Genomic DNA, 111922 nt, shown 5'->3' on the forward strand with positions numbered 1-111922 from the left:
CGTCCCGAACTGCCTGCCGGCTGCCCCGAACGCCTCTCGCTGGACGCGCTTGCCTATATCTGGAATTTCGAGCGTGATGCCGCACCTCTGATCGAGGTAGCACTTCAGGATTACGGGCTTGCAAATTCCACCGTCAACATAAGATCGCGCAAAGCAGCTAACCGGTTCGCCGCTCTTAGCGCTTGAGTCGCGCCGGCGAAACGCACGTCTGGCTCGAGGGGGTTGCATGATGGATCAGAGAGTAGACTTGCCGCCGCGTCAGCAGATCACCGATCTCGAACAGGCTGCGGAGCATATTCGCACAGCCCGCCGCATCCTCGTCATGGGTTGCTCGGGCGGCGGCAAATCCACGCTATCGCTGAAGATTGCCAAGCGCTTCGGGCTTTCCTACATTTCGCTCGATCGCGACGTATTTTGGCTTCCCGGCTGGGTGGTGCGCGACAGGGTCGAGCAGAGAAATATCATCGCCAGCCGGATTCTCGAAGAACGCTGGATCATGGACGGGACGAACCCGTCATCCCTGGACATTCGGCTGCCGTGCACCGATCTCGTCCTCTGGGTCCGCATGCCGCGGCTTCTCTGTATCTGGGGTGAATCAGCCGGTGGGCGAAATGGATCGGCCGCACTCGCCCCGAAATGGCGCCGGGCTGTATCGAGAAGGTCGATTGGGAATTCCTCCGCTTCATCTGGACCTTCGAGGAGAAGTTTGCGCCGCGGCTCGTCGCTGGCATCGCCGCACATGGCCCTGACGTGCCGGTTCTTCAGCTAAAATCCCGCCGCCAGATGCGCGAGCTTCTTGATCTTCTCGGCCGGCCCGATTAATTGCCGCCTATGCCGCAATTCGAAACGCACCGTCCCGTACCGCACACGCCCGACCAGATGTTCGACCTCGTCGCCGATGTCGAGCGCTATCCGGAATTCCTGCCGCTCTGCGAAGCGCTGGCCATCCGAAGCCGCAAGGAGCGCGACGGTAAGATCCTGCTCGTCGCCGACATGACGGTCGGCTATAAGGCGATCCGCGAGACCTTCACGACGCAGGTGCTGCTGAATCGGGCCGAGCACGTCATCGAGGTCAAATATATCGATGGCCCGTTCAAATATCTCGACAATCGCTGGCACTTCGCCGAGACGCCGTCCGGCGGCTGCACCGTCGATTTCTTCATCGACTACGAGTTCAAGAGCCGCATTCTCGGCGCGTTGATGGGCTCGATGTTCGACCGCGCCTTCCGCATGTTCACCGAAGCCTTCGAGACCAGGGCAAACAGGATCTACACGCCGGCTTGATGAACGAACCCGCGTCAGGCGGCAAGGAGCGAGCGCACCATCTCCAGCGCCGTCCTAATCGTCGCCAGCCGAACCTCGCTGCGGCCGATATCGCCATAGAGCATTTTCCGATGGATGAGCGCGCCGGCGCGCGATTTGGCGGCGAGATGCACGAGGCCGACCGGCTTTTCCGCCGATCCGCCGCCGGGGCCGGCAATGCCGGTGACGGCAACGGCGATCTCGGCGCGAGAGCGGAAGAGGGCGCCATGCACCATCTGCCGCGCCGTTTCCTCGGAGACCGCCCCGAGGCGCAGCAGCGTTTCCGCCTGCACGCCGAGCATCTCGATCTTCGCGGTATTCGTATAGGTGACGAAGCCGCGATCGACGACGGCGGAGGAGCCCGATATGTCCGTCAGCGCCCCGGCGATCAGCCCGCCGGTGCAGGATTCGGCGGTCGAGACCATCAGCCCGGCAGCCGTGAAGTCGCGGATGATCGCTTCCGCCATCGAAATTATATCCTGAGGAAAAAGGCTCATCATTTCCTTCCGCGATAGACAACGGTGGCAGTCGCGATCGCCGCGATGCCTTCGCGCCGGCCGACGAAGCCGATCGTCTCATTGGTCGTTGCCTTGACCGAGCAGCGCTCGATATCGATGCCGAGATAGTCCGATAGTTTTGTCCGCATGGCTTGGCGATGCGGGCCGACCTTCGGCGCCTCGGCGATCAGCGAGACGTCGGCATTCATGATCGTGCCGCCGCGCTCGCGCACGATCCGGGCGGCATGCTCGATGAAGATCCGCGAAGGCGCGCCCTTCCATTGCGGATCGGACGGCGGGAAATGATCGCCGATATCGCCGGCGCCGCAGGTGGCGAGCAACGCGTCCGTCAGCGCATGCAGCGCGACGTCGGCATCCGAGTGACCTTTCAGCTTCTGATCATGCGGAATGAACACGCCGCAAAGTGTCACGCCATCGCCGGCTACGAGCTGGTGCACGTCGTAGCCGTTGCCGGTGCGCACGTCCGGAAGCAGCGAAGTCGACAGCTTGTCGTCGGCCATGGCGATATCGTTCTTGACCGTCAGTTTGACGTTGTCGGCGGTGCCCTCCACGATCGTCACCGGAATGCCCAGCCATTCGGCGATCGAGGCATCGTCGGTGAAGTCCCTTCGTCCGCTCGCCGCCGCCTTCTCATGCGCCTCGAGGATCGTTTCGAAGGCGAAGGATTGCGGCGTCTGCGCCGCGTAGAGATGCTCGCGTGAAACCGTCGTCAGCACGGTGCCGGCGCTGTCGGCGCGTTTCAGGGTATCGGTGACCGGGATCGCCGGCAGGACCGCCTGTGCGCCGGCGTCAAGGCTCTCGGCAATGCGGTCCAGAAGCACATGATCGAAGAACGGCCGCACGGCATCGTGGATCAGAACGTGGCTGATTTGCTTGTCCTTGAGGTATCTGAGGCCGGCAAGCACGGATTGCTGCCGGGTGGCGCCGCCATGTACCGTTTCGATCGGCGTTGCCGAGATGATGTGGCGGAAGGCTCTTGCAAACAGCGCCTCGTCATCGGGATGAATGACGACGACGATCTGGGTTGCCGCTTCCCATGTCATGAAGTTTTCAAGCGTATGCACGATAACAGGCTTGCCGCCGATCATGCGATACTGCTTGGGGCCTTCCGTGGAAGATCCCGCGCGCTCGCCACGGCCGGCGGCCACGATGACAATTCCAGCCGATATCGGTTGCTTTGAAGGCATTTGCAGCATAAATCCCCTAAAATATGCGGAATTGACCCGAGTGCTCTAACGTCTTGCTTTGGCCTTTTCCAGCATCTGCCCGAAAAATATCAATTCCCATCGCAGCCCCCTTGGCAAGCTAGGGAATAATGGCTAAAAATAATGCAGTTCTATTGTGTGCCCGAAAGATAATCATTTGATTTCCAAGGACCTCGCAGCGCCTTTCCGAATCGGACCCGTGTCCGTGCGGAACCGCGTTGTGCTGGCGCCGATGTCCGGCGTCACGGATATGCCCTTCCGCGAGCTTGCGTGGCGCTTCGGCGCCGGCCTCGTCGTCACCGAAATGGTGGCGAGCCGGGAGCTGGTCAATGACACGGCCGAATCCTGGTCGCGGCTGCGGGCTGCTGGCTTCCGGCCGCATATGGTGCAGCTTGCCGGGCGCGAGGCGCATTGGATGGCGGAGGCCGCCAAGATCGCCGCCGATCACGGCGCCGATATCATCGACATCAACATGGGCTGTCCGGCAAAGAAGGTGATTGGCGGTTATTCCGGCTCGGCGCTGATGCGCGATCCCGATCATGCGCTCGGTCTCATCGAGGCGACGGTCAAGGCGGTCGACATTCCGGTGACGTTGAAGATGCGCCTCGGCTGGGACGAGAATTCCATCAATGCGCCTGACATTGCGCGCCGCGCCGAGGCCGCCGGCATCCAGCTTGTGACCATTCATGGGCGCACCCGCATGCAATTCTATGAAGGCCGGGCCGATTGGGACGCGATACGCGCCGTCCGCGAGGTGATCTCCATTCCGCTGATCGCCAATGGCGATGTCGAAACCGCAGGCGATGCGCAGGAAATTTTGCGCCGCTCCGGCGCCGATGCCGTGATGATCGGCAGGGGCTGCCAGGGCAGGCCGTGGCATGCCGGCACCATATCAGGTGCGCCCGCACCGCAATCCCTGAAGATCGCCGAGATCGCCGTAGAGCATTACCGGATGATGCTGGATTTCTACGGCGAAGCGGTGGCGATCCGCCACGCCCGCAAGCACCTTGGCTGGTATCTCCAGCGTTTCGCGCCTGATCTGTCAGGCGCTGAAAAGGCGGAGATCATGACCTCGCGCGACCCGCGCGAGGTGGCCGCGCGCCTTTACGATGCGCTTGCGGCAAGTATTGTCGACAGCCGGGAGGCGGCATGACGAAGGATATGACATCTCCGTCCGATCACGCCGGCGGAACCGTCGCCATGGCCGTGCTGAACGCTATCCAGAACCCCGTCGTCATGGTCGACGAATCCGGCTTCGTCGTTTTCGCCAATTGGGAAGCGGAGGCCTTCTTCGGCGCCAGCGCCTCGCATCTGGCGCGTTACCGGATTTCGACCTTCATTCCCTTCGGCAGCCCGCTGCTTGCCCTGATCGATCAGGTGCGGGAGCGAAAGGCGCCGGTCAACGAATATCGCGTCGACCTGAGTTCGCCCCGCCTTGGCCAGGACAAGCTCGTCGATCTCTATGTCGCCCCGGTGCTCAGTGAACCCGGCGCCGTTGTCATCGTCTTCCAGGAACGCTCGATGGCCGACAAGATCGACCGGCAGCTGACGCATCGCGCCGCCGCCCGCTCGGTGACCGGCCTTGCCTCGATGCTGGCGCATGAGATCAAGAACCCGCTCTCCGGTATACGCGGCGCGGCGCAGTTGCTCGAACAGTCTGCGGTCGACGACGATCGGGCGCTGACCCGGCTGATCTGCGACGAAACCGACCGCATCGTCTCGCTGGTCGATCGGATGGAAGTCTTTTCCGACGAACGGCCTGTCGACCGCATGCCGGTCAACATTCATTCCGTGCTCGATCATGTGAAGGCCGTCGCCAAGGCGGGTTTTGCCCGCAACATCCGCGTCACCGAGAGTTACGACCCGTCGCTGCCGGCCGTCTATGCCAATCGCGACCAGCTCGTCCAGGTCTTCCTCAATCTGGTGAAAAACGCCGCCGAAGCGGTCGGCGATCGGCCGGACGGCGAAATCATGCTGACGACGGCCTATCGCCCCGGCATCCGTCTTTCGGTTGCCGGCACGCGCGAAAAGATCTCGCTGCCGCTGGAATTCTGCGTCCACGATAACGGCCCCGGCGTCCCACTCGATCTGGTGCCGCATCTCTTCGATCCCTTCATCACCACCAAGCCGAACGGCAGCGGCCTCGGACTGGCGCTGGTCGCCAAGATCATCGGCGATCACGGCGGCATCATCGAATGCGACAGCCAGAACAGCCGCACGACATTCCGCGTTCTCATGCCGGCGTCGAAGGACGCCTCGCTCGAGGACGCCTCTATAGCAAGCTCGACAGGACCTTCTCGATGACAGCCACGATCCTCGTTGCAGATGATGATGCGGCCATCCGGACCGTGCTCAACCAGGCCTTGAGCCGCGCCGGCTATGACGTTCGCATCACCTCCAACGCCGCTACCCTCTGGCGCTGGATTTCGGCAGGCGAGGGCGATCTGGTCGTCACCGATGTGGTGATGCCCGACGAGAACGCTTTCGATCTGCTGCCGCGCATCAAGAAGGCGCGGCCCGACCTGCCCGTCCTCGTCATGAGCGCCCAGAACACCTTCATGACCGCCATCAAGGCCTCGGAGAAGGGCGCTTACGACTATCTCCCGAAGCCCTTCGATCTCACCGAACTGATCGGCATCATCGGCCGGGCGCTCGCCGAGCCGAAGCGCAAGCCCGCCAAGCTTGAAGACGACATGCAGGACGGCATGCCTCTCGTCGGCCGGTCGGCGGCGATGCAGGAAATCTACCGCGTGCTCGCCCGCCTGATGCAGACTGACCTGACGCTGATGATCACCGGCGAATCCGGCACCGGCAAGGAACTCGTCGCCCGCGCGCTGCACGACTACGGCAAGCGCCGCAACGGCCCGTTCGTCGCAATCAACATGGCGGCGATCCCGCGCGACCTGATCGAATCCGAACTCTTCGGCCACGAGAAGGGCGCCTTCACCGGCGCGCAGACCCGCTCGACCGGCCGCTTCGAGCAGGCCGAAGGCGGCACGCTCTTCCTCGACGAGATCGGCGACATGCCGATGGACGCCCAGACACGGCTACTGCGCGTCCTGCAGCAGGGCGAATATACCACCGTCGGCGGCCGCACGCCGATCCGCACCGATGTGCGCATCGTCGCCGCCACCAACAAGGACCTGAAGCAGGCGATCAACCAGGGCCTCTTCCGCGAGGATCTCTATTACCGCCTCAACGTCGTGCCGCTGCGCCTGCCGCCGCTGCGCGACCGCGCCGAGGACATTCCCGACCTGGTGCGCCATTTCATCCAGCAGGCGGAAAAGGAAGGTCTTGGCTCCAAGCGCTTCGATCAGGAAGCCCTGGAACTGATGAAGGCCTATGCCTGGCCGGGCAACGTCCGCGAGCTGGAAAACCTCATCCGCCGTCTGATGGCGCTCTATCCGCAGGATGTCATCACCCGCGAGATCATCGATGCGGAACTGCGCTCCGACGTGCCCGACAGCCCGATCGACAAGGGGCCGATCCGCAGCGGCTCGATGACGATCGCGCAAGCCGTCGAAGAGAATATGCGCAGCTACTTCGCAGGCTTCGGGGACAATCTGCCGCCGCCCGGCCTCTATGATCGTGTGCTGACGGAAATGGAATATCCGCTGATCCTCGCCGCACTGACGGCGACGCGCGGCAACCAGATCAAAGCCGCCGATCTTCTCGGTCTGAACCGCAACACCTTGCGCAAGAAGATCAGGGAACTTGGCGTCTCGGTCTACAGGAGTTCCCGCACCGCCTGAGCGTATTCGGGCTTGCACGATGCTGCGGTGAGCACGGGGAAGATCGCCCTGCGATCCTCATCCATCAGCGTTCCATGCACCGCGACAAGCGGTATCCGCCGAAAAGCCATGAGCTTCATTGACGTCTCCACCGTACCAAACTCGATCTGCTGTCCCAGACGGCGTTCTCAGAAGTGGATGACGACGCCGAGGATCGGACCCTGCTGGACGACGTCGAAGACAAAGCCGTCGTTGTCGTAATCGACGCCGAGTGCGCGGTATCCCGCAACGGCCGAGATCGTGTCGGTGAACTTGTAGCCGAGCGCGAGCGCCACATCCCAGTCGAGATCCGCGCCGCCGGCGCCGACGAGACCCCATCCAGTCAGATAGATCTCCGGCGTGAAGAAGTAGTTGCCTCGGACGCCCACTAGACCGTCGACCCAGGTCGCGCTGTCATCTTGCTCGACGCCACCGAGGATCCCGCCATTGAAGGAGATGTTGGTGTCGACCGACCACACCCGGATGCCGCCGACGACATCGAGGTGTCCCGACTGGTCCTCCAGCACCGAGTAGCCGACCCCGAGAAGTCCGGCGAAGGTCTTCGAGGTGACGTCGACGCTGTCGGCGAGAATGCCAAGCGGCGTATTCGCGTCTGCGCCAAGCTTGGTGTAAATGATGTCGCCGAAGATGCTGAAGCGGTCGTATCGCGCTTCAGCCGCGGCCATGAAGGCGAAATCGAGGTTCTGCAGGATGTCGTCGAAATCGGAGTCGATATGAACCTCCGGCAATCCGAACTGTGCAATGTCTCCGGAAATCCCTGCCATCCAGAAATACGGCGCGACGGTGAAGGTCCAACCGCTCGGGCTCTCGACTACTTTTGCATCGGGTGTTAGCGGCGTCGGATCGGCTGCCCAGCCGGGCGAGGTGGCCACGAGACCCGCGCAAAGGACCGCAGCGCGTAGAAGAAAAGCCGTCATGAAAGTCCCCCTGCTTTGTCGGTCTCCATCGTGGTCGCCGACGAATCGAGACATATCATCGATCTCCGTTCAACTTTGGCGCAACACCCGCCTGCGGATAAGTATGTTACAGTAGCATCTGTCCGTCTGTGGCATTGCCCGCGCTTGTCCTGCCGACGTCAGGTCTGCAGTTCGGGGTTCGCCGATTTCCCTCATGCTGGGCGGTTGTCGAATGCGTTCGCCGGGCCTATTTTCTAGCAATTATAGACGCCGACGGCGCAACGCCGGACCGAGCGGCGCGCAACTCCAGCGACACTCACCGGCGTCATCGGCCGGCCGACCCTGGCCTCCGCTGGCGTGAAAACGCCGTTCAATCCCGGGATCGAAAGCCCGTTTCCAAGTTCGAGGCCGGACACGCCGATCGCCGCAGCGAGCAGCAGAAGTTTCAGTTTTCTCACGACGGTCATTTGGTGCCTCCCATGGCAAAGTGATCAGGAAGCTCGTCGATATCGGCAAGCTTCGTCAGGTCGACTTTCTTGGCGTTCGTAGTGTTTTTGAAACCGAAATCGTTGGCAACGACATCGGTGCCTGTCTTCCAGTCACTGATCTGGATGCTGTATTGTGGGCCTTGATCCACCTGACTTGCGGTGATGACATATCGACAGGGATACGGATGTTCGCCCTGAGCGATCCATATCTGCCAGTCGACTTCCTTGGTGCGGAATGCAAGGTGGTCGCATTCGACGCCGCCGATCACCCCGCTGCCGAGGTCCTTGACGTCGACCACGTCCCGCATCAGCTCGTCATAGGCATCCGGGAGCAGAAGATCGGCACCCGGAACGGGTCTGTGGAGCTTGTCCCGCAATTCGTCGATCAGGTGATCTACGGTGCCTGGAACTTCTACCTGGGCATAGAGGTTGGCATTCTTGCCGAGCAGCGAGAGCGTCTTGCCGTCGAATGTGACCTCAACGTTGGCGAACCCGCCAAACCGGGTAACCCGGAGTTTATCCGGCCGGCCCATTTCGATCTTGCCGGAACTTGCCAGCAGAAGCTTCTGATGGTCGACGGTGACGACCTCCAGGTTGGTGTCATACGAAAAGGAGATCGCCTTTTCTGCGGCGAGGTAGTCGGACATGGTTTTCACGAGCTTCTTGGCGTCTGCGTCGGCCGCGCTTGCAGCCGATCCGGATCCCAAGGTGATCATCAAGCCGAGTGCCGCGGAAGACACCGCCGCCACGGCAGGGTGCAAGGCTCGCTGGGGTGCTTTGGTCATCGACGAATCCCTTCTAGATGGTTTGGTCGGACGACTGAGGTCGCTCCCTGGGTATCGAGTATGAAAGAACGATTATCAGCGACCACAGCCTACACGGAGACGACGGCGTGCGCGTGTAACATCGGGTATGTTCTGTGCCAGTTGTCCTGACAGTAGCGCTACCGCGGCTGAAGGGCCTTGGAGCCGTCGATCGGCAGCGACATCGTCGCCTGCACCTCGTCCAGCGCAGGAAGCCCGGCCGTTCGCAGATCGGCAATCATCCGCGCCCGGTCCTGTGGCTGGAAATTGCGCACCTTGAGTTCGGCCACGATGTTCGCAATGAAGTCGGGTCTCATTTCGTTGAACCGCGCGGCCTCGCTGCGGGCGTCCTCGATCATTCCGGCGTCGACGTAGATGACGGCAGCCACCGCATGGAATAGCGGGAACTTCTGCAGGTCCGCCTGCCTGATCTCGATGACCGCGGTCTTGTCGTCGTGCAGCATGTAGGCTGCGAGTGCGCGCGTTCCGCGATAGTAGCCGCCGCCGGCAGGGTTGAGAGCAATGGCACGATCCAGCAGCGCTGCCCCGCGCTGCCACTCCCCGCTCATCGCCAGCCGGGTACCAAATTCTGCCAGCAATTCGGTGTCGTTCGGATTGGTCGCCAGTGCCCGTTCGCCGATCTGAAGTGCCTCCGAAACCCGCTGGCTGAAAAACAACGCTGTCATCAACGCCTGAAGGGCGCGGGTGTTGCTGGGATCCAGTTGAACGGCACGGCGGGCGGCTTGAAAGCTGCGATCTATCGGCGTGGACGAAATGGGCTTTCGGTTGAACCTGAAACGATCCTCGTCGAGGTAGAGGATGGACAACATCGCCCAGGCGGTCGCAAAGGATGGATAGCGGGCGACAGCACTTTCGAGGCAATTACGAACCTCTCCGTGCCGCTCGATGCTCAACTCGGCACGATAAGCATAAAAGCTCAGCGTGCAGCTGTAGCTGCCAAGATCGTCAGGCGGCGGATTGGAGACATCGGCCTGGGCCATGATGCCATAGGGCTGTGCCACGGCGGTCGCAACCTTGTTTGCGACGTCCGACTGGATGGTGAACAGGTCGCGGACGCCGATGTCATCGTCGTAGGTCTGCGACCAGAGGATCTCATCGGTCTGCGTGTCGAGCAGACGTGCCGTCACACGGACTCGGCTTCCGGAGACGCGAACACCGCCTGCCAGCAGGAAGCGTGCGCCAAGTTCCCCGCGAATCCGCGATGTCTCCACCTCTGGCGGCAACGATCTGGATGTCTCGCGACCGAAGACCTTGATCTCCTTGAAGCGGGGAAGGGCAGTGAGAAGTTCCTCGGTCAGGCCCGTCGTATAGAGTTCCGCCTGAGGACCATCGCCGAGATTAGCAAATGGAGCGATCACCAATGTCGGCCCATCAGATGCCGTTATGTCGGCAGTCGCGAAGGGCCAGATCGAGCCAAATCGAATGGAGGTCAAGCCAGCCAGGGCTGCAGCGCCGCCCACGATCACAATCAATCCAAGGGCCACTGCCCACAGATGCCGTCTTAAGCCGGGAAAAAGGGAACCGGCGCGCTCCGACGGCAGACTTTGATCTTCAGCATCGGAATTGTCAGCACTCGGATTGTTCCAGGCAAAGGTCGGCACGTAACCGCCTTTCGGAATGTCTATTCGGATCGGATCGTGTTGACCTGCTGTAAAATAATAGCGCTCGAGCACCCGCCTGAGCCTTCCGGCCTCGATCCGCACAACCGGATCATCCTGCGTGAAGCCGTTGGAGCGCTTGAAGACCTCGACGGCGATAGAGTAACCCTTGATCCGGTCTGCGCGGCCTGCAAGCGTCTCCTCCACGGCATAGGTAAGAAATGCAGCACTCCGACCGATATGCGGAAATTGCGGGCTGGTAATGATTCGATTAAGCTGGGCCCGAACATCATCGTGGGTCGGGGGTGGGCGCGTCGAATCCGGCGCGATATCACGCCGTGATGGCAATGTATCCTGCACGACTTGCTCCTCACCCGCTCTTGAGGGACGCGACTACCGGAGATTTTATTAACGATCTCTTTTGTAACCTACCGCAGAAACCGATCCTCGTCCATCAAAGGCACTACATCGAGCCCGTTCGACAACTTCGCAGATCGAGGGAAGGGGACTCCAGGCGCGTGAACCGCAGAAGCGGACATCGCGTCTTCACCGCCCCGTAGCAGCCCGCGCCCGAAGCGGCCAAAGCCGTAAATGACCACCCAAGGAGCCACGACGACTCGGTCTAACGCGCCCGCCAGACAGCGAGCAAGCACCACAGGGAAGTCGCCGCGTGATAGAGGATCGCGGGCCACAATAGGATACCGATCATCTCCAGAACGAGGGCGGAATAGGTCAAGACGGCCGTGGTCAGGAAATTGTAGAGCGCCACTCCGACGAGGAGCCCCAGGGTGCCTCGCCTGTCTTCGGCGTCACGCCCACCCCAGCTTGCTGTGGCAAGAGCGAGCAGCGCCGCACCGCAGATCCGCGCGATCAGTGGTGTCTCCGAAGCGACCTGCCTTGTCTCAAACAGCAGAAGGAAGAGCATCGACGGCGCCACGACAAGCCCCAGCCCCGTCGCACCTTCTGCGATCGCGAACAGGGTCAGAAGCATGCGTCGGTGAGCTGTGTTCATGGCGCAGAATCCCCGGGCCTAGGTCAACGTCCACTTTCGGCACGGGCCGCCTTGGCGACGGGGCGCTCTGCGCTGAACCTCTTGCCTCAAGGGTGCGGCTGAAGTTCTATCTTCAAGCTGGTCAGCTTGCCGTCGAAGGCGAACGGTGCCTGGTAGTCGTTATCGTCGACACCGGTTCCCGTGTCGGAGCCGATATCAAAGGTTTCACTCGCTTCGAGAGCAAAGGGAATGGTGTTTGGGAAGGTCCCGCTTGCCGCCTCGGCGCCGTCGATCGTGATTGTCCCCTTGCCACCTTTGCCGAGGCCGGGCCCATCGGACTTGAAGGAGAAGACGAGATTGTGCTTTCCAGGCGTCAATGCCGCTGCGCCATCCACCCTTGGCCGGGCGAGGTCCAATAGGTCATAGACAAAGACTGGCTTCCCGTTGAGCAGGTAGAAGCCCCATCCCCCGAAGCGCCCGCCCGCGGTCACAAGCATGCCGTTGCCGCCGCCCGCGGGCACATCGATATCGGCCGTGATCGTGAAGGACTTGTTGAGGATGCTCGGTGCCGTCCCAAGGGGCACGCCGACGATGGGTTTCGTGTAGATGAAGTCATTGCGTCCGGCGACGATGCTCGGTCGCGGGAGGATGAACCGCGTCAAGGCCGAGGCGTCCAGCGGCAGAACCTGGTACTTCGCGGCCTCGATCCAGAACAAATCCTGCAACTCCTTCAGCTTGCCGGGATTGACGGCCGCCAGATCATTGTTTTGCGTCCAGTCCTTGGACAGGTCGAACAACTCCCAGGTCACGCCGTTGACGATGTCTTTCGGGATCGGAGCCGTTCCGTTCCAAGGTTCCCGATAGGGCAATGTGGAGGCGATCCACCCATCGTGATAGATTGCGCGATTGCCGAACATCTCGAAATATTGGGTCGAATGTTTCGATGGCGCATCGGCGTTTGCCTTGTCGAATGTGTCGGCCAGGCTCACGCCTTCGATCGGCGTCTGGGTGATCCCATTGACTGCATCAGGAGCACGGATGCCCGTCGCTTCCAAGATCGTCGGGACGATGTCGATGACATGGTGGAACTGGTTGCGCACCCCACCCGGATCTTTGATGTGGCCTGGCCATGCGATGGCCATGCCGTTACGAATGCCCCCAAAATAGGAAGCGACCTGCTTGGTCCATTTGAAGGGCGTATCGAAAGCCCAGGCCCAGCCGACTGAATAGTGCGGATAGGTCAACGCCGACCCCCAGGCGTCGTAGAATTTGAGCTGGTCCTGGACGGGCACGTCGACGCCGTTGAAGAAAGTCATCTCGTTTGGCGTTCCAGCCGGGGAGCCTTCCGCGCTCGCGCCGTTGTCGCCGCTGATAAAGATAATCAGCGTGTCATCGAGCTTGCCCATGTCCTCGACCGCTTTGACGACCCGGCCGATTTCATTGTCGGTATAGGCGAGGTAGGCTGCGTAGACGTCGGCCTGGTGGATGAAAAGCTTCTTCTCATCAGCCGAAAGGACGTCCCACGGCTTGATGAGCTTATCCGGCCAGGGTGTCAGTTGCGCATCCTGAGGGACAACTCCAAGCCTCTTTTGGTTGGCGAAGATTTGGTCGCGCAGCGCATTCCATCCCTTGTCGAACAGATGCAAGTCGCTGATCTTTTTGATCCACTCGGGGGTCGGGTGATGAGGCGCATGAGTCCCGCCCGGTGCATAGTAGAGGAAGAATGGTTTCTTGGGATCGAGCTGATTGAGTTGGTTGAGATAGTTGATGGCGTCGTCCGCCATGTCCGTCGTCAGGTTGTAAGTGGGGTTGTTCAGATAGGGATAGACACGCGTGGTATTGCGGTAGAGGTCCGGTTGCCACTGGTTGGTCTCGCCGCTGACAGAGCCATAGAAATATTCAAATCCCATTCCGATGGGCCATTGATCGAAGGGACCCGCCTGACTGGTTTGGAAAGATGGGGTATTGTGATTCTTGCCGAACCATGACGTTGCATAACCATTTGCCTTGAGGATCGTGCCGATCGTGTCCTTGTCCGCGGTAATGACACTGTCGTAGCCCGGATAACCGGTCGACGCCTCGCTGATCACACCAAAGCCGACTGAATGATGATTGCGGCCCGTGATGAGAGCGGCGCGTGTGGGGGAACACAGCGATGTCGTATGGAAGTTCGTGTAGCGCAGACCTATGTTGGCAATCCGGTCGAGCGTTGGCGTCGGAATGACGCCGCCGAACGTGCTCGGGGCCGCAAATCCGACGTCATCGGTCAAGATCAGCAAGACGTTTGCCGCACCCTTGGGCGGCACAACTTGCGGCTGCCAGTATGGCGTCGACTGAAGCGCGTCGAGATTTGTCATGCCGCCAAACTGCCCTGGCGGCGGCGGGATCTGTCGGCCGTCGATTGTGATCGTCGCACTCGGCGTGCCGGGTGTTCCATTGATGACTTGAGCTGACGCACTCGTCCCGCCATGGAAAAAAATGTAAGCGCAGTGCCGCCTAATAGGGCAGCCAAAGTCAGGATGCTGCTTTTCATCTCGATTCCCCCCCGCAATCGATCCCGCGTGATGTGGGCCGTTTTATTCGGGGAGGGTAGGGCGAGTACCGCGAGCGCGCCAGTAACATACAGTATGCACTGTTGATCCGCGTTCGCTCCGACAGTCACATTGAAGACCGTGTTGCGGACCTGATTTCCGGGCAACGGCCGAACGAGTGATTGTCCCGCTGCCGTTGCGCCGGATTGACAGATACTACCGTATGATACGCGCAAACCTCTATTCGAGCGAATATCTTTGGCGCCAGAGTCTGGTCCTCAACGGCGAGGGAGAAGCTTGATCACGATCACACTGGCACTTTCCAGAGCGGCTTCGATCTCGTTGCGCAACGTCTCCACGAGTTCGAGGCATTCCGCGTGGCGCTCATTTCGCTCCGGGGCGGAGGATGTTTCCCATTTTCTCCTCAGTTCATCTGCAATGGAGAAGTCGGCACAGAGTTCGCGGAAGTTATCGTCACGGGCGGCCAGTGAATCGATGGTTTTGGCGCTGGCTGGAAAGATGCGTTTGGCGAAGCGTGTGTCGTAATCCATCCATCCTACCTCCAAGGCGGCTCTGCAAGTCCAGCGGTCGCATCGCATTATAAGTGGTGCATGATGCTCCAGAATAGGGCGGAAGCAACGTAGTTTACAGTAGGGAACGGCAACGAAATCGGAATCCGCCGTTCAAAGCATGTTCGACAGGTATCACTCCAGTTTCCCGCTGCCGTCGCTAACCGCAATCGACGGGAGTACGCCCATAACTTGCGGACCACGAAGGATACGTCATGAACGGTCTTGTCACAATCGTTGCTGCGCTGGCCCTATCTGCAGGGTTGGCACATGCCGCCGAACCAATTATCGGCAATTGGAAGACTGAGGTTGGAACGACGGCTGCGATCGCCCCTTGCGGCGACGGTTACTGCATCACGTTGAAAACGGGCAAGCATGCCGGAGAGCGGATCGGCACCTTCAACGGCAAGGACGGCCGCTATTCCGGAAAGATAACCGATCCCGATGCCAAGAAGACCTATGACGGGGTCATGAGCGTCTCCGGCAATACCGTCACCATGAAAGGCTGCGTCATGAAAGTGTTCTGCCAATCGCAGGTCTGGACGCGACTCTGATCTGGATGACAGTGGGATTTATTCCGCCGACGCGTCATGTCGCTATGACGCCGCCTCACGCGCGCTTGACACATCTAAAGCCGACATGACTTGTGGACGTGTCCTCAGGCTCGGCATGTCTGGCGGCGGGACGATAGCGCCTGCAGTAGTTCGGCGCGCAGAGGTGGGACCCGCCCTTGAGCACGCGCCGCGGGATCCTGATGTCAGGCAGCCGCGGATCGTAGCTGGCGTCGGCGTCTCCTCCGCGGGGATTGCTGGGGATGCAGCATGAATGGCTGGCAGGCTCGGGATGGCGTGTCGACCAGAAGTCGGAGGTCCATTCCCAGACATTGCCGATCATGTCGTAGATGCCGTAGCCGTTTGATGGAAAGGATCCGACCGGGGACGTTCTGTCCGCATCGGCTGGCTTTGTGCTCAGCGTAGGGAAGGTGCCCTGCCAGGTGTTGGCCATAAGTTTTCCTTCCGGGTTCAACTCGTCGCCCCAGGCAAATTCCGCATCATCAAGGCCGCCGCGCGCCGCCAGTTCCCACTCTGCCTCGGTCGGCAGATCTTTTCCCGCCCAGGCCGCATAGGCCTTGGCGTCGCTATAGGCGATATGAACGACGGGATGATCGAGCTTGCCGCGGATGTCGGTGCGACCGCCGTAAGGGTGTCGCCAGTCCGCGCCGAACTTGAACGACCACCACTGGGTAATGTCGGGGCCGACGATGGCTTTCGGTGGCATGAACACCAGAGATCCGGCTCGCAGCATTTTGGGAAGCGCTCCAGGATAGTCCTCGGCACGGGGAGCCCTTTCAGCGACAGTTACATGTCCGGTGGCTTTGACGAACGAGGCGAACTGCCGGTTGGTGACAGGAGTGGCGTCGATCCAGAAGCCGTCGACGGCTACCGGATGAGCAGGCGCTTCCTCCGGATAATGCTCGTTCGATCCCATGGTGAAGGTTCGTCCGGCCACCCAGACCAGGCCTGAAAATCCCGTGTCGTCGGTTGCGCGCACGTCGGATGTCATTTTGTCATTCCCGCAGGTTATTGCCGTTCACGTACGGGTGCGTGTCCCGCCCGTCCACCTATATAACTACCCCTCAGAGCCACGGTTCTTATAGTAGGTTACAGTAATATACGCGACGCGTTGGTAGCAACCTGCCACTATCTTCAATCTCATCGCTAAGCTGATGGATACGTCGGCCGATCTGACTTTCGCCGGCCCATGCGAGCATCATTGAGAGCGGGACAGTATTGCTCGCTCCGCCTTTTCACGTTGGGTCCAAAAGGGAGCAATCAACAATGAATACGCGCGTTTACTTAGCAGTGCTCGCCGCCAGTTGTTTTTCGGCCTTTCCAACCGCCGCCCAAGAAGTCACCGGGGCGCCCGGTTCACCCAGCGCCACGTCGACCATCGATGGCCAGTCGCTGCCGGCGGCACCACCGGCGTTTGGCGGCACGATCAACTTGGACGCCAAGGACTCGAAGTCCTGGTGGTCGCCAACCGTGGTGCCGTCGAAGGGCGCTCCGAACGTCCTCCTGATAATAACCGACGACGCGGGCTACGGTGTCGCGGGGACCTTTGGAGGGGTCATCCCGACGCCGACGCTCGATCAGATCGCGGCAAATGGGTTGCGCTACACACAATTCCACTCCACTGCGCTCTGTTCGCCCACGCGCGCAGCACTGATTACCGGGCGCAACCACCATTCGGTGGGCTTCGGGGTAATCGCCGAACAGGCAACCGGTTTTCCGGGTTACGATTCAATACTCGGTCCAGACAACGCCACGATCGGGAACATCCTCAAGAACCACGGCTACGCCACATCGTGGTTCGGCAAGAACCACAATACCCCTACCTACAACTATTCGACGTCGGGTCCATTTGATCAATGGCCCTCGGGCATGGGCTTTGACTACTTCTATGGCTTTATGGGCGGCGAAACCAACCAGTGGACGCCTTGGCTCTTCCGCGATCACTCACAGATCTTTCCCTGGAAAGACCAGCCCGGTTACAACCTGACCACCGCCATGGCTGACGAGGCCATCGACTACCTGCGCCATACCAATGCAGCGACACCTGAGAAGCCGTTTTTCCTCTACTACGCACCGGGAGCGACCCACGCCCCGCACCATCCGACCAAGGAATGGATTGATAAGTTCAAGGGCAAGTTCGACGGCGGCTGGAACGCCATGCGTGACGAGATATTCGCCAACCAGAAGCGGCTCGGGGTGATACCGGAGAGCGCCCAACTGACGCAGTGGCCGGATGACCTGCCGAAGTGGGACACACTGAACCCTGACGAGAAGAAGATGTTCGCACGCCAGGCAGAGGTTTACGCCGCATATGTCGCCTATGCCGACAACGAGATCGGTCGGGTAATCGATGAAGTGCGCAACCAGGGCAAACTCGACAACACTCTCATCATCTACATCGAGGGCGACAATGGCACCAGCGCGGAGGGCTCCACCGTCGGCACTGCTTTTGACTTGGCAGCGATCCAGGGGATCAACATGCCTGTCGCCGAGCAGTTGAAGTTCTATGACGCGTGGGGATCCGACACAACGACCCCGCATATGTCGGTCGCCTGGTCGTGGGCCTTTGACACGCCCTTCAAGTGGACCAAGCAGATTGCCTCGCACTTCGGCGGCACCCGTCAGGGAATAGCAATGTCCTGGCCTGGCCACATCACGGACAAGGGCGGCATCCGCAGCCAATTCCACCACGTGATCGACATCGTACCGACAATCCTTGAAGCGGCCGGGATCGAAGCACCGCAGACCGTAAATGGTATCGCGCAGAAGCCGATCGAAGGCGTCAGTATGACCTACACCTGGGCGAAGGGGGCAAAGGATGTACCCTCTGCACGTGAGACCCAGTATTTCGAGATGTTCGGCAACCGCGCTATCTACCACGACGGTTGGATCGCCTCTACCACGCCCGCCGCTGGGCCATGGCTGCTTGGTCTTGGGAAACTCCCTAATGTCCTCAACGGTTACAACTGGGAACTCTACGATCTAACCAAGGACTTCTCGCAGTTCGATGATGTCGCCGCCAAGGAACCGGCCAAGCTCAAGGAGATGCAGGACCTGTTCCTGGTGGAGGCCGCTAAGTACCAGGTGTTCCCGCTCGACAACTCTGTTGCCACGCGGTTCGGCGGCACGCCGAGCACCACCGCCGGGCGTGACACGTTTGTCTACACCGGCGAACTGTCCGGCCTGCCTCCCTCCGCGGCGCCCAGCCTGTTGAGCCGGTCCTATACGATCACGGCCGAGGTGGAGGTTCCCGAAGGCGGAGGGGAAGGCGTCATCAACACGCTCGGAGGCCGTTTCGGCGGCTACGGCCTGTATCTGCTGAAGGGAAAGCCGGTCTTCTCCTATAACCTGCTGGGGCTGGAGCGGTTCCGCTGGGAAAGCCCGGACGCGCTCACACCCGGAAAGCACAGTGTCGTCTTCGATTTCACCTACGAAGGGCCGGGCTTCGCCAAGGGTGGCACTGGCGTCCTGAGTGTCGATGGCGCCGAGGTGGCCAAACAGGCGATCCCGCACACCATCCCCTTCCTGGCGACGATCGACGAACCCTTCGATGTGGGCATAGATACCCGCTCACCAGTCGACGACAAGGACTATCAGGTGCCTTTCCGGTTCACGGGCACGCTCGACAAACTGACGGTCAAGGTCGGGCCGCCGCAAATATAGTCAGCGTCAGGGCGCGGGCCTCGCAGGGCCCGCGCCCTGACCGAGTTCGCCGGGTCGGCGGGCGACCATGACAAGCCAAGCTACCGATTTCCGATATGGGCGATGTCGCCTTTCACGCAGTCGGTGTTTCTGGGACTACTTCGCCCGGACATTGGTTCCTGCCTATCGGCGGTTTCGCCTGTAGGTTACCGTAAGATACTTGCTCTCCTTATATTCGTTATGCCTTATGTACGCGTCCAGGCAAGCCGACAGGCCCTGTTATTCTCAACGCGCATTCACTTTCACACGGCTATCTCAACAGAGCATTCGAGAACCTCGGGTCGGACTGTATCCAGCATCTGTTGCAGCGATGAGCTTTGCTTCGCCTGACCAAAAAAGGGAGAAATGGGCATGACAGAGAACGCGACTCCAACGAGGCGGGATATCTTGCTAACCGGCGGATCTTTGCTCGCCATGTCGGCGATTGGCACGGCTGCGAGCACCACCATGAGCCGGAAAGCCATGGCCCAAGCCACGGGCAAAAAACCCAACATAGTGGTCATCATGGCCGATGACGTCGGCATCTGGAATATCGGCGCCTACAATCGCGGCATGATGGCCGGTCGTACCCCACATCTCGACAAGCTTGCGGCAGAGGGGATGCTCTTTACCGACTACTATGCCGAGGCGAGCTGCACGGCAGGGCGAGCGAACTTCATCACCGGCGAGCTTCCCATTCGCACCGGCATGACCACGGTCGGCCAGGCTGGCTCGCCCGTCGGCCTTCCTGCTGCGGCGCCAACCATTGCCACCGTGCTGAGGTCCCTGGGCTACGCCACGGGTCAATTCGGCAAGAACCATCTTGGCGATCTCAATGAGTTCCTGCCAACGGTTCATGGCTTCGATGAGTTCTTCGGCTACCTTTATCATCTCGATGCGATGGAAGACCCGGCTCATCCCGGCTATCCCAAGGACCTGCTGAACGTCGTCGGCCCGCGCAACATGGTCCACTCCTGGGCGACCGAAGTCGATGACCCGACCGAGCAACCGCGCTGGGGCAAGATCGGCAAACAGAAGATCGAGGATGCCGGCACGCTTTATCCCAAGCGGATGGAGACGGTGGACGATGAAATTCGGGATCTCTCCTTCAAGTTCATCGACAAGGCCAAGGACGACGGCAAGCCGTTCTTCCTCTGGCTCAATCCGACCAGAATGCACATCGTCACCCACCTCTCCGAGAAGTACGAGAGCATGCGCAACTCGGAGAATGGCTGGACCATTCATGAGGCCGGCATGGCCCAGCTCGACGACATCGTCGGCGCCACCATGCAGAAGCTGAAGGATATGGGCCAGGACGAGAACACGATCGTCATATTCACCACCGACAACGGCACCGAAAACTTCACCTGGCCGGATGGCGGGCAGACTCCGTTCTTCGGCGGCAAGGGAACGACCTATGAAGGCGGCTTCCGCGCCCCGGCAATGATCCGCTGGCCCGGACATGTTCCCGCCGGCTCGATCTGCAACGGCATGATGTCCGGCCTCGACTGGTTCCCCACCCTCGTTGCCGCTGCCGGCAACACCAATATCGCCGTCGAACTGAGAGCGGGCAAGGAACTGAACGGCCAGACCTACAAGGTGCACCTGGACGGCTACGACCAGACCAGCCTGCTCAGCGCAACCGGTCCGTCGAACCGCCATGAAATCTGGTACTTCGCCGAAAGCACGCTTGGCGCAGCCCGCATCGACGACTACAAATATACCTTCATGGAACAGCCGGACGGCTGGATCGGCAATACGGTGAAACTGGGTGCGCCGACCGTGGTGAACCTGCGCCTCGATCCGTTCGAGCGGACTGCCTTCCTCAAGGGCAATGTCGGTTCGCAGGAATATTTCGAATGGTACAAATTCGAGTTCTGGCGCTTCGTCCTCGTTCAGCAGAAGGTCGAGGAACTAGCAAAGTCCGCGATCGAATTTCCGCCGATGCAAAAGGGCGCAAGCTTCGGCCTCGACGCCGTCAAGGCCCAGATTGCTGACGCTATGCGCAAGCAGAACGGGCAGTAAGCCAAGTTGCACGTCACATGGCGCGGCACGTCAATGCGGGTGGAGCGCTTTTGTGCCTCCAGCCGCATTTGAACAAGCATCTGTCGAGGCGCGAACGGTTGACGTACAGCCCTTTAGAACCAGATCAAGGCGGCCGATCTTCTCGGTCTCAACCGCAACACCTTGCGCAAGAAGATCAGGGAACTTGGCGTCTCGGTCTACAGGAGCTCCCGCACCGCCTGAGCTCGCTCGGGGCGCTATAAAAAGAAGGCGGCGGGCCCTCATGTTGCCCACCGCCCACCCCTCCCGGCGTCCGCCGCCACGGTCGGGAGGAGAGGTGAGCCTATCTGAGCCAAGTCGCGGTTTATATCCAGACAAACAAAAATGCGGTGTCATTCAACAGTCACATAAGCATTTGTGAGCAGTGATTTGACGCCAGGCGAATGTCATTGAAGTTGCTGCGGTCGTCGTCGCCGTGCCTGTGGATAAGCTGTGGATATCCGGTGGACGACACGATCAATCAGCGGGCGATAACGTCGCCGATTTCTATCGCATGTTGCCTATCCGTTCCGAATCTCATCATTCTGCCGTTGCTGCCGTCGACCTCCGCCGCAAACGTCGTCGATCGCATGCCACGGGGCGCTCCGACTGATGTCGTGGAGCGCCCTTTTTCTTTACGGTCGGGGCTGACGGGAACTGCGACATCGTGTTTTGGTCAACTTGCGGGCTGAGCCTCGCATATCGTTGCGCATGCCATAGATTACGCGAATCGGTCGTCGATCAATCGGGCGACGCCGACCCCGGTGACAGACCGGCACATATTCATAATTTGCGGGAGTTGCATGATGGAATATCGACGTTTGGGAAAGTCGGGCCTGAAGGTGAGCGAGTTCTCCTTCGGCTCATGGGTGACGTTCGGCAAGCAGGTCAATGGAGGCGACGCCGTTGACCTCATGAAGCTTGCCTACGACAATGGGGTCAACTTCTTCGACAATGCCGAAGGATACGAGAGCGGCAAGTCCGAGATCGTGATGGGCGAGGCGCTCAGCAGGCTTGGCTGGAGCCGTGACAGCTTCGTCGTCTCCAGCAAGGTCTTCTGGGGAGGCCAGAAGCCGACGCAACGCGGCCTGTCGCGCAAGCATGTGACCGACGCCTGCCACGCAGCGCTCAAGCGGCTTAAGGTCGACTACCTCGACCTTTACTTCTGCCACCGCCCGGATATCGACACGCCGATCGAGGAAACAGTCCGGGCGATGCACGATCTCGTCGCCCAGGGCAAGGTGCTCTATTGGGGCACGTCGGAATGGTCGGCGCAGCAATTGACCGAAGCCTACGCCGTTGCCCGGGATTTGCGCATCACGCCGCCGACCATGGAGCAGCCGCAGTACAACATCTTCGAACGCCAGAAGGTCGAGTCCGACTATTTGCCGCTCTATGACCTGATCGGCCTTGGCACCACCATCTGGTCGCCGCTCGCCTCGGGCGTCCTGACCGGCAAGTACAATAACGGTGTGCCGGCCGACAGCCGTATGAACCTGCCGGGCTACGAATGGCTGAAGGAAAAGTGGTCCAGTGATGCCGGCCTTGCCCAACTCAAACAAGTTGGCGAACTCGCAAAGCTCGCGGACGAGATCGGGATATCGATCACGCATCTCGCTCTTTTGTGGTGCCTTGCCAACCGGAACGTCTCGACGGTCATTCTTGGAGCCTCGCGCGCGAGCCAGCTGCAGGACAATCTCGCGGCCCTCTCACACCGAGAGAAGATGACGTCGGACGTGCTGGACCGGATCGACACGATCGTCGGAAACAAGCCCGAAGGACCACGTCGGTTCTAGAGGACAGAAGCCTCGCTCGACGGGCCAGATTAAGGCTCGTCGAGGGAAGCACGGCTTGACAATGTGGCGAGACGCGTTGCATTTTCGCCACAATGCGTTGCTTAAAGGTCACGCAAGGGTTTTGGACATTCGCTCCCGATCGAGTCGTTGCAGCGCTGGCTTTTTTAAGCCGGCGTTGCTTGGTTTTCGATCGGACGGCGAGGGCGGCAGGTGTCGTCCGAAGAGAGGCCGAATGACGCAGGATGGGGTATCGCCGGCGGCGGCGGGCGAGACGGTGACGACGGTGACCGATCGCCGCGCCCTTTTTGCCGTGCCCGGCCTCGTGCTCGCCGGCGGCGCGCTTCTCTGCGCCACAGCCACGCTTTTCGTGCTGCTCGGCCTGACGCCAATCGCGCCGACGTCGCATGTCGTCATCACCTCGGTGATCGTCAATTCCTTCTTTGTCCTGACGCTGCTCGCCTTGATTGCTCGCGAGGTGGCTAGGCTGCTGAAGGCGCGCACCCGCGGCCGTGCCGCAGCCCGCCTGCATATCCGCATCGTCGTACTCTTTTCGATCGTCGCGATCACGCCGGCGATCCTCGTCGCCATCTTCGCCAGTATTACGCTGAATGCCGGCCTTGATCGCTGGTTTGCCCTGCGCACCCAGTCGATCGTCAGCTCGTCGCGCAATATCGGCCAAGCCTACATGATGGAGAATGCCAGCTACCTGCAGGGGCAGACGGTCTCCATGGCCAACGACCTCGAGCGCAACCGCGCGCTCTACAGCCTCGACAGGACGGGCTTTGCCGATCTGATGACCCGCCAGGCGAGGGGCCGCGGCCTGCTCGGCGCCTTCCTCGTCGAGCGCGACGGCTCGGTGATCGTCCAGGCCGATATCGCCACCGAAAAGCCGCTGCCGGCCATTCCGCAGGACGCGCTGGAAAAGGCCGCCGCCGGCCAGCCGACGCTGATCCCGCCCGGTGTCACCAATCTCGTCGGCGCCATCATCAAGCTCGATGCCATCCAGGGCACCTTCCTCTATACGGTGCGCGCCGTCGATCCCAAGGTCATGGGCGCCATGCGCATGATGGAGGAGAACGCCACCGAATACCGCTCGATGGAGGCCAACCGCTTCTCGCTGCAAGTCGCCTTTGCCGTGCTCTATATTGGCTTCGCGCTGATCGTGCTCCTGGCGGCGATCTGGACCGCGATCGCCGTTGCCGACCGCATCGTCCGACCGATCCGCCTGCTGATCACGGCGGCCGACAGCGTTGCATCGGGCAATATGGATATCGTCGTGCCGGTGCATGCCGTCGACGGTGACGTGGCCAATCTCTCGCGCACCTTCAACAAGATGATTTCGGAAATCCGCACGCAGCGCGACGAGATCCTCGAGGCCAAGGACGAGGTCGACGACCGCCGCCGCTTCATCGAGGCGGTGCTGTCGGGCGTCACCGCCGCCGTCATCGGCGTCGAGCAGGACCGCCGCATCGCCATCGTCAACAGTTCGGCCGAGACGCTGATGTCGCTGTCGGCCGACGAAATGCTCGGAAAGCAGCTGGTCGACATCGCGCCGGAGGTCGATCAAGTGCTGACCGAGGCGGCGGTGCGTTATCGCGGCGATTTCCGCAAGCAGATCGCCCTCGTGCGCGGCGGTACTGTGAGGACGTTGAGCGTGCAGGTCACCCGCGAGGAAGTGCGCGACATGAGCGAATCCTACGTGATCACGCTCGACGACATCACCGATCTCGTCATCGCCCAGCGCTCGACCGCCTGGGGCGACGTGGCCAGGCGCATCGCCCATGAGATCAAGAACCCGCTGACGCCGATCCAGCTGTCCGCCGAGCGTATCCAGCGCCGCTACGGCAAGCAGATCGACCCGGGTGACCGGACCGTCTTCGACCAGTGCACGGATACGATCATCCGCCAGGTCGGCGATATCGGCCGCATGGTCGACGAATTCTCCGCCTTTGCGCGCATGCCGAAGCCGACCAAGGAGCCGAGCGACCTGCGCAATATCCTGCGCGACGCGATTTTCCTGCGTGAGATGGGCAACCATCACGTCACCTTCGAGCAGGATTTCGGCGACCAGCCACTGGAGGGCCTGTTCGACAGCCGCATGCTCGGCCAGGCCTTCGGAAATCTCATCAAGAATGCCGTGGAATCGATCGAGGCCGTTCCGAGCGACGAGCGGGACGAACGCAAGATTCTCGTCCGCGCCGCACTCGATACCGGCCGCGACCGCTTCACCGTCGACGTGATCGACAATGGCCGCGGCCTGCCGGTGGAGAACCGCCACAGCATTCTGGAACCCTATATGACGATGCGCGAGAAGGGCACCGGCCTCGGCCTCGCCATCGTCAAGAAGATCATCGAGGAACATGGCGGGCAGCTCGAGCTGCATGATGCGCCCGCCGATTTTGACCGGGGAAGAGGGGCCATGATCCGCGTGCATCTGCCACGCCTGGATCCGACGCCTGCTGCCCCCGCAGCCAATGACAAGGAAAGCGTTTATGGCCTCTGATATTCTCGTCGTCGACGATGAGCACGATATTCGCGAGATCGTTTCCGGCATTCTCTCGGATGAAGGGCACGAGACGCGCACGGCCCATGACAGCGACAGCGCGCTGGCGGCGATTTCCGATCGCGTACCGCGGCTGATCTTCCTCGATATCTGGATGCAGGGCAGCAAGCTTGATGGTCTGTCGCTGCTCGACGAGATCAAGACCCGCCATCCGGAATTGCCCATCGTGATGATATCAGGCCATGGCAACATCGAGACCGCCGTCTCGGCGATCAAGCGCGGCGCCTTCGATTTCATCGAGAAGCCCTTCAAGGCCGACCGGCTGATCCTGATCGCCGAACGTGCGCTGGAGAATTCCAAGCTGAAACGCGAGGTTTCCGAGCTGAAACGCCGCACCGGCGACGCGCTGGAGCTGATCGGCACCTCGGTCGCCGTTTCGCAGCTGCGCCAGACGATCGAGAAGGTCTCGCCGACCAACAGCCGCATCATGATCCTCGGCGCCTCTGGCTCCGGCAAGGAGCTGGTGGCGCGGATGATCCACAAGAAGTCGGCCCGCGCCAACGGCCCCTTCGTTGCGATCAACGCCGCCAACATCACGCCCGAACGCATGGAGGTGGCGCTGTTCGGCACCGAGGGTACGCCCGGCCAGGCGCGCAAGATCGGCGCGCTCGAGGAAGCTCATCGCGGTATCCTCTATCTCGACGAAGTCGGCGAAATGCCGCGCGAAACGCAGAACAAGATCCTCCGCGTCCTGGTCGATCAGCAGTTCGAGCGCGTCGGCGGCTCCAAGCGCGTCAAGGTCGATGTCCGCATCATCTCCTCGACCGCCTATAATCTCGAGAGCCGCATCGCCGAGGGCTGGTTCCGCGAGGATCTCTATCATCGCCTTGCCGTCGTCCCGGTGCGCGTGCCGGCGTTGGCCGAACGGCGCGAGGACATTCCCTTCCTCGTCGATCAGTTGATGCGCCAGATATCCGAGCAGGCCGGCATCCGTCCGCGCCGCATCGGCGACGACGCCATGGCGGTGCTGCAGGCGCATGATTGGCCCGGCAACATCCGCCAGCTGCGCAACAATATCGAGCGGCTGATGATCCTTGCCCGCACCGACGGCCCGGATGCGCCGATCACCGCCGACATGCTGCCGACCGATCTCGGCGACATGCTGCCGAAAGTGTCGGCCAAGAACGACTATCACATCATGACGCTGCCGCTGCGCGAAGCCCGCGAGATGTTCGAGAAGGACTACCTGATCGCCCAGATCAACCGCTTCGGCGGCAATATCTCACGCACTGCGGAATTCGTCGGCATGGAGCGTTCGGCGCTGCACCGCAAGCTGAAGTCGCTCGGCGTCTGATTGTATCCGGCGCGGCCGATGCCGCGCCGCGTCCTATATTGCTTTCCGGAAGACCAGGTTTCCCATGCCGAGAATTGCCTATGTGAATGGCCGTTACGTCAAGCATTCCGATGCCAGCGTGCATATCGAGGATCGCGGCTACCAGTTTGCCGACGGCGTCTACGAGGTCTGCGAAGTGCGCCACGGCTATATCGTCGACCTCACGCGCCATCTGAACCGTCTCGACCGTTCGCTTAGTGAGTTGCGCATCGCCTGGCCGATGGGCCGGGCGGCGCTGACGCAGGTCATTCGCGAGACGCTGCGCCGCAACCATGTCCGCAACGGGCTTTTCTATATGCAGGTGACGCGCGGCGTCGCCCGCCGCGATCATGTTTTCCCGGCGGAGGGAACGCCGCCTTCTCTGGTGATCACCGCCAAGAGCACCGATGCCAAGATCATCGCTGCCAAGAACGCCAACGGCATCAAGGCGATCACCCTTGTCGACAATCGCTGGGACCGCGTCGACATCAAGTCCGTCGGCCTCTTGCCGAATGCCATGGCCCGCCAGCAGGCCAAGGAGGCCGGCGCCCAGGAAGCGATCTATGTCGACGGCGACGGCATGGTGAAGGAAGGGGCGGCGACCAATGTCTGGATCGTCGATCCTGATGGAACGCTGGTGACGCGCCCGGCCGAACACGGCATTCTGCGCGGCATTACCCGCACCACTCTGATGGATGTCGCAGCCAGGTTGGGGTTGAAGATCGCCGAGCGGAGCTTCTCCGTTTCGGAGATGCTCGCAGCCCGCGAAGTCTTCCTCACTGCAGCCACAAGCATTTGTTTTCCGGTCGTTTCCGTCGATGGTCAGGCCATTGCCAACGGCCATCCGGGCAGCGTTTCGCAGAAAGTCCGAGAAGCCTTTTTCGACGTTGCGGAAAAGATTGTGATTTGATACCAAGATTTGCTGGACAGGTGGAACGAGGATGCCACCGGTCTTCGCATGGTGAGGTTGATTGATATTCTACCGGCCAGATCAGGTCGGCAATAAAGAAAGAAGCGGCGCGATGGCGGAACGTTCTCAGAATCTTCAGGACTTATTTCTCAATACTGTTCGCAAGCAAAAGATTTCCCTGACAATCTTTCTGATCAACGGCGTGAAACTCACGGGCGTTGTTACGTCTTTTGACAATTTCTGTGTTCTTCTTCGCCGTGACGGCCATTCGCAGCTCGTGTATAAGCATGCGATCTCGACGATCATGCCGGGCCAGCCCATGCAGATGTTCGAGAGCGAAGAAGCAGCGTCCTAACAGGATCAGCCGTCATTTCGACACGCGATACCAAGAACGATTCGATCATCCCTGAGGCCGCCAAGCACAGGGACGACATGCGCGCGACTGTCGTCGTGCCGGTTCTGAAATCGCGCAGTCGCGGCGGCCAGAGTGAATCGGCCTCGACCCGCACGCCGGAAAGCCGTCTCGAAGAGGCGACGGGCCTTGCTCAGGCGATCGACCTCGATGTCGTCAATGGCTCGATCGTCCCGGTCAATGATCCGAGACCGGCCACATTGCTCGGCACCGGCAAGATCGAGGAGATCAAGGCACTGCTCGATGAGCGTGATTCCGGTCTCGTCATCGTCGATCACCCGTTGACGCCGGTGCAGCAGCGCAACCTCGAAAAGGAATGGAACGCCAAGGTCATCGACCGGACGGGCCTCATCCTCGAAATCTTCGGCCGCCGCGCCTCTACCAAGGAAGGCACGCTGCAGGTCGATCTCGCTCATCTGAATTATCAGAAGGGCCGCCTGGTCCGAAGCTGGACCCACCTTGAACGCCAGCGCGGCGGCGGCGGCTTCATGGGCGGCCCCGGCGAAACCCAGATCGAAGCCGACCGACGGATGCTGCAGGACCGCATCATCAAGCTCGAACGCGAGCTGGAGCAGGTCGTGCGCACCCGCCAGCTCCACCGTGCCAAGCGCCGCAAGGTGCCGCATCCGATCGTGGCGCTGGTCGGCTATACCAATGCCGGCAAGTCGACGCTGTTCAACCGCATCACCGGCGCCGGCGTGCTGGCCGAAGACATGCTCTTTGCCACGCTCGACCCGACGCTTCGGCGCATGAAACTGCCACACGGCCGCACCGTCATCCTGTCGGACACCGTCGGCTTCATCTCCGACCTGCCGACCCATCTGGTCGCCGCCTTCCGGGCGACGCTGGAAGAGGTGCTGGAAGCCGATCTCATTCTGCATGTCCGTGACATGTCCGATGCCGACAACCAGGCGCAGAGCTCCGACGTGATGCGCATCCTGAACGACCTCGGCATCGACGAGGCCGAAGCCGAAAAGCGTCTGATCGAGGTCTGGAACAAGATCGACCGGCTGGAGCCTGAGGTGCACGATGCCATGGTGCAAAAATCGGCCGGCGCCAGCAATGTGGTGGCGGTTTCAGCCGTCAGCGGCGAGGGCGTCGACACGCTGATGGAAGAGATCAGCCGCAGACTGTCCGGCGTGATGACCGTGGCGACGATCCGCCTTCCGGTCGACAAGCTGGCGCTGCTGCCCTGGCTTTACGATCATGCAATCGTCGACGGCCGCGAGGACAATGAGGACGGCACGATCACCCTCGATCTGCGCCTCTCCGAAACCGAGGCAACCGAACTCGAGCGCCGTATCGGCAACGGCCCGAAGTCTTCAAAGGAAGATTGGGAGCGGTAAGGCGTTCCCTTCTCCCCTCGGGGGTCCGAAGGACGGGTCGAGACCCGTGGCTCGACCCCGGTCGGTGGCCCGAAGGGTCGGATGAGGGGGCCACGCGGCACGCCCTTCATTGCCCTTCGCTTGCGCTCAGCGCATTCGCTCCTGTCGTCGCTCACCCCCTCATCTGCCTGCCGGCATCTTCTCCCCGCCGGGGAGAAGGAAGATGTGGCAACGTTCCGCTCACTCAGCCCCCGACGTCACAGCTCTCTCGATCGCCTTCGCCGCCTGCCAGATTTCCTCCATCCGCTCCAGCGTCGCGTCTTTCAGCGTCTCACCTTCTGCTTCAAGAACATGTTCTATATGGCTGAAGCGACGCCGGAATTTCGTATTCGTTCCGCGCACTGCCTGTTCCGGATCGGCCTTCACATGCCGGCCGATATTGACGACCGCGAAGATCAGGTCGCCGAGCTCGTCGCTGACCTTTGCCTGATCGCCTTCCTTAAGTGCCACCCGCAATTCGCCGATCTCCTCCTCGATCTTGTCGAGGATCGGCTCGGGTGCTGACCAGTCGAAGCCGACCTTGGCGGCGCGTTCCTGCAGCTTCAGGGCTTCTGTTAGAGCCGGGAAGCTGCGCTGCACCGAGCCGAGGAACCCGCTGTTGAAATCCTCGGTGATGCCGCGCCGTGAGCGCCGCTCGGCGCGCTCGCGTTTCTCCGCCTGCTTGATCTCGTCCCATTGTATCTTCACCGCGTCTGGCGTATCCGCCGCCGAGCGAGCAAAGACGTGCGGATGGCGGCGGATCATCTTGGCGGTGATGGCGTTGACCACGTCGCCGAAGGAAAATTCGCCGGCCTCCTCGGCCATGCGGGCGTGAAAGACCACCTGCAGCAGCAGATCGCCCAGTTCGTCGCAGAGATCGTCCATGTCGCCGCGCTCGATCGCATCGGAGACCTCATAGGCCTCTTCGATCGTATAGGGCTTGATCGTCTCGAAACTCTGCACGATGTCCCAGGGGCAGCCGGTTTCGGGATGGCGTAGCGCCGCCATGATCTCGATCAGTCGCGAAATGTCTTTGGAAGGTTCCATGTTGCCTCGGTTCAGCAGGCTTCAGTTCAGAGGCCCTCAGTTCAATGGCCCTCAGTTCAGTGGAATGTCGTTGGCGCTCTTCGACGACTGGTAGCTGGTCGACAGCGCGTCGTAGCGCGCCTTGATGCGGGCGGTCTGTGTCTGCAGCGCGGTCTTCAGCGGAGCCTCCTCGGTCTCGACGAGATCGGCGATGGCAAAGCTGTTCCAGAAGGCGTTTTGCCTGCGGTAGCCGCCGGGTTCAAGCCCGAAGACTTCCTTCAGGATCTTCAGGTCGTGCGGAATGGCGAAGGCGTCGCGCGAATCCTCGTGGCTGAAGAAATAGTAGAAATTGTCGAAGCCCGCCCATGTGATCGCCGACATGCACATGGTGCAGGGTTCGTGCGTCGAAAGGAAGATCAGATCCTTGGTCGGCGGCTTGTCACCAAGCTCGTAGAAACGCTTCAGCGTATGCACCTCGCCGTGCCAGAGCGGGTTCTCCAGCTCGTTATTGGTCTCGGCGACGACAAGCGAAAGATCGGATTTCCGCAGGATCGCCGCACCGAACACCTTGTTGCCAAGCGAAACGCCACGCTCCGTCAGCGGCAGGATATCGTCTTCCATGACCTGAAGCAGGCGGGAGGCAATGGTCTTATCAGGCATGGGGGCCCTCCAGTTTTCCTCAGTCTATCGCCTTGGCGGCGCGAGTGAAATGCGCGAAGCATCGGTGGACGTCTTTTGTCACAGGCTTTATACTGCGCTGCAGCAAGCGGGCTGGGAATATGCGGCTTTTTGGCAGCACGGGTGACTTTTCTCAAATCATTGACGGCACGAGCAAAAGAATACCTGCTTGCTTGGGCTTTCGAATTTCTGTTCCTTCAATCCCTTGTCGATCAAGGGCATATTCCGGCAACTTCGAAGTGGATTGATGATGCCTCCCAAGACTGAACAGCTTTCGGTATTTCCCGCCTTCTTTCGCGTGGAAGGCCAGAAGACGGCTGTCTTCGGCAATGGCGACGAAGCTTTCGCCAAGGTGCGGCTGCTGCTGAACACAAAGGCGCGGATCATTGCCTATGCCGACCGGCCGGAAGCCGATTACCACGCCTTCCTGATTGCCAACCGCATCGAGACCGTGCGCGCTGCCTTCTCCGCCGAACAGGTCGAGGGTTCAGCACTCGTCTTCGCCGCAACCGGCAATGAAGCCGACGACCGCAGCATCGTCGATGCCGCCCGCGCTGCCAGAATTCCGGCCAATGCCGTCGATCAGCCCGATTACTGCGATTTCTTCACGCCGGCGCTGGTCAACCGCGCCCCCGTCGCCGTTGCGATCGGTACCGAAGGGGCAGGGCCGGTTCTGGCGCAGATGATCCGCGCGCAGATCGACCAGCTTCTTTCGCCCTCGCTCGGCCGTCTTGCCGGTCTGGCGACGAGCTACCGCAAGGCCGTCGAACAACTGATTCCCAGAGGCGTCTCCCGCCGGGTCTTTTGGCGCCGCTTCTTTTCCGGTGCCGTTGCCGATGCGATCGCCAACGGCAACCTGCCGCAGGCCCGCCATGCCGTCGATCGGCTGCTGCAGGCGATGGACAAGGTCGCCGGTCACGTCTGGCTGGTCGGCGCCGGTCCGGGTGCCGAGGATCTGCTGACGCTGCGCGCCCAGCGCGTGATGATGGAAGCCGATGTCATCGTCTATGACGCGCTGGTGCCGCAGGCGATCGTCGATATGGGCCGCCGGGATGCCGAGCGGCTTTCCGTCGGCAAGCGCAAGGGCTGCCACTCGAAGTCCCAGGAAGAGATCAACGACCTGCTGGTCGATCTCGGTCGTCAGGGCAAGCGCGTCGTCCGTCTGAAATCCGGCGATCCCCTGGTCTATGGCCGGGCAGGGGAGGAGATGGCCGCACTGCGCGCTGCTGGCATCACCTATGAGGTCGTGCCGGGCATCACCTCGGCTTTCGCCGCCGCTGCCGATTTCGAGCTGCCGCTGACGCTGCGCGGCGTTGCCTCCTCGCTGGTCTTTACCACCGGCCATGATCTTACCGGCGACGTGCTGCCCGATTGGGCAAGCCTTGCCGTTTCCGGCGCGACGATCGCCGTCTATATGGGCCGCACGGTTGCCGCCTCCGTCGCCGAGCGGCTGATGCAGGCGGGCATTCCGTCTGAGACCACCGTCGCCGTCATCGAAAATGCCAGCCGCGCCGATCGCCGCCTGCTGCATGGCACGCTCGCCGATCTGCCCGATCTGCAGCACCGCGACGAATTAACCGGGCCTGTCATGGTCATTATCGGCGATGCGGTCGCCGGCGCCAATTTCGAACTGTCCGAGCCCCTGGTGCGCGCAAACGCCCGGCTCGAGGAACTTGCAAGGAGCTGAATATGGGTGACAAGGTTCTGACCGCCAACCGGCTGACGGACGGCATTGCCGTCTGGCTGGATGCGAATGGGAAGTGGTCCACCTCGCTGCAGGAGGCGCTCGTTGCCCGTCATGCCGAGGCCGTTGCGGCGCTGGAGGCGATCGGCAAAAAATCCTATGCCGACAACGAGGTCGTTGACGTCGCCGTCGTCGACGTTCAGGAAACCAACGGCATTCTCTGGCCGCTTCGCCTTCGCGAGCGCATCCGCGCACAGGGCCCGACCATGGAATATGCCCCGGGCTACGCTCCTGCCGATCCCGAATTCATTGCAGTCTGAGGAAGACGATGTACCGTTACGACGAATTTGACCATGCCTTTGTTACCGAGCGCGTCGAGCAGTTTCGCGATCAGGTCCAGCGCCGCCTTTCCGGCGAGCTCGCCGAGGACGCGTTCAAGCCGCTGCGCCTGATGAACGGCGTCTACCTGCAGCTCCACGCCTACATGCTGCGCATCGCCATTCCCTATGGCACGCTGAGCGCGCGCCAGCTGCGCATGCTCGCCCATATCGCCCGCACCTATGACCGCGGCTATGGCCACTTCACCACGCGCCAGAACCTGCAGTTCAACTGGCCGAAACTGTCCGATATTCCAGATGCGCTCGCCGATCTTGCCAGCGTCGAGATGCATGCGCTGCAGACCTCGGGCAACTGCATCAGAAACGTCACGGCCGATCACTTCGCCGGTGCCGCCGCCGATGAGATCGCCGATCCGCGTCCTTACGCCGAAATCCTGCGCCAGTGGTCGTCGGTCCACCCGGAATTTTCCTTCCTGCCGCGCAAGTTCAAGATCGCCGTCACCGGCGCCGAGCGTGACCGCGCCGCAATCCAGGTCCATGATATCGGCCTGCACGTGAAGACGAACGACAAGGGCGAGATCGGCTTTGCCGTCTATGTCGGCGGCGGCCAGGGCCGTACGCCGATGATCGCCAAGCTGATCCGCGACTTCCTGCCCGAGGAAGACCTGCTCTCCTACACCACGGCCATCGTGCGCGTGTACAATCTGCACGGCCGCCGCGACAACAAATACAAGGCCCGCATCAAGATCCTCGTGCACGAAACCGGCACCGAGGAGCTGACGCGCCAGGTGGAAGCCGAATTCGCCGCGCTGAAGGATACCGAGCTCAAGCTGCCGGAAAAGGACGTCCAGTCGATCGCTGCCTACTTCGCGCCGCCGGCTCTGCCCGAACGCGCCGAAGGCTGGGAAAACCTTGCCCGCTGGAAGAAGGCCGATTCCGGTTTCTCCCGCTGGGTTCAGCAGAACGTGCAGCCGCACAAGAACCCCGATTACGGCATGGTGACGATCTCGCTGAAGCCGATCGGCGGCATTCCGGGCGATGCCTCGGATGCGCAGATGGATGCGATCGCCGATCTCGCCGAGGAATATGCCTTCGACGAAATCCGCGTCAGCCATGAGCAGAACCTGATCCTGCCGCATGTGGCGCTTGCCGATCTCGAAGCCGTCTATCGCGGCCTCGTCGCCATCAATCTGGCCGAAGCCAATGCCGGCCTGATCACCGATATCATTGCCTGTCCCGGGCTGGACTACTGCGCGCTCGCCAATGCGCGCTCCATTCCGCTGGCGCAGGAAATCTCCCGCCGCTTCGGCGATGCCGAACGCCAGGCCGAGATCGGCGAGCTGAAGATCAAGATCTCCGGCTGCATCAATGCCTGCGGCCATCACCATGTCGGCCATATCGGCCTGCTCGGTGTCGAGAAGAAAGGCGCCGAACTCTACCAGATCACGCTCGGCGGCTCCGGCGACGAACATACCTCGATCGGCGAAATCATCGGCCGCGGCTTCGAGCCGGACCGGGTGACCGACGCGATCGAGACGATCGTCGACACCTATCTCGGCCTGCGCCTCGATCATTCCGAGAACTTCCTCGCCGCCTATCGCCGTGTCGGGCCGCAGCCGTTCAAGACTGCGCTCTACGGCTCGGCCGCCGAAGCGGCATAAGGAGGGGATGATGACGAAGATCTGGAGAGAAACCGGTTTTGTCGAAAACGATCCCTGGGTGATCGAGACCGACGAGGTGAAGGCGACCGAGGAGCAGAAGCCGCTGCTCGGCCTCGACGAGCTGATCGCCAAGGCCGACGAAAGCAACGATGTCGGCCTCGGCGTGCTGATCAAGCCGGCTGACGATGTGCGCCGGCTGGAGCCCTATCTCTATCGCCTCGAGATCGTCGCCGTCGCCTTTCCGGCTTTCAACGACGGCCGCGCCTTCAGCCATGCCTCACTGCTGCGCCAGCGCCTCGGCTACACCAACGAGCTGCGCGCCGTCGGCGACGTGCTGATCGATCAGGTGCCGCTGATGCTGCGCGTCGGCATCGACAGCTTTTCCGTCACCAACGCCACGGCGCTGAAGCGGCTTGGCGAAAACCGTCTTCCCGCCATTCCCCATCATTATCAGCCGGCGGTGCGTGACGCCGACGCCGGCAAGGGCTATAGTTGGCGCCGTCAGGCGAAGCCGGCCGCATAAGCGACCGGTTCGTCGTTGCAGAGCATGTCGCGCAAAAGTGTGCAGCGGTTTTGCGATAACGACATGCTTTAGAATGACGGAACGGTAGCATGAAGAGATTCGAAGTGGCGGTGATCGGTGGCGGTCTCGCCGGCATGATCGCCGCAATCGCGCTTGCGCGCGGCGGTCGCAACGTGGCGCTGGTGGCACCCATCGCTCCGAAAGAGGATCGGCGCACCACGGCGCTGATGGATCAGTCGATCCGCTTCCTCGACCGCCTGACGCTCTGGGAAAAGCTCCGCCCCGCAGCCGCCCCTCTCACCAGCATGCGCATCGTCGACGGCACCGATCGGCTGCTGCGCGCGCCGACGACCACCTTCCGCGCCGCCGAGGTCGGCCTCGATGCCTTCGGCTACAATTTCCCCAACAAGGCGCTGACCGGCATTTTGGAAGAAGCTGCGGCCGGCGAGGGCAATATCACCCGTTTCACCGATATGGCCGAATCGATCGACATATCAGCCGTTTCAGTCTCGATCACGCTTGCCGGCGGCGAGACGCTGTCGGCCGATTTTGCCGTCGGCGCCGATGGCCGCGGCTCGAAGCTGCGCGAGACCTCAGGCATTACCGTGCGCAACTGGTCCTATCCGCAATCGGCCATGGTGCTGAATTTCGCCCATTCGCTGCCGCACCAGAACATCTCGACCGAATTCCACACCAAACACGGCCCCTTCACCCAGGTGCCGCTGCCGGGAAGCCGCTCCAGCCTCGTCTGGGTGCAGGATCCCGCCGAGGCGGCGAGCCGCGCAGAATTGCCGCTTGCCGAACTCGGCGCTCTTGTCGAGGCACGCATGCAGTCCATGCTCGGCAAGGTTGATGTCGAGGAGGGCGTCCAGGTCTGGCCGTTGTCCGGCATGATGGCGCATCGTTTCGGCAAGGGACGCATCGCGCTCATCGGCGAGGCCGCCCATGTCTTCCCGCCGATCGGGGCGCAGGGGCTGAACCTCAGCCTGCGCGATATCATGGCGCTTGCCGATATCCTGTGCGACAGGGCGGAATTGCCGGTGCCGGCCGATGCCGGAGAAAGCTTTGACCGCAGGCGCCGCGCCGACATCATGACGCGCACGGCAAGCGTGGATATTCTCAACCGCTCGCTGCTCTCGGATTTCCTGCCCGTCCAGATGCTCCGGACTGCCGGCCTGCATATCCTTTCGGCCATACCGCCGCTGCGCAACATCGTCATGCGCGAGGGCATCGAGCCAGGCCGCGGTTTCCGCGATATTCCGGATGCGCTACGGGAAAAGTTGAAGCGGAAGAAGGCCTGATCGGATCACGATCAGCCAGAGCGAAACGCTCACCACCGAAAACACCGTCGTGATCAGGATCGTTGCCGAGGCGCGCTCCTGCCAGACGCCATATTGCTGGCCGATAACGAAGACGTTGGTCGCCGTCGGCAGTGAGGCGAGCAGCACGGCCGCCTGGATCCACACAGGCTCGAAACCACCAATCGCTGTCAGCGCAACGAAAACTGCGATCGGATGCAGGATCAGCTTCGCCGGCACGATATAGGAGATCTCAGCCGGGATCCGCTTCAGCGGCCGGAGCGCCAGCGTCACGCCCATGGCAAAGAGCGCGCATGGAGCTGCAGCCTGGGCGAGGTAATCGACGAGGCGCTGAAACGCCGGCGGCTGGTCGATGTGCAAGGCGGCCACAGCAAAGCCCAGCGCCGTCGACAGGATGAAGGGATGCAGCGCGACCTTCCGGACGATATCGGCGACGAGCTGGCCTGCCGAACGCTTGTCGTCGCCGGCCGCTGCCATCAGCGCCGGCGCCACGATGAAATGCAGCGCGTTCTCGAAGCAGATGATCAGCGCCACCGGCACGGCCGCGCCTTCGCCAAGCGCCAAGAGCGCCAGGCCCGGCCCCATATAGCCGATATTGCCATAGGCGCCGGCAAAGGACTGGATGGTGCAATCGGCAAGCGAATTGCCGCGCACGACACGGCCGATGACGAAAAGCAGGATGAAGACCGCATAGGTCGCCGCGATATCGGTGACAATGAAATCGACGCGCGTCAGTTCTTCGATCGGCGTGCGCGAGACGAGCTTGAAGAACAGAGCGGGCAGGGCGGCATAAATGATGAAAGTGTTCAGCCAGCCGAGTGCTTCGGCCGGCTGCTTGGTCGCCTTAGCGGCGATGTAACCGATCAGGATCAGGCCGAAGAACGGCAAAAGCAGGCTGACGATATCGGCCAAGAGGTCTTCCAGTGCGCGGGGATGGTCGGCGGGTCAGGATCTGACTTAAGCAATTCCAGCAAAAGTGTGTAGCGGTTTTTGCGTCCGGAATTGCGAAGAAACAAGAGCAATTCCAGCAAAAGTGTGTAGCGGTTTTTGCGTCCGGAATTGCGCAAAAACAAATCGATAGAGCGTGGACTCACTGAGTACACGCTCTACGATCCAACCCGACAAGCGATCAGTAGTCCCAGAAGGCCGCTACCCAGCGAAAGGCGTCGCCGTCGGCCGCCACCCGGCCGACAGACGGGAACGGCAGGTGAGTAGCCACCAACTGCTCGCCGGTATCCGCCAGTTCCCTGAGAAGACGGAGGCGAACGCGGACTGCCTCCTCGGGGTCGTGTTCGAAGCCATTGTACCAGTCGGGGTGTTCGAACCCGACCGCAAACACGGCGTCGCCGGCAAACATCAGCCGGTCGCCGCCTGAGGCCACGCGGACCACGCTGTGCCCGGGGGTGTGGCCGCCGGTGCGATGGACGACCACGCCCGGCGCCACCTCATACTCATCATCGAACAGCCTGAAATAGCTGCGATACTCTTTGGCGAACCGCTTGGCGGTCGCCCGAAGCGCGTCCGGGAACCCCGGTGGCATGGAGACCCGGGAGAAATCGGGCGCCTCCCAGAACTTGACCTCGGCGGCCGCCACGTGGATCCGCAGGTCCGGACGCAGCTGGTCCTTCACCCCGTCGACGAGCAGCCCGCCAATGTGGTCCATGTGCATGTGGGTCAGGACCACGTCGGTCACCGACGCAAGATCGATGCCGGCGGCCTCCAGTCGTTTGATCAGCTGCCCGGCCCGCGGCAGGTGCAAGTCCGGGTCGAGCCCCAGCCCGGCGTCGAGGAGTATGGTCTGGTCGCCGCTGCGCACCACGACCACGTTCAGTGCCCAGTCGAAGGCGTCCTGCGGCAGGAACATGTCTTTCAGCCAGGCCGCTCGGACGGCGGGGTCGATGTTGTGTCCCAGCATCGCGGTTGGGAGCGGTAGCACGCCATCGCTGACCACCAGCACCTCAATCTCGCCGACCTGCACCGCGTAGCGCGACGGAACCAATTCGTCGAGCCGAGGTCTGCCGGTGTGTGCGGTGTTGTCCAGGCTCATCTTTGTCTCAAGGTTCATGTTCGTCTCCTTCTGACCGCCGCCTTAAACACGGCATCGACGACGCTACATGGAGGCGTGTTTGCGATCGATTGGGTCGAGGGATAAGAGCGGGTGGGGCCGAGGGACAGGGCAAGCCATACCACGGCATAGGTGCGGGCCTTGCTTTTTACTTCCGGCGGCGTGCTGATGAGCGCGGAGTTGATCAGATCAGCGAATGCGGCAAGCCTGTGAATGGGCTCGCCACAAATGCTCTAGCCAGGGTCGACGGTCACGATCCCTCGTCCGGTATGTTCAAGACCTCTCCGCACGCCTTGCAATGAACGGCGTCGGCGTCATGGCGCTGAAGGCCGCATCGGTGACAGGAATAGGTTACTTTGTGAGGCCGGACGACTGCCTGAGCAAGCCTGACGAATAGGGAGATGCCGACGATCATCGTCACAACGGAAGTGAGCTTGCCCAGCGTTCCCGGAAGCGTGATGTCTCCGAATCCCGTCGTCGTCACAGTCGCGACCGTGAAGTATAGCGCATCGACGAATCCTTCGCCTCCCTCCCTGTTGTAGAAGAAGGACGTATAGACGAACCCGGTTGCCATGAAGAGGAACACAAGGAGATTGATCACCGCCCGGACGACGTCGAGAAGGTATAAATAGCCGGCCTTGCGCAGCAAGTCCTTGAGCAGCGGACTCGTGCCGATCGCCCAGAACCGCATGATCCGCAGGAAAGCGAAATTGAAGAGCAGGTCCGGCAGCAACAGCGTGGCCAGCACCACGAAGTCGATCCAGGTCATCGGCCGCCGAATCCACTCGCGCACAGAGGATGCGGCGACCGCCCGGCCGATCATCTCGGCGGCGATCCACACTGCTATCGCATAGTCGATAATCAGATAGGACGGGCCGGATCGCAGGTACGGGCCGAGCAGGAAGAAGGCGAGAATGGCGATGTCAATGGCAGCAAATACCAGCCGAAAGGCGACCGCCTGCCTGCCGTCGGCCCTGTCGAGCCTTCGCAGCACCTGACGAAGCGTATTCTGCCGAGAGCCGTTGTCGGATTCGAAGGTTTTCATCCAGGGAATGTAGATCCCTCATCGGCGTCCGCAAGTCGCCGAAGAGGCCGAACTCCTCGGTGACGGTCTTTCGGCTCGACCGCTCTTTCGCTCCGGGCCGAATTCGTGGCCAGTTTGCATGAGAGGCGGGGCGCGGCCATTAATGCTGGTCGAAATCTTAGATGGCCAGCGCCTTTGCCGATGACGTAGGACGATCCTTGTCCGGCAAAATCGTTGTTCTTGTCTGGACAGGACTTGCGGCGCAGGGGCGCTTCGATCTCAGGCGACGGACCATCCACCGTCCACTAGCAGATTCGCGCCGGTGATGAGGCTCGCAGCCGGCGATGCCAGGAAGACCACGGCACCCACCACATCATCGGTTTCACCGATCCGGCCGAGTGGAATGTGACCGAGCGTCGCTTCGCGATTGTCGGCATCGGATAGAAATGGTGCTGTACCATCGGTGTGGATGAACGTCGGCGATACGGTGTTTACAGTGACATCATAGCGTGCCCATTCGGCTGCAAGGCAGCGCGTGAGGTGATTAATTGCCGCCTTGCTCATGCAATAGATTGCCTCGCCGCGCAGTGCCACGGTGCCAGCCTGTGAGCTGATGTTGATGATCCGGCCCCCATTGCGCTTGATCATGTGCCGGCCCACAGCCTGCGTCATCAGAAAGGTGCCCTTGATGTTGACATCGAGTATCTCGTCAAGGTCCTTCTCCTCGACGAGTTCCGCGAGATTGCCCGGAGCCACGCCGACGTTGTTGACGAGGACGTCGATCCGACCGAACGTGGTAAGCGCCGCGTCGACCGCTTGTGCGATATGGGCCTTATTGGGAATGTCCAGTTCAACGGGCAGAACTTTTCGTCCCGCGCCCTCCAGTTCAGCAACCAGGCTCGCCGACGCTGCGACATCGCGGACCCCCAAAACAATATCGGAACCTGCTGCGGCACAGGCAAGCGCGCAAGCTCGACCGATGCCACGGCTCGCTCCTGTCACCAACGTCACCTTGCCCTCAAGGCTGAAGTCCGGCGCATTCTTCTGCATCATGATACCTCCCTCGATGAAGCTCATTTATGGCAGCGTCGGCGTGCGGATGCCAGATATTCTCAGCACGCGGAGGAGCGTCCCCTTGACCAATGAGCGATCCCGAAACGTGGGACGCTTTTCCCGAAAGGCCCCGCAAAAGCCGCATTGCCCGTCGGCTCCTACACACGACGACCGACGGCGCGGGAGGAAGCGACGAAGCCGATCTCGCGGCGGCTTCCGATACCGCCACCTACATGGCCTGGAAACACGGCAACGCGTGGCCTAGCCGATCTGCATCAAGATTGGAAAGGTCTGCTGGAACCAGATCGCCACATTGCTGACCCATCCGAACAGGAAGGCGAGGCCGGTAAGCACCAGGAAGACGCCCATAACCTTTTCCACCGTGCCGAGATGGCGGCGGAAGCGCGACAGGAAGCGCATGAAGGCGCCGGAAAAGCCGGCGGCGATCCAGAAGGGGATGGCAAGGCCGAGCGAATAGATGGCGAGCAGCCCGGCGCCGGAGCCGACCGTCTCACGCGAGGCGGCAACGCCGAGGATGGCGCCAAGCACCGGGCCGATGCAGGGCGTCCAGCCGAAGGCGAAGGCAAGGCCCATGATATAGGCGCCCGTCAGTGTCGCCGGCTTGCCGCTGCTCTGGAAGCGCGCCTCGCGGGCAAGTACCCCGATTCGAAAGAGGCCGAGGAAGTTCAGCCCCATGACGATGATGATCAGCCCGCCGATCTTCGACAAGAGGTCGAGATGCTGGCGAAGCGCCATGCCGATGCTGGAAGCACCGGCGCCGAGCGCCACGAAGACGGTGGCAAAGCCGAGCGTAAAGAGCAGTGCCGAGAAGAACACACCGCGCCTGATGTCGGGTGCCACCGCAACCGCACCGCCGCCGCGGAACTGCTCGACCGAAATGCCGGCCATATAACAGAGATAGGGCGGGACGAGGGGAAGCACGCAGGGCGACAGAAAGGAAAGCGCCCCGGCAATCAACGCGCTCCACAAGGAAATATCGGCAATCGACACGCATTCTCTCCGGCTGCAATCTGCGTGATGTTCCTAGCTTTGCAGACCCGGGATTGCCAATCACCTTTTTGCGCGCGCAAGACAAGACACCCTCGCGCTCGCAAGAAATGTGCCGACCGCCGGAAAAAGGCAAATTTTTCGGTTGACCGCAATGGGTCGCCTGCCTATGTTCCGCCCACTTCCAGCCGGGGTGGTCACACCCGCGGAGAGGGAGAGCGTAGCTCAGCTGGTAGAGCAACTGACTTTTAATCAGTAGGTCTCGGGTTCGAACCCCGACGCTCTCACCAACGATTTCAACGGCTTAAAACCTTGGATTGGCCAAAATATCGGCTATAATACCCTCACACATGTCTCGCACAGTCTGAGGGGGGTTAAATGACCTCGCATACGGTCTTCGGTGACAAGGTTCGAATCTACCGCGCCTGTTCATTAAGCGGAACAGGATGTCGTCGGTTTCAGACCGGCAGCCCGAGTTGTTTTCGGAGGCTCTTGTCGAATGCGAATGCAGGGACGAAGCGGCGCAGAAAACTGACCTGGCGTGCCATTTTTCCGGCCGCATAACGCCTCTTTGGAGCGGGATCAGTCGCAGCGGCAATAATTGCCTTGGCCACCACGTCGGGCGCGTCGCCTATTTCCATTGCTTTCTGCACGACTACATTCATGCCAGCGCGCGCAGAGTCATATATATCGAGCACCTGATCCGGCTTGGCGAGATTGTCTTCGAACGACGTCCGGGTGTAGGCTGGCTCGACCAGCGAAACGCGAATGCCGAAGGCGCGCAATTCGTGATCGAGCGATTCGGAATAACCCTCGATGGCATGTTTGGTCGACGAGTAGAGCGCGAAATAGGGAGCGGGGATGAACCCCTGTACCGAGCTCAAATTCACGATTCTGCCCTTCCCTTGGCGTCGCATTACCGGCAACACCGCGTTGGTCACACGGAAAACGCCGAAGACGTTCACGTCGAACAACGACTTAACCTGGGTCATTGAGGACTCCTCCGCGCCACCAAGCAGCCCCATGCCAGCATTATTGACAAGAAGATCGATGCGGCCGGCCTCTGCTAGCACGTCATCAACCAATTTCGCCACCGACGCGTCGTCGGTCACGTCGCATGTCAGCATGGATACACCGTCGCTCCTCTGGGTTGCGAGGCGGCGGCTGGTTCCGAACACGCGAAAGCCCGCGTTCTGCAGGGCTGCGGCCGTTGCATACCCGATGCCGGTGGATGCCCCAGTCACCAAGGCTACGCCAAGATTGTTCTTGTTCATGGAAATCACTTCTTTCTGTGTGATGAACTGCGTCTTGTAAAAGTCGGGTAGGCTGTCTGCGACTTACGTGCAAAAAGGAGGTCTCCGACGATATCGTCAGGCAGTCGACGGATACCGCTTTGACCCGCAAGCAGGGGCGACCGTGATATCCCGACATTCGCACCAAGTGGGCTGACAGCTCCCATTCCTGTGACAACGATACGACGCATCTTTCTTCCACCTGTCTTCACTGCAAAAATAGGCATGCCGTCAGCCTCTTGACCGATGATGCGGTAAGGGCCTGTTCTCTAAACATGCGGCTTATGCAGGAGCCTTAGGACACACTCACCTTGCCAGGGCGGGAGCTAAACTTCGGCACTTTTCCGCGCCAGGTCATTGAACCCGGCTTAGCCTTCAGCGACATCGTCGCCGCGCGCAATGCGCCTGACTTCGCCGGCCGCTGCGTTAAGGATGTCTCGTGAAAGGTCCTCGTCTTCCATGATCCGCGACAGCGTAACGGCGCCCACCATGAGAGACAGTATGGCCATCGCCCTGCCGCTGGGACTAGAGCTCGTATCGCTGGCCATCAGTTCATCCAGAACCTCGAAGTGAGCCCGGATCCCGTCTTCAAATGGGCGCCTGACCTCTTTGCTCTGGCGAGCCGCGTCCGATCCAAGCGCCACAAGTGGGCAGCCTTCTGACTTTTCGCCTCTGTGGTCCGATGAAAGGTAGAACGCCATGACTGCCTCAAGGGGCTCGGAGCTGTTTGCAGCCGCTGCGGACCATCTCTGTGTGGCGCTTTCCATCGCACGCCGCGATGCTAGTGCGGCGAGGTCGTCCTTCGACGCGAACTGCTTGTAGAAACCTCCCTGGGTCAGGCCGGCCCCTTTCATCAGATCCTTCAGCCCAATTCCATCGAAGCCATGTTCTCGGAACAGACGGCTTGCGACGTTGATCACCGTTTCGCGGTTCTCCTCAGCCTGTGCCCGGCTCACTCTCATATCGACCTCCGATTAGATTTTGTTTGACATCTATAACAAAAATAGATTTAGATCGCAATCTAAATCATCCATGTCGCCCGTCAAGAAGAGAAACTCAAAATGAAACGCAAACTTGTCCTGACTTTCGTAGGTCTCGTGGCAGCGGCCGGCGCAGCCGGGGCCTTTTTCGTGGTTTTTGAACCCACCAAGCAGGAAGCGGTGGCCGCTGATCCAAGAACAGCGTCACCACTCGTAAGAGTGGTGGAGGCAACGACCACCGGTGCGGCTGAGCGCTCTTTCACAGGCACTGTCGCTTCCCGGGTACAAAGCAACCTTGGTTTTCGTGTTCCCGGCAAAATCGTCGAGCGGATGGTCGACGTGGGGCAGCAGGTGAGGCAAGGCCAGGCGCTGATGCGCATTGACGAGACCGATCTCCAACTCGCGCTGACAGCAAAGCGTAATACCGTTACCGCAGCACGCGCTGTCTTAGTTCAGGCGCAAGCAGACGAAAAGCGCTATGCGGCGCTGGTAAAAAATGGCTTGGCAGCTACTCCGCAGCGTTATGAACAGGCAAAAGCAGCGCTCGACACAGCCTCTGCTCAGCTTGCTGCAGCAGAAGCCGACGCCAAAGTGGCCGAAAATGGGACTGCATACACGCTTCTTGTTGCCGACGCTGATGGAACCATAACCCAGACCCTTGGAGATCCGGGACAAGTCGTGGCAGCGGGCCAGACCGTCGTTCAACTGGCGCAGGCAGGCCCGCGCGAGGCTGTTGTCTGGCTTCCGGAGACTCTGCGGCCCAAGATTGGCTCCGAAGCGCAGACCAGCGTCTATGGAGGCGGAAGTTTAAGCGGAAAGGCCAAACTTCGGCAGATCTCGGATTCCGCCGATCCGCAAACCCGTACCTACGAGGCGCGTTATGTTCTCGAAGGCGATGCGGCTTCCGCCCCGCTTGGCTCGACAGTGACGATTAGAATTCTCGATGCTGACCGCCAGTCGGAGGTTGCTATACCAGTGGGCGCAATTCTGGATGACGGTAATCGCACCGGAGTGTGGGTCGTCAACGGCACAACATCAACGGTGAAGTTCACTCCGGTCAAAGTTCAGCGGATTGGCGAGGAGATGGCATTCGTTACGGGAATTGGAACTGGAGAGCAGGTTGTAGCACTGGGCGCGCATCTCCTCGCCGACGGCGCGGTCATCAGGATTGCCTCGCAGCAAGAGGCGAAAAAGTGATGAACTTCAATCTGTCAGCCATCGCCGTACGCGAACGTGCCATCACCCTGTTCTTTATTGTGCTGCTGGCCGCCGCTGGCGCCTACGCCTTCGTCAAGCTGGGGCGCGCCGAAGATCCGTCTTTCACAATCAAGACCCTAACTGTTACTTCGGTCTGGCCAGGTGCCACTGCCCGTGAAATGCAGGACCTTGTCGCCGAGCCGCTTGAAAAGCGCATTCAGGAACTCACATGGTACGACCGCGTCGAGACGACAACCCGACCGGGCTACGCCTTCCTGACGGTCACCCTCAAGGATAACACCCCGGCAAGTGCCGTGGCAGAAGAATTCTATCAGGCGCGCAAGAAGCTTAGTGACGAAGCCCGCAATCTCCCTCCGGGCGTCATCGGGCCATTTGTCAACGATGAATACTCCGATGTGAGCTTCGGTCTCTATGCATTGAAGGCAAAGGGACTGCCGATGCGCGATCTCGTGCGGCAGGCCGAGGTCATCCGGCAGGACCTGCTGCATGTTCCTGGCATCAAGAAAATCAACATCGTCGGGGAACGTCCCGAGCAGATTTTCGTCGAGTTCTCCTACGCGAAGCTCGCGACACTCGGCATATCGGCGCAAGATATCGCTGCTGCTTTGCAGCGACAGAACACGGTCACACCCGCCGGCTCGATTGACACAAGGGGGCCACAGGTCTTCATACGGTTCGACGGAGCCTATAACAGTGTGCAAGCGATTGCCGACACGCCGATCGTGGCCGCTGGCCGGACTTTGAAACTCTCCGATATCGCGGATGTACGGCGCGGTTATCAAGATCCTGCCACCTACATTATCCGCCATGAAGGCGAGCCAACAATTATGTTGGGTGCCGTAATGCAGGCGGGATGGAACGGACTTGATCTCGGAAAAGCGCTTGAGGCTCGATCCGCCGCGATCGCGGAGACACTGCCGCTGGGGATGACGCTCACCAAGGTCAGCGATCAGGCTGTCAATATCGAGGAGGCCGTCGGCGAGTTCATGCTCAAGTTCGCCATGGCGCTTGGCGTCGTGCTGTTCGTAAGTCTAGTCGCACTCGGCTGGCGCGTCGGCATTGTCGTCGCGCTTGCTGTGCCGCTCACACTTGCCGTGGTCTTTCTCATCATGCTGGAAACCGGGCGCTTCTTCGACCGCATCACGCTCGGCGCTTTGATCCTTGCGCTGGGCCTTCTTGTGGACGATGCCATCATCGCCATCGAGGTGATGGTCGTGAAGATGGAAGAGGGCATGGACCGCATCAAGGCGGCCGCCTATGCCTGGAGCCATACTGCGGCGCCAATGCTGTCGGGCACGCTGGTGACGATCATCGGGCTGATGCCCGTGGGGTTCGCAAAATCAACGGCCGGCGAATATGCCGGTAACATCTTCTGGGTCGTCGGTTTTGCCCTGATCGTATCCTGGATCGTGGCTGTTACCTTCACGCCCTACCTTGGCGTCAAGATGCTGCCGAACATCAAGCCGGTCGAGGGCGGTCATCACGCCATCTATGACACGCCGAATTACCGTCGTCTGCGTTCCGTCATCGAGTTCGCTGTCCGCCATAAGTTCATGGTCTGCGCCGTGGTAGGCATCACCATGGCCGTTTCGGTTGTTGGGATGGGCGGCGTGAAACAGCAATTCTTCCCGACATCGGATCGCCCGGAGGTGCTGGTTGAAGTGCGCATGCCCGAGGGCACCAGCATCGAGGCGACGACATCCGCGGTTAAGAAGGTTGAAGACTGGCTACAGACCCAACCCGAGACCAACATCGTCACAAGTTACGTAGGGCAGGGCGCACCCCGGTTCTTCTTTGCTATGGCACCGGAATTGCCGGATCCCGCCTTCGCCAAAGTGGTCGTGCTCACGCCTGATGCCCATGCGCGCGAAGAACTGAAGCACCGCCTTCGTGCCGCTATTTCCGAGGGTCTTGTTCCCGAAGCTTCTGTGCGCGTCACCCAGCTCGTGTTTGGTCCGTACACGCCGTTCCCGGTCGAGTTCCGGATCATGGGGCCTGATCAGGATGAACTCTATAAGATTTCCGAGCAGGCTCTGGCGATTATGAAGACCGTTCCCGATGTCCGCCAAGCCAACCGTGACTGGGGCAACCGAACACCTGTTCTGCGATTTGTCCCCGACCAGGAAAGGCTCAATCTGATTGGTCTTTCTCCATCGGAGGCTGCCCAGCAGATGCAGATGCTGCTCACCGGCATCCCTGTCACGCAAGTGCGCGACAACATCCGCAACGTGCCTGTCGTTGCTCGAAGTGCTGGCGAAAACCGCCTCGACCCGTCACGACTTGCCGACTTTTCGCTGATGAGCCGGGATGGCCGCCAGGTTCCCCTCGATCAGATCGGGCATTCCGAGATCCGCTTCGAAGAGCCGATCTTGAAGCGTCGTGACCGGACCCCGGTCATCACTATAAGGTCTGATATCAACGAGGCGACGCAGCCACCGGAGGTTTCGCAACAGGTCATGAAGGCCCTCCAGCCGCTGATCGCATCGCTTCCCGTTGGATACCGTATCGAAATGGGCGGCAACATCGAGGAGTCATTGAAGGCCAATGTTGCGCTTGCGCAGGTTTTCCCGCTGATGATTGCTGCCATGTTGATCATCATCATCCTGCAGGTTCGCAGTCTCTCGACAATGACAATGGTGATGCTGACCGCACCGCTTGGTCTTGCCGGGGTGGTTCCGACCTTGCTGCTGTTCAATCAACCCTTCGGCTTCAACGCCATCCTCGGCTTGATCGGGCTCGCAGGCATACTGATGCGAAACACGCTTATCTTGACAGAGCAGATCAAGGAGAACCAGGCGGCAGGGCTCGACGACTACCATGCCGTGATCGAAGCGACCGTCCAGCGAACAAGACCTGTTATCCTGACTGCACTCGCGGCGATCCTGGCATTCATACCTCTGACCCACTCAGTGTTCTGGGGGTCGATGGCCTATACCCTGATCGGCGGAACGGCGGCAGGCACCGTGATGATCCTGCTCTTCCTTCCGGCCCTCTATGCTGTGTGGTTTCGGATCAAACCACCCAAAGCAGTTGAGAAAGAGGAAGCGGCCGAACATCAGGCGCGGCCGATAGCGCTGGCGGCAGAATAGGGGCGTCCGTGCCACGTATCGTGATCCCACAGGGCCGCTCGGGCACTGAAGTCGAAATGTGGCGCGAGCGTATCCTCGATGTGGCGGAAGAGCATTTTCGCCGCATCGGTTACCAGAAGACATCTGTCGCAGATATCGCAACATGCCTCGGGATGAGCAGTGCCAACATCTACCGGTTCTTCCCGTCGAGGGCAGCGATCAACAAGTCGATCTGCGGCCGGTTCATCGAGAAAGCTACTCGGTTGGCGGATGCAGTCGCCCGGCAAGAGGCGCCGGCTCACGAGAAGCTCGAAAGTCTTTTCAAGCTGCTCCATGAGGAGAGAAGAAAGAACTTCGTTGAAGAGAAGCCGGTCCATGACTTGATCGTCGCTGCAACGGCGCAGAGCTGGCCAGTTATTAGCGCCCATAGCGCTCGTCTTGTGGCGATCATCGAAAATATTATCGAAGAAGGGGCAGACGCCGGCAATTTTAGTGTCATCGATGCAGCCATAGCTGCCCGAAGTGCGATGAATGCGTTCGTGCCTTTCTACCACCCGGTCCTCGTCGAGGAGTGGGCTCGGAACGCCGGGAATGCTGAAGAGGGCCTTGGTGAACAGATCTCGTTTATCCTGCAAGCACTTGGTGGGAATGACGAAAGTCGTTGCTCGCGCGACCAACAAAGGCGACCTACATGCGCAGCATCGCACGAGGGAATACGTCGCTCAGGCGATCTGCCTGGTGGCACTGCACACCTCGTTAGTAAAGCTTAAAAATCTCAAAAGGAGGGTCGGCTGTGCCGCTGATCAAAGAAGCGATCGCCAATGGCGAACGCATCTGGGCCATGCCTTCGAATACACCTGCGCCACTAGCGATATCGAGCAGCGCACGACCAAGCCGAGACATCCGCGGTCAAGTCGAGAGGATGAACCGAACCATCAAGGCCTCACACCCTACGAGTTCATTTGCAAAGCATGGGCTTCACAACTCGAGCGCTTCACCTTCGATCCGCTCCATCAAATGCCGGGACTAAATATCTAGGAAATTTTTTGGGGAGGCGGCCGAGGCCGGAATTGATCGCACACCACAAATAACGGGAAAATTTCCGCTTGTCGTACACACATTTTTACGCACAGTTGAAAATTAACGCTAAACAATAAAGTAAAATCAGTGATTTAAGTCATGATACAACTGACTTTTGATCAGTAGATCTCGGGTTCGAACCCCGACGCTCTCACCATTTCTAGTCGTCAAGATAGTTGCCGCGACCTTAGATCAGGAGCCGAAGTAACGCGCCCTCATCCTTCACCCCATGCTGGTACGAATGGATAACCCGCCGAGCCAGATCTTCGCGCTCGGTGTCTGTTGTGATTTGTCGCATCGAGCTGATGTGGTCAAACACTCTCTGGCAGAGGGAGACTTCTTCGTCGCTCAACACGGTTTGTGCGTCGGCTATCTGGGATCGGATCATGATCGCCCTCGCTTCCTTCGAATCGATGGGAGGATGGAACATCTCTCTTTTGAGCGGGTGACGGGAGACACAAGGTCGTGAGGACTCACCCCCATTGTCGTGATAGGTCTTTGTCCCATCTGGCAACTAGTTCTCGTTCGGCCCGCTCCACACATATGCAGAAGCCGGCTTTCTCTGGGCATTCCAGATCACTTCGTACCCTATCTTCTCAAGCGAGAGTAAAGCGCCAAGCCTTTCGTCATCCGGCAGGCTTCGCAGAGAAACGTTAAGTGCGTCCAGGCCACCTAAATTGTAGAGGTTCACGAATACATCGAGTGCCATTGTTCTTCTCCCCGTAGCACAGTATAGCACAAGAACGGAGGAATATTTGCTTCATGCATAAATAAATAGTTTATACATCTATTCGTTCTTCACGAATTATTTATGGTTTTCTTCATTAGGGTGTGGATATTCGACATGGGCAGCGCCTTGCGTCTGCCGCAGGAATTGAGCTTCGCGGAAATCCGCTGATACACAGGAACCAACTTCCACTGCGGTCCGTTTTCTTCTCATCAACAGAGAGGAGAAATCGACCATGGATTGGAATCGGATCGAAGGAAACTGGAAGCAGGCGAAGGGCAAGATCAAGGAGCAGTGGGGTAAACTCACTGACGATGATCTTGACCAAATCGCCGGCAAGCGCGACCAGCTGGAAGGCAAGATCCAGGAGCGTTATGGCATCGAAAAGGACCGTATCAGACGCGACATCGATGACTGGACCGGTCGCCAGACTTGGTAGTGCCTAAACAAAAACCCGGTGAAAGCCGGGTTTTTGCCGAAGGAGCTAAGGCGGCCAAGGACTGTCGGATGTCATGAATATCCACCAAAAGCCAATAGAAGTGCACCGATTGCGATAACGGCCAGCGCCGGCCAGTTTTTGGATATCCCGAGGAACCTGAGGCCTTGGCGCCGTGGTTCCAGCGTGGTGCCGCCTTGCGGCATTTGATGCGGATCACTCGGTCTTCGACCAAGCGCCGAGGTAAAGAGAAAAAGAAGTCCGCCGATGATGAGAGCGGCTCCGATCAGGATGGCCCACATGGTGACCTCCATAGCAACCAGGATGTGAGGTAAACCAGATCCGGACTGGATCGTTCCGTGAATGGCTGCTCACTTGAACAACCTCCGCGTCGGAACCAAAAGCGCTCGCATTGAATTTGACCGCTGAGTAATCTTGGAGATCTTGATGGACGAGACACCGAAGACGGCAATCCGCGGCATGATGTTCTACGTCCTGGCTCTTCTCGTCTTGGGCGTTCTAGCCGGGGCCATGTACACAATCTATGGCCATCCCGCCGATCCGTCTGAGCGACCAGCGGCCGAGACGATTCCGCAAAAAGCTCCAGCTCCGCAGTGAGATACGTCTTTCCAAGGAATTGATTGCTCCCGCCGCATCCCGCGCCGCCCACCCGGTCAGGTCGTGTTGAAAAGCTTGGGCTCCACAGCAAGCGACCCGCAAGTGGCAGCGAATAGGGCTTTGGAGAGCAAGCCTGAAATCCTGTCGCAAGTCCTTCCAACCAGTATGGATCTATATTTATAGGGAGAACAACCTGCGACAGAGAAAATCGGTATCTGCGCAGGGCCGATTGGATGGGCCGATTGGATGGGGAGAAAGCAGTGGGGCCAGGTCTCTGGAGCCCTGGGATGTCGCGTTGGAACCATTGAAATGAGGGAGTCTGCGGATGAGGGAACATGCAGTCGTGGTTGTCGGGGCAGGGCCGACGGGCATGATGCTGGCAGGCGAGCTGGCCTTGGCTGGCGTCGATGTCGCCATTGTCGAACGGCGACCCAACCAGGAGCTTGCCGGTACGCGGGCCGGCGGTCTGAGTGCGCGCACGCTCGAGGTTCTCGATCAGCGGGGCATCGTCGACCGGTTCCTCGCGGAAGGGCAGATAGCCCAGGTCACGGGGTTCGCGGTCACCCGTCTGGATATCAGCGATTTTCCGACCCGGCACAATTATGGGCTGGCGCTGCGGCAGAAGCATATCGAGCGCATTCTGGCCGCCTGGGTCGGCGAGCTGGCGGTGCCGATCTATCGCAGCCTTGAGGTAACGGGTTTCGCGCAGGACGATACCGGCGTCACCCTTGAACTCTCCGATGCTTCCCAGCTCAGGGCAGGCTATCTCGTCGGCTGCGATGGAGGCCGCAGTCTGGTTCGCAAAGCTGCCGGCATCGAATTTCCAGGATGGGATCCGACGACCGGCAACATTCTCGCCGAAGTGGAGATGGAAGAAGAGCCGCCATTGGGCATCCATCGTACGGCCCTTGGTATCTATGCCTTCGGCAGGGAGGAGTACGAAATCCACGACGGCAAGATCGTCTTTGCCAAAGAGGGTCCGATCGGCCTGATGGTGCCGGAGAAAAATGCCGGCGCGACGACTGAACCGACGCTCGGCGACCTCAAAGAAGCGCTCATTGCTGCATTCGGAACGGATTACGGACTCCATCGCGTCAACTGGATTTCCAGATTCACCGACATATCAAGGCAGGCAACGGCCTACCGCAAGGGCCGGGTTTTCCTCGCTGGCGATGCCGCCCATGTGCATTCTCCGGTCGGCGGGCAGGGCCTCAACACGGGCGTCCAGGATGCCGTCAATCTCGGTTGGAAATTGGCCCAGGTGGTGAAAGGCACGTCGCCTGACGCCTTGCTCGACACCTATCACGCCGAGCGGCATCCGGTTGCGGCCCGCGTGTTGCGCACGACGATGGCGCAGGTCGCATTGCAGCGCACCGATGATCGCACCGAAGCCTTGCGAGACATCGTCACGGAGCTGCTCGGCATGGAGGAGCCGCGCAAACGCATCGCGGCCGAGATGTCCGGACTCGGTATCCATTACGACCTCGGCGACGGGCATCCGCTGCTCGGCCGCCGCATGCCTGACCTCGACCTAGTCACATCAGATGGTCCCGTGCGTGTCTTCGCGTTGCTCCGAGATGCGCGGCCAATACTCTTGAATCTTGGCGCGCCCGGCAGCTTAGACATCGCGTCGTGGTCGGACCGCATCACGTTGGTCGACGCCAGATATGACGGTGCATTTGAGCTGCCTGCGCTGGGTGTCGTCTCCGCGCCGACCGCGCTGTTGATCCGGCCCGATGGATATGTGGCGTGGGTGGGCGACAGGACGCAGGATGGTCTGCAAAAGGCAATGAATACCTGGTTCAGACCACCTGGCTAAAATGGGAAGGCTCTTGACCTAGGCGGCGAGCGAGATCGAACCGCAGTCCGATATCGTCTCCGGATCCGGCATTGGTTTGCCGCGGCGTTCCCAGGTCCGGCGGCTGATGCCGAAAGCCTCCCAGGGGCGCGCCTGGCTGAAAGAATTGGCGAGATAGTCGGCTCTGGAAAGCGCGCCGGCGGCACGGCGCTGCTCCTCTTTTCGCGCTCGGTCCCGCTGGCGTCGCTTTTCCTTTTGAAGTTTTGCTCTTTTCCGCTTCGGCACGTCGAAGGCGCCGATGGTGCGAATATTGAGGGCGCTCCGTTCCGCGTAGCTTAAGTGCAGAGCGTGGCCGAGCGCGTCGGCGGACAAGTCAGAAAAGCGCAGCTTTGTCCGCTCGTAGATGACTTCCTCTATCTGGGCTTTCCCGGCCCATGGCAGCCATCGCGCCGCCCAGCCGAGCACCACATCGACGAACTCTTCCTTGAATTCGACAAGGGCGAGGCCGGCGATTACCTCGACATAGATCAATGCGTCATCGGCCTCGGGCACAATGTCTCCGTGGCGATGCCGGATCAATTTTTCGATCTCGCGCATCCTGCCGCGGAAATGGTTCCAACGGCTGGCCCGCATGCGGCGCTGGACGGCCTTGTATCCCAGCAGACAGTCGCCGACTTTGATGGCCGCTAAATCCCGCGCCAAGCCCTCCGGCCGATCCGCTTCTACCGGCCGCTTCTGCGATTGTGCCGCTTTGTCTGCGCCAACAAGGCGATCCATCGATTTTCCCTTACGATCTGCCTTGGGAGGCCGAAACGACTGATTGTAAAGGAAGACCGAGGGGGTGATCATCTACTTTTGGCGCTGATCACACGTCATTCTGCGGATAGTCGAAGAAACGGCGGGAGTCTCGATTCGAGCCCGACGCTTTCAGGAAGCGGGCTGAAGACATTGCAGCAGCACTCGGCGCAACGCCGCTCGACGTGCAAATATCGGCCCAGCCCGGCCAAGAAGGACAAGCGCTCCCAATCCCGATCGATCCATCGGCGCAGAGGATATCATCGTCCCTCTGATCGCTGGCAGGAGAAGGCGCGGCTGAACCCCGCACTTTACTTAGCCTGCAATCAGCGGAAGCCGAAGAAGCTCAAAATCGCGAGCACGATAACGACAGCGCCGACAAGCCAGATCAAATTGTTCATGGGGAACCGTTCTCCTGTTTAGGATCGGGCCAACTGTGACCCGATCACATAACGGTGAAGCAGGCTTAGGAGTTCCCGACCGGTCCCATTGCTGTCGCGTGCCGCCTCAGACGCAAAACCAATTTCCGGCTCTATGCCTTTCAATAACTGCACGAGCGGGCATTGCTGGGTCTGAACCCATCCGCGCATGCCGGGTTTGTTGAGCTATCCCGTTGATATTGAAAATCCTGGTGATCCTGCCTTGCCGGCGTTGTGCAGGAAGACGTGAACGCGGACACGCCAATCAGCACTCCCGCTACCAATGTAAAAAATCGGTTCATCTGAACGTCTCCTCGCAAGGTTGTCATGGTCGCAATCTACCATGCCAACACGAGAATATACGAAACTTCTGGCACGTTTGATCACGCTCGCTTGACCTGAAACATTCGCGCGATTGATCAAACAATCTATATTCGTGATGCGTCGACCCTCAACCGGTGATCAAAGACGCTTAAGTCTAATCTGATCGGGTTATTCTGTCGTTATGGAAGTAGTTGCACGAAGTTAATAGCCAAGCGGACGCGATTTTGACTTGAACAAATCGTGGTTTTTCAGTAAAATTAGAGCATAAAAAAGTAATATAAATGGGAGGATACTATGTCGTCAACTCGGTTTGATCCGATTCTGCTTCATCGCCAACATTTCATCGATGAGGTCACGTGCCTCGATGAAATCTTCGATGTTCTGGACGGGTGGCCGGAGGACAAACGGGGTTTGGCATATGACACGCTGTTGAAGGCGTGCAGAGATACCGCCAACGGGCGTTTCCCGCTGAGCGCTGCGCGCGAGAATTTCCGGCGTTTTCTGAAGATGTCGGGCGTGTTGGCGAAGGTCGAGGGCGGCCCCAAATTCGAGCGGCTGATGAACCAACATATGGGCAATGCATAGGTCGTCGACGCATAAGCGCGCAGCCATAGCCGGATTGAGGTGAGTTGGAGCATAGCGAGGAAGTTGGCCAGTCGGTAAACGATCCAAGCGGCCGTTTCATTGCATAGAAGTTGACGCCAAAAGCGTCAAGCAGGAAGCGCCGAGCATTGGTCAAATGCTCGGCGCTTCCTGCTTTTAAGCCCGCTGTCGGCTCGGCCTTATCAGCTCATGTTTCGGCTGGTTAATGGGGCGTTGATCGCAAATTGCGCGGCAAAAGCCCTGGCATAAGCGGGCCGTGCTTCCCCGCGCGCGACATAGGCAGCCAGGTTTTGATATTCGTCCAAAATGCCTGACATTCTCAATCGCAGCAGCACGGATACCATCAACAGATCGCCCGCGCTGAACGCATCATCGAGCCAGTCGGCGACGCCTAGGTAAGCCGAGAGTTGGTCCAGCCGAGCGCGAACACGGTCCTTGACCAACGGCAAGCGCTCCTCGCTCCAAGGCTTGTCAGCTTCGAATATTCTTGCCGTCATCAATTCGAGGATTGGCGGCTCGACGGTGTTCAGTGCGGCAAACATCCACGTGATCGCGCGGGCGCGGGCATCGCGATCCCTGGGAAGCAGGCCCGCATGCTGCTCGGCAAGATGAAAGACGATCGAGCCGGTCTCGAACAGCGAGAGAGAACCTTCCTCATAGGTGGGGATCTGACCGAAGGGATGGATGGCCAGATGATCAGGCGTCTTCATCTCTGCGAAGGAAAGAAGACGAACCTCATAAGGCTGCCCCACTTCTTCGAGCGCCCAGCGAACGCGCGTATCGCGCGCCAGTCCCTTGCCGCCATCGGGCGATCGTTCAAATGCTGTGATCGTGATTGTCATCGCATCCGTTTCCTTGCTTGGGCAAATTTCTTCGGCTTCCTATCGTGACGACGCATGAGCCTGCCGGAAACCGACATCGGTCTTGAACTATTTTGATTGCCGGGTGCAGATCGCGAATGCCGCTTCCGATCAAAGGTCGTGAGATCCGGGTCGCCAATTCCTCAAGGCCGTATGTCGTTGTCGCAAAACCGCGGCACAGTTTTGCGCGCCATGCTTTGATGATCGCCTATTTCTTGGCCACAAAGCGCCGCGGCAAGCCCTGCCTGGAGGCAACTGGCTATGCGGGTGTCGGATCTCAACTGATCTTAATTTACGCCGGCATCCGCCCACTTGCATCCGAACACCAGCATGGGCTTCGAAAACCCCTTGAACCGTCGGCGCGTTGCGTGAGCGAAGAGATCGGCGGCGCCGTATTCCCGAAAAATATTCTCCGAGACGAGGATCTGGTCGCTGGAGGCTGCCGCACAGAGTCGCGCGGCAAGTTGCACGGTCGAGCCGAAGAGGTCGTTGCTGTCCTCGACCGGCTCGCCGCAGTCCAGTCCGATGCGGATATGAATCGGCTCGGTGTTTCCGCCGTTGTAACGCTCGAATTCCCGCTGGATCGCCATGGCGCATTCGACGGCTGCCGTTGTCGCGGCGAAGGCCGCCATGATGCCGTCGCCGGTGTGTTTCACCTCCCGGCCTGAATTCTGGCTGAGGCATCGGCGCACGATAGAGTCATGGGCGCGGACCATTTCGGTCGCAATCCGGTCGCCGAGGCGCGATGTCATCGCTGTCGATCCGACGATGTCGGTAAAGAGGATTGCCCGGTGGCCGGGATCCACCTGAGCGGAGGATTGGCCGGGCGCCGGCTCAGGGTCATGAATTCGGCCTAGAAAAGCCTCGACCGCTGACAGGGCAACCTCGACGATCTCGGCGGCGACGAAGCCGTGTGCCTCGCGATGCACACATTGCGCAGTTTCCGCATCCGGCGCATCCACGAGGCAGAAGGCGGTCCCGCGCCGCTGATCGAACCAATAGGTCAGGAACTTGACGCCGTACTTGTCCTGAATGTCGAGATCCATGCGATGTGCCTGAGCAACGTCAGCCGCTGACGTTCCTTCAAGAAAGTGCCGGTCCATGAAGATAGGCATCGCGCGCTCCTCCCAGATCCGCCGCGTGCAGGATAGATCGCATTGTACGACCCGGATGAAACTCCGTCCACCTCTGGCACAATCGATGAATGATTAGAGAGGTTCTTGCTTCCAGCAATGCATATGAGTTGCTGTAATCCTTATAGAGTATAAAAGGAAAGACTGAGTTTTAATCAGCAGGCGTGGGATGGAAAGCCCGATATTTACCATAATCAGTCGCTTAATGACTGATCGCAGGACTCCACTTCAAGCTCCATGTTCTCAAAAGCACCGGCTGCAGGGGATCTGGAGGGGACGAAGAGGAACGTCTACACTGCGAGCCTCGCTGAAGTTCAAGTCCCGTAGGGCCACGCTTCGGCTGGTGACGCGGCCCGCCAACGGCACGCAATTTGCATCGTACCCATAAGCTCCACCGAAATTGGGAAAAGCTGTAGCAAAGTGAGACAGACGGCACATTTTCGACCGGTCGGCTTGGCCTCAATGGGGCTTGGCCATTATGCCGTTATTAACTCTGTGTGGGACGCCGCGCGCACGCTCCTGCGCGACTGGCCGGTGGACGACGGCGAAGAGTATTTCGAGGCCGTCAAATCGTGCCTGGATGCGATTATCGGCGATCTCCCACCGGAACATGTGCGGGCGGCCTTCATCAGGGCTGCGCAGGAAGCCGGCATCGCGGTCATAGAAGCAGCGGACTGACTATCGGCCGCGCTTCGACGCCAGTCCCGGCTGTCAACGCCTGTCCTCAGCCAGATCGTCCCGGCGCTTGACTTTTCCTGCCAAAGTTCTAACTTAGAACAAAACAGGAACATTGGAGATGATCATGACGCATACGGAACAGGTGATCGCCAACGCCCTCGCGCTTGTCGAAGCGTCCCGCGCAGCCCGCGAGCGAGATCAACAGCGACGTGCCGCCTGGCAGAGAAAGGTCGAACTCAGCCGGCCGCTGCCGCCATTGCCGCGTCCGGTTCAATTGCCGTTGGCGCTGAACTGATGCGGCCGGCAAGGACCTTGGAATCCGATCGGGCATCCCCCGAACAAGCTGGCCCCGAACAAACCTGGCCCGATCAAGCGTGGGAAGTCGAAGCCGTGCTTGCCTGGCATGACGACAATGCCAAGGCGGCGATACGCTCGCTGCTCGATGACTGCAAACATCTCCGCCGGCAATTGGCGCTGGCGGAAAGTGTGATGAGCCGCGGGATGGCCCGCGGGTGGGCGCCGCGATACGAGCGCGACGCTCTCTGAAACATCGGCCATCCAGGCCCGGCATCAGCCGCCTGCAGCATTTGTCTCCGGATCGATCTGGGGCAGCCGGCTGTGGGCAATGACGGCCCCGGCCAATGCGATCGCCACCACCGCACCGATCCATGCGCCATACAAGCTCTGCCCGAGAATGACGCCGGCAAGGACCGGCGTGACGATGTCGGTGACGGCGACAAGCGACTGCGTTGCTCCCATGACGATGCCCTGGCGTTGCTGCGGTACGTGCACGGAGAGCGCCGCAACGAATGTCGGCCGCGCCAATGCCACGCCGGTGCTGATGCAAAGAACGGCGAAGGCGAGGGTGGCGATGTCGCTCGCCAGGCCGGCCGTGACATAACCAATCGAGAGAATGATAAAGACCAGGACGATCAGGCCTCGTTCAGAGAAAATGCCGCCGAGCCACGTGAGGAGGAAAAGCTGGACCAGGATGTTGATCGCGCCGTCGGCGGTGAGAAGGTAACCCAGCTCCTTCGGGCCGAACGCATGTTCATTCCAGGTGAATGTATCCGCCAGAAAAACGGCGAGCTGCGAACTGAACATCCCGTATGAGAAATAGTGGCAGAGAAGAACGACGACGAGGACGCGGATGACCGGCGAGGCGAGGAGGGGTCGAAATGAAACCTTCTCGCCGACCGCCTCATCCGCTGCGCTGTCGTTGCCGAACCGGCCGGGTGCATGAGCGCCTTTCAGCCAAAGCCCGGTCACCAGCATGCTGGTCGCCGATAGGGCAAGTGCGACCCAGATCGGCGCCGTCAGGGAAATATCGGCGAGGTAGCCGGAAAAGCTCGGTCCGAGCATTCCGCCGAGGCCGAGGCCGGCACTCAAAATGCCGATGGCCTGACGCCGGGTGGCGGGGCTGCTGTTGTCGGCGGCATAGGCTGCCGCAGCCGAGAAGTTGGCTGCGGTCAGGCCGAGCAGGATCCGCGCCAGCAGCACAAAGACGACGCTATTGGCAAGCGCCAGCAGCAAGAGGCTGATGAGCGCCCCGGCCTGGCTGGCGAGCAGGACCCTCTTGCGGCCGTAACGGTCGGAAAGTTGCCCCAGCCAGGGAGCGGCAACGAACTGGCTGAGCGCTTCCGCAGCGAGGACAAGCCCGAGAACGAGCGGCGACGCCCCGAGAGTCCTGAGGTAGAAAGGCAGGATCGGCAGAATGGCGCCGCTGCTGGCGGCATCGAGGCTGACGACGATGAAAACTGGCAGCATCAGCCGCCAGTCAAGCCGCTGCGACGCGGCACTTGCGGCGGCATCGATCGGACGCAGTTCGTCGCTCATCACATTTCTCTCTGATTGGGGCTAGGACGGTGCGCGCGGGCGGTCGCCCTGAGAAATCCGCGTCGACGCGCTTCTCCGGCGCGCGCCGCGATCGCGGCGGTTTCCCGCGGCCAGGCCTCAGCAGCGTGCCGGTTTTCAGACGCGCCGGTGACGCCGTGGCGCTTTGCGTTGCCGCTTATGCAGCAAGGCCGACATTTGCGAGATAGGCTTCCAGCGCCCAGGCGTGAGCGGAGGCAATGATGGCGCCGACATAGCCGTCCGGACGCACGAGCACCCAGTCGCCCGATGCCAGACCGTAGGCTTCACGGAAATGCCCGCCTTCGTCGATGACGTCTCCGCGCCGGCCGATCCTGTGGATGTGCAGACCTGGACGCGGCGGAACGGAGGCTTGCTCGGCCTCGTAGCCCAGCAGCGTCCAGTGCGCGCCTCTGAACAGTTCGAACAGGCGCGTCGGCTGGCCGCCCACACCTCTGAGCGGCGCATCGGGCGCACGGTCTCCCGCAAGCAGGCCGGCGCTCCGCTCCGGCTTTTCCAGCGCGAAGGAGGAGGAGGGATAGCCGATATCGAGTTGATGGACCTCGCGGCCGCGCCGCATCTCGCCTCGCTTCAGGGCGTCGAGAAGATTGGTCGCCAGACCGAGCATGGCGGCGGCGACCGGGCGGCGCTCTTCCTCATAGCTGTCGAGCAGCGCGTCGGGGGCGCCTGCCGCCGCCGCCGCCAGTTTCCATCCGAGATTATAGGCGTCCTGAACGCTGGTATTCAGACCCTGTCCGCCGGTCGGCGGATGCGTATGGGCGGCATCGCCGACCAGGAACACGCGGCCGAGCCGGTAGCGATCGGCAAGCCGGGCATTCATGTGGAAGGCCGACGCCCAGGAGACCGAGTGGACTTCAATGTCGTTGCGGCCGGTGCGCTCCTTCACCAGGGCGGCCAAGCCTGCCGCGGAGAGATCGACCTCGCCATCGAGCGGGATTGGCCCTTGGATCTGGAACAGGTCCGTTCCCGCCAGCGGGCAAATGGCGATCTGTCGCTGCATGTCGCCATCGCCGAAGCGATGCCATACGTCGCGGTCCAATCCCGTCAGAATCACATCGGCGACGATGGCGCGCACGCCCAGCGTCTTGCCGGGAAAGCCGATATCCAGCGCATGGCGCACGAAGCTGCGGCCACCATCGGCGCCGACGAGCCAGCGCACGCGGATGGTCTCTTCGCCGGATATGCCCTTAAGCCGCGCGGTCACGCCCGTCTCGTCCTGTTCGAAGGCGATGAGCTCGCTGGCAAATTCGGGCCGGTGCCCCAGCTCGAGCAGGCGCTCGCGCATCACCCTTTCGGTCAGGAACTGCGGCACCATCAAGGAAAGATGATAGGGCTCGGCCGGCGTCGGCTCCCCACCCACCACGGCGTCGGATTCGCTGAAGCTGCCGTCGTCACGATATTCCCGCTGCCGGGGATAGGCGCCGCCTTGGGCGACGATCCGGTCGAGAATGCCGAGATCTTCGAACACCTCCTGGCTTCTCGGCTGAATACCCTTGCCGCGCGAGCCGCGGAATGGATCGTTCAATTTTTCGATCAGGCGGAAGGATACGCCCCGTCGCGCCAGCTCGATCGCCAGCGTCAGGCCGGCCGCACCGGCGCCTGATATCAGCACGTCGACTGTGGAATTTTCTGTCATTGATTTCTCCATATGTGTATTATGCACATAATAGGAGAATCGGCATGACGTCAACAAAGAATGTGCAAAATACACATATTAGCGGAAAACTGCGCGAACTGCATGGGGCTTTGATCGAGATCGTCAGCGTCATGAACCGCCCGCAGCGCGATGAGCAGATGGTCCGGGAGGCGGGGATTTCGCTCGATCGCGCGCTGTTTCCGCTGCTCGTCACGATAGAACGGCTCGGTCCCATCGGGGTGGTCGAACTCGCCGACCGCGCCGGGCGCGACTACACCACCGTCAGCCGTCAGGTCGCCAAGCTCGAAAGCCTCGATCTGGTGGAGCGTCGCGGAAATACCGCCGACCGCCGCGTGCGCGAGGCGGTCATCAGCCCGAAGGGCAAGGCAATGACCGATCGCATCGACATCGCCCGCGAGCGGATGGGCCGCGCCATCTTCGAGAGCTGGGAGGAACACGACTTCAATGAACTCGTGCGGCTGATGCGGAAGTTTGCCGAGGATATCAGCGGCGATATCGGCAATGGCGCGGGAGAAACTGAGGGCGAGGGCGGACCGCAAGCGGATTAGCCTCGGAATCCTTCCCTTATGTGGCCTTTGAATTCACCGGAGCCATTGCGCCGGCGCGTCTGCGATGATTTTGTAGCGTCCTGCAATCGCAACGCTTTCCGGTGATTCCCAATGTTCGATATTCTGTGGCGCGGCCTGGTGATCGGCGCCGGCGCAACCATCCTCATGGACCTCTGGGCGATCCTGCTCACCCAGTTCGGCCAGGCGGCCCCCAACTGGGCACCTGTGGGACGATGGTTCTGGCACCTCCGCCGCGGCAAGGTCTTTCACGAGAGCATTGCCGACGCCGAGCCCTATGCCAATGAACTGGCGCTCGGCTGGATCAGCCACTACGCCGTCGGCCTTCTCTATGGGGTGATCTTCGCCATCATCATGGGCTCAGCCTGGCTGGCGGACCCGACATTTCTTCCCGCCTGGATCTTCGGCATCGTCACCGTGGGGGCAGGGTGGTTCCTGCTGCAGCCGGGCCTCGGCATCGGCTGGGCTGCCTCCAAACATCCGACCCCGAACAAGGTCCGGTGCTTCAACCTGCTGGCTCATACGGTGTTTGCGCTGGGGCTCTACGGGACGGCATTGATCATCGGCTGAGACCAGCCAAAACCCCTCCCCACAAGGGGGAGGGGCTAAGCCGCGGCCGGCGCCAGCAACAAAAGCGAGCTCTTGCTCGCTGTGACCGTTCTACGGATTATTGCGATAGAGGTTATCGCAAGCGGTGCGGCATCTTAGCCCCTCCCCCTTGTGGGGAGGGGCCTTTCTTGGATACCTACGAACCAGACGGCCTCACCGCGCAGCCCAGTTGGCGCCGCGGCGGAAGATGGTCTTCATCTGGGGAACGTCGAATTCCTTGGCTTGATGGCCGAGCGAGGAATAGAAGACGCGGCCCTTGCCGTATTTCCGTTTCCAGACGACAGGCATGACGACGCCGTCGATCCAGTAGGCGTGATCGCCGGTGAACCTCGTCGTCGCCAGAACCTCGTTCGAGGGGTCGACATGCATGTAATATTGCTCTGACGTATAGGGGAAATCGGCGATCCCTTCCATGAGCGGATCGTCGGGCCGGGTGATGTTGACGGTATAGTCGATGATGTTGCCGGGGTGAGCCACCCACTGGCCGCCGATGATGAACTGGTAGTCGACGGAGTCGCGGAAGGCATCGCCTGCGCCGCCGTGATAGCCGGCGATACCGACGCCGCTTTCGATCGCCGTCGCGAGGTTCTTGACCTCCTCCTTCTCGATCTTCGACATCGTCATGATCGGGACGACAAGGCTGAGATCATGGACGGAAGGGTCGGCAAGGGCCTCGGTGCCGTGCTCGAGATAGACCTTGAAGCCGTCTTCCTCGAGCATGGTCTTGATGATTTCGGCGCACTCCTGCGGTTCATGCCCGCTCCAGCCGCCCCAAACGATCAGTGCTTCACGCATAGTCTTTCCTCCTGAAACTTATTTCGCCAGCCGTCCGTCGACGATGGAATCGGACAAGGGGGCAGGGCGCTCCGTTGCCGTGGTGATCGTGACCGTCCGGCCGGTTGCGGCAGCGGTGTGGAACGCTTCCATGACCTCGAGCACATGCAGCGCCAGATCGCCATTGGCGCGGTGCGGCCGGTTGGAGCGGATCGCATGCGCCATGTCGGCGACGCCGAGCGAGCGATAATTGCCGTCGGCATAGGGTGCTGTGACCGGCTGGTCCTCGAACGGACCGCCCTTCTTCAGATATTCCACGGGGCCGGCGAACTTGTTCGGATCGGGAACGATCAGCGTGCCCTCGGTTCCGTAGATTTCCAGCGGCACATGCCTGTGGCCGGCGACATCGAAGCTCATGGCGATCTGGACGACGGCGCCATTGGCAAAGGCCATCATGCCGGTGACATGGGTCGGCACGTGCACGGGAATACGCTCGCCATTGCGCGGTTCGCTGGTGATCAGCCGTTCCGATCGCGGCGTCGTCGCAAAACCCGCAACTTGTGAAACAGGTCCGAGAAGATTGACGAGATCGGTGATGTAATAGGGACCCATATCGAGCATCGGCCCGCCACCGACTTCGTAAAAGAAGGTCGGGTTCGGATGCCAGCGCTCATGGCCCGGGCACATGAAGGTTGCCGAGCCGCCGACCGGTTGGCCGATGACGCCCTTGTCGATCAGGGTGCGGGCCGTCTGGTGGCCGCCGCCGAGGAAGGTGTCGGGGGCAGCGCCGATGCGAAGATTCCTCGTTTTGGCGGCTTCCGCCAATTTTTTCCCTTCCTCGAAATTAATCCCGAGCGGCTTTTCTGAATAGGTATGCTTGCCGGCCTCAAGCGCCTGCAACGCCACGGCAACATGGGCCTTCGGGATCGTCAGATTGACGATGATCTCGACCTTGGGATCGGCGAAAAGCTCCTCGACGGTCTTGACGGGAACATTAAACTCCGCCGCCTTTGCTTCCGCCAGCTCCCGGTTGAGATCGGCGACGCCGCGGATGTCGAGAATGGGAAAGGATGCCATCGCCGTGAGATAGGCGCCCGAAATATTGCCGCATCCGATGATGCCGATACCGACCTTGTCCATGAATTCCTCCATTGATCGTGCCATTGATGTTGATTGTGGCGCCCGTCAGAGCGCCGGCCCCGTCGTGCTCCAGGGCGATTCGTAGAGTTCGTAAAGCGCCACCGCAGCGGCACCCTGCGCCCAGAAATCATCGGTCGAATCGTCGAAGACGAGTTCGCTCACGCCGCGCAGCGACGGTGGAATGGCGAGCGCATAAGCATCGCGCAGGCTGTTGAGAAAGGGTTCGCCGAGCGCTAGGCTCGACCCCACAAGAATGACCCGCGGCGGCGCAAACAGCGTGACGATGTTGGCAATGGTCAATCCGACCGCTTCGCCGGCGCGGATGGCGGCACTGATCAGCCGGTCGTCATCGGCCTTGATCAGTGCCTGGGCATGGTTCATGCCGCGGCCGAGACGGATCGCTTCGGCAAAACGCCCGTCGGCCTGCTGTTCGCCGAGGATCGCGCTTTCGCCGGCCTGGCTGAAGAGCCGGACGACGCCATTCGGTCCCATGCCGAGCACGAGGTCGCCGAGATTGTGGCTGAGGCCGCCGGCGCCGCGAAACAGGCTGTTGCCGTGCAGGACCCCGAGACCCAGCGTCTGTTCGAGCGAAATCAGCACCATATCCTCGAGATCGCGGGCCTTGCCGAACCAGTGATGGCCAAGCGTAATGGCGTGGGCGTCGCTTTCGACAATGGTCGGCGTCGCCAGCCGCGTCGACATTTCGGCGGCGAAATCGACATTGGTGTCGCGAAAGATCGGGCTGCTTCTTATGTAGCCGGTGCGGTGCTCGATGACGCCTGGAAAGCCGAGGCAGACGCTGTCGACATCCTCCAGCGAAAGCCCGGCATCGAGGACGCAGCGCCTGACCCCATCCTCGACCAGATCGGCGATGACGCCGATCGGCTGCCGATCGATGCGAATCGGCAAGGCGAGCTTCGACAGCACGTCGCCGCGGAAATTGGTGACGACGAAGACCATCCTGTTGGCGGCGATCTTGGCGCCCACCACGCGGGCGGCATCGGGATTGAGCTCCAGCATCACCCGCGGCCGTCCGCGCACGGCCTCATTGCGGATATCGCCTTCGTGACGCGGCAGGATGAGGCCGTCGTCGAGCAGCGAGGCGGTGATGGCCGAAACGGTCGTTGTGGAAAGTTCGGTTCGCTCGCTGATCTCTATCCGCGAGATCGGACCATGGCGCCGGACGGTATCGAGCACGTTCAAGCGATTGATCGCGCGCATTAATTCTGGATCTGCGGTCTTCATTGGAACTAGCCAGGCGAGCGTTTCGTTGGGGCGGAACCCAAATATTTTTAACGGGTTACGAAATAAATAGCGGGCAATTCGGCGGTCCTGTCAAGCGCATTTGATAAAAATAGAGGCATTGGGTTGACATTGTCTCAAAGCTCCGTTGAATTAATCCGCATAGGGGAAAAATTGTGAGGATAGCCCCCTGGGAGGAAAAATCATGACTTTTAGGTTCAAGAGCGCCGCTCTTCGCGGCAGGCGTATCGCATCCATGGCCGCGGCTGCCGGCATGTTGCTGGCCGGAGCAGGTGCTGCCTCGGCGACGACGGTGGTCAAGTGGCTGCATCTCGAGCTCGACCCGAAATATGTCGCGGCCTGGGAAGACATCGTCAAGAAATACGAAGCCCAGCACCCTGACGTCGATATCCAGATGCAGTTTCTCGAAAATGAGGCCTTCAAGGCCAAGCTTCCGACATTGCTGCAGTCCGACGACGTGCCGGATTTCTTTTTCAGCTGGGGCGGTGGCGTCTTGAAGCAGCAGTCCGAGACCGGCGCGCTCCAGGATGTGACGCCGGCCCTCGATGCCGATGGCGGCAAACTGCGCGGCGCCTATAGCCCGGCTTCGGTCAGCGGCCTGACATTCGACGGCAAGACCTGGGCTATTCCCTATAAGGTCGGTCTGGTCAGCTTTTTCTACAACAAGGAGCTGTTTGCCAAGGCCGGCGTCAAGGCCGAGGACATCAAGAACTGGGCTGATTTTCTCGACACGGTGAAGAAGATCAAGGCAGCCGGCATCGTGCCGATCGCCGGCGGCGGCGGTGAAAAATGGCCGATCCACTTCTACTGGAGCTATCTCGTCATGCGCGAAGGCGGACAGAAGGTCTTCGAAGCGGCAAAGACCGGCCAAGGCGAAGGTTTCCTCGATCCCGCAATCATCAAGGCCGGCGACGACCTCGCCGAACTCGGAAAGCTCGAACCGTTCCAGCCTGGCTATCTCGGCTCGACCTGGCCGCAGGCGCTCGGCGTTTTCGGTGACGGCAAGGCTGCGATCATCCTCGGCTTTGAAAATACCGAGGCCAATCAGCGCAAGAATGCCGGCGACGGCAAAGGTCTCGCACCCGAAAATATCGGCCGTTTCGCCTTCCCGGCGGTCGATGGCGGCGCCGGCAAGCCGACCGATACGCTTGGCGGTCTGAACGGCTGGGCTGTCACCAAGAAGGCATCCAAGGAAGCGATCGATTTCCTCGCCTTCCTGACGAATGCGGACAATGAACGGGCGATGGCCAAATCAGGCATGCTTCTGCCCGTTGCCGTCGGCGCCGGTGACGGCGTCACCAACCCGCTGCTTGCCGAATCGGCAAAACAGCTGGCCGCTTCCACCTGGCATCAGAACTATTTCGACCAGGATCTCGGTGCGGCGGTCGGCCGCGTCGTCAATGACGTGTCGGTGGAAATCGTCTCCGGTCAGATGAATTCCAAGGACGGCGCCCAGATGATCCAGGACGCTTTCGAGCTGGAACAATAACCAGCGCCTGCAGACCCTTCCTGGCGCTCCGCTGAAGAGCGGGAGCGCCAGCATTGCTGCCGACGAGATGCGAAAGCAGGACCCATGGCCAATATTTCAGTCCCATCGATAACCACTGCCGCCAGGCCGGCAAAAAGAGCCGCAAACAGCAAGAGCTCGGTCGCTCATGACCGGCTGGCGGTGCTGTTGATCTTCCTGCCGCCGGCGCTGCTGCTTTTCACGCTCTTCGTCATCATGCCGATGGGCGAGGCGGCCTGGTACAGCCTCTACAAGTGGAACGGCTACGGCACGCCGACTGAGTTCATCGCGCTGCGCAATTTCCAGGTTCTGTTTCGAAATGCGGCTTTCACCCAGGCGCTGGTCAATAACGGCCTGATCATCGTGATCTCGATCTGCATCCAGGTGCCGCTCGCCATCTGGCTCGCCACCATGCTGGCGCACCGCATTCCGGGTGTCGTCGGCTACCGCCTGATCTTCTTCCTGCCCTATGTGCTGGCGGACGTTGCCGCGGGTCTTATCTGGCGCTTCGTCTATGATGGCGACTATGGCCTGTTTGCCGCCGTTTCCAACTTCTTCGGCTTCGCCAACCCCTATGTGCTCGCCGACAAGGATGTGGCGATCTATGCCGTGCTTGGCGTCATCGTCTGGAAATATTTCGGCTTCCACATGATGCTGTTCATCGCCGGCCTGCAATCCGTCGACAAGAGCGTGCTGGAGGCCGCCGAAATCGACGGCGCCACGGGCTGGCAGAAGTTCCGTTACGTCACGTTGCCGCTGCTCGGGTCGACCTTGCGTCTTTCCATCTTCTTTGCCGTCGTCGGCTCGCTGCAGCTCTTCGACATGATCATGCCGCTGACGGGCGGCGGGCCGTCCAACTCCACGCAGACGATGGTCACCTTCCTCTACACCTACGGCGTCATGCGCATGCAGGTCGGCCTCGGCAGCGCCGTCGGCGTCGTGCTCTTCATCATCTGCGTGACGCTCGCCTTCGGTTACAAAAGGATATTCATGCGCCATGACTGATATGAGCTCTTCCATCCGCATGAGCACTTCCACACGCGTCTATCTCTACGTGTCGCTGAGCCTGATTGCCGCAATCGTGCTCGTGCCGTTGCTGACGACGGCGCTCGGCGGCTTCAAGACGCTGGGTGACCTGCGCACCAATCCCTTCGGCCTGCCGACAGAGTGGCAATGGGCAAACTATACCGACATTCTTTTCGGTGAACGCTACTGGCTGCAGATCGGCAATTCGCTTGTGATCGCGTCGCTTACCGTCCTCCTGACGCTGATCGTCTCGTCGATGGCGGCTTTCGCCTTTGCCCATGTCCGGTTCTTCGGATCGTCGTTCCTGCTCAATTATTTCCTGCTCGGCCTGATGTTTCCGGCGGCAACCGCGATCCTGCCGCTCTTCATCCGCATCCGCGATCTCGGCCTGCTCGATACCTATTGGGGCGTGGTGCTGCCGCAGGTGGCCTTCGGCCTTGGCATGAGCATCCTGCTGTTTCGAAACTATTTCCGCAACCTTCCGGAAGAATTGTTTCAGGCGGCTTTCGTCGACGGTTGCGGTTATCTCCGCTTCTTCTGGCATATCTCGCTGCCGCTTTCCCGGCCGATCGTCGCCACCGTCAGCATCATTTCCTTCGTCGGCAGCTGGAACAGCTACATCCTGCCGCTGATCATGCTGAACTCGGAATCGAAATATCCCTGGCCGCTCGGCATCATGGTCTATCGCGGCGAGTACGGCACGGAGTGGCAGCTGGTGCTGGCCTTCATCACGCTGACCATCCTTCCCACCATCATCGTCTTTTTCGTCGCCCAGAGACACATCATCGCCGGTCTGACCGCCGGCGCCGTGAAGTCCTGAGCCCGAACCATTGGAGGTGCAATCATGGCATCCGTTGAACTCACCGATATCAGCAAGACCTATGGCGCCGTCGACGTCATCCACGGCATCTCGCTTGGTATTGAGGACGGAGAATTCGTCGCGCTCGTCGGCCCGTCCGGTTGCGGAAAATCGACGCTGCTGCGGATGATCGCCGGCCTCGAGGAGATTACTGATGGCGACATCGCCATCGGCGGCAAGGTCGTCAACGCTATGACGCCGCGCGAACGCAACATCGCCATGGTCTTCCAATCCTACGCGCTCTATCCGCACATGACGGTTGCTGAAAACATGGGCTTCAATCTGAAGCTCGCCGGCGTTGCTAAACCCCAGATCGAGGCCCGGGTGGCCGAGGCCGCCCGCATGCTGGATCTCGCCGAACTCCTCGACCGCAAGCCGGCCCAGCTTTCCGGTGGCCAGCGCCAGCGCGTCGCCATGGGCCGTGCCGTCGTGCGCAATCCCGCCGTCTTCCTGTTCGACGAGCCACTGTCCAACCTCGATGCCAAGCTGCGCGTGCAGATGCGCTCGGAAATCAAGACGCTGCACCAGAAGGTCAGGACGACCTCGATCTATGTCACCCATGACCAGATCGAAGCGATGACGCTTGCCGACCGCATCGTCGTTCTCAATCAGGGCAGGGTGGAACAGCAGGGCACGCCGCTCGAACTCTACAGGAAGCCCGCCAATCTCTTCGTCGCCGCCTTCATAGGATCGCCGGCAATGAACATGCTCGAAGGCACGGTCGACGGAGAAAATGGTGGGCCTGCTGCTCGTCTCAGCGACGGCACGGCGATCCGCATCGCGCCGGACCGCAAGGTCAAGGCCGGCCAGGCCATCACCATCGGCCTGCGTCCCGAACATCTCGTTCCCGGTGTCGCCGCCGGCACGCCGCTCGCCGGCCGGACGATGCTGGTGGAACCGACAGGCGCCCAGACCCACGTGGTCTTCGACCTTGCCGGACAGCAGGTGACCGCCATCGTCGACGGCGAATATCCCGCCCGCTACGGCGCCGTGTTCGAGGCAAGCATTACGAGTGATCAGGTGCATGTCTTCGATCGCGGCACTGGTGTGGCGCTGTAGACGCAAGAATGGGGCATGCGAATCCTCGGCCCAGGAGATCGCCGAATCCTGCCCCTCATCCGGCTGCGGCCACTTTTGCCGGGGTCGAGCCACAGGTCTCGACCCGTCCTTCGGACCCCGCCTGAGGGGGAAGGGGCATGCCGCGACCTCTCCGTTCCTCGCCCGCCTCTCGCAGGGCACGGGCGGCTATTCACACGTTCTGGCGGCATGACCAACGCCTCTACTCCCCAGACCATAAACTGCCATTGGTGGTATTTGCCGCATAACTCCGGAAATCTTCAGGCCGTTCTTGTTTGACGATTGACTGATGCCGCCGGTCTAGCCAGCTTCCGGCACTTTAAATCACCAGCTGCGCTCTATCTGAAGTTTTCCTTCTGGAAATGGCTCCGCGAATGCACGGCAACGCGACCAGCCGTGGAGCGCTGGCAATTCGCCAAGAGCAGTCATCAACTGCGAATATTAGTCACCAATTGATCGCGATATTGGAGGTCAGAGAATGCAGCAACACCACTTGGGGATTTTGATTGGTGGCAGTTCGCATGTTGGAAAATCCACACTGGCAAAGAACTTGGCTGTCTCGCTTGGTAGGGAACTCATTTCCACCGACAAATTGGGCCGCCACCCCGGTAGACCGTGGCCGACGCTCCGTCCCCAGGTAGCTGAATATTATTCACGTCTCTCCGATGATACCGTGCATTGGTTTTTGAAGGTTCACCACGAGAATATGTGGCCGTACATATGTCAGATCATCGAAAATCAGAGGCGGCTTTTGAAGCCCTTCATACTTGAAGGGTCAGCACTACGGCCAGAGTATATGACGAAACTCGACCCAAGCCTCGTTAGAACCGTGTTCCTGTACGCAGAAGACGACTTCTTACGTGCCCGCATGATGGAAGAAGCCGCCTACAAGGACGCCACTCAATCGGCGGCTTTGATCATCGAGAAATTTGTGGAGCGTTCGATCCGCGACAAGAGGGAAATGTTAGAGGCAGCGCGATACGCCAAACTTCAATGTGTTGACGTAGCTTACCCGGAAGCCCTTGAAGCCTTGGCCAAGGAACTTGCTGCTGCCTACTCGGTGGCCAATGAATAGGGCGGATAACCAGCCCCTGTTTGCTCAAAAGACCGAAACAGACGGATGAGCGGCTAGGCCATTTGGTTTCTCAACGATATCCCCCGCCACCGGACGTTGCCAATGCCAGAAGTTGCACTATTGTCTGTCCGGCACGCGAAAACCTGATGGTGGTTATGCCGGTAGTAACTCGACATCTCATTGACCGGGGTGACGGAGCCACGGTTGAGCTTTTTCAAGCTCAAGCCGCAAGCGAAACGCCCGCAGGAGCAATCCTATTTGTCCACGGCAATCAGGGTGGCCGTCTGCTTGGAGGGAGAGAGGCGGTCGCCAGCGGCGCGTTGCTTCGGTTCTGTTCTGGTTTGAATATTACTGCTGCGGCAGTCTCGCAGCCCGGTTTTGGGGCGTCAGATGGCCCTTCAGATTTCTGCGGTCCCAAAACCCAGCAAGCGATCATAGCTGCTCTCGCCTTCCTGCGGGACCAGCCTTCCGTCGATCCTAACCGAATTGTTCTCTATGGAAACAGTCGTGGTGCCGTTGCATCGGCAATGGTCGCCACCCAGGTTTCTGATCTGCGAGCAGTCATTCTATCCAGCGGCGTCTACGATCTTGAAGTCGCTTATCACGAGAGTTCAGACGGTTTGCGGTGGGCTATCGAGAAAGAGGCGGGCCTATCGAGAGAGGCCTTTCTGGCTCGCTCTGCTTTGCATTATGCGCCCGAAGTTCGGTCTGAGACGCTATTGCTGCATGGAAAGCATGACGACCGTGCTCCGGTTGCCCATGCCGAACTCTTCTCAAAAGCTCTGTCCAATGCCGGAGTCCTGGCGACGCTTCACGTCTTTGAGTGTGGACATCAAATTCCGAGGAACCACATGCAGGCAGCTCTCAGGCCCTTCCTGCAAAGGGTGTTCAATCCCGTCGTGACGTACCACTAAGGCCGCAAGACAGCTTCGGTCAGCGGGAAAGTGACGAAAACCTAAAAGAGATTAGGCCCAAACCCGCCTCTTGAAGGAGGAGAAAAAATGAAACGCATCGAGATGGAGGTGAGCGGCGGCTGCCAGTGTGGTGCCGTGCGCTACCACGCAACCGCCATGTTTGACAATTCGCATCTCTGCCATTGCCGCATGTGCCAGAAAGCCTCGGGCAACATCTTTGCCGCGCTCGTCGCCGCGCCCGATGATGCGCTCAGCTGGACACGCGGCAAGCCAAGCATCTGGAAGAGTTCGGAGATTGTCGAGCGCGGCTTCTGCGCCAATTGCGGCACGCCATTGTTCTTCCACCACCTCGAAAACGGTCGCACCAACCTGATGATCGGTTCGCTTGACGATCCGCACGCCTTCGCGCCGCTTGCCAGTACCTGCACCGAGAACATGGTGGCATGGTTCGATACGATCACGGGCATAGAAAATACCGGTGCGACCGAAAACAACGGCGCCGACTGGGCCGCGGCGATCAAGGAGAGCAACAACCAGCACCCCGATCATGATACCGCCTCATGGGCGGTGAGGGGGCGTGATGGCTGAGTCCTACTCCGGCGGTTTCCGGTGTTGCGCTGTCCGAGGCCATGGCGTGTGGGCAGTGGCCGGGGCTTTCCTCGAGCTATTCGCCGCGGCCGGAGACGCGTTAAGACGGCCAGTTTGAAAGTCGCTAATATCACAGTGTTGCCAGTGATATGGGGTCAGCGCTGCGAGTGCGACCCTGCGAACTGGGATCGTTGCACATCGATGCTACCGACCACCGCTAGGCGGGCGATAGCATCGGTTGACGAGGGCTACTTTGCTCCTGCGGCCGCTTCTATGACCGCAGCCACTTCCTTGGCGTGCGAGGCCAGCGAGGCGTGGCTACCCTCGACCGTCGTCACCTTGGCCTTCATCCGTTCGGCAAAGAAAGCCTGTGCGTGGGGATCAAGGACGAGGTCCTTGGAGCTCAGGACGTACCAGCTTGGCTTGTCGTGCCATGCCGCGACCTCAGCAGGCGCATCGAAGGCAGTGTGGTTGATCGGCATCTGGTTCGCTGCCAGATGTTCACCGATCTTCTTCGGCAGGTCGCCCGCCACTGCACTGGGGAATACTGCAGGATCGATGGTCAAGTAACCCTTTGCGTCGGGCCGAATGGCCGCCGCTCCGGGGGTTGCCGGACCGCTGGCTGCCAATGCTGTGATGGTTTCACCTTTCTCAGGCGCAAAGGCCGAGACATAGACGAGTGATGCCACCTTGGCGTTGTCGCCCGCCTCGCCGATCACCACGCCACCCCAGGAATGGCCCACCAGGACAACCGGGCCATTTTGCGCATCCAGCACCGCATTGGTGGCAGCGACGTCGTCAGCAAGCGAGGTCAATGGGTTCTTTACCGCAGTCACCTTGTAGCCCTTGGCGGTCAGGATTGCAGCGACGCCGTCCCAACTGGTTTCGTCAACGAAGGCGCCGTGGACAAGAACGATATTCTTAATTGTTTGATCCGGGAGAGCCGGCTGGGCCCTTGCGGGTGCAGCACCAAGCATGGCGGTCGTCAGCATCAGGGCGGACATAAGAAGAGATTTCATTTGGAGAGCTCCTATAGGGCGCATCAGCGCGATTGCTTAATTCGGATAATCTGCAATGCTATCACCTAAACGACGGCAGGAAGACCAGGATGGCCTTGCCTTCGCGGAAACACTTGAACTGCCAGATAATTCCTCTTTGAAGACAAAACAAAACTAGGGCTTACCGAGATGGATCACCATGACCTGAGCCCCGCAATGCATGCTCCATCGTCCAAAAATGCGATCATGCTCGCCTCTCGGGTGGATCTGCTCTCCCAGATTTTGGCCATGGTCAGCCTGCATGGCGAAATCGTCTTTACACTCGAGCTCAGCCAACCATGGGCGCTACGCTTTCATCCAGGAGCGGCTTATTTCTTCATCGTGCTCGAAGGGGGCCTGACGGTTGTGAACGATCAGGGCCATGCCTTGCAGGTGGCAACTGGCGATCTGATCATGCTGCCGCGTGGGCTTGGACACGGCTTGAGCGATGGCGAGTGTGCGACTGAGGCTGACTTGGCAGCCCTGATGGCGGCGCAGGTTACCGCCGAAAAACTCAATGTCTCCCACGGCGGAGGCGGCCAACAGACCAAGCTTATCGCCGGAGCCTTTCGGTTCGAAAGCGCTTCCGTGCCCTGGCTCGTATCGGCACTGCCGTCGGTCATTCACATTCCAAAAGCCAGCGGCGAGACCGCCGGATGGGCCGAGGGCCTTGGCTACTTCATGATGAAGGAAGCCCAGGAGGTGTATCCCGGCGCGTCCATCATGATTTCACGGCTGATCGACGTGCTGGTGATCAGTATCCTGCGTAGCTGGGTGCGGATCGAGCGGGGCGGCAATGTCGGCTGGCTTGGAGCGCTCGGGGATGCGCGCATCAGCCGCGCGCTCAAGGCCATCCACGACGAACCTTATCGGCGCTGGACCGTGCTCGATCTGGCTCGGGTGGCGGGCCTGTCCCGGTCCGGCTTCGCGGCGCGATTTACAGCATTGGTGAAAGAAGCGCCACTTTCCTACCACAGCCGCTGGCGGCTGACGCTCGCCTTGGGCTTGATGCGCCAGCCTGATGCCAAGGTTGGGTCGGTCGCCAGGCAAGTGGGCTATGATTCCGAAGCAGCCTTCAGCCGAGCCTTCAAGGCACAGTTTGGTTTTGCGCCCATGAATGCCAAATCGACAACTATTCAGGATCGATGATGGTGTAGATCCGGCGCAATGCATACCAGATTATAACGCGCGAATGTCCGACGTGGGGTCGAATGCCGAATGTCAGCTTCTGCTGAACTCGCCCCGATAACAGACGCGCCGCTTCCGGCCCCGTAGCGGTCGTCTATCCAAGCGGAGCCGATGTCCGTCGTTGGTGCGAACAGCCGCCGGGCCACCCCGGCGGCCTACTGCCGCGATATATTATTCCGCCGCGATCCGTGTGACGCCGTTGGCCTGGACGATCTTTTCCAGCAGCGCGAGCTCTTCCTGGGTAAGATCCGTCAGAGGCGGGCGCACGGGGCCTGGGTTCTGCCCGAGGACGCGAAGGCCGGCCTTGATGATCGAGACGGCATATCCCTTCTTGCGGTTGCGCAAGGCGACGAAGGGGAAGAAGAAGCCCTTGAGGATCTCGTCGACTGTTGCCTGATCGCCGGTGCGCAAGGCGCCGTAAAAGCGCTGGGCAAGGGCAGGCACAAAGTTGAACACGGCCGATGAATAGGTCGTCACGCCTGCGGCGAAATAGGCCTGGGCATAAACCTCGTGGGTCGGCATGCCGCCGACATAGACGAGACGGTCGCCAAGCAGGGTGGTGATCTCGATCACCTTGTCGACATCGCCGACGCCGTCCTTGAAGCCGATCAGGTTCGGGCATTCCTCCGCCAGGCGCGCGATGCTGTCGGCGGTCAGGACGGCGTTGTCGCGGTTGTAGACGATGACGCCGATGCCGACCGATTGGCAAACTGCCTTGACGTGAGCGATGAGTCCCGCCTGTTCGGCAAACATCAGATAGGGCGGCAGCAGCAGCAGTCCGTCCGCTCCGGCCTTCTCGGCAGCGACTGCGATCTCGATGGCGAGCGACGTGCCGTAGCCGGTTCCCGAAATGATCGGCGTCTTGCCGGCCGATGCCTTGGCGGCCCGGATCACCTGCGGAATCTCGGCCGGATTAAGCGAGAAGAATTCACCGGTGCCGCCGGCGGCAAACAGTGCAGCGGCGTCATAACCTGCAAGCCACTCGACATGGCGGCGGTACTTCGCTTCGTCAAATTTCAGTTGATCGTCGAAATGCGTAACCGGAAACGACAGGAGACCACTACCGACGGCCTTCTTCAATTCAATCGGGTTCATCATGAAGTCCTACTTCTTACGTGTTGAAAACCGGGTCACTCGCTGTCGAGCACTTGCAGAAGTGCGGCGATATAGCCGTAGCAGAAGGCAAATGCGGTGGCGGTTGGATCCTTGCCGCTGACGGTCGGCACATGGTCGGGCATCAGCATGTATTTGAAGCCCACCTCCTTGTAGATCCTGGCCGAGCGGACCATGTCCATGTCGCCTTCTTCGGGGAAGGTCTCCATGAAGGACAGCTTGCCGCCGCGAATGTTGCGGAAGTGAACATTGAAGATCTTGCCGCGCTGGCCGAACCAGCGGATGACATCGTCGATTTCCTTGCCGGGATTTTCCAGCATCTCGCCGATCGAACCCTGGCAGAAATTGAGGCCGTGATAGGGGTTTTCGCGCATCAGCACGAATTTTTTCAGGCCTTCCACCGTACCCAGCACCCGCGTGACACCGCGATAGCCCGGCGGCGTATGGGGATCGTGCGGATGGCAGGCGAGCCGGACGCGATTGCTTGCAGCGACAGGAACGACGCGTTCCAGGAAATAATCGATCCGTTCCCAGTTCTCATCTTCGGAAAGCACACCGGCAAGGCCGGGCTCGGCCTGCTGATCCGTCTTGTCCCAGCGGAAGCTCGCATTCAGAGATCCGCCGCGTCCCGGCTCATCCGGCGTACGGGGAATGCCGATCAGGTTGAGATTGTACTTCACCGCAGGAATGCCGGCGGCGGCGGTATTCTCAATCAGCTTGCAGACGGCGTCGATCTGTCTGTCGCGCTCGGGGCCGGCAAGCAGGATATCAGGATAGGAAGCCTTCTCGATCGGCTGCGAGGGCAGCGGCAACTGGATCATGTCGAGGATCAGGCCGAAGCTTTCGACCTTGTCGCGATGGCGCTCGAGATCGGAGAGCGTCCAGCTGCTCGGCTTCCCCGGCGGGTCGGCATTGATATGCTTCACGCCCAGTTGCGCGAAGATACGATAATCGTCGTCGTCCCGCGCGGCGACCTGTGTTCCCAGATACATTTGAGTCTCTTTCAAAATTATCCAATGTCATATGACATAATATGAATTTCGAAGAGTGTCGAGCCCTATTGCTGCTCCGCGAGCATGCGATAACGGCGTTGGCTGGCCAGCATATGCGCCCGCATTGCCTGTCTCGCCCGCTCCGGATCCTGGTCGGCGATCGCTGACAGGATCTCGACATGTTCGGCATAGACCTTCTGAAGATAGTCGCGGTCATTGGCCTCGGGAAGCGTCGGAAATTGGCCGCGGGGAATGGCTTTTGGGCCGAATTGGCGCAAGACGGCAACATAGAATCGGTTGTTCGTAGCGGCGGCGATTGCCATGTGGAAGGCATAATCCGCCTCCACCGTCTGCTGTCCCGTCTCGATCAGGTTCGCCATCCTGCGGTTGGCTTCGCGGATCGCCGCTTCCTGCTCGGCGGTGCGGCGATAGGCGGCGATCGCCGCCGCTTCACCCTCGGCGGCCATGCGAAACTCCAGCAATTCCAGGGTTTCCGGAATGCTCTTGATTTCCACTGGTGTTAAGGAAAGCATCGAATGCGCCTTCGGATCCGCGACGAAGACGCCTTTGCCCTGGATCGGCTTGACGAAGCCAGCCGACCTCAGATCGGCTATCGCCTCGCGCACCACGGTGCGGCTGACGCCGAATGTCGCTTCAAGCTGCGGCTCGGTCGGCAGCTGGTCGCCGACGCGCAGCTTCCCCGTTTCGATTTGCGCCCGCAGCTGATCGATAACCTGTTGCGCCAGTCTTTGCCGGCCCCGGCTGAGTGTCGTCATTTCGGCTCCCCCAATCCCTTCGCATCAAGTCTCTGTCGCCCGGGACTTGTCAATCTTATCGGACTTCGTTAAATCATAATACGACATACGGACGACATAATATGTTTCCTATAGTAATCCAGGGAGGAGTCACAATGAAGCATTTTTCTAAGAGCTTGTTCGTCGGTGCCGTCATCGGCGCCCTGACGATATCGGCAGCGCAGCTGCAGGCCGCCACGCCGCAGGACCAGCTGGTGATTGGCACTTCGCTGGCCCAGGTTTTGTCGCTCGATCCGCAGCAGGCGACCGAAGGCAAGGCGGTCGAGATCATGTCGAATCTGTACGATCGGCTGGTCGCCAGTACGGCTGATGGTAAGATCCTTCCACAACTGGCGGAAAGCTGGAAGATCGACGACAAGGGCATCACCTTTACGCTGCGCAAGGCCAATTTCGCCTCCGGTAACCCGGTCACCTCGAAGGATGTTGTCTATTCACTGGCGCGGCTCCTGAAAATGGACCAGGCCGCCGCCGCTAACCTCAAGCGCGTCGGCTACGACAAGGACAATGTCGAAAAGCTCGTCAAGGCCGTCGACGATCAGACGGTGCGGATCGATCTCTCCGACCAGGTGACGGCAGAGCTTCTGCTCTATCGGCTGACAACGACGACGACCAGCGTGGTCGACAGCGTCGAGGTCGAGAGCCACGCCGTCGATAACGACTACGGAAATGCGTGGATGCGAACGCATTCTGCCGGCTCAGGTCCGTTCACCCTCAATCGCTGGTCTCCGAACGAACTGGTGATCCTCGACGCCAACAAGGACTATATGGCCGGCACGCCGAAGATGCGTCGCGTCATCGTCCGGCATGTGCCTGAAAGCCAGGTCGAGCGGCTGATGCTCGAACGCGGCGATATCGATATTGCCAGCGCCTTGACCGCATCGGATCTCGCGACGTTCCAGACCAAGAAGGGCTTTGCCATCCAGCGTATTCCGACGGGCGGTTTCTACGTGCTGTCGATGAATGCCGGCAACAAATACCTCGCCAATCCGAAGGTTCGCGAAGCCATCGCCTACGGCATCGACTACAAGGGCATCGAAAAGACGATCATGGGCCCTTACGGCCGGGCGAGAAACGTTCCCGTTCCGGAGAATTTCGAATATGCCATCCCGAACCCCGATTGGCATCTCGACGTCGAAAAGTCGAAGCAGCTGCTGAGCGAGGCAGGCTTCAAGGACGGCTTTTCGCTGACGCTGAAGACCATCGCGCAAACGCCGCGCATCGATCTTGCCACCGCCATCCAGGCATCGCTTGCTCAAGTTGGCATCAAGATCGACATCCAGCAGGGCAACGGCTCGGAAATCATCGCCGCCCATCGCGCTAGGGATTTCGATCTGCTGATCCCGCAGACCAGCGCTTATATGCCGAACGTGCTCGGCTCGATGGAGCAGTTTTCCTCTAATCCCGACAATTCGAAGGAAGCCAACAATGCCGGCAATTTCGTCTGGCGCTCGGCCTGGGACATCCCGGAGCTCACGGCGCTGACCGCGAAAGCATCGATGGAGCCGGACGCCAAGAAGCGTGGCGAACTCTATGTTCAGATGCAGAAGATGTTCGTCGAACAGAAGCCGGCGGTGCTTCCGCTCTTCGAGCGCTTTGAGCCGATCGTCCTCAACAGCAAGGTCGAGGGATATGTGGGGCATCCGTCTCAGCTGACGCGTCTCGAGAACGTCACCAAGGTCGAAACCCAGTAATACTCCCAGGACAGCCGATCATGAAGGAACTCTCCGTAGCCGAATTTGGCCGACGCCTGGCGCATTTGCTGGTCAGCCTGTTCATCCTCTTATGTGTGACCTTCGTGATCGGCCGCGTCTTGCCCACCGATCCGGTTGGCGCGATCGTCGGCGAGCTCGCCGATCCCGCCGCCTATGCGGCGATGCGGGCACGCCTGGGGCTCGATCTGCCGATCTACCAGCAGTTTTTCCTCTATCTGAACGGGCTGGCGCATGGTGATTTCGGCACGGCTGTCCTCACCGGCAATCCCGTCTCTTCGGACCTCGCCCAGGCGTTTCCGGCGACGTTCGAACTTGCGACGCTGGCGGTAATCATTTCGACCTTCGTCGGTGTCCCGCTCGGGCTGGTGGCGGCGCTGTTTCGCGACAGCTTCATCGACAAGACGGCCCGGGTGGTCGCGCTCGTCGGTCATTCGATCCCGGTTTTCTGGTTCGGCATCGTCGGGCTGGTCATCTTCTATGCGGGCCTCAACTGGGTCGGCGGGCCGGGCAGGATCGATGTCTTTTACGAAGGCCTCGTCACACCGCGCACCGGCCTGTTGTTGGTCGACAGCCTGCTGCAGGGCGAGACCGAAATCTTCTGGAATGCGCTCGGCCATATCATTCTGCCGGCCGTCATCCTCGCCTATGCGGCGATGGCCTACATCACGCGCATGACACGCAGCTTCACCCTGGAGCAGTTAAGCCAGGATTATGTCATCGCGGCCCGAGCCAAGGGTGTGAGCCCGCTCGGCACGATCTGGCACCACGTCCTGCCGAACATTGCGGTGCAGCTGATCACCATCCTTGCCATTTCCTATGGCGGTCTGCTCGAAGGCGCTGTCGTGACCGAGATCGTTTTCTCCTGGCCTGGCATCGGCCAGTACATGACGAACGCGCTGATGATCGGCGACATGAACGCCATCGTCGCCGGCACCATCATTGTGGGATTCATTTTCATGTTGTTGAACTTCCTGGCCGACGTCGCTTACGCCGTCTTTGATCCGCGTATGCGGGAGGCGGCCCGATGAGTGACGTCATCCGCAGCGAGATTCAGATCCGCCCTCCAAGTGTGTCGAGCCGTATCGCGGCTTCGTTTGCGCGCGCCGGCCGCAAATTGGCCCACGAGCCGCTTGGTCTTGCCGGTTTCGTCATCCTTGGTCTGCTTTGCTTGATCGCGATCTTCGCGCCGCTCCTGGCGCCCTACGATCCGGTCATACAGTCGCTTGGCGATGCCTTGCAGCCGCCGAGCCTCGCGCATCTGGCAGGCACGGACGAATTCGGCCGGGACATCTTGAGCCGCCTCATCTTCGGCACGCGCATCACCATCCAGACCGTGCTGTCGATCTCCTTGATCGTCGGCCCGATTGGCCTGTTGATCGGCGTCGTCGCCGGTTTCTTCGGAGGGCGCACCGATGCGCTGCTGATGCGCGCCACCGATATCGTTCTGTCTTTCCCGTCGCTGATCCTGGCTTTGGCTTTTGCTGCGGCACTCGGCGCCGGCTTGACCACGGCAATCATCGCGATCTCGTTGACCGCATGGCCGCCGATTGCGAGACTCGCGCGCGCCGAGGCCCTTGTCGTCAGAAACGCCGACTATGTGGTCGCCGCCCGCCTTTATGGCGCCTCGCCGATGCGCATTCTTCTCCTCTATATCGCGCCAATGTGCGTTCCCTCCGTCATCGTTCGGCTGACGCTCAACATGGCGGGCATCATTCTGACGGCAGCTTCGCTTGGCTTCCTCGGGCTTGGCGCCCAGCCGCCGGCGCCGGAATGGGGCGCGATGATCTCCAGCGGCCGCAAGTTCATGCTCGATTATTGGTGGGTCGCCGTGATGCCGGGTATCGCCATCCTCCTCACCAGCCTTGCCTTCAACATCGCCGGAGATGCTCTGCGCGACCTTTTGGATCCCCGCCATGCAAGATCGTAATCTGCAGCCCGTTCTTTCCGTCGAAGGATTGACCGTCCGTTTCGGCCGAGGCGCCGTACCCGCCGTCTCTAATGTCAGTTTCGACGTCGGGCGCGAACGCGTCGGGATTGTCGGCGAATCCGGTTCCGGCAAATCGACGACAGGTCGCGCGATCATGCGCCTTTTGCCGCCGGCCGCGGTGGTCTCGGCCGAACGCATGGATCTTAGCGGCGATCCGTTGCTTTCAAAGAGTGAGCGTCAGATGGGCGCGCTGCGCGGCAAGGACATCGCGCTGATCATGCAGGATCCGCGCTATTCGCTGAATCCGGTGCTTTCGATCGGTAAGCAGATCGCCGAAGCCGCCCGCCTTCACCTCGGTCTTCATAAGAAACAGGCGCATGAGGCTGCCCGCGCCATGCTGGAGCGCGTGCGCATCAGCGATCCGGAGCGGGTCATGGCGCTTTATCCGCACCAGATATCGGGCGGCATGGGCCAGCGCGTGATGATCGCCATGATGCTGCTGGCGCGGCCGAAGCTTGTCATCGCCGACGAGCCGACCTCGGCGCTTGATGTCAGCGTCCGCAAGGACGTGCTGCTGCTGCTCGATGAGTTGGTGCGCGAGAATAATTCCGGACTGCTGTTGATCAGCCACGACATTCGCATGGTGGCAGCTTTTTGCGAGCGCATCATCGTCATGTATGCCGGCCGGATCGTGGAAACGCTGACCCGTCTCGAGGAGGCGCGCCATCCCTATACCCGCGGGCTGATCGCTGCGCTGCCCGACCCGAGGAATCCGGTTCGCCGGCTTGCAGTCCTCGACAGGACGAAACTCGATCTGGAGACGGCGCAATGATCAATGTGCGTGACCTCGATGTCGTCTTTGCCTCTGGCAAGACTAGCAACCATGTCGTCAGGGGCATCAGTTTTCAGGTCAACCAGGGGGAGACCCTTGGCATTGTCGGAGAATCGGGATGCGGCAAATCGACGGTGCTGCGTTGCCTCGCCGGCATGGAGGCCGGTTGGACCGGTCACATCGAGCTTGGCGGCAAACCGATCGGCAAGAAGCGCTCCCGCGAGGAGCTGAAATTCGCTCAGATGGTGTTTCAGGACCCATACGGATCCCTGCATCCGCGCCATCGTATCGGCACCGCCTTGGCCGAGCCGCTGCGCGCCATGCGCCATTCGGATATCTGGTCGAAGGTCGAGAGGGCGTTGATCCAGGTGGGTTTGCCGGCGAGCTTCACAAACCGTTTTCCGCATGAGCTTTCCGGCGGTCAGAGACAGAGGGTGGCAATCGCCCGGGCCCTGATCCTGTCGCCGCCCATCCTGTTGCTCGACGAGCCGACATCGGCGCTCGATGTCTCGGTCCAGGCCGAGATCCTCAACCTGCTTGCCGATCAGCGCGAGGAAAAGGGACTGACCTATCTGCTTGTCAGTCACGACCTCGCGGTCATCGGCCATATGTGCGACCGGGTGTTGATCATGAAGAACGGTTGCTTCGTCGACGAACTCACCAAAGCGGATCTACAGGCCGGCACCACGCATGATGCCTATGCGCGAGAGCTGTTTGAGGCGAGTTTTATCGAGGCTTGATATCCCTCGGCCTTGTGCCACTGCTGTCCGGTTTGCGCGGATAGCTGCCCCTCACCCTAACCCTCTCCCCGTAAAAACGGGGCGAGGGGACGTGCCCTGAGAGAGCGAGGTGGGAACGGAGAGGTCGCGGCATATCCCCTTCGCCCCGTTTACAGGGAGAAGGTGGCGGCAGCCGGATGAGGGGCGGTCTCTGCAATCTCCCGGGCCGAGGCGTCGAAGATGACATTGAATCGACTAGAATCAACGCCATGCACTTAGTGACGTGGCTCCTCAGCGACCTTCCGTTGCGGCAGGCACGTGCCTGACCGCTGCAACGCTACCCCTTTCCACGAGATGGCAGGCGAGCTCGACCCGTCGCCGCGGCGCCGCAAGGCCGAGCATCATGTCGCGCAGCAGATCGAGCGCGGTGGCGCCGAGTTCGCGCATCGGAATATGCACCGTCGACAGCGGCGGATTGAGAAAGGCTGACTGCGGCAGGTCGTCTATGCCCATGACCGAGATGTCCTGCGGTACGGCATAACCCATCGCCTGCAATCCGCGCACCGCGCCATTGGCAAGACTGTCGCCCGCCGTCAGGATGGCGGTGAAGGAAAGGCCTTTCTCGCGGACGAGACGGGTGACCGCTTCCGCGCCGAGTTCCGGCAGCCAGTCGTCGACCTCGAGCACCAGATCGGCATCGGCCGTCAGCCCATGATGCTGCAGGGCATCGCGCCAACCCTCCAGACGCCGCTCGATCGTCCGTCGCCCCGGCCTCAGCATGAACAGGATACGTTGATGCCCCGCCTTGATCAGCCGCTCGGCGGCAATGAAGGAGGCCGAGCGGTTGCAGGGCGTTACACTCGAAAGCCGCATATAGGGATCGTCGCTATTGACCAGCACCACGGGCTTTCCGAGATCGGCGGCCGCTGCCAGCATCTCCTCTTCGTCGACGGTCAGGATCAGCATGCCGCCGAAGCTCGGATCATTACGCATCTCGGCGACGACGCGGGCTTCATCCCCCTTGTCGGCGATAGGGCGCATCGCCAGTTCGATGCCGAGGGCGGCTGCGCGCGCATTCAATCCTTCGAGCACATAGAGCGTGAACTGGTTGCGGACATAGTCGATCATTGCCGCGCCGGAGGCGACGAGCATGATCTTCTTGCCGGCAACGCTCGCCGGCAGGGCGTAGCTGACCGCACTTGCCGTTTCCAGCACCAACTTGCGAATCTCCGGTCTGACGCCCTTTTCGCCGGCCAGCGCCCGCGACACCGTGCTGATCGAGACGCCGCATCGGGCGGCAATGTCGTCGAGGCGCGTGCGCCTGCCTTTTTTCTCTTCCGCCGCCATGTCATCTCCTCGCTCCCAACTACTATGCAAAAATCTTTCAGATTGCGCAAATGGAATGCCTATGCACAATTGTTGCCTGAGGAGTCCGCGACAAGCGGCAGAGCAGGGAGGCTTTGAAATGTGGCTAGACGGCCAGTCCATGCGTCGGCGTTTTACCCGGCGTCTCAAGGATCGAGCATGACGCCGAAAAGTGTGAGCGGTTTTCGGACGACATCATGCTCTAGCTGTTCTAGGGCGGGCTGAAATATGACCACTGAGCAGCAATCCCATCTCCGCCGCGCAACGGCGAAGGATAGCCCTATCGTCTACTGGCAGCTCGCCAACCTGTGGCAGGAGCGCTATGACGTCGACGACCGTCCGATGGACGGCAGCATGGATCCCTTCTTCTTCGTCACCAAGACGAAGAACTTCATTCCGCATGAATATCCCTGCCGCACCGAATTCAAAAAATCCTTCTCCGGCCGGCGGCCGCAACCGGCTGCCGAATTCGAAGCTGTCCGCTGGTGGCTTCCCTTTGCTTCCCCGCGTGTCGATCTCTCCGGCTTCTGGTTCCGCCCGACACGCATCGGCTGCTGGGCGCGCACCTTCCTCGATGTCCAGTCTGCTGGGGCCGCGACGCTTCGCCTGTCGACCTGCGGCGGTGCGATCCTCTTCGTTAATGGCCGCGAGCAGGGCTTCATGGCGCCTTACCAGCGCAATCTCGAAGCCGAGCAGCTGTTCGAAGTCGAACTGGCGGCCGGCCTCAACGAGATCCGCGTCTATTTCGACGATCTCGCCGAGCGCGACGTCCGTTTCTATTTCCAGCTGGATTATGTCGAAGGACCGGAAGTTGAAACCGCCGTGCCCGTTCCCATCGCTGCGGGCGATGCGGATGCGCTGGAGGCGATCCTCGAGGGCATGCGCTTCGACCGCACCGCCTATCTCGGCGAAGATGTGACGATCCTCTTCCCCGTGCCGCTGCCGGTGGCGCTGAGCTGCCATGTCGAGATCGAAGGCGACTTCATGTCGATCGAGCGCTTCGACTATCATTTCGAGCTGGAAGCGGGAGCAACCAAGCTGGAGCTCGGCACCTCGGCTGATATGCCCGCCGATTTCCGCCATTTCCGGATCACCTTCAAAACAGGCGAGCTCTCGCTCGGTCGCACGCTCGGCGTCGAGATCTGTCATCCCCAACGCCAGGGAGAAGCGCCTGCCGCACTGGAGGACCGCGTCGCCGAGGCGCTGGCTGAGGTCGCCGCCCATTCCGAGCCCGACACGGTCTGCGCTTTCGCGCGCCTTGCGCTGGGGCAGGGCGGCGAGGAAACCGAGGCGATGATCTCGGCCATGCTGCCGGTCATCGAGGATTGCCACGACTGCGCCGATTTCGTGCTGGTGCCGCTGCTCTTTGCCTATACGCGCTGGAGTGATCTGTTGTCACCCGAGCTGCGCGACAGGATCGAGCACGCCGTCCTCAATTACCGCTACTGGATGGATGAGCCTGGCAACGACGTTCAGTGGTATTTCTCGGAAAACCACGCGCTTCTCTTCCATACCGCCGCCTATCTCGGCGGCAGGCTTTTCCCCGATGCCGTCTTCGTCCGTTCCGGCCGCACCGGCGCCGAGCAGATGCAGGTCGGCGAAGAACGTGTCCGCGCCTGGCTCGATCATTTCGAGCGCTGGGAAATGGCCGAGTGGAATTCCGTTCCCTATTTTCCGATCGATCTCAAGGGGCTGACGGCGCTGGCCGCCTGTGCGCCGGACGAGACGATTCGCAACCGGGCGAGTGCCAGCATCGTCCGCCTGATGGAGATCGTCGCCCGCTCGGCCCATCACGGCATGCTGACCGGCAGCCAGGGCCGCTCCTACGAACATACGCTGCGCCCCGGCCGCTCGGTCGAACTCTCCGCCATTGCTCGGCTGCTCTGGGGCCGCGGCTGGTACGGCCGGCGTGTCCACGCTTTGCCGCAGCTTGCCGTCTGCATTCGCGATCATGGCTTGCGTTTTCCAGAAGCGCTTGCGGCGATTGCGGCGCATCAGTCCGACGACGCGCAGGAATGGACCTTTTCCCAGGGCGAAAACCGTTTCGCCGCGCTCTATCACTATAAGACCCGTGACACCGCGCTCGGTACCATCGCCCATTATCGTCCCGGCGCCTGGGGCTACCAGGAGACGGTGCTGCATCTGCGCTTGGGCGATCGGCCGGAAGCGCAGATCTGGATCAACCATCCCGGCGAAACCATCCAGTTCGGTTACGGCCGGCCGAGCTTCTGGGGTGGCTGCGGAACGTTGCCGCGCGTGCATCAGTATCGCGATCTGGCGATCCTCGATTTCGAGATCCATGAGGGCCAGCCGGATTTCACCCATGCCTGGTTCCCGCTCGAGGCCTTCGACGACACGTTGGTCGACGGTAATCTGGCGCTCGCCCGCTCCGGCAACGGGATTGCGATGCTGATCGGCAACGAAGCACTGGAGCCGGTAAAGCAAGGCCCGACGACGGATATCGAGCTGCGGCTGGCTGGCCGCAAGGGCCGCTGGATCGTCCGTCTCTCCGATGTCGGGCGCGAGGCTGGCCTTGACGGCATGCAGGCGCGTTTCGCCACGCTTTCGGCCCGCCGCGACGACGAGGGTGCATTGATCGTTATCGATCCGGATTATGGCCGGGTCGTCTTCGAAGAAGACGGCACCGTGCGCGCCGAAGGCCGTATTCTTCGCCCGACGGACTGGTCGGTGCGGGGAGACGCGGTACATCTGAAGATAGGCAGGCAGGCAGCCTCGGCGCGCGGCCTCGTAGACGACGTGTCCGGCAGGTGGAGGACCGGCCGGACGCAGGAATTGATCGATCAGAGGAGGAAAAAATGACCAGAATGAAATCGATCGGCGCGGCTTTTGCTGCAGTTCTCTTGAGTTCCGTTGCCGCCCATGCCGGTGACGTGCGCATCATGTGGTATTCCGACGGCGGCGAAGGCGAGGTGATCAAGGACCTGCTCTCGCGCTTCTCCAAGGCCAATCCCGACGTCAACGTCATCCTCGACGAGGTCTCCTACGACGTCGTCAAGGAACAGCTGCCGGTGCAGCTCGAAGCCGGGCAGGGGCCGGATATCGCCCGCCTCACCAATCTGAAGGCGCCGGCGCAGCACTGGCTCGATCTTCGGCCCTACCTCACCGACGCGAAATATTGGGACGACAATTTCGGCGCTCAGGCCGACTGGATGCGTCCGGACGGATCGAATGCCATCACCGGCTTCATGACGCAGCTGACGCTGACCGGCGGCTTCGTCAACAAGACGCTGTTCGAGCAGGCAGGCGTCGAAATTCCCGGCCCGAAAGCCACCTGGGACGACTGGGCGGCGGCGGCCAAGAAGGTCGCCGACAGCCAGAAGGTCTTCGCCATGGCGATCGACCGCTCCGGCCACCGCGTCTCCGGCCCGAATATCTCCTACGGCGCCAACTACATCGCCGCCGACGGCAAGCCGGCGCCGATCGATCAGGGCGCCAAGGACTTCCTCAGCCGCTTCGTCAAGTGGAACGAGGACGGCACCATCAACAAGGATGTCTGGGTGAGTGCTGCCGGCACCACCTACCGCTCCGCCGCCGAGGACTTCATCAATGGCGGCCTTGCCTATCTTTATTCGGGCAGTTGGCAGGTTTCGGGCTTCGCCCAGAAGATTGGCGACAATTTCGACTGGGTGATGGCGGGCAGCCCCTGCGGTTCGGTCGCATGCTCCGGCATGCAGGGCGGCGCCGGTCTGGTTGCCGTCAAATACACCAAGAACCCGAAGGACGTCGCCAAGGTGATGGATTACCTGGCAGGTGCCGACGTGCAGAAGGAATTTGCCGAACGCAGCCTGTTCATTCCGGCGCATAAGGGCGTCGCCGCCGGCCAGATGGACTTCAAGACCGACAATCCGCATGTGCAGGCGGCGCTGAAGGCCTTCGTCGAAGCGGCCGGCCAGACGGCGGCACCCGCCATGAAGCTGCCGGGCTGGAAGTGGTCGGACGCCTATTACAGCGCCATCGTCGCCCGCATCAGCCAGGTGATCGCCGGCGAAATGAAGCTCGATGACGCCTATGCCCGCATCGACGAGGACATCAAGGCCAAGGTCGCCGGCAACTGACGGAAGAACAGATGACGGCGAAGACGGCTTCTTCTGAACCACCTGTCAAAACCGGTCTGCGGCAGGCGCTCCTTGCGCCTGTCCGGCTTGCCATGGGGCTCGTCGATATTCCCATGCGCGGCTGGCAGAAACTGACGGGGCTGAACGGCATGGCGGGCGTCTTCCTGGCGCCCAACATGCTGATCTTCACCGTCTTCGTGCTGCTGCCGCTGGTGATCAACTTCATCTATTCGACGACGAGCGGCAGCGCCATCTTCCTGCAGAACAGGACCTATGTCGGCGCCGACCAGTACCGCATCCTCTTCGATTGCGGCAGCTATCTCGACCCTTCGACCTGCGCGGCCGACACCTTCTGGGCGGCCGTGCGCAACACCGCCGTCTTCGTCGTCTTCCAGGTGACGTTGATGCTGATCGCAGCGCTCGCAACGGCGCTGATCCTCAACCGCGAGCTTTCCAATCGCGGCTTCTGGCGCGCCGTCTTCTTTTTTCCGGTGCTGCTGTCGCCCGTGGTCGTCGGCTTGATCTGGAAATGGATCCTGCAGCGCGAGGGCCTTTTGAACTATGCGCTGAGCCCCTTCGGCTTCGAACCCTTCTCCTGGCTCAGCGATCGTTTCTGGGCCTTCTTCTTCGCCGTCTTCGTCTCGGTCTGGGCGCATATGGGCTTTTATGCGCTGATCCTGCTCGCCGGCCTCCAAGCGATCCCGCGGGATCTCTACGAGGCGGCGGCAATGGACAGCGCCCGTCCGACCCGCATCTTCCGGCGCATCACCCTGCCGCTTCTGATGCCGAACCTCATCGTCGTGCTGGTCTTGGCGCTGATCCGCGCCGTGCAGATCTTTGACGAGGTCTTCGTTTTGACCGGCGGCGGGCCGGGCACCAGCACCATGTACATCACCCAGTATATCTACGAGACCGGCTTTGCGAGTTCGCTGCGCAATCCGGGGCTGGCTTCCGCCGCCTCGATCCTGATGGGCATCGTGCTCGTCATCCTGACGCTGGTCCAGCTCGGCGTCAGTAGCCGCAACGAGAAGAAGGGAGCACGCCGATGAGCGCAGTCTCTGCGTTTCTGCTCCGCCGCCGCGGCCGAGGCTGGCACTGGACGGATGTCGTCACCTGGATCTGGCTGATCTCAGGCGTCTTCCTGATGTTCGGCCCGGCCGTCTGGCTGGTCTTCTCCTCCTTCAAGACGCCGGCGGCCCTTGCCGAGTTCCCGCCCTCCTTCCTGCCCTATGTCACCGAACAGGCAGTGGTGCCGGGATACGACAAGCCGTTGCCGCTCTATAATGTCGCAATGCCGGATGGCAGCACGCGTGTGCTCGCTGAAGTCCGCCGCATCGGCATCATCGGCCAGATGGTCGATCCGAAACAGCCGGGCGAAATCGTCAAGGCGAATATCAAGGACCGCACGCCGGTGCGCCAGGTCGAATTCGCCGGCGGCAACTACACCGAACCTTTCCAGCGCTTCGATTTCTTCCTGTTCCTGCGCAACTCCGTTTTCGTCACCGTCGTGGCGACGGCCATTACGCTGCTCGTCAATTCCATGGCCGCTTTCGCGCTGTCGAAATACCAGTTCCCCGGCCGCACCGCCGTCATGCTGATGATCCTGGCGACGCTGATGGTGCCGCTTTCGGTCATCGTCGTGCCGCTCTATTCCGTCATCGGCACGCTGAACCTCTTCGACAGCCTGTGGGGCGTCATCCTGCCGACGGTCGCCACCCCGACGGGGGTCTTCCTGCTTCGGCAATACATGCTGACGATCCCCGACGAATTGCTCGACGCTGCTCGCATGGACAAGGCCAGCGAATGGCAGATCTACTGGCGCATCATCCTGCCGCTGTCGGCGCCGGCTCTGGCGGTGTTGGCGATCTTTTCGGTCGTCTGGCGCTGGAACGACTTTCTCTGGCCACTGATCGTGCTCTCGCGCAAGGAACTCTATACGCTGCAGGTCGGCCTCAACGTCTATGCCGGCGAGCTCAACGTGCAATGGCACTACATCCTCGCCATGACCGTCGTCTCGATGATCCCGGTCGTGCTGATCTTCGTCTTCCTGCAGCGCTTCATCACCACAGGCATCGCCGGCTCGGGGCTCAAATAGGCCACCTTAAGAAAAGAAAACAGGAGAGTGCATGAGCGGGCTAGAGCTCAGGAACATCGTCAAGAATTTCGGCGCCGTCGAGGTCATTCGCGATGTCTCGCTTCATGTCAACGACGGCGAGTTCGTCGCTTTCGTCGGCCCTTCCGGCTGCGGGAAATCGACGCTGCTGCGCCTCATCGCCGGCCTCGATAAGCCGACTGGCGGCAACATTGCCATCGACGGCAAGGATGTTACCGCTATCAGCGCCGCCGATCGCGGCCTGGCCATGGTCTTCCAGTCCTATGCGCTCTATCCGCATATGAGTGTCAGGGAAAACCTCGCCTTCGGGCTCGAGAACACCAAGGTGGCCAAAGCCGAGATCGAAGCGCGCATCATGGACGCTGCGCGCATGCTGGAGATCGAGCCTTTCCTGCAGCGCCGTCCGGGCCAGCTCTCCGGCGGACAGCGCCAGCGCGTGGCGATCGGCCGCGCCATCGTGCGGCGGCCGGATGCCTTCCTGCTCGACGAGCCGCTATCCAATCTCGACGCCGAACTCAGGGTCAGCATGCGGGCCGAACTGGCGGCTCTTCACGCCCGCCTGAAGGCGACGATGATCTATGTCACCCACGATCAGGTCGAGGCGATGACGCTGGCCGACCGCATCGTCGTGCTGAGAGGCGGCAGGATCGAGCAGGTGGGAACACCGCTGGAACTGTACAACAAGCCGGCCAACCGCTTCGTCGCCGGCTTCATCGGCGCGCCGCACATGAATTTTCTCGAAGGTGCGATTGTCGGTCACGAGGGCGGTTTCGCTGAGGTCGAAACCGTCGGCGGCCATCGTCTCTCGGTGATTGCCAAGGAGGCACGCCCGACGGGCGAAAGGGTCAGCATCGGCATCCGGCCGCAACACATCACCCTTGCCGATGAGGGCTCAGCGGGCAGGCTGGACACCCGCATCACCCTTGTCGAGGAACTGGGCTCGGAGACCGTCGTCCACGCCGACGCAGGCGGGAAGAAACTGATCGCGGTCTTTGCCGGCCAGCAGCGGATGAAATCGGGCGACAGCCTGCCGCTGCATCTCGATCCCGATGTGCTGCACCTCTTCGGCGAGGACGGCCGGCGCCTGTCCTGATGGGCTGAACCGCTCGTCAGCTTCCAGTCAGGCGCTCCCAATTCGCATGCGCGAACTTCGCCTTGTCGGCGGCGTCGAGCTCCAGATCGTCGACAAATCGCCGCGCCTCGCCTCCGGGCCGATACTGGTATGGGTAGTCTGTCGAGAACAGGATGCGGTCCACGCCGACGGCATCGATCGCCTGCCGCAAATAGGCCGGGCTGAACATGCCGCTGGCCGTCAGATAGAGATTGTTGCGGACATAGTCGAGGAAGGGCCGCTTGAGTTTGGACACCCGATCCAGCATGACGAGCCGCTCGAGATAAAACAGCACCAGCTCACCCCAGTGCCCGAGGATGACCTGGAGGTTCGGGTGACGGTCAAAGACGCCGCCCAGGATCAGACGCACGAACTGGATGCCTGCCTCGAAATGCCATCCGAGGGCAAACGTGGACAGGGCGAGATCGATGGGGGCGCCGAAGCCCGTATAATAAGTATCGCGAATACTCGTCTGCGGGATCTGCGGATGAATCAGGAGCGGGACATTGAGTTCCGCCGCGCTGGCGAATGTTGGCTCGAAGATCATGTGATCGAGATTCTTGTCGCCGACCCGGCCGAACAGAACGGCACCCTTGCAGCCGAGTTCCTCGACGGCCCGCCGCAGCTCTCGCGCCGCCTCGTCCGGCTGCGCAAAGGAGAGAGCTGCCATCGCCTGGAAGCGGGATGGGTGAGCCGAAACAGCCTCGGCCAGAATGTCGTTGGCGCGACGAGCAAGATCGACGCCGTGATGGCCGAGATTGTTGAGACCCGGGGTCGTCAACGAGAGAACCTGCACATCGACGCCGGTCTCGTCCATCAGAGCCAGCCGCTGCTCTCCAATATCCGCCAGTCGTTCGCCGAGCAGACCCGGATTGAGCCCAAGCGTTCCGTCGTCGGCGCCGGGGATCGTGTTCCACCCATGCTTCACCTCATCGGGCAGGACATGCTCTTCGATTGCGATGATCTTCATTGGTGAATTCCTTCGGTCAGGACTTCTGGGTGAGTTGATCGACGATCGCTTGGCCGACGCCGTGTGCAGACGCGGGGTTCTGACCTGTGATCAGACGGCCATCGACCACCACCTTCTCCGTCCAGTTCGGCGCCGACTGATGCAACGCGCCTCGCTCCTTGAGAGTCGTTGCCAGCAGATAAGGCACGACCTTGGTGTACTTGACCTCCGCCTCTTCCTCGTCCGTGAACGAGGCGAGCTTCTTGCCCGCGACTAAATGGCTGCCGTCCGAGAGCGTTGCGTTCACCAATGCCGCGGGGCCGTGGCAGACCGCCGAGACGATGCCGCCGGTTTCGTAGATATCGCGGATGACGCGTTGCACAGCCGGGCTGTCGGCGAAATCCCACATCGTGCCATGACCGCCGGCGAAGAACACCGCTGAGTAGCGAGCGGGATCGAGTTCGTCGAGGATGAGCGAGTGGGCGAGCGCATCGCGGAACTCGCGGTCCTTCCAGAAGCGGGCGTTGACCGGATCGGTGAGGTCGAAGAAGTCGATCGGCGGATGGCCGCCCCGGATCGAGGCGATCTCGGTCGGGATGCCGGCCGCGCGGAAAACCTCGAGTGGATGCGTGAGTTCGACCATCGCAAAGCCGGTCGGCTCGCCGGTATCGCCTCTGATCGGATGGCTGGTGACCACGCAAAGGATGGGCTTGATGTTATTTGCCATTGTCTTGGCTCCTCAGGAATTGAGCGAGGCCATGTCTATGAGGACGCGGACTTCATATCGCTCTTCAACATGCGCTCGTAGGCTCTGCTGCGCCTGCCGAATTGGCGATCGGGCGCAAACTGTTCCGTTGTATCGCGGACGGGGAATCTCAGGCGTTGCCTGAAGCAAACAGTGATTCCCAGTTGAGGAAGGGGCCAAGCGGGATGACCTCCCAGTCGATAAGCCCGGCCTTGGCCAGCGGGAATTCGCTCAGGGCCTGCTTGGCGGCTTCGACCGATTCGCATTCGGCGATGATGGCGACACCCGGACGATCCTGGCGGAAATAGATGTCGCGGATGATGCCGCCCTTGTACATCTGCCAGGCGTGTCGGGCTTCATCCGACATATGCGGCTGGTACTTTTCCAGGCTGGCGCCGGGTTGGGGAATATCGAGGCAAAGCAGTTTCATGGCAGGATTCCTTGGTTGGAAAAGATGGATCAGGCGGGTTGAAACCGGCGCACGGTCTCGGCGACGCGATGACCGAGATAGCCCGCGGTCTTAAGGTCGCTCCCGGCAGGCGTGACATCCGGCGCCTGATCAATGTTCGATTGGGTCATGACGCCAAGCCAGCTCCCGAGCCGGTTGAGGTCGTCTGTGCTGCCTGTGCTGCTGCTGTTGCCCGGCATCAGATCGAGACCGACCCAGATCATGCCGTGTTGCGCGGCAAACAGCGCCATCGATACGAGCGAGTTCAGCTTGTCGCCGTGCTGGGCTCCGGAGTTGGTGAAACCGGCAGCGATCTTGTTGCGCCACTTCAGCTCCGACCAGGCCGCTTTGGTGGAGTCCTCGAAGAACTGCTTGAGCTTGGCGCTGATGAGGCCGTTATAGGTCGGCGACCCGAAGATAATGGCGTCGCTGCGTTCCAGCGCGTACCAGTCCATCGCGCCATCCGCGACGGCGACCAGTTTCGCCTCGATTCCATCCACTTCCCGTACGCCTTCGGTAACCGCCTCGGCGACACGCGCGGTATGGCCGTAGCCGCTGTCATAGACGATGGATACCAGCAATTGCCGTCCTTCCGTTGATGAGATAGCGCGCGAACGGCGGGCGATGTTTTGCCATATGTCCGGCTTGCTTAGGTCGCGGTTGCCACGAAATATCGTTTGCTTGGCCGGCCTTATATCGTAGAATGCAGTTGACGATTAGAAATCGTTTTTCTCTTCTTTGGTTCCTGAGGTTCTCCAATCGAAGGGCCGCTCTTCGCGAGGATCCGCTTGGTGAGAGACAGGTTTGATGGAGTGCAAGTCTTTGTCGAGGCGGTCGAGACGGGCGGCTTTGCCAAAGCTGCCGAGCGATTGTCGTTGACGCGCTCCGCGGTCGGTAAGGCCATCGCGCGTCTCGAGGAGCGCCTGGGCGTCCGGTTGTTTCACAGGACCACGCGGACGCAGAGCCTGACCGAGGATGGTCAGCAATATTACGAGCGCTGTGTGCGTGCGATCGAGGAATTGCGCGCGGGCGAATCTCTCCTGGAATCCGGCCGGCGCGAGGTCGTCGGCAGGTTGCGCGTGTCGCTGCCCGTCTTGTTTGGGCGCTACTGCGCCGCGCCCATCCTGCGTGCCTATGCGCGCCAGCACGAAAAGCTTGAACTCGAACTCAGCTTCAGTGACCGCCGGATCGATTTGATCGCCGACGGCTTCGACCTGGCGGTGCGCAATGGCGTTCTAGGCAACGGAACCGCGCTCCACGCGCGGCGACTGGCCAGCCCACGCAAGGCGCTATGCGCCTCTCCAGCCTATCTTGCCGCACGAGGGGAGCCGCGTTCTCTGTCGGATCTGTCAGAACATGACACGCTGGTATTCTGGCGCAACGATCATGGCCTGATTTGGCAGCTTCCCGATGCGACCGGTGCTCTCATCGACCTGTCGGTCACGTCAAGACTGCGCTTTGACGATCTCGAAGTGATCGCCGATGCCGCCGTCGACGGCATGGGCCTGGCTTGGCTTCCCTACTGGCTGATCCATGACCGCGTGCAGGCAGGCGAATTGGTCGAACTCTGGACCGATCGGCCGAGGGCGGCGATGGAATGCTACGCTGTGTGGCCAACCACCCAATATCTGCCGTTGCGGTCGCGACTGGCGATCGATGCGCTTGCCACCGAATTGCCGAAGCGTTTCGTCGTCTGAAGCGGATCCCTTTGCGCTTTATTTCCCGCAGGAGCCGCGCAACGGTGCAAGAAAGCGGCTCGCCACTCTGTCGTCGCAGCCGCTTACGTTGAATAACGCAACGCGTTCACGAGAAGGGAAAAGGCGGGCGAAGACTGGCGTCGGCTTGGGTAGTAGAGATGGAAGCCCTCCCAATAGGGAGAAAAATCTTCCAGAAACCGGTGGAGACGACCAGTTCCGAGATGGAGCTTGGCGATATCTTCCGGGACATAGGCAAAGCCGAAGCCGTCGAGAGCCGCCTCAAGAACGTTGTAGATCGTGTTGAAGACCAGCTGTCCGTCCACCCGAACCTTGATCTCGCGGCCGTTCTCTTCGAACTCCCAGGCATAGAGACCGCCATAGGTGGGCAGGCGCAGATTGATGCACCTGTGTTGCATGAGGTCCTTCGGATGTGTTGGAATATCGCGTGAGGCAAAGTAGGATTCTGCGGCGACGACCGCGAAGCGAACATCCGGCCCGATCCTCACCGAGATCATGTCCTTGGCGATCTGTTCGCCGAAGCGCACGCCCGCGTCGTAGCCTTCACTGACGATGTCCTGCAGACCGTAGTTCACGTCCAGTTCGAGCCTGATGTCGGGATATTGTTGGAGAAAGGTTCGAAGCTTCGGCCATATGTAGCACTCGATCTGGTAGTCGCCGGCGGTCAGCCGGACGGTTCCAGCCGGCTGGTCCCGAAGAATGTTGAGCCCATCGAGCGCAGATCCGATCTCGTCGAAAAGCGGACCGATGCTCTGCAGCATCCGTTCGCCTGCCTCGGTCGGTGAGACGCTGCGCGTCGTCCTTGTCAGCAGCCGCACGCCCAGCCGCTGCTCGAGCTGACGGAGCGTATGGCTCAGCGCCGACTGCGAGACGCCGAACTTAGCTGCAGCTTTGGTGAAACTGCGCTCCCTCGCAACCACCAGGAACACCATCAGGTCGTTGATATTCTGGCGCTCCAATGATGATTCCTCCTCATAGACCGACGCCCATCATAAACGCCTGCCTATGAAATGGTAGCAATCAACTCTGGAGCAGCAGGCACGCCGGACTCCTTTGCGCCGGACCGGCGTGCTTTTGCTGCAGGCTGGAGCTTCACTTCGCCCGGCTACGCAGCACCTCTCCGACAACCGACGATGCAGAGAAGGCGTTCGGCCAGCCGGCGTAGAAGGCCGTATGGGCAACGACCTCGCCGGCTTCATCGGCGGTCAGGCCGTTATCCATGGCGCGGTTGAGGTGATAGGTGATCTGAGCGCTCTGGCCCGATGCGATCAGCGAGCTGACCGTCACGAGGCTGCGGTCTCGCGGTGCAAGGCCCGGCCGCTGCCAGAGATCGAGGAACAGCGGGTCGGTTGTGAACTGCACAAGGCCCGGAGAGATCGGACCGACGTTCGTCTCGACGCCGGTGGCGCGTTGGCGCTCGGCTTCCTCGTTGAGTGGCAGCAGTTGCGGAGAGGCCGCAGGCAGCTGATCGGTGGTGATGCCCCGGTCTTTGAAGACGTCCTTGGTCGCGGCGACTGCCGACATCGCGTTCGACCAGCCCGCGTAGAAAGCCAGATGCGTGATGATCTCGGAGACCTCCGTCGAGGTCACCCCGCTATCGAGAGCGACGTCGACGTAGTGCTTCAGATCGATTGCCTGGTTTCGGGCGATTAGCACGGCCAGAGTGACGATGCTGCGATCGCGACGTGACAGTTGCGGCCGCTGCCACAGGTTTCCGAGCAAGTCCTCTTCAGCGTATCGGCCAAGAGCGGGCGATACGGACTGGATATCGCTGACCGACAATGATGAAGCACTTGCCGGCATGGCTCCGCCTCCACTTCCTTCCTGGGCCATGACAGGCTCGCCCATCGTGAGCGAGATTGCCGTGGCGGCCAAAATTCGTTTCATGATGATATCCTTCCAACTCGGTTGTTCCGGCATCGCCTGGAATGGGCCTGCAACGGCGCAACGACAAAAGCCGCAATGCGCTCGTCGTCAGCGTCGAAGCAGGTTGCTGTGGTATTGGCTGCCGCAGAATGTGCCGCTAGAGACCGGATCGACGCAGCATTTCTTCGGGATAACGAGCTCCCTGAATGACGATGTTGGTCTGCTCGATCTCATCGAGATCGGCCTTGTCCAAGGTGACGTTCAGCGCGCCGATATTCTCTTCGAACCGTTCGAGCTTGCGTGTGCCGAACAGCGGAACAATCCAGGGCTTCTGCGCCAGCAGCCAGGCTAGCGCGACCTGGGCCGGCGTCGCACCATGCTTCTCGCCGATCTTGCCGATCAGCTCCACCAGCTTCAGATTGGCAAGACGCGCTGTCTCGGAGAAGCGGGGGATTCCCGCGCGGATATCGGAACTGTCGAATGTGGTGTTGAGGTCGATCTTGCCGGTCAGAAATCCCTTGCCGAGAGGGCTGAAAGGCACGAGCCCAATGCCGAGCTCTTCAATCGTCGGGATGATTTCCGCTTCCGGCTCGCGGGTCCACAAGGAATATTCGCTCTGCAACGCGGTAACCGGCTGTACCGCATGCGCCCGGCGTATCGATTGGGCACCGGCTTCGGACAGGCCGAACCACCGCACCTTGCCCTCGGCGATCAGCTCCTTGACCGTCCCGGCCACATCTTCCATCGGCACGTCCGGATCGACCCGATGCTGATAGTAGAGGTCGATGTGGTCGGTGCGCAGGCGCTTTAGGCTGCCCTCGATGGCACGGCGGATCTGCGCCGGCTTGCTGTTGACGCCACCGCGGTGCTCGCCCGTCTCCTGATCGATGTCCCAGCCGAACTTCGTAGCGATCTTGACCTTGTCGCGAACCGGAGCAAACGCCTCGCCCACCATCTCCTCGTTCGTCCAGGGCCCGTAGACTTCAGCGGTGTCGAAGAAATCCATGCCGCGTTCGACGGCGGTGCGAAGCAGGTCGATCATCTCGGCCCGGTCGGGAAGCTCGCGGGCCTTGCCATAGCCCATGGCGCCCAGCGACAAAGCGGAGACTTCCAGGCCCTGGCCGAGTGTGCGCTTGATCATCTTGCGTCTCCTTTGCTCGAGTTGGTTTGGATGGCTACCGACGACGCCATCCGGATCCGACCGCCGTCAGGCAGTTTCCTCACGCGGCGTGATCCGGACGGTTGCCGCGCGTGCTCGGGCGCTGACCATCGGCGCGAGATACTGGCTCTTGCCGTATTTGCGCGATAGGCGTCGTCGATGCGATCGTTGATCGGGCCGTCGACAGGCTCGAAGGCGACCGTGCGTGTCATGCCGGCGGCAACGATCCGCCCAGCCTTCTGGTGGACCGCCGCCTGATACCAGCGGGACTTCTGACCATGGTAGCCGCGCACGTAGAGCGAACCATCGACGACAACCTCCCAGATCCAGGTCGGGGTGCCATAGGTGGCGCCATCGTCCCGGAACGGCGCGATTTTCAAATCGTCGGCCTGATCGATTTTGCTAAGCTCGTCATCCGACCAGTTCATCGTCGCTCTCCGCTCAGTTTGGCTACAGTCGTGGTACCGCTTCCCGATCTCATGTTCTGAATATAGAGCGCGTACCCAACCATGATTAGGCGCCGCAAATCGCATGAACTTATGAGCGTGAATCATCAATGCAGGTCACGGGTGGAGGTTCGGCCCGCGACGCAGCCTTTTGCTCTTACGGCGCTCTGCTGGAAAGGTGGCTGAAACGCACATCCGTCATCGCTCAAGTCAACGAGCGGCGTAACCCGGGGCGAGGGAACATGGCGACTGATTGCGGTATGATCGGCATTCTGCTACGAACGGCCTGTCGAAAGAGTGCTGACCGGATGGTAGCCCGGTCGCCGTCTCAAGGGACGGCAATTCTCCCTCCAAGGGTATCCGCGACACCCGAGACCGGCTTGCCGGTCGCAAAGGTGTGTCCGCTGATAACCACGTCATCGTCGGCGCACCTTCTCAACTGTTGGAAGGATGGACGACCTTGAAGCTCTCAGGAAACACAATTCTCATTACTGGCGGCGCAACCGGCATCGGTTTTGCGCTCGCGCGGCGCCTTTCCGAAAAGGGCAATCACGTCATCATTTGCGGTAGAAGCGAAGCCGCGCTCCGGAAGGCACAGGAGGACGTGCCTGCGCTGATCACCCGCATTTGCGACGTTGCCAACGGCGAGAGCCGCCGTTCTATGGTCGAATGGCTGAAGGTGGAGCATCCGGCACTCAACGTCGTCGTCAACAACGCCGGCGTTCAGCATCGGCGCGATTTCAATACCGATCCGGCGATCGACACTCTCGATCAGGAAGTAACGATCAATCTTACGGCACCGATCCATCTGATCGCCGAACTGCTCGCCACCTTGAGGCAGCAAGAGCATGCGTTCATCATCAACGTCAGCTCGGGCCTCGCCTTTTCGCCGATGGCCGATGTCCCGGTCTATTGCGCCACGAAGGCCGCGATCCACTCCTTTACGCTCAGCCTGCGCCATCAGTTGAAATCGACAGCAATTCGGGTGATCGAGGTCGCGCCACCGATCGTCGATACCGCTCTCGGCGGTGGTACGCGCAGCGAAGGCACCGCAAGCCGCATGGTGGTCTCCTCGGAAGAGTTCGCTGCCGATGCGCTGGCGCAGCTTGAAGCGGATAAGGATGAGATCCTTGTCGGCATCTCCGCCGACACGCGCCGGATGGGCGAAGCCCTGTTCGAGCGCATGAACAGCCGCTCCTGATGGGTGTGGATTGCGGTGACCGGTGGCGGCAATCCCTCCCGAAGATCGCTGCTCGGCCGCTTGATCTGCAAGCGGACGACCTCACACCAACGATGGTGCCAGAATCTGGCACCGTGGTGGTCTAACCTGCTCGACGTGACGGAATTCAGAAAAGCCATGGTCATCAGACTTCGCGGCGACGCCGGAAAATGCCTCCGCGGATGTCCATGCGATCCCCAAGCATCCCCGTCAAACGCGGGCAGGGGAGGTCGCCTGGTCATCGGGCCGCTGGCGCTGCCCGGGCTCGCGGCGGCTGCCACCGTCACAGTCGTGCCTTCAGCAAACAGGAAGAATGGCCCACTATGAAACGCATTCAATATCACCAGTACGGCGGCCCCGATCTGATGCGGCTCGAGGAGTTCGAACTGGCTTCGCCTGGTAAAGGACAAGTGGCGGTCAAGATCAAGTTCGCAGCGATCAATCCCATCGATTGGAAGCTGCGGGCGGGACGGATGAAGATCGTTACGGGGAGGGCTTTTCCTCGTGCAATGGGGATTGATATTTCCGGGACGATCATTTCGGTCGGTGAAGGGGTGACGCGCTTCAAGATCGGCGATGCCGTGTTCGGTCTTGCCCGGTTCAAGGAGAGCGGCGCCCTGGGAGAGGCTGTCGTCACCAAGGACAGCTTCTTGGCTAAGAAGCCCGACACCGTTTCGTTTGAGGAGGCGGCGTGTCTCGGAACGCCTGGAGCCACTGCTTGGAACGGGCTAGTCGACAAAGCGAAGCTAACTGCCGGCGAGCACGTCTTCATCAATGGCTGTACCGGTGCGGTGGGCGAAGCGGCTGTGCAGATCGCGCAGATTCTGGGCGCAAAGGTCTCGGGCAGTTGCAGCGCGGTAGCGACGGAACGGGCGCGGGCCCTCGGCGTTCAAAACGTGTTCGACTATCGGACAACTGATTTGTCGACGGTTCGCGAGCGTTTCGATGTGGTCTACGACACGTCTGCGACGATGACGGACGCAGTGGGGCTTGGGCTCTTGCGTCAGAATGGCCGGTTCGTCGACCTCAATCCCACGCCGGGAAAATTCATTCGGTCGCTGTTCAACCGAAGGCTGAAGGTTGTGGTGTGCACACCGAGGTCCGAGATCCTCGATAGAATCGCTCGTGCCGCCAAGGACGAAAATCTTCGCCTTCCTATCGCCGAGATCGTGCCCCTCAGCGAAGCCATTCCACTCATCACGGCTCTTGAGTCCGGACGGAAGCTCGCCGGAAAAGCCCTCGTCGTGATGGAGTGAGCGTGTCACGAAGCCATCGATTATTTGACCTGATGCAAGTTCTTCGTCGTCACCGCGGAACGGTGGCCGGCTTGACGCTTGCGCGCGAGCTCGGCGTTTCGCTGCGGACCATCCGTCGTGACATCGTGACGCTGCAGGCCATGGGCGCGGATATCGATGGAGAGCCCGGGGTCGGCTACATACTGCAGCCGGGCTTCCTTTTGCCGCCTCTGTCTTTCACGGAAGAAGAGATCCAGGCGCTTGTCGCTGGCGCGCAGTGGGTTAGTCGGCACACAGACGATGCTTTGGCGCACGCTGTTCAAAACGCGCTCGCAAAAATTGGCGGTGTGCTTCCCCCCGACCTGCGACGGGGCTTGGACGACAACACGTTCTTTGTTGGTCGTTCTGAAAAAGGTTCATCGGTGCTTGATCTGGCGCAGGTCAGGCGAGCGATGCGCGAGCAGCGAAAGATCCGCATCACGCACGCAGATCAAAGCGGGGCTGCGTCCGAAAGAAACATATGGCCAATCATGCTGGGATTCATTGATTCACAGCGATTTATCGCGGGTTGGTGCGAACTGCAGGGCGACTTTCGCATCTTCCAAGCTGACCACGTCATGACCGTCAGTTTCCTGGACGATCACTATCCGGGAAACCGCCGCCAACTCGTCAAGGAGTGGCGCGCTCAGGAAAAGCATCCCTGCAAACAGAGGGATTGCGGATAGCTGATTGTTGCCTCGGCCCCCGAATTCAACCTCGCTCTGCAGGCATGCCTGCAGAGCGTTTCGAAGACTTTATAGAGATCGGAAATAATGATGGCTTATGCGACTTCCTCTGACCGCCCCTTCAAGCAGAAGCGGCGAATTTGGGCCTTTTGGGTGCTGACCGTTGTCTTTGTCACCTTCCAGCTTATCGCGCATCCGGGCTTCGGACCTGAAAGCCTTTTTCTCACACTGCTCGCTCAGTTTGGAACATTGTTGATCGCTTTTGGCATAATCGGACGAATCTGGTCGACCATCTATATTGGAGGTCGAAAGAATTCCGCGCTTGTGACCCAGGGACCCTATTCGATCACGCGCAACCCTCTTTATCTCTTTTCGCTCTGCATGATCAGCGGCGTCTGCCTGGTGTTTGGAAGTCTGCTTATCACCGCAATTTTCACGCTGCTCGCCTATCTTGTGTTCAGATATACGGCGAAGCGGGAGGCTGTATATTTGTCTCACCTCTTCGCTGAGCCATATGCGGAATACGCCCGGCGCACACCGTTGTTCTGGCCCAATTTCTCCAATTTTGAGTGGGGGCAGGCTCCGGTGATTTCCAACCGGGCGCTGCTGGTGACATCAAGAGATTCTCTCTTCACCATCGCCATGATCCCATTTTCCGAACTGGTCGAATACCTTCGAGAAAGCGGCTTTCTAGCCATGGCTATTATTGTTCCTTGAAGAGACCGTGTGAACTGCACTTCGAGGTGCGAACGGCGGCCTCTGTCCTAATAGGCTGTGACAAACCGCTCGTCAGCTTCCAGTCGTGCGCTCCCAATTCGCATGCGCGAACTTCGCCTTGTCGGCGACGCGCCGAGGTCCAGATCTTCGATAAACCGCCGAGCTCGGGCTTGATTGATCGAGGCGTCAGGCCTTCCGGGGACGAACCTCCATAAACACGTATGGCGCGCCGGTTCCCGAGGGGATCGCATAGACGTCATAGACCGCGGCCGGATCGACACCCATTCCCAATGAGCCGGACGGCATCCCCGGCACCGACAGTCCTCGGACCCGGGGCCGCTCTCGGAGCAGGCGCTGCACGGCCTCGAGCGGAACATGTCCCTCGAGGTAGTATTCCTCGACGGCAGCGGTATGGCATCCTTCCATTTCGGCAGGCACGCGAAGCCGTGCCTTGACTGCGGCAAGGTCGTCGGTGTTGTGGAGATCGACGGAATAACCCGCCTCTGCCATTGCCTTCGCCCATTCGTGGCAGCAACCGCAATTCGGGTCCTTGTAGACAGTCATTTTTGCCGGCGCCGTGGCACGAGCCTTTCCGCTCAGGAACACCAGGGCAGAGCCCGCCATTGCAATGAAACTTCTTCTTCCGTGCATCGTCTGCGCTCCTCGATGTCCCGCCGCCCGGATCGACCCGGGCGGCAGGAGGTGGCTATTTTACATTGGTGACGGTCAGCTTGCCATTCACACGCTCGGCAACGAACTCGACATTGGCGCCTTCTTTCAGTTTTTCGATCAGAGCCGGGTCTTCGACGCGGAAGACCATCGTCATCGCGGGCATGTCGAGGTTCTTCAGGTCCTCATGTTTGATGGTGACCTTATTTGCCTTTGTGTCGACCTTGTTGACGACACCCTTGGTGAATTCCTCGGCGAATGCGCCGAAGGCTGCGCTGGCGCAGAGCAGGGCGGCGAGGCCGATTTTGATCATTGCAGTTTTCATGCGTGTAGCTCCTTTGTTGCAGATTACTTGCCGGCGACGGTGACGTCGCCATGCATGCCGGCTTCGTAGTGACCGGGGATCAGGCAGGCGAACTTGAACTCGCCGTCGGTGGTGAACTTCCAGACGATCTCGCCGGATTGGCCAGCCGGAAGACGGATGGAGTTGGCGTCGGCATGTTCCATTTCCGGGAACTTCTCCATGACCTTCTTGTGCTCCAGGATCTTGTCTTCCTGATCGAGCACGAATTCGTGGTCGACGGTTCCGGCATTCTTGATCGCGATCTTGACCGTCTGCCCTTTGCGGACGTTGAAGGCCGCGGGGGTAAACAGCATCTTTCCGTCGTCGGTTTCCTTCATCGTGACGCGGATGGTCTGTGTCGCCTTGGCCTTATCGCCGGGTTCTCCGATAGCCATCTTCTCGCCGTGGCCACCGGTATGATTGCCTGAGGCAAGTGCTGGCGACGCGAGTGCTGCGAGGGCCAGTGCCATGAGATAATTCTTCATCCGTCATTCCTTTTCGATGTTGAGATCGGACCTCAGCCGTTTGTCGGCTTCGGCGTGATTTGCGTTTTCGCGTCTTTGGCCTTGGTCGCGTCCGGAAGTTCTCCGGTCCACTCCCAGGCCTGCGTTCCGGGCGGGTTTTCGTACCAGCCGGGATCTGAGTAATCGTCTGCCGAGATCCCCTCGCGGACTTTCACGACCGAGAACATGCCGCCCATTTCGATCGGACCATGTGGCCCCCAGCCGGTCATCATCGGAACGGTGTTCTCGGGGATGGGCATTTCCATTTCGCCCATGTCGGCCATGCCCTTGGTGCCCATGGGCATGTATTCCGGCTGCAGCTTCCTGATCTTTTCGGCGACCTTCGACTTGTCCGCACCGATGAAGGTTGGAATGTCATGACCCATGGCGTTCATCGTGTGGTGCGACTTGTGGCAGTGGATCGCCCAGTCGCCGAGATACCTGGCGTCGAACTCGTAGGCACGCATCGCGCCGACGGGGATGTCGATGCTCACCTCCGGCCACCGTGCTTCCGGCCGTACCCAGCCGCCGTCGGTGCCGGTCACTTCGAAATCGTAGCCATGCATGTGGACCGGATGATTGGTCATCGTCAGGTTGCCGACCCGGACGCGCACCCGGTCATTCCTGGACACGACCAGAGGGCTGATGTCCGGGAACACGCGGCTGTTCCAGCACCACATGTTGAAGTCGGTCATCTCCATGATCCGCGGCACGTAGGAGCCGGGGTCGATGTCATAGGCGTTGAGCAGGAAGACGAAGTCCCGGTCGACGCGCATGAAGTTGGGATCTTTCGGATGGATCACGAAGAAACCCATCATGCCCATGGCCATCTGCACCATCTCGTCGGAATGCGGGTGGTACATGAAGGTGCCGGATTTCACGAGGTCGAACTCGTAGACATAGGTCTTGCCGACGGGAATATGCGGCTGCGTCAGGCCGCCGACGCCGTCCATGCCCGATGGTAGGATCATGCCGTGCCAGTGGATCGTCGTGTGCTCGGGCAGCTTGTTGGTGACGAAGATGCGGACGCGATCTCCCTCGACAGCCTCGATCGTCGGTCCCGGTGACTGTCCGTTGTAGCCCCACAGATAGGCGGTCATGCCGTCCGACATTTCGCGTTCGACCGGTTCGGCGACGAGGTGGAACTCCTTGACGCCATTATTCATCCTGTGCGGCAGGGTCCAGCCGTTGAGGGTGACCACGGGCTGATAGTCCGGGCCGGAGGTAGGGTGGAGTGGCGGCTGCATGTCCGCCGATTCCATGGTTGGAGCGTCGGGCAGACCCATCGCCGACGTCTTCGTCCAGGCGGCTGTGGTGAGCAGAGCGGCGCTGGCTCCAAAAAGTTGTCGTCTGTTGAACATGGTGTGTCCTTTCTCAATGACCGCCGCCAGCGCTGCTTTCGGAAGCAGCGGCGACCTCGGTCTCTGCCGACGCCTTCGTCGCGCCGCCGCCGTAGATCGCAGGCGCCAGATCGGCTTCGGCGAGCCAGAAATCTCGCTTCGCGTTGACGGAAAGCAGGGTGGAGTTGATCTTGTCGCGGGTGTCTGTCAGCAGCTCGAAGGTGTTCGAGATCATGCCGTTGTAGGTCAGCAGGGATTCCTCCTCGACCTTGGTGCGCAGCGGCACGACGCTGTTGCGGTAGTGCCGCGCGATATCGTAGTTCGAGCGGTAAGCCTCGTAGGCGGAGCGTGCTTCCGAGCGGACGTTGACGGCTTTCTCCGCCAAGAGGTTCGCCGCCCGCATGTAGACCAGCTCGGACTTGCGCATCCGGGCCTTGCCGGTGTCGAAGATCGGGATGGCGAACTCAAGCTCGACCTGCGCAGTGGTTCGCGTTTTCTTCTCGTCGTCCTCGATTTCCCGTTCCGTTTCGAAACCAGTCAGGATCTCAAGGTCGCTGACATAGCGCGTCGCCTCGGTGAGGCCGTAGGATCTGGCCGTGGCCTCAAGGTCGAGCTTAGCGATCTGCAGGTCGATGCGGTCCCTGAGAGCCTCGGCCTCGATGGTATCGCGTCTGACAACGGACTTGGGGAGCGGCGGCAGGCTGTTCGGAACCTGGTAGTCCAGATCGGAGCCCCAGAGGCCCATCAGCCGCGTCAACTCCTCCTTGGCAAGACGGGCGGACAAGCGGGCCTTCGCCGTTTCCCCGGCGAGTTCGGCGACGAAGACATGTTCACGGGCCTGGGCGCCCTTGGCCATTGCGCCTGTCTCGCCGAGTTTCTCGGCGAGTTCGGAGGCTGCATCGGCAGTCGCCTGGGCGTGCTGGAGCTGCCCGACATTCTCCCATGAGGCGACCGCACCGATAAAGGCGCGCCGGGTGTCAGCGGCGACCTGAAGCGTCTTCACCGCCGCGATCAATTGCGCCTGCCGGAAGCGGGTGTCGGCGATCGCTATGTCCTTGTTCTTCGTGGCGAGAGCCAGGATGTTCGTCGTGATCATCCCTTCGATCGTTTTGAACGCCTGCAGTTCCGGAGTTCCGATCCCGGTCGTGCCGATGGAGACGGTCGGGTTGATGAACATCGTCGACTGCCAAGCGTCGGCGGCGCTGTCGCCAAGATCGGCATAGGCGGCCTGGAGGCCCTTGTTGTTGAGCAGCGCGATCTGGACGGCCGTCTCGACGTCGAGAGGCTTCGTCCGAGCAAGCAGACTTTTGACCTGCGCGGCCGCCGATCGGGCCTGGTTCTGGTTCTGGATCCAGACGGTCTCTTTCGCCGTGACAATGGCGGTTTTGTTGGCAACGGAGGCGAAGCCCGCCTCTTTGCGGGAATAGTCGGCGCCTGTAACGCAGCCGCTCAAGGCGAGCGGGAATGCCAGCGCCGCGATCAGTCTTGTGGTGCCGATCATGAGCCGTCTCCATTCATGGGAGACTGCAGATCGTTCTGTCTGCGCCAGGGTTTGGGATCGACCGGCTGGCGGGCGACGTAACCTGTGATCGGCGACCTGTATGCCGCCGGAAGCGCGGACGGCTGAACGACCGCGGTGGGAAACGCCACCACGTCGGGAGGAAGCGTGGATGCGCAGCCACCGGCAACAAGCGGCAGCCCCACCACGAAAAGCGAGGGTTTCATTTTGAAATGTCCGAATAGGAGATAGCCTACAGAGCGCTCGCCCAGAAGCAGGCAAGCGTCCGACTAGACCCGATCAAGCGGGTGCGTCTCTATTCAGATATTCGGGGGACGGTTAAGGGTCGGCAGTTCGCCAAGGGTCGTCCGGTCGTCGATGAATTGCCGGATCGAGGTTACGACCGGTCCGCCGACATCCTGGCCTTCACAGATAATGCCGAGCCCGCCACAGAAATCCTTGCAGCATTCTTGCTTGACGGGCTTCGATACGCCATCTGCGTTAGCGCTGGCCTCGCCTTGGGAATGGTCATGGACAGCCATCTTGGTCATGTCATGACCATCGTGATGCTGCGCAGCATCGGTTTCGGACACGACCGCTGCCATTTCGGGGACCGAGGAGCCATGCATGGCGGCGCTGGCGTTCGACAGAGAGTACCCCGCCAGTGATACGATGATCACCAGCCGCATCATCACGAGCATCTTGCTCATTGCGATTCGGTACATCTTGCCCATGCTCCTCGAACTACATGCAAAGCAGCTCGATTTCAATTGCAACTCATCTGTCGTGAATGTTCTAGCTCTTTATGTGGCACGAACATCATCCCGTTCACGATCCTGGTGTTCGCCGCCAAGTCCGACCGCTATGTCGTGCTGACGCTGGCCACTCTAGAAATTCTCGGCTGACCGCTTCTGGCGCGAGAACACCATGCGGTCGACCGTCTCGTCACGGGCGACCAGTGTGTGCCAGGTCGCTGCGGCGAGGTGCAGCGCGACCATCGCCAGGATAATCCTCGACCCGATCACGTGATACGGCGCAATGGCGAACGAGAGATAGCTCGCGACGAACCCCATGCAGGCCTGTCCGATGATTGCGACGTAGAAGCCGTAGTGAAGCGCCTTCGCGGCCCGCCCGGCCCATGAGCCCGGCCCGCTGGTTTCTGGCAGTTGAAGGAGACGAAGAACCAGCCGCAGGCCCATCAGCAGGCCGATCACCATTCCCGCATAGTTGTGAAGCTGGTGCTGGACGACGTCCCAATAGGATGGCGTGAGACCCATGTGGACGGCGTGATGGGTTCTCTCGATGCTACCGCCGGTCAGATACTGGACCGGCACCATGAAGGCGACGAGCCAGTGGAGTCCTATCTGGGCGAGCGAGTAGCCACTCTTCATCGATCCTCTCCGAGCGAGAGGCGCAGACTAACCGGCGACGGTTAATGCTTTCTCATTACCCCGTTGCCAAAAGATCTGAGTGCTGCAGATCAACCGTCGATTGGAAGCCGGGAATGCGTCAAAATCCGCGCTGACTGAGCCAAGGAACGGGCCGGCGATATGCAGAGCTGCGTCGACGCCTGTCGCCGTTGCGCCGAGAGCTATGAGAAGATGGCCGCCCGGCGGGCCGCGCATTCGCCCTCTTGCTGCCCAGATAAAGACGGATATCCGGTCGCGGCATCGGATATTTTTTTTCAGCATCATGGTCACCAATCCAGGCGGCGGCGTCGATGAGATTAACAGCTGACGCGAACAAATTCGGACTGTTCGCCTTCATGGCGGCGGTCCTGATTACGGCGGCCATCGTTTCTGCCGAGGAGGACGTTGTCGCCATTCGGCAGGCGGACATGAAAGCCATGGCCGCGGCGGCAAAGACGATCTCCGGAATGTTCAAGGATTCGACAACCTACAAGGCCAGCGAGTTCAAATGGGCGGCCGACACCATCCGCGACAGGTCCGGAGGCGTTCTCTCTGCACATTTCGCGTCCGCGGCCGACAGTCGGCAGTCGAAGGCCGGACCGAACATCCTTAACGAGCGCGACCGGTTCGACCGTATCGCCAACGACCTGCGCGACTATGCCGTCGCGCTGGATACCGCCGCGCAGAAGAACCCCGGGCCGATGACTGCCAGCATGCGCATGAAACCCGGAGAGGCGATCGGCGGCGGTCCTTTCGGCACTCACGTCCGCAACGAGCACGACCTGTCGACGATGCCGGCGGAACACGCGTTCCACCTCATGCTACAGACCTGCACGACCTGCCACACCCGGTTCAGGATGGAATGACGGCGGCCACTCGCGGGACGCGTCTACGCGCAACACGCCCGAATACTGATTGAGGACAGATCGGCTTCCCGGCAGCGGTCGATCCCTAGTCGTAGCGACTCGACAAAGAAAAGCCCGCGCCGAAGCGCGAGCCTAATTCATATCAGAACAGCTTTAGTGGCTGTTCTTGTGGCTTTGTTGACCAGCCTTTACATGCTGTTCTTGGCTGCCGCCGCGGGTTCCGCTGGACTGCGCGTCGCGGCCGGCTGAGGCGTTGCGGGCATTCGAGTCGTTCTTGTGACTCTGCTGCCCAGCCTTGACGTGCTGTTCATGGGATCCACCTTGGTTTGCCATTCGGTTCTCCTTGGTTGTTGAACGAGGCCACGTCGACCTCAATGGGAAAACCTCGCTCCGGCGCATGCGTTCCGCATTTTAATATTTCGTGATCTCCGCTCGAAAAGAACCGGATAAGGAAGCGAACCGGGCGGGTAGGGAGCTCGCCTGCCAGTGCGTTGGCCACCGGGAGAAAGCGGAAAAATCCCGATGTTCTCCAGCATCGCCGCGTCCGCTTGGCGCGGCCCGCAACCTCGATCAAAAAATACGCATGTCGACGAAAAGGTTCCAGGAAAACAACCGCATCCATCCATGCCGGAAGCCGCTATGCGGCTTACGGGCTCTTTCCAAATCGACGGGTCGCTCTAGCTTAAAGGGTACCTGACGAAAAGGAGAAAACCATGACCGACGCACCGAATACGGCGACCCCGGCGCGGAGAGTGTTGCGTGGCCGCCCCTACAGCATCGGCGAATTTGCCAGGAAATATCGGCTCGACGACAAGGAGGCAAAGCGCCTCTACGAGAAGTTCGGCCCGTCCGCAACCGAACTCGACCTGTTGATGGCGGCAAAGCGGCGCCCACCGGGCCTGCCGACTAATCTCGACGCCTGACGGGCGCCATGGGGATCCGAACCGGAAGCTGCCTTTGCGGCGCGGTCGCCTACAGGGTGGAAGGCGAGCCGCTTCGCGTCGGCCTCTGCCACTGCGCCGATTGCCGCAAATCGAGCGGCTCCGCCTTCGTCTTCTTTGCGGTCTGGCCGCGTCAGGCTTTTTCCCACAGCGGCGAGATCGCCACCTTCGCCGGTCGCAGCTTCTGCCCCGTCTGCGGCGGCAGGCTTTTCTGCCTCAGGGAAGATGAGGCGGAACTTCGCTTGGGGTCCCTGGACACTCCACCGACCGACCTTGCGCCTAGCTATGAGGTCTGGATCAAGCGGCGTGAACCGTGGCTGCATCCCTTGCCCGGCGCGGGCCAATTTGCCGAGGATGCGAACTGACGGGCGCCAAAGCGCGTCGCGATCGCGCTTTAGGTCTTTGGTTTGCCGCATGTCATCATCGCAAAACCGCGGCACAGTTTTGCGCGACATGCACAGGCGCACCGAAACTTGACTTTCCTTACCAATATTTCATTTCACCCATCTGCAATTCCGTGCCAGTTCGGCGGCAACGCTAATCGCCGGTTCATCTGCGTTGTGATTATTTCGTCGCAGAGGCCGCAAGCGGCCACTGACTGATTGAGGACGACATGAACAAAATCGTAAGCGGCAGCGAAACCGGAGCAAAGACAGGCGCAGCGTCCGATCTCGCCGCGATCCTTGCTGCATCGGGACGGCAGGGCAAGCGCAGCCGCTGGCGCGGACGCCTGCTCATCCTGCTGATCCTCATCGCTGCTGCCGCAGTCGCCGCTTACGTCTACATGGGTCGTGGGCAAAGCGAATTGAGCTATGACACCCAGCCGGCAAAACGCGGTGACCTGACGGTGCTCGTCACCGCCACCGGCTCCGTGCAGCCGACCGAGCAGGTGGATATATCGAGCGAGCTGTCCGGCACGGTTCGCGACGTCAATGTCGATTACAACAGCACGGTCAAATCGGGCGAAGTGCTCGCTCTCCTCGATACCAACAAGCTCGAGGCCGATGTGAAGAGCTCGCGCGCCAAGCTCAATTCGGCCAAGGCGAACGTCGTCAAGGCCAATGCCGATATGCAATCGGCAGGCACCTCGCTCGAGCGGCTGAAAAGTCTGGTCAGGAGCAATGTCTCCACCCAGCAGAGCCTCGATGACGCCAGCTACAAATATGATTCTGCCGTCGCCGCCAAACAGATCAACGAGGCCGAGGTCCTTGCCGCGGAGGCCGACCTGCAGCTTGCCGAAGTCAATCTCGCCAAGGCGAAGATCATCTCGCCGATCGACGGCGTCATCCTCACCCGCTCCGTCAATCCGGGCGCCACGGTCGCAGCCTCGCTCTCGGCGCCGATTCTTTTTACCATCGCCGGCGACCTGAAGAAGATGGAGCTGCAGGTCGATGTCGACGAGGCCGATGTCGGCCAGATCGCCGTCGG

At 60.6% G+C, this 111922-nt stretch carries 110 protein-coding genes, 1 tRNA gene and 6 pseudogenes (2 of these 117 running past the window's edge); 62 read left to right on the forward strand and 55 right to left on the reverse strand.

All coding sequences use genetic code 11. The features are described from left to right. From ELH03_RS08795 to ELH03_RS08805, 3 genes and pseudogenes are all read left to right on the forward strand, one after another. Positions 1-186, forward strand: the end of a protein-coding gene (locus ELH03_RS08795; protein ID WP_130766235.1) for an AAA family ATPase. Its footprint begins 363 nt before the window's first position; the window shows 186 of its 549 coding nt (coding positions 364-549); the start codon falls outside the window, past its left edge; its stop codon occupies positions 184-186. Positions 187-226: 40 nt separating this feature from the next. Continuing rightward, positions 227-822 (forward strand): annotated as a pseudogene (locus tag ELH03_RS08800) (P-loop NTPase family protein). Between the two features lie 9 nt (positions 823-831). After that, entirely contained in the window at positions 832-1284 is a 453-nt protein-coding gene (locus ELH03_RS08805) for a type II toxin-antitoxin system RatA family toxin (protein WP_128404107.1), read from the forward strand. Positions 1285-1298: 14 nt separating this feature from the next. Here the strand turns inward: ELH03_RS08805 and ELH03_RS08810 are convergent, their stop codons facing one another. Both ELH03_RS08810 and ELH03_RS08815 read right to left on the reverse strand, forming a co-directional pair. Beyond that, positions 1299-1802 (reverse strand): CinA family protein, encoded by a 504-nt coding sequence (locus ELH03_RS08810; protein WP_197727732.1) that lies wholly within the window; start codon positions 1800-1802, stop codon positions 1299-1301. Then, the gene (locus ELH03_RS08815) at positions 1799-3016 is read right to left on the reverse strand and encodes a bifunctional 2-C-methyl-D-erythritol 4-phosphate cytidylyltransferase/2-C-methyl-D-erythritol 2,4-cyclodiphosphate synthase (protein ID WP_128404109.1); all 1218 of its coding nucleotides are present in this window, start codon (positions 3014-3016) and stop codon (positions 1799-1801) included. Before ELH03_RS08815 ends, ELH03_RS08810 begins: the two co-directional genes overlap by 4 nt. Before the next feature lie 145 nt (positions 3017-3161). Here ELH03_RS08815 and dusB point away from each other — a divergent pair, with 145 nt between their 5' ends. Genes dusB through ntrC form a run of 3 tightly spaced genes read left to right on the forward strand, consistent with a single transcriptional unit; the run spans position 3162 to position 6777 of the window. Continuing rightward, positions 3162-4178: a tRNA dihydrouridine synthase DusB gene (gene dusB / locus ELH03_RS08820; protein WP_197727733.1), complete on the forward strand. Its 1017-nt coding sequence runs from the start codon at positions 3162-3164 to the stop codon at positions 4176-4178. Next, complete coding sequence (locus tag ELH03_RS08825; protein ID WP_033182557.1) at positions 4175-5329, forward strand: two-component system sensor histidine kinase NtrB; 1155 nt, start codon at positions 4175-4177, stop codon at positions 5327-5329. The genes dusB and ELH03_RS08825 overlap by 4 nt, the downstream gene beginning before the upstream one ends. After that, positions 5326-6777 carry a nitrogen regulation protein NR(I) gene (gene ntrC / locus ELH03_RS08830; protein ID WP_017964172.1) on the forward strand — a complete coding sequence of 484 codons (1452 nt, stop codon included), beginning with the start codon at positions 5326-5328 and terminating at the stop codon, positions 6775-6777. The genes ELH03_RS08825 and ntrC overlap by 4 nt, the downstream gene beginning before the upstream one ends. Here the strand turns inward: ntrC and ELH03_RS37340 are convergent. The 8 genes from ELH03_RS37340 to ELH03_RS08865 all read right to left on the reverse strand — a co-directional run bounded on the left by ELH03_RS37340 (position 6753) and on the right by ELH03_RS08865 (position 14695). Further along, entirely contained in the window at positions 6753-6896 is a 144-nt protein-coding gene (locus tag ELH03_RS37340) for a hypothetical protein (RefSeq protein WP_165420518.1), read from the reverse strand. The two genes, ntrC and ELH03_RS37340, sit on opposite strands and share 25 nt — an antisense overlap. A 48-nt stretch (positions 6897-6944) precedes the next feature. After that, on the reverse strand, positions 6945-7733 hold the full coding sequence (locus ELH03_RS08835) for a hypothetical protein (RefSeq protein ID WP_128405007.1): 789 nt from the start codon (positions 7731-7733) through the stop codon (positions 6945-6947). A 233-nt stretch (positions 7734-7966) separates the two neighbouring features. Continuing rightward, positions 7967-8179 carry a hypothetical protein gene (locus ELH03_RS08840; RefSeq protein ID WP_128405008.1) on the reverse strand — a complete coding sequence of 71 codons (213 nt, stop codon included), beginning with the start codon at positions 8177-8179 and terminating at the stop codon, positions 7967-7969. Next, a complete protein-coding gene (locus ELH03_RS08845; protein ID WP_128409897.1) occupies positions 8176-8985 on the reverse strand; it encodes a DUF2092 domain-containing protein in 810 nt (269 codons plus the stop codon). Before ELH03_RS08845 ends, ELH03_RS08840 begins: the two co-directional genes overlap by 4 nt. 158 nt (positions 8986-9143) lie before the next feature. Then, the gene (locus ELH03_RS08850; RefSeq protein WP_128405010.1) at positions 9144-10982 is read right to left on the reverse strand and encodes an adenylate cyclase; all 1839 of its coding nucleotides are present in this window, start codon (positions 10980-10982) and stop codon (positions 9144-9146) included. A gap of 262 nt (positions 10983-11244) precedes the next feature. Beyond that, complete coding sequence (locus ELH03_RS08855) at positions 11245-11634, reverse strand: hypothetical protein (RefSeq protein ID WP_128405011.1); 390 nt, start codon at positions 11632-11634, stop codon at positions 11245-11247. Positions 11635-11720: 86 nt separating this feature from the next. Continuing rightward, entirely contained in the window at positions 11721-13970 is a 2250-nt protein-coding gene (locus ELH03_RS08860; RefSeq protein WP_245504874.1) for an arylsulfatase, read from the reverse strand. Between the two features lie 452 nt (positions 13971-14422). Further along, a complete protein-coding gene (locus ELH03_RS08865) occupies positions 14423-14695 on the reverse strand; it encodes a hypothetical protein (RefSeq protein ID WP_128405013.1) in 273 nt (90 codons plus the stop codon). A 233-nt stretch (positions 14696-14928) separates the two neighbouring features. Here ELH03_RS08865 and ELH03_RS08870 point away from each other — a divergent pair, with 233 nt between their 5' ends. Continuing rightward, on the forward strand, positions 14929-15267 hold the full coding sequence (locus tag ELH03_RS08870) for a DUF2147 domain-containing protein (protein WP_128409899.1): 339 nt from the start codon (positions 14929-14931) through the stop codon (positions 15265-15267). Between the two features lie 55 nt (positions 15268-15322). Here ELH03_RS08870 and ELH03_RS08875 read toward each other — a convergent pair whose 3' ends face one another. Then, on the reverse strand, positions 15323-16276 hold the full coding sequence (locus ELH03_RS08875; RefSeq protein WP_130766236.1) for a formylglycine-generating enzyme family protein: 954 nt from the start codon (positions 16274-16276) through the stop codon (positions 15323-15325). Between the two features lie 275 nt (positions 16277-16551). On the opposite strand from ELH03_RS08875, the gene ELH03_RS08880 reads away from it, so the two are divergent. Further along, complete coding sequence (locus ELH03_RS08880) at positions 16552-18948, forward strand: arylsulfatase (protein WP_130766237.1); 2397 nt, start codon at positions 16552-16554, stop codon at positions 18946-18948. Between the two features lie 281 nt (positions 18949-19229). On the opposite strand, the gene ELH03_RS37885 is transcribed toward ELH03_RS08880, so the two are convergent. Then, positions 19230-19493, reverse strand: coding sequence for a hypothetical protein (locus ELH03_RS37885; protein ID WP_245485440.1), 264 nt, complete (start codon positions 19491-19493; stop codon positions 19230-19232). Here ELH03_RS37885 and ELH03_RS08885 point away from each other — a divergent pair. From ELH03_RS08885 to hflX, 8 genes and pseudogenes are all read left to right on the forward strand, one after another. Beyond that, entirely contained in the window at positions 19435-20991 is a 1557-nt protein-coding gene (locus ELH03_RS08885; protein ID WP_412034406.1) for an arylsulfatase, read from the forward strand. The two genes, ELH03_RS37885 and ELH03_RS08885, sit on opposite strands and share 59 nt — an antisense overlap. Before the next feature lie 117 nt (positions 20992-21108). Then, positions 21109-21213, forward strand: a pseudogene (locus ELH03_RS38625) (helix-turn-helix domain-containing protein); the annotation flags it as partial. A 602-nt stretch (positions 21214-21815) separates the two neighbouring features. Continuing rightward, positions 21816-22805 (forward strand): potassium channel beta subunit family protein, encoded by a 990-nt coding sequence (locus ELH03_RS08895; protein WP_128409911.1) that lies wholly within the window; start codon positions 21816-21818, stop codon positions 22803-22805. Positions 22806-23037: 232 nt separating this feature from the next. Further along, positions 23038-25308 carry a sensor histidine kinase NtrY-like gene (locus ELH03_RS08900; RefSeq protein WP_128405018.1) on the forward strand — a complete coding sequence of 757 codons (2271 nt, stop codon included), beginning with the start codon at positions 23038-23040 and terminating at the stop codon, positions 25306-25308. Next, positions 25298-26662 (forward strand): nitrogen assimilation response regulator NtrX, encoded by a 1365-nt coding sequence (ntrX, locus tag ELH03_RS08905; RefSeq protein WP_128405019.1) that lies wholly within the window; start codon positions 25298-25300, stop codon positions 26660-26662. The genes ELH03_RS08900 and ntrX overlap by 11 nt, the downstream gene beginning before the upstream one ends. Positions 26663-26726: 64 nt before the next feature. Beyond that, positions 26727-27590, forward strand: a complete 864-nt coding sequence (locus ELH03_RS08910) for a D-amino-acid transaminase (protein ID WP_128405020.1) — start codon at positions 26727-26729, stop codon at positions 27588-27590. Positions 27591-27702: 112 nt separating this feature from the next. Further along, entirely contained in the window at positions 27703-27945 is a 243-nt protein-coding gene (hfq, locus tag ELH03_RS08915) for an RNA chaperone Hfq (RefSeq protein WP_003539403.1), read from the forward strand. Between the two features lie 77 nt (positions 27946-28022). Next, the gene (hflX, locus tag ELH03_RS08920) at positions 28023-29348 is read left to right on the forward strand and encodes a GTPase HflX (protein WP_011651867.1); all 1326 of its coding nucleotides are present in this window, start codon (positions 28023-28025) and stop codon (positions 29346-29348) included. A 219-nt stretch (positions 29349-29567) separates the two neighbouring features. On the opposite strand, the gene mazG is transcribed toward hflX, so the two are convergent. Further along, a complete protein-coding gene (gene mazG / locus ELH03_RS08925) occupies positions 29568-30413 on the reverse strand; it encodes a nucleoside triphosphate pyrophosphohydrolase (protein WP_130766239.1) in 846 nt (281 codons plus the stop codon). 51 nt (positions 30414-30464) lie between these two features. After that, the gene (locus ELH03_RS08930) at positions 30465-31052 is read right to left on the reverse strand and encodes a deaminase (RefSeq protein WP_018484754.1); all 588 of its coding nucleotides are present in this window, start codon (positions 31050-31052) and stop codon (positions 30465-30467) included. Between the two features lie 268 nt (positions 31053-31320). Here ELH03_RS08930 and cysG point away from each other — a divergent pair, with 268 nt between their 5' ends. From cysG to ELH03_RS08955, 5 genes are all read left to right on the forward strand, one after another. Then, positions 31321-32757 carry a siroheme synthase CysG gene (gene cysG / locus ELH03_RS08935; RefSeq protein ID WP_130766240.1) on the forward strand — a complete coding sequence of 479 codons (1437 nt, stop codon included), beginning with the start codon at positions 31321-31323 and terminating at the stop codon, positions 32755-32757. Positions 32758-32759: 2 nt separating this feature from the next. Then, a complete protein-coding gene (locus ELH03_RS08940) occupies positions 32760-33074 on the forward strand; it encodes a DUF2849 domain-containing protein (RefSeq protein ID WP_011651871.1) in 315 nt (104 codons plus the stop codon). A gap of 8 nt (positions 33075-33082) precedes the next feature. Continuing rightward, positions 33083-34753, forward strand: a complete 1671-nt coding sequence (locus ELH03_RS08945; RefSeq protein ID WP_128409901.1) for a nitrite/sulfite reductase — start codon at positions 33083-33085, stop codon at positions 34751-34753. A 10-nt stretch (positions 34754-34763) separates the two neighbouring features. Further along, entirely contained in the window at positions 34764-35276 is a 513-nt protein-coding gene (locus tag ELH03_RS08950; protein ID WP_128405025.1) for a DUF934 domain-containing protein, read from the forward strand. An 89-nt stretch (positions 35277-35365) separates the two neighbouring features. Beyond that, positions 35366-36577, forward strand: a complete 1212-nt coding sequence (locus tag ELH03_RS08955; protein ID WP_128409902.1) for a UbiH/UbiF family hydroxylase — start codon at positions 35366-35368, stop codon at positions 36575-36577. On the opposite strand, the gene ELH03_RS08960 is transcribed toward ELH03_RS08955, so the two are convergent. From ELH03_RS08960 to ELH03_RS08980, 5 genes are all read right to left on the reverse strand, one after another. Then, positions 36545-37507, reverse strand: coding sequence for an AEC family transporter (locus ELH03_RS08960; protein WP_128409903.1), 963 nt, complete (start codon positions 37505-37507; stop codon positions 36545-36547). The two genes, ELH03_RS08955 and ELH03_RS08960, sit on opposite strands and share 33 nt — an antisense overlap. 217 nt (positions 37508-37724) lie before the next feature. Beyond that, positions 37725-38660 (reverse strand): MBL fold metallo-hydrolase, encoded by a 936-nt coding sequence (locus ELH03_RS08965; protein WP_128409904.1) that lies wholly within the window; start codon positions 38658-38660, stop codon positions 37725-37727. Between the two features lie 250 nt (positions 38661-38910). Then, complete coding sequence (locus tag ELH03_RS08970; RefSeq protein WP_128402449.1) at positions 38911-39705, reverse strand: potassium channel family protein; 795 nt, start codon at positions 39703-39705, stop codon at positions 38911-38913. A gap of 258 nt (positions 39706-39963) precedes the next feature. Further along, the gene (locus ELH03_RS08975) at positions 39964-40734 is read right to left on the reverse strand and encodes an SDR family NAD(P)-dependent oxidoreductase (RefSeq protein ID WP_128402456.1); all 771 of its coding nucleotides are present in this window, start codon (positions 40732-40734) and stop codon (positions 39964-39966) included. A gap of 264 nt (positions 40735-40998) precedes the next feature. Next, complete coding sequence (locus ELH03_RS08980) at positions 40999-41748, reverse strand: cytochrome c biogenesis CcdA family protein (protein WP_105005911.1); 750 nt, start codon at positions 41746-41748, stop codon at positions 40999-41001. A gap of 211 nt (positions 41749-41959) precedes the next feature. Here ELH03_RS08980 and ELH03_RS08985 point away from each other — a divergent pair. Further along, positions 41960-42035 (forward strand) — tRNA-Lys (locus tag ELH03_RS08985). Between the two features lie 168 nt (positions 42036-42203). Here ELH03_RS08985 and ELH03_RS08990 read toward each other — a convergent pair. From ELH03_RS08990 to ELH03_RS09000, 3 genes and pseudogenes are all read right to left on the reverse strand, one after another. Further along, positions 42204-43019: an oxidoreductase gene (locus ELH03_RS08990; protein WP_128402448.1), complete on the reverse strand. Its 816-nt coding sequence runs from the start codon at positions 43017-43019 to the stop codon at positions 42204-42206. Positions 43020-43096: 77 nt separating this feature from the next. Further along, a pseudogene (locus ELH03_RS08995) lies at positions 43097-43228 on the reverse strand (beta-ketoacyl synthase N-terminal-like domain-containing protein); the annotation flags it as partial. 177 nt (positions 43229-43405) lie between these two features. Continuing rightward, positions 43406-43999 carry a TetR/AcrR family transcriptional regulator gene (locus ELH03_RS09000; protein ID WP_128409905.1) on the reverse strand — a complete coding sequence of 198 codons (594 nt, stop codon included), beginning with the start codon at positions 43997-43999 and terminating at the stop codon, positions 43406-43408. 99 nt (positions 44000-44098) lie between these two features. Between ELH03_RS09000 and ELH03_RS09005 the strand changes: the two genes are divergently transcribed. Genes ELH03_RS09005 through ELH03_RS09015 form a run of 3 tightly spaced genes read left to right on the forward strand, consistent with a single transcriptional unit; the run spans position 44099 to position 49073 of the window. Beyond that, complete coding sequence (locus ELH03_RS09005) at positions 44099-45214, forward strand: efflux RND transporter periplasmic adaptor subunit (RefSeq protein WP_128402446.1); 1116 nt, start codon at positions 44099-44101, stop codon at positions 45212-45214. Continuing rightward, positions 45214-48324, forward strand: coding sequence for an efflux RND transporter permease subunit (locus ELH03_RS09010; protein WP_128409906.1), 3111 nt, complete (start codon positions 45214-45216; stop codon positions 48322-48324). The genes ELH03_RS09005 and ELH03_RS09010 overlap by 1 nt, the downstream gene beginning before the upstream one ends. A gap of 8 nt (positions 48325-48332) precedes the next feature. Beyond that, positions 48333-49073: a TetR/AcrR family transcriptional regulator gene (locus tag ELH03_RS09015; protein WP_233942377.1), complete on the forward strand. Its 741-nt coding sequence runs from the start codon at positions 48333-48335 to the stop codon at positions 49071-49073. A 497-nt stretch (positions 49074-49570) separates the two neighbouring features. Here the strand turns inward: ELH03_RS09015 and ELH03_RS37895 are convergent, their stop codons facing one another. Together ELH03_RS37895 and ELH03_RS09030 are read right to left on the reverse strand one after the other, a co-directional pair. After that, a complete protein-coding gene (locus ELH03_RS37895) occupies positions 49571-49771 on the reverse strand; it encodes a hypothetical protein (RefSeq protein WP_026238865.1) in 201 nt (66 codons plus the stop codon). A 126-nt stretch (positions 49772-49897) separates the two neighbouring features. Beyond that, positions 49898-50092 (reverse strand): hypothetical protein, encoded by a 195-nt coding sequence (locus ELH03_RS09030; RefSeq protein WP_105005917.1) that lies wholly within the window; start codon positions 50090-50092, stop codon positions 49898-49900. A 253-nt stretch (positions 50093-50345) separates the two neighbouring features. Here ELH03_RS09030 and ELH03_RS09035 point away from each other — a divergent pair, with 253 nt between their 5' ends. Continuing rightward, positions 50346-50549 carry a CsbD family protein gene (locus ELH03_RS09035; protein ID WP_018241935.1) on the forward strand — a complete coding sequence of 68 codons (204 nt, stop codon included), beginning with the start codon at positions 50346-50348 and terminating at the stop codon, positions 50547-50549. 71 nt (positions 50550-50620) lie between these two features. Here ELH03_RS09035 and ELH03_RS09040 read toward each other — a convergent pair whose 3' ends face one another. After that, positions 50621-50848: a hypothetical protein gene (locus tag ELH03_RS09040; RefSeq protein WP_003539464.1), complete on the reverse strand. Its 228-nt coding sequence runs from the start codon at positions 50846-50848 to the stop codon at positions 50621-50623. A gap of 145 nt (positions 50849-50993) precedes the next feature. Here ELH03_RS09040 and ELH03_RS37345 point away from each other — a divergent pair, with 145 nt between their 5' ends. Further along, entirely contained in the window at positions 50994-51164 is a 171-nt protein-coding gene (locus tag ELH03_RS37345) for a hypothetical protein (protein WP_164902087.1), read from the forward strand. A 325-nt stretch (positions 51165-51489) separates the two neighbouring features. Further along, positions 51490-52983 (forward strand): FAD-dependent monooxygenase, encoded by a 1494-nt coding sequence (locus ELH03_RS09045; protein WP_128409907.1) that lies wholly within the window; start codon positions 51490-51492, stop codon positions 52981-52983. 18 nt (positions 52984-53001) lie between these two features. On the opposite strand, the gene ELH03_RS09050 is transcribed toward ELH03_RS09045, so the two are convergent. Beyond that, a complete protein-coding gene (locus ELH03_RS09050; protein WP_128402443.1) occupies positions 53002-53739 on the reverse strand; it encodes a hypothetical protein in 738 nt (245 codons plus the stop codon). A 1055-nt stretch (positions 53740-54794) separates the two neighbouring features. Here ELH03_RS09050 and ELH03_RS09060 point away from each other — a divergent pair. Next, complete coding sequence (locus ELH03_RS09060) at positions 54795-55085, forward strand: DUF982 domain-containing protein (RefSeq protein WP_128402441.1); 291 nt, start codon at positions 54795-54797, stop codon at positions 55083-55085. Between the two features lie 200 nt (positions 55086-55285). Here ELH03_RS09060 and ELH03_RS09065 read toward each other — a convergent pair whose 3' ends face one another. Both ELH03_RS09065 and ELH03_RS09070 read right to left on the reverse strand, forming a co-directional pair. Beyond that, the gene (locus ELH03_RS09065; protein ID WP_128402440.1) at positions 55286-55945 is read right to left on the reverse strand and encodes a glutathione S-transferase family protein; all 660 of its coding nucleotides are present in this window, start codon (positions 55943-55945) and stop codon (positions 55286-55288) included. A 305-nt stretch (positions 55946-56250) separates the two neighbouring features. After that, complete coding sequence (locus tag ELH03_RS09070; RefSeq protein WP_128402439.1) at positions 56251-57078, reverse strand: nickel-binding protein; 828 nt, start codon at positions 57076-57078, stop codon at positions 56251-56253. A 438-nt stretch (positions 57079-57516) separates the two neighbouring features. On the opposite strand from ELH03_RS09070, the gene ELH03_RS09075 reads away from it, so the two are divergent. From ELH03_RS09075 to ELH03_RS09085, 3 genes are all read left to right on the forward strand, one after another. Continuing rightward, positions 57517-57774, forward strand: a complete 258-nt coding sequence (locus ELH03_RS09075; protein ID WP_011651896.1) for a DUF982 domain-containing protein — start codon at positions 57517-57519, stop codon at positions 57772-57774. Between the two features lie 124 nt (positions 57775-57898). Next, complete coding sequence (locus tag ELH03_RS09080; RefSeq protein ID WP_162039352.1) at positions 57899-58069, forward strand: hypothetical protein; 171 nt, start codon at positions 57899-57901, stop codon at positions 58067-58069. Continuing rightward, entirely contained in the window at positions 58069-58320 is a 252-nt protein-coding gene (locus tag ELH03_RS09085; protein ID WP_128402438.1) for a hypothetical protein, read from the forward strand. Before ELH03_RS09080 ends, ELH03_RS09085 begins: the two co-directional genes overlap by 1 nt. Positions 58321-58344: 24 nt before the next feature. On the opposite strand, the gene ELH03_RS09090 is transcribed toward ELH03_RS09085, so the two are convergent. Beyond that, positions 58345-59610, reverse strand: coding sequence for an MFS transporter (locus ELH03_RS09090; protein ID WP_128402437.1), 1266 nt, complete (start codon positions 59608-59610; stop codon positions 58345-58347). 175 nt (positions 59611-59785) lie between these two features. Continuing rightward, the gene (locus ELH03_RS09095) at positions 59786-61282 is read right to left on the reverse strand and encodes an FAD-dependent oxidoreductase (RefSeq protein ID WP_128402436.1); all 1497 of its coding nucleotides are present in this window, start codon (positions 61280-61282) and stop codon (positions 59786-59788) included. Positions 61283-61326: 44 nt separating this feature from the next. On the opposite strand from ELH03_RS09095, the gene ELH03_RS09100 reads away from it, so the two are divergent. Next, on the forward strand, positions 61327-61851 hold the full coding sequence (locus tag ELH03_RS09100) for a MarR family winged helix-turn-helix transcriptional regulator (protein ID WP_128402435.1): 525 nt from the start codon (positions 61327-61329) through the stop codon (positions 61849-61851). A 111-nt stretch (positions 61852-61962) separates the two neighbouring features. Further along, positions 61963-62439, forward strand: a complete 477-nt coding sequence (locus tag ELH03_RS09105; protein WP_128402434.1) for a DUF2938 domain-containing protein — start codon at positions 61963-61965, stop codon at positions 62437-62439. A 192-nt stretch (positions 62440-62631) separates the two neighbouring features. Here the strand turns inward: ELH03_RS09105 and ELH03_RS09110 are convergent, their stop codons facing one another. The 3 genes from ELH03_RS09110 to ELH03_RS09120 are packed head-to-tail and all read right to left on the reverse strand — an operon-like array spanning position 62632 to position 65637. Then, positions 62632-63273 (reverse strand): ThuA domain-containing protein, encoded by a 642-nt coding sequence (locus ELH03_RS09110; protein ID WP_128402433.1) that lies wholly within the window; start codon positions 63271-63273, stop codon positions 62632-62634. Positions 63274-63291: 18 nt separating this feature from the next. Beyond that, on the reverse strand, positions 63292-64392 hold the full coding sequence (locus ELH03_RS09115) for a Gfo/Idh/MocA family protein (protein WP_128402432.1): 1101 nt from the start codon (positions 64390-64392) through the stop codon (positions 63292-63294). Between the two features lie 45 nt (positions 64393-64437). Then, positions 64438-65637, reverse strand: a complete 1200-nt coding sequence (locus tag ELH03_RS09120; RefSeq protein WP_128402431.1) for an ROK family transcriptional regulator — start codon at positions 65635-65637, stop codon at positions 64438-64440. 202 nt (positions 65638-65839) lie between these two features. Here ELH03_RS09120 and ELH03_RS09125 point away from each other — a divergent pair, with 202 nt between their 5' ends. The 7 genes from ELH03_RS09125 (at position 65840) to ELH03_RS09155 (ending at position 72701) form a co-directional block, all read left to right on the forward strand. Next, a complete protein-coding gene (locus ELH03_RS09125) occupies positions 65840-67144 on the forward strand; it encodes an ABC transporter substrate-binding protein (protein WP_128402430.1) in 1305 nt (434 codons plus the stop codon). An 84-nt stretch (positions 67145-67228) separates the two neighbouring features. After that, positions 67229-68167, forward strand: a complete 939-nt coding sequence (locus ELH03_RS09130) for a carbohydrate ABC transporter permease (protein WP_003559249.1) — start codon at positions 67229-67231, stop codon at positions 68165-68167. Then, a complete protein-coding gene (locus ELH03_RS09135) occupies positions 68160-69008 on the forward strand; it encodes a carbohydrate ABC transporter permease (protein ID WP_003539503.1) in 849 nt (282 codons plus the stop codon). The genes ELH03_RS09130 and ELH03_RS09135 overlap by 8 nt, the downstream gene beginning before the upstream one ends. A gap of 24 nt (positions 69009-69032) precedes the next feature. Beyond that, a complete protein-coding gene (locus ELH03_RS09140) occupies positions 69033-70106 on the forward strand; it encodes an ABC transporter ATP-binding protein (protein WP_128402429.1) in 1074 nt (357 codons plus the stop codon). A 496-nt stretch (positions 70107-70602) separates the two neighbouring features. Beyond that, positions 70603-71199: a hypothetical protein gene (locus ELH03_RS09145; RefSeq protein ID WP_128402428.1), complete on the forward strand. Its 597-nt coding sequence runs from the start codon at positions 70603-70605 to the stop codon at positions 71197-71199. 146 nt (positions 71200-71345) lie between these two features. After that, on the forward strand, positions 71346-72113 hold the full coding sequence (locus ELH03_RS09150) for an alpha/beta hydrolase family protein (protein WP_130766241.1): 768 nt from the start codon (positions 71346-71348) through the stop codon (positions 72111-72113). A gap of 87 nt (positions 72114-72200) precedes the next feature. Further along, on the forward strand, positions 72201-72701 hold the full coding sequence (locus tag ELH03_RS09155) for a GFA family protein (protein ID WP_128402426.1): 501 nt from the start codon (positions 72201-72203) through the stop codon (positions 72699-72701). Positions 72702-72949: 248 nt separating this feature from the next. Here ELH03_RS09155 and ELH03_RS09160 read toward each other — a convergent pair whose 3' ends face one another. Further along, complete coding sequence (locus ELH03_RS09160; protein WP_128402425.1) at positions 72950-73720, reverse strand: alpha/beta fold hydrolase; 771 nt, start codon at positions 73718-73720, stop codon at positions 72950-72952. 168 nt (positions 73721-73888) lie between these two features. Between ELH03_RS09160 and ELH03_RS09165 the strand changes: the two genes are divergently transcribed. Then, on the forward strand, positions 73889-74887 hold the full coding sequence (locus ELH03_RS09165) for an AraC family transcriptional regulator (protein WP_245461703.1): 999 nt from the start codon (positions 73889-73891) through the stop codon (positions 74885-74887). 210 nt (positions 74888-75097) lie between these two features. Here the strand turns inward: ELH03_RS09165 and kdgD are convergent, their stop codons facing one another. The 3 genes from kdgD to ELH03_RS09180 all read right to left on the reverse strand — a co-directional run bounded on the left by kdgD (position 75098) and on the right by ELH03_RS09180 (position 77807). Beyond that, on the reverse strand, positions 75098-76024 hold the full coding sequence (kdgD, locus tag ELH03_RS09170; protein WP_128402424.1) for a 5-dehydro-4-deoxyglucarate dehydratase: 927 nt from the start codon (positions 76022-76024) through the stop codon (positions 75098-75100). 32 nt (positions 76025-76056) lie between these two features. Further along, positions 76057-77031: a mannonate dehydratase gene (locus ELH03_RS09175; RefSeq protein WP_130766242.1), complete on the reverse strand. Its 975-nt coding sequence runs from the start codon at positions 77029-77031 to the stop codon at positions 76057-76059. Positions 77032-77096: 65 nt separating this feature from the next. Further along, complete coding sequence (locus ELH03_RS09180; protein WP_018069616.1) at positions 77097-77807, reverse strand: FadR/GntR family transcriptional regulator; 711 nt, start codon at positions 77805-77807, stop codon at positions 77097-77099. A 134-nt stretch (positions 77808-77941) separates the two neighbouring features. Between ELH03_RS09180 and ELH03_RS09185 the strand changes: the two genes are divergently transcribed. Genes ELH03_RS09185 through ELH03_RS09205 form a run of 5 tightly spaced genes read left to right on the forward strand, consistent with a single transcriptional unit; the run spans position 77942 to position 83057 of the window. Further along, positions 77942-79537, forward strand: a complete 1596-nt coding sequence (locus ELH03_RS09185; RefSeq protein ID WP_003559263.1) for an ABC transporter substrate-binding protein — start codon at positions 77942-77944, stop codon at positions 79535-79537. A 20-nt stretch (positions 79538-79557) separates the two neighbouring features. Continuing rightward, on the forward strand, positions 79558-80586 hold the full coding sequence (locus tag ELH03_RS09190) for an ABC transporter permease (RefSeq protein WP_018241958.1): 1029 nt from the start codon (positions 79558-79560) through the stop codon (positions 80584-80586). Continuing rightward, a complete protein-coding gene (locus tag ELH03_RS09195; protein WP_128402422.1) occupies positions 80583-81485 on the forward strand; it encodes an ABC transporter permease in 903 nt (300 codons plus the stop codon). Before ELH03_RS09190 ends, ELH03_RS09195 begins: the two co-directional genes overlap by 4 nt. Continuing rightward, complete coding sequence (locus tag ELH03_RS09200; RefSeq protein WP_128402421.1) at positions 81472-82317, forward strand: ABC transporter ATP-binding protein; 846 nt, start codon at positions 81472-81474, stop codon at positions 82315-82317. Before ELH03_RS09195 ends, ELH03_RS09200 begins: the two co-directional genes overlap by 14 nt. Continuing rightward, positions 82314-83057, forward strand: coding sequence for an ABC transporter ATP-binding protein (locus ELH03_RS09205; protein ID WP_128402420.1), 744 nt, complete (start codon positions 82314-82316; stop codon positions 83055-83057). The genes ELH03_RS09200 and ELH03_RS09205 overlap by 4 nt, the downstream gene beginning before the upstream one ends. Before the next feature lie 270 nt (positions 83058-83327). Here ELH03_RS09205 and ELH03_RS09210 read toward each other — a convergent pair whose 3' ends face one another. Next, positions 83328-84383 carry a LacI family DNA-binding transcriptional regulator gene (locus ELH03_RS09210; RefSeq protein ID WP_130766243.1) on the reverse strand — a complete coding sequence of 352 codons (1056 nt, stop codon included), beginning with the start codon at positions 84381-84383 and terminating at the stop codon, positions 83328-83330. 246 nt (positions 84384-84629) lie between these two features. Here ELH03_RS09210 and ELH03_RS09215 point away from each other — a divergent pair. The 5 genes and pseudogenes from ELH03_RS09215 to ELH03_RS09235 all read left to right on the forward strand — a co-directional run bounded on the left by ELH03_RS09215 (position 84630) and on the right by ELH03_RS09235 (position 91683). Continuing rightward, positions 84630-87153: pseudogene (locus ELH03_RS09215) on the forward strand (hypothetical protein). Positions 87154-87217: 64 nt separating this feature from the next. Then, the gene (locus ELH03_RS09220; protein WP_028731953.1) at positions 87218-88477 is read left to right on the forward strand and encodes an ABC transporter substrate-binding protein; all 1260 of its coding nucleotides are present in this window, start codon (positions 87218-87220) and stop codon (positions 88475-88477) included. A gap of 11 nt (positions 88478-88488) precedes the next feature. Then, positions 88489-89526 (forward strand): carbohydrate ABC transporter permease, encoded by a 1038-nt coding sequence (locus ELH03_RS09225; RefSeq protein WP_128402418.1) that lies wholly within the window; start codon positions 88489-88491, stop codon positions 89524-89526. After that, positions 89523-90572 (forward strand): carbohydrate ABC transporter permease, encoded by a 1050-nt coding sequence (locus ELH03_RS09230; protein ID WP_003539547.1) that lies wholly within the window; start codon positions 89523-89525, stop codon positions 90570-90572. The genes ELH03_RS09225 and ELH03_RS09230 overlap by 4 nt, the downstream gene beginning before the upstream one ends. Before the next feature lie 31 nt (positions 90573-90603). Further along, a complete protein-coding gene (locus ELH03_RS09235) occupies positions 90604-91683 on the forward strand; it encodes an ABC transporter ATP-binding protein (protein ID WP_128402417.1) in 1080 nt (359 codons plus the stop codon). A 16-nt stretch (positions 91684-91699) separates the two neighbouring features. Here the strand turns inward: ELH03_RS09235 and ELH03_RS09240 are convergent, their stop codons facing one another. The 4 genes from ELH03_RS09240 to ELH03_RS09255 form a co-directional block, all read right to left on the reverse strand. Beyond that, positions 91700-92671: an amidohydrolase family protein gene (locus ELH03_RS09240; protein WP_128402416.1), complete on the reverse strand. Its 972-nt coding sequence runs from the start codon at positions 92669-92671 to the stop codon at positions 91700-91702. A 16-nt stretch (positions 92672-92687) separates the two neighbouring features. Continuing rightward, positions 92688-93377, reverse strand: coding sequence for a type 1 glutamine amidotransferase domain-containing protein (locus ELH03_RS09245; RefSeq protein WP_128411368.1), 690 nt, complete (start codon positions 93375-93377; stop codon positions 92688-92690). 148 nt (positions 93378-93525) lie between these two features. Beyond that, positions 93526-93825: a YciI family protein gene (locus ELH03_RS09250; protein WP_128402414.1), complete on the reverse strand. Its 300-nt coding sequence runs from the start codon at positions 93823-93825 to the stop codon at positions 93526-93528. A 29-nt stretch (positions 93826-93854) separates the two neighbouring features. Next, positions 93855-94424: a flavodoxin family protein gene (locus ELH03_RS09255; protein ID WP_130766244.1), complete on the reverse strand. Its 570-nt coding sequence runs from the start codon at positions 94422-94424 to the stop codon at positions 93855-93857. 210 nt (positions 94425-94634) lie between these two features. On the opposite strand from ELH03_RS09255, the gene ELH03_RS09260 reads away from it, so the two are divergent. Then, a complete protein-coding gene (locus tag ELH03_RS09260) occupies positions 94635-95540 on the forward strand; it encodes a LysR family transcriptional regulator (RefSeq protein WP_105008133.1) in 906 nt (301 codons plus the stop codon). Between the two features lie 83 nt (positions 95541-95623). Here the strand turns inward: ELH03_RS09260 and ELH03_RS09265 are convergent, their stop codons facing one another. The 4 genes and pseudogenes from ELH03_RS09265 to ELH03_RS09280 form a co-directional block, all read right to left on the reverse strand. Beyond that, on the reverse strand, positions 95624-96517 hold the full coding sequence (locus ELH03_RS09265) for a LysR family transcriptional regulator (RefSeq protein ID WP_128402412.1): 894 nt from the start codon (positions 96515-96517) through the stop codon (positions 95624-95626). A 133-nt stretch (positions 96518-96650) separates the two neighbouring features. Then, entirely contained in the window at positions 96651-97445 is a 795-nt protein-coding gene (locus tag ELH03_RS09270) for a carboxymuconolactone decarboxylase family protein (protein WP_130766245.1), read from the reverse strand. Positions 97446-97581: 136 nt separating this feature from the next. Further along, positions 97582-98565, reverse strand: a complete 984-nt coding sequence (locus ELH03_RS09275; protein ID WP_130766246.1) for an aldo/keto reductase — start codon at positions 98563-98565, stop codon at positions 97582-97584. 66 nt (positions 98566-98631) lie between these two features. Beyond that, positions 98632-99011, reverse strand: a pseudogene (locus ELH03_RS09280) (DUF2255 family protein). A 478-nt stretch (positions 99012-99489) separates the two neighbouring features. Here ELH03_RS09280 and ELH03_RS09285 point away from each other — a divergent pair. The 4 genes from ELH03_RS09285 to ELH03_RS09300 all read left to right on the forward strand — a co-directional run bounded on the left by ELH03_RS09285 (position 99490) and on the right by ELH03_RS09300 (position 102925). Further along, positions 99490-100230, forward strand: a complete 741-nt coding sequence (locus ELH03_RS09285) for an SDR family oxidoreductase (protein ID WP_128411373.1) — start codon at positions 99490-99492, stop codon at positions 100228-100230. A gap of 341 nt (positions 100231-100571) precedes the next feature. Next, positions 100572-101504 carry an NAD(P)-dependent alcohol dehydrogenase gene (locus ELH03_RS09290; protein WP_130766247.1) on the forward strand — a complete coding sequence of 311 codons (933 nt, stop codon included), beginning with the start codon at positions 100572-100574 and terminating at the stop codon, positions 101502-101504. Next, positions 101501-102208 carry a helix-turn-helix transcriptional regulator gene (locus tag ELH03_RS09295; protein ID WP_128411375.1) on the forward strand — a complete coding sequence of 236 codons (708 nt, stop codon included), beginning with the start codon at positions 101501-101503 and terminating at the stop codon, positions 102206-102208. The genes ELH03_RS09290 and ELH03_RS09295 overlap by 4 nt, the downstream gene beginning before the upstream one ends. 87 nt (positions 102209-102295) lie before the next feature. Further along, positions 102296-102925, forward strand: coding sequence for a methyltransferase family protein (locus ELH03_RS09300; RefSeq protein ID WP_245485409.1), 630 nt, complete (start codon positions 102296-102298; stop codon positions 102923-102925). Between the two features lie 186 nt (positions 102926-103111). On the opposite strand, the gene ELH03_RS09305 is transcribed toward ELH03_RS09300, so the two are convergent. From ELH03_RS09305 to ELH03_RS09345, 8 genes are all read right to left on the reverse strand, one after another. After that, on the reverse strand, positions 103112-103576 hold the full coding sequence (locus ELH03_RS09305; protein ID WP_128411376.1) for a DUF411 domain-containing protein: 465 nt from the start codon (positions 103574-103576) through the stop codon (positions 103112-103114). A 55-nt stretch (positions 103577-103631) separates the two neighbouring features. Then, positions 103632-103919, reverse strand: a complete 288-nt coding sequence (locus ELH03_RS09310; protein WP_128411377.1) for a copper-binding protein — start codon at positions 103917-103919, stop codon at positions 103632-103634. 23 nt (positions 103920-103942) lie between these two features. After that, positions 103943-104422 (reverse strand): cupredoxin domain-containing protein, encoded by a 480-nt coding sequence (locus ELH03_RS09315; protein ID WP_128411378.1) that lies wholly within the window; start codon positions 104420-104422, stop codon positions 103943-103945. Between the two features lie 32 nt (positions 104423-104454). Next, positions 104455-105801, reverse strand: coding sequence for a multicopper oxidase family protein (locus tag ELH03_RS09320; RefSeq protein WP_128411379.1), 1347 nt, complete (start codon positions 105799-105801; stop codon positions 104455-104457). A gap of 13 nt (positions 105802-105814) precedes the next feature. Continuing rightward, a complete protein-coding gene (locus ELH03_RS09325; protein WP_130766248.1) occupies positions 105815-107281 on the reverse strand; it encodes a TolC family protein in 1467 nt (488 codons plus the stop codon). After that, positions 107278-107505, reverse strand: a complete 228-nt coding sequence (locus ELH03_RS09330) for a hypothetical protein (protein WP_128402402.1) — start codon at positions 107503-107505, stop codon at positions 107278-107280. Before ELH03_RS09330 ends, ELH03_RS09325 begins: the two co-directional genes overlap by 4 nt. A gap of 93 nt (positions 107506-107598) precedes the next feature. Continuing rightward, positions 107599-108012, reverse strand: a complete 414-nt coding sequence (locus ELH03_RS09335) for a hypothetical protein (protein ID WP_197729758.1) — start codon at positions 108010-108012, stop codon at positions 107599-107601. Between the two features lie 153 nt (positions 108013-108165). After that, positions 108166-108669, reverse strand: a complete 504-nt coding sequence (locus ELH03_RS09345) for a cytochrome b (protein WP_128411381.1) — start codon at positions 108667-108669, stop codon at positions 108166-108168. 144 nt (positions 108670-108813) lie between these two features. On the opposite strand from ELH03_RS09345, the pseudogene ELH03_RS38755 reads away from it, so the two are divergent. Then, a pseudogene (locus tag ELH03_RS38755) lies at positions 108814-108888 on the forward strand (four-helix bundle copper-binding protein); the annotation flags it as partial. A gap of 110 nt (positions 108889-108998) precedes the next feature. Beyond that, on the forward strand, positions 108999-109553 hold the full coding sequence (locus ELH03_RS09350; protein ID WP_128411382.1) for a cytochrome c: 555 nt from the start codon (positions 108999-109001) through the stop codon (positions 109551-109553). Between the two features lie 153 nt (positions 109554-109706). Here ELH03_RS09350 and ELH03_RS09355 read toward each other — a convergent pair whose 3' ends face one another. Beyond that, positions 109707-109886: a hypothetical protein gene (locus ELH03_RS09355; RefSeq protein WP_128402399.1), complete on the reverse strand. Its 180-nt coding sequence runs from the start codon at positions 109884-109886 to the stop codon at positions 109707-109709. Positions 109887-110266: 380 nt separating this feature from the next. Between ELH03_RS09355 and ELH03_RS09360 the strand changes: the two genes are divergently transcribed. From ELH03_RS09360 to ELH03_RS09370, 3 genes are all read left to right on the forward strand, one after another. Continuing rightward, the gene (locus tag ELH03_RS09360) at positions 110267-110476 is read left to right on the forward strand and encodes a hypothetical protein (protein ID WP_018241980.1); all 210 of its coding nucleotides are present in this window, start codon (positions 110267-110269) and stop codon (positions 110474-110476) included. An 8-nt stretch (positions 110477-110484) separates the two neighbouring features. Next, positions 110485-110859, forward strand: a complete 375-nt coding sequence (locus ELH03_RS09365; RefSeq protein WP_128402398.1) for a GFA family protein — start codon at positions 110485-110487, stop codon at positions 110857-110859. Positions 110860-111107: 248 nt separating this feature from the next. Then, positions 111108-111922 carry the 5' portion of an efflux RND transporter periplasmic adaptor subunit gene (locus ELH03_RS09370; RefSeq protein ID WP_128411383.1) on the forward strand. 478 nt of this gene lie beyond the right edge of the window, so the window shows 815 of its 1293 coding nt (coding positions 1-815); its start codon is at positions 111108-111110; the stop codon falls past the right edge of the window.

This window comes from Rhizobium beringeri (genome assembly GCF_004306515.1).
GTDB classification, from domain to species: domain Bacteria; phylum Pseudomonadota; class Alphaproteobacteria; order Rhizobiales; family Rhizobiaceae; genus Rhizobium; species Rhizobium beringeri.

Bases quoted from the DNA above. Each gene is read 5' to 3' on its own strand.
- ELH03_RS08805 (WP_128404107.1), top strand. From the start codon at position 832: ATGCCGCAATTCGAAACGCACCGTCCCGTACCGCACACGCCCGACCAG.
- ELH03_RS08810 (WP_197727732.1), bottom strand. From the start codon at position 1,802: ATGATGAGCCTTTTTCCTCAGGATATAATTTCGATGGCGGAAGCGATC.
- ELH03_RS08815 (WP_128404109.1), bottom strand. From the start codon at position 3,016: ATGCTGCAAATGCCTTCAAAGCAACCGATATCGGCTGGAATTGTCATC.
- ELH03_RS08825 (WP_033182557.1), top strand. From the start codon at position 4,175: ATGACGAAGGATATGACATCTCCGTCCGATCACGCCGGCGGAACCGTC.
- ntrC (WP_017964172.1), top strand. From the start codon at position 5,326: ATGACAGCCACGATCCTCGTTGCAGATGATGATGCGGCCATCCGGACC.
- ELH03_RS37340 (WP_165420518.1), bottom strand. From the start codon at position 6,896: ATGAAGCTCATGGCTTTTCGGCGGATACCGCTTGTCGCGGTGCATGGA.
- ELH03_RS08835 (WP_128405007.1), bottom strand. From the start codon at position 7,733: ATGACGGCTTTTCTTCTACGCGCTGCGGTCCTTTGCGCGGGTCTCGTG.
- ELH03_RS08840 (WP_128405008.1), bottom strand. From the start codon at position 8,179: ATGACCGTCGTGAGAAAACTGAAACTTCTGCTGCTCGCTGCGGCGATC.
- ELH03_RS08845 (WP_128409897.1), bottom strand. From the start codon at position 8,985: ATGACCAAAGCACCCCAGCGAGCCTTGCACCCTGCCGTGGCGGCGGTG.
- ELH03_RS08855 (WP_128405011.1), bottom strand. From the start codon at position 11,634: ATGAACACAGCTCACCGACGCATGCTTCTGACCCTGTTCGCGATCGCA.
- ELH03_RS08860 (WP_245504874.1), bottom strand. From the start codon at position 13,970: ATGACAAATCTCGACGCGCTTCAGTCGACGCCATACTGGCAGCCGCAA.
- ELH03_RS08865 (WP_128405013.1), bottom strand. From the start codon at position 14,695: ATGGATTACGACACACGCTTCGCCAAACGCATCTTTCCAGCCAGCGCC.
- ELH03_RS08870 (WP_128409899.1), top strand. From the start codon at position 14,929: ATGAACGGTCTTGTCACAATCGTTGCTGCGCTGGCCCTATCTGCAGGG.
- ELH03_RS08875 (WP_130766236.1), bottom strand. From the start codon at position 16,276: ATGACATCCGACGTGCGCGCAACCGACGACACGGGATTTTCAGGCCTG.
- ELH03_RS08880 (WP_130766237.1), top strand. From the start codon at position 16,552: ATGAATACGCGCGTTTACTTAGCAGTGCTCGCCGCCAGTTGTTTTTCG.
- ELH03_RS08885 (WP_412034406.1), top strand. From the start codon at position 19,435: ATGAGCCGGAAAGCCATGGCCCAAGCCACGGGCAAAAAACCCAACATA.
- ELH03_RS37885 (WP_245485440.1), bottom strand. From the start codon at position 19,493: ATGATGACCACTATGTTGGGTTTTTTGCCCGTGGCTTGGGCCATGGCT.
- ELH03_RS08895 (WP_128409911.1), top strand. From the start codon at position 21,816: ATGGAATATCGACGTTTGGGAAAGTCGGGCCTGAAGGTGAGCGAGTTC.
- ELH03_RS08900 (WP_128405018.1), top strand. From the start codon at position 23,038: ATGACGCAGGATGGGGTATCGCCGGCGGCGGCGGGCGAGACGGTGACG.
- ntrX (WP_128405019.1), top strand. From the start codon at position 25,298: ATGGCCTCTGATATTCTCGTCGTCGACGATGAGCACGATATTCGCGAG.
- ELH03_RS08910 (WP_128405020.1), top strand. From the start codon at position 26,727: ATGCCGAGAATTGCCTATGTGAATGGCCGTTACGTCAAGCATTCCGAT.
- hfq (WP_003539403.1), top strand. From the start codon at position 27,703: ATGGCGGAACGTTCTCAGAATCTTCAGGACTTATTTCTCAATACTGTT.
- hflX (WP_011651867.1), top strand. From the start codon at position 28,023: ATGCGCGCGACTGTCGTCGTGCCGGTTCTGAAATCGCGCAGTCGCGGC.
- mazG (WP_130766239.1), bottom strand. From the start codon at position 30,413: ATGGAACCTTCCAAAGACATTTCGCGACTGATCGAGATCATGGCGGCG.
- ELH03_RS08930 (WP_018484754.1), bottom strand. From the start codon at position 31,052: ATGCCTGATAAGACCATTGCCTCCCGCCTGCTTCAGGTCATGGAAGAC.
- cysG (WP_130766240.1), top strand. From the start codon at position 31,321: ATGCCTCCCAAGACTGAACAGCTTTCGGTATTTCCCGCCTTCTTTCGC.
- ELH03_RS08940 (WP_011651871.1), top strand. From the start codon at position 32,760: ATGGGTGACAAGGTTCTGACCGCCAACCGGCTGACGGACGGCATTGCC.
- ELH03_RS08945 (WP_128409901.1), top strand. From the start codon at position 33,083: ATGTACCGTTACGACGAATTTGACCATGCCTTTGTTACCGAGCGCGTC.
- ELH03_RS08950 (WP_128405025.1), top strand. From the start codon at position 34,764: ATGACGAAGATCTGGAGAGAAACCGGTTTTGTCGAAAACGATCCCTGG.
- ELH03_RS08955 (WP_128409902.1), top strand. From the start codon at position 35,366: ATGAAGAGATTCGAAGTGGCGGTGATCGGTGGCGGTCTCGCCGGCATG.
- ELH03_RS08965 (WP_128409904.1), bottom strand. From the start codon at position 38,660: ATGAACCTTGAGACAAAGATGAGCCTGGACAACACCGCACACACCGGC.
- ELH03_RS08970 (WP_128402449.1), bottom strand. From the start codon at position 39,705: ATGAAAACCTTCGAATCCGACAACGGCTCTCGGCAGAATACGCTTCGT.
- ELH03_RS08975 (WP_128402456.1), bottom strand. From the start codon at position 40,734: ATGCAGAAGAATGCGCCGGACTTCAGCCTTGAGGGCAAGGTGACGTTG.
- ELH03_RS08990 (WP_128402448.1), bottom strand. From the start codon at position 43,019: ATGAACAAGAACAATCTTGGCGTAGCCTTGGTGACTGGGGCATCCACC.
- ELH03_RS09000 (WP_128409905.1), bottom strand. From the start codon at position 43,999: ATGAGAGTGAGCCGGGCACAGGCTGAGGAGAACCGCGAAACGGTGATC.
- ELH03_RS09005 (WP_128402446.1), top strand. From the start codon at position 44,099: ATGAAACGCAAACTTGTCCTGACTTTCGTAGGTCTCGTGGCAGCGGCC.
- ELH03_RS09010 (WP_128409906.1), top strand. From the start codon at position 45,214: ATGAACTTCAATCTGTCAGCCATCGCCGTACGCGAACGTGCCATCACC.
- ELH03_RS37895 (WP_026238865.1), bottom strand. From the start codon at position 49,771: ATGATCCGATCCCAGATAGCCGACGCACAAACCGTGTTGAGCGACGAA.
- ELH03_RS09030 (WP_105005917.1), bottom strand. From the start codon at position 50,092: ATGGCACTCGATGTATTCGTGAACCTCTACAATTTAGGTGGCCTGGAC.
- ELH03_RS09035 (WP_018241935.1), top strand. From the start codon at position 50,346: ATGGATTGGAATCGGATCGAAGGAAACTGGAAGCAGGCGAAGGGCAAG.
- ELH03_RS09040 (WP_003539464.1), bottom strand. From the start codon at position 50,848: ATGTGGGCCATCCTGATCGGAGCCGCTCTCATCATCGGCGGACTTCTT.
- ELH03_RS37345 (WP_164902087.1), top strand. From the start codon at position 50,994: ATGGACGAGACACCGAAGACGGCAATCCGCGGCATGATGTTCTACGTC.
- ELH03_RS09045 (WP_128409907.1), top strand. From the start codon at position 51,490: ATGAGGGAACATGCAGTCGTGGTTGTCGGGGCAGGGCCGACGGGCATG.
- ELH03_RS09050 (WP_128402443.1), bottom strand. From the start codon at position 53,739: ATGGATCGCCTTGTTGGCGCAGACAAAGCGGCACAATCGCAGAAGCGG.
- ELH03_RS09060 (WP_128402441.1), top strand. From the start codon at position 54,795: ATGTCGTCAACTCGGTTTGATCCGATTCTGCTTCATCGCCAACATTTC.
- ELH03_RS09065 (WP_128402440.1), bottom strand. From the start codon at position 55,945: ATGACAATCACGATCACAGCATTTGAACGATCGCCCGATGGCGGCAAG.
- ELH03_RS09070 (WP_128402439.1), bottom strand. From the start codon at position 57,078: ATGCCTATCTTCATGGACCGGCACTTTCTTGAAGGAACGTCAGCGGCT.
- ELH03_RS09080 (WP_162039352.1), top strand. From the start codon at position 57,899: ATGACGCATACGGAACAGGTGATCGCCAACGCCCTCGCGCTTGTCGAA.
- ELH03_RS09085 (WP_128402438.1), top strand. From the start codon at position 58,069: ATGCGGCCGGCAAGGACCTTGGAATCCGATCGGGCATCCCCCGAACAA.
- ELH03_RS09090 (WP_128402437.1), bottom strand. From the start codon at position 59,610: ATGAGCGACGAACTGCGTCCGATCGATGCCGCCGCAAGTGCCGCGTCG.
- ELH03_RS09095 (WP_128402436.1), bottom strand. From the start codon at position 61,282: ATGACAGAAAATTCCACAGTCGACGTGCTGATATCAGGCGCCGGTGCG.
- ELH03_RS09100 (WP_128402435.1), top strand. From the start codon at position 61,327: ATGACGTCAACAAAGAATGTGCAAAATACACATATTAGCGGAAAACTG.
- ELH03_RS09105 (WP_128402434.1), top strand. From the start codon at position 61,963: ATGTTCGATATTCTGTGGCGCGGCCTGGTGATCGGCGCCGGCGCAACC.
- ELH03_RS09110 (WP_128402433.1), bottom strand. From the start codon at position 63,273: ATGCGTGAAGCACTGATCGTTTGGGGCGGCTGGAGCGGGCATGAACCG.
- ELH03_RS09115 (WP_128402432.1), bottom strand. From the start codon at position 64,392: ATGGACAAGGTCGGTATCGGCATCATCGGATGCGGCAATATTTCGGGC.
- ELH03_RS09120 (WP_128402431.1), bottom strand. From the start codon at position 65,637: ATGAAGACCGCAGATCCAGAATTAATGCGCGCGATCAATCGCTTGAAC.
- ELH03_RS09125 (WP_128402430.1), top strand. From the start codon at position 65,840: ATGACTTTTAGGTTCAAGAGCGCCGCTCTTCGCGGCAGGCGTATCGCA.
- ELH03_RS09130 (WP_003559249.1), top strand. From the start codon at position 67,229: ATGGCCAATATTTCAGTCCCATCGATAACCACTGCCGCCAGGCCGGCA.
- ELH03_RS09135 (WP_003539503.1), top strand. From the start codon at position 68,160: ATGACTGATATGAGCTCTTCCATCCGCATGAGCACTTCCACACGCGTC.
- ELH03_RS09140 (WP_128402429.1), top strand. From the start codon at position 69,033: ATGGCATCCGTTGAACTCACCGATATCAGCAAGACCTATGGCGCCGTC.
- ELH03_RS09145 (WP_128402428.1), top strand. From the start codon at position 70,603: ATGCAGCAACACCACTTGGGGATTTTGATTGGTGGCAGTTCGCATGTT.
- ELH03_RS09150 (WP_130766241.1), top strand. From the start codon at position 71,346: ATGGTGGTTATGCCGGTAGTAACTCGACATCTCATTGACCGGGGTGAC.
- ELH03_RS09155 (WP_128402426.1), top strand. From the start codon at position 72,201: ATGAAACGCATCGAGATGGAGGTGAGCGGCGGCTGCCAGTGTGGTGCC.
- ELH03_RS09160 (WP_128402425.1), bottom strand. From the start codon at position 73,720: ATGAAATCTCTTCTTATGTCCGCCCTGATGCTGACGACCGCCATGCTT.
- ELH03_RS09165 (WP_245461703.1), top strand. From the start codon at position 73,889: ATGGATCACCATGACCTGAGCCCCGCAATGCATGCTCCATCGTCCAAA.
- kdgD (WP_128402424.1), bottom strand. From the start codon at position 76,024: ATGATGAACCCGATTGAATTGAAGAAGGCCGTCGGTAGTGGTCTCCTG.
- ELH03_RS09175 (WP_130766242.1), bottom strand. From the start codon at position 77,031: ATGTATCTGGGAACACAGGTCGCCGCGCGGGACGACGACGATTATCGT.
- ELH03_RS09180 (WP_018069616.1), bottom strand. From the start codon at position 77,807: ATGACGACACTCAGCCGGGGCCGGCAAAGACTGGCGCAACAGGTTATC.
- ELH03_RS09185 (WP_003559263.1), top strand. From the start codon at position 77,942: ATGAAGCATTTTTCTAAGAGCTTGTTCGTCGGTGCCGTCATCGGCGCC.
- ELH03_RS09190 (WP_018241958.1), top strand. From the start codon at position 79,558: ATGAAGGAACTCTCCGTAGCCGAATTTGGCCGACGCCTGGCGCATTTG.
- ELH03_RS09195 (WP_128402422.1), top strand. From the start codon at position 80,583: ATGAGTGACGTCATCCGCAGCGAGATTCAGATCCGCCCTCCAAGTGTG.
- ELH03_RS09200 (WP_128402421.1), top strand. From the start codon at position 81,472: ATGCAAGATCGTAATCTGCAGCCCGTTCTTTCCGTCGAAGGATTGACC.
- ELH03_RS09205 (WP_128402420.1), top strand. From the start codon at position 82,314: ATGATCAATGTGCGTGACCTCGATGTCGTCTTTGCCTCTGGCAAGACT.
- ELH03_RS09210 (WP_130766243.1), bottom strand. From the start codon at position 84,383: ATGGCGGCGGAAGAGAAAAAAGGCAGGCGCACGCGCCTCGACGACATT.
- ELH03_RS09220 (WP_028731953.1), top strand. From the start codon at position 87,218: ATGACCAGAATGAAATCGATCGGCGCGGCTTTTGCTGCAGTTCTCTTG.
- ELH03_RS09225 (WP_128402418.1), top strand. From the start codon at position 88,489: ATGACGGCGAAGACGGCTTCTTCTGAACCACCTGTCAAAACCGGTCTG.
- ELH03_RS09230 (WP_003539547.1), top strand. From the start codon at position 89,523: ATGAGCGCAGTCTCTGCGTTTCTGCTCCGCCGCCGCGGCCGAGGCTGG.
- ELH03_RS09235 (WP_128402417.1), top strand. From the start codon at position 90,604: ATGAGCGGGCTAGAGCTCAGGAACATCGTCAAGAATTTCGGCGCCGTC.
- ELH03_RS09240 (WP_128402416.1), bottom strand. From the start codon at position 92,671: ATGAAGATCATCGCAATCGAAGAGCATGTCCTGCCCGATGAGGTGAAG.
- ELH03_RS09245 (WP_128411368.1), bottom strand. From the start codon at position 93,377: ATGGCAAATAACATCAAGCCCATCCTTTGCGTGGTCACCAGCCATCCG.
- ELH03_RS09250 (WP_128402414.1), bottom strand. From the start codon at position 93,825: ATGAAACTGCTTTGCCTCGATATTCCCCAACCCGGCGCCAGCCTGGAA.
- ELH03_RS09270 (WP_130766245.1), bottom strand. From the start codon at position 97,445: ATGAAACGAATTTTGGCCGCCACGGCAATCTCGCTCACGATGGGCGAG.
- ELH03_RS09275 (WP_130766246.1), bottom strand. From the start codon at position 98,565: ATGATCAAGCGCACACTCGGCCAGGGCCTGGAAGTCTCCGCTTTGTCG.
- ELH03_RS09290 (WP_130766247.1), top strand. From the start codon at position 100,572: ATGAAACGCATTCAATATCACCAGTACGGCGGCCCCGATCTGATGCGG.
- ELH03_RS09300 (WP_245485409.1), top strand. From the start codon at position 102,296: ATGATGGCTTATGCGACTTCCTCTGACCGCCCCTTCAAGCAGAAGCGG.
- ELH03_RS09305 (WP_128411376.1), bottom strand. From the start codon at position 103,576: ATGCACGGAAGAAGAAGTTTCATTGCAATGGCGGGCTCTGCCCTGGTG.
- ELH03_RS09310 (WP_128411377.1), bottom strand. From the start codon at position 103,919: ATGAAAACTGCAATGATCAAAATCGGCCTCGCCGCCCTGCTCTGCGCC.
- ELH03_RS09315 (WP_128411378.1), bottom strand. From the start codon at position 104,422: ATGAAGAATTATCTCATGGCACTGGCCCTCGCAGCACTCGCGTCGCCA.
- ELH03_RS09320 (WP_128411379.1), bottom strand. From the start codon at position 105,801: ATGTTCAACAGACGACAACTTTTTGGAGCCAGCGCCGCTCTGCTCACC.
- ELH03_RS09325 (WP_130766248.1), bottom strand. From the start codon at position 107,281: ATGATCGGCACCACAAGACTGATCGCGGCGCTGGCATTCCCGCTCGCC.
- ELH03_RS09330 (WP_128402402.1), bottom strand. From the start codon at position 107,505: ATGAAACCCTCGCTTTTCGTGGTGGGGCTGCCGCTTGTTGCCGGTGGC.
- ELH03_RS09335 (WP_197729758.1), bottom strand. From the start codon at position 108,012: ATGGGCAAGATGTACCGAATCGCAATGAGCAAGATGCTCGTGATGATG.
- ELH03_RS09345 (WP_128411381.1), bottom strand. From the start codon at position 108,669: ATGAAGAGTGGCTACTCGCTCGCCCAGATAGGACTCCACTGGCTCGTC.
- ELH03_RS09350 (WP_128411382.1), top strand. From the start codon at position 108,999: ATGAGATTAACAGCTGACGCGAACAAATTCGGACTGTTCGCCTTCATG.
- ELH03_RS09355 (WP_128402399.1), bottom strand. From the start codon at position 109,886: ATGGCAAACCAAGGTGGATCCCATGAACAGCACGTCAAGGCTGGGCAG.
- ELH03_RS09360 (WP_018241980.1), top strand. From the start codon at position 110,267: ATGACCGACGCACCGAATACGGCGACCCCGGCGCGGAGAGTGTTGCGT.
- ELH03_RS09365 (WP_128402398.1), top strand. From the start codon at position 110,485: ATGGGGATCCGAACCGGAAGCTGCCTTTGCGGCGCGGTCGCCTACAGG.